Origin of the sequence: Streptomyces syringium (assembly GCF_017876625.1) — a bacterium.
Classification (GTDB): Bacteria; Actinomycetota; Actinomycetes; order Streptomycetales; family Streptomycetaceae; genus Streptomyces; species Streptomyces syringius.
This window is the reverse complement of the sequence record NZ_JAGIOH010000001.1, coordinates 3,675,172-3,788,415: the sequence shown is the minus strand read 5'-3', so window position 1 is coordinate 3,788,415 and position 113,244 is coordinate 3,675,172. Positions and strand designations below refer to the sequence as shown.

Annotated in this window: 101 protein-coding genes, 5 tRNA genes and 1 pseudogene (1 of these 107 only partly in view); 63 read left to right on the top strand and 44 right to left on the bottom strand. The window is 71.6% G+C overall.

The genetic code is table 11. The annotated features are described in order from the left end of the window. Nucleotides 1–1,544 carry the 3' portion of an NHL domain-containing thioredoxin family protein gene (locus JO379_RS16710; RefSeq protein ID WP_209515560.1) on the top strand. The gene continues 256 nt to the left of window position 1, outside the view, so 1,544 of the gene's 1,800 nt are visible here — the last part of the coding sequence; its start codon lies beyond the left edge, outside the window; it ends in the stop codon at nt 1,542–1,544. A 39-nt stretch (nt 1,545–1,583) separates the two neighbouring features. On the opposite strand, the gene JO379_RS16705 is transcribed toward JO379_RS16710, so the two are convergent. The 4 genes from JO379_RS16705 to JO379_RS16690 form a co-directional block, all read right to left on the bottom strand. Continuing rightward, nucleotides 1,584–1,808 (bottom strand): DUF6458 family protein, encoded by a 225-nt coding sequence (locus JO379_RS16705; protein ID WP_130878667.1) that lies wholly within the window; start codon nt 1,806–1,808, stop codon nt 1,584–1,586. Nucleotides 1,809–1,895: 87 nt separating this feature from the next. After that, complete coding sequence (locus tag JO379_RS16700; protein ID WP_130878668.1) at nt 1,896–2,564, bottom strand: DUF4232 domain-containing protein; 669 nt, start codon at nt 2,562–2,564, stop codon at nt 1,896–1,898. Nucleotides 2,565–2,726: 162 nt separating this feature from the next. Then, entirely contained in the window at nt 2,727–4,019 is a 1,293-nt protein-coding gene (locus JO379_RS16695; protein WP_130878669.1) for a M18 family aminopeptidase, read from the bottom strand. A gap of 129 nt (nt 4,020–4,148) precedes the next feature. Then, the gene (locus JO379_RS16690) at nt 4,149–5,990 is read right to left on the bottom strand and encodes an acyl-CoA dehydrogenase (RefSeq protein WP_209515558.1); all 1,842 of its coding nucleotides are present in this window, start codon (nt 5,988–5,990) and stop codon (nt 4,149–4,151) included. 128 nt (nt 5,991–6,118) lie between these two features. On the opposite strand from JO379_RS16690, the gene JO379_RS16685 reads away from it, so the two are divergent. Next, a complete protein-coding gene (locus JO379_RS16685; protein WP_130878671.1) occupies nt 6,119–6,571 on the top strand; it encodes an SseB family protein in 453 nt (150 codons plus the stop codon). Between the two features lie 97 nt (nt 6,572–6,668). Here JO379_RS16685 and JO379_RS16680 read toward each other — a convergent pair whose 3' ends face one another. Next, nucleotides 6,669–7,613, bottom strand: coding sequence for a trypsin-like serine peptidase (locus JO379_RS16680; RefSeq protein ID WP_209515556.1), 945 nt, complete (start codon nt 7,611–7,613; stop codon nt 6,669–6,671). 157 nt (nt 7,614–7,770) lie between these two features. Here JO379_RS16680 and JO379_RS16675 point away from each other — a divergent pair, with 157 nt between their 5' ends. Both JO379_RS16675 and JO379_RS16670 read left to right on the top strand, forming a co-directional pair. Beyond that, the gene (locus JO379_RS16675; RefSeq protein ID WP_130878673.1) at nt 7,771–8,724 is read left to right on the top strand and encodes a pirin family protein; all 954 of its coding nucleotides are present in this window, start codon (nt 7,771–7,773) and stop codon (nt 8,722–8,724) included. 110 nt (nt 8,725–8,834) lie between these two features. Beyond that, the gene (locus tag JO379_RS16670) at nt 8,835–9,923 is read left to right on the top strand and encodes an AI-2E family transporter (RefSeq protein WP_130878674.1); all 1,089 of its coding nucleotides are present in this window, start codon (nt 8,835–8,837) and stop codon (nt 9,921–9,923) included. 14 nt (nt 9,924–9,937) lie between these two features. On the opposite strand, the gene JO379_RS16665 is transcribed toward JO379_RS16670, so the two are convergent. Continuing rightward, entirely contained in the window at nt 9,938–12,103 is a 2,166-nt protein-coding gene (locus JO379_RS16665) for an ATP-binding SpoIIE family protein phosphatase (protein ID WP_130878675.1), read from the bottom strand. A gap of 159 nt (nt 12,104–12,262) precedes the next feature. On the opposite strand from JO379_RS16665, the gene aspS reads away from it, so the two are divergent. Next, nucleotides 12,263–14,035 carry an aspartate--tRNA ligase gene (aspS, locus tag JO379_RS16660; RefSeq protein WP_130878676.1) on the top strand — a complete coding sequence of 591 codons (1,773 nt, stop codon included), beginning with the start codon at nt 12,263–12,265 and terminating at the stop codon, nt 14,033–14,035. A 126-nt stretch (nt 14,036–14,161) separates the two neighbouring features. Here the strand turns inward: aspS and JO379_RS16655 are convergent, their stop codons facing one another. From JO379_RS16655 to JO379_RS16635, 5 genes are all read right to left on the bottom strand, one after another. Next, complete coding sequence (locus JO379_RS16655; protein WP_130878677.1) at nt 14,162–14,722, bottom strand: DinB family protein; 561 nt, start codon at nt 14,720–14,722, stop codon at nt 14,162–14,164. Nucleotides 14,723–14,733: 11 nt separating this feature from the next. Further along, nucleotides 14,734–15,105, bottom strand: a complete 372-nt coding sequence (locus JO379_RS16650; RefSeq protein ID WP_242626123.1) for a DNA-binding response regulator — start codon at nt 15,103–15,105, stop codon at nt 14,734–14,736. A 153-nt stretch (nt 15,106–15,258) separates the two neighbouring features. After that, nucleotides 15,259–16,980, bottom strand: a complete 1,722-nt coding sequence (gene metG, locus JO379_RS16645) for a methionine--tRNA ligase (RefSeq protein WP_130878678.1) — start codon at nt 16,978–16,980, stop codon at nt 15,259–15,261. Nucleotides 16,981–17,114: 134 nt separating this feature from the next. After that, entirely contained in the window at nt 17,115–17,372 is a 258-nt protein-coding gene (locus JO379_RS16640; protein ID WP_130878679.1) for a DUF7848 domain-containing protein, read from the bottom strand. Continuing rightward, a complete protein-coding gene (locus tag JO379_RS16635) occupies nt 17,360–17,611 on the bottom strand; it encodes a hypothetical protein (protein ID WP_209519042.1) in 252 nt (83 codons plus the stop codon). Before JO379_RS16635 ends, JO379_RS16640 begins: the two co-directional genes overlap by 13 nt. A gap of 229 nt (nt 17,612–17,840) precedes the next feature. Between JO379_RS16635 and JO379_RS16630 the strand changes: the two genes are divergently transcribed. Then, nucleotides 17,841–18,956 carry an amidinotransferase gene (locus JO379_RS16630; RefSeq protein WP_209515554.1) on the top strand — a complete coding sequence of 372 codons (1,116 nt, stop codon included), beginning with the start codon at nt 17,841–17,843 and terminating at the stop codon, nt 18,954–18,956. A gap of 56 nt (nt 18,957–19,012) precedes the next feature. Here the strand turns inward: JO379_RS16630 and JO379_RS16625 are convergent, their stop codons facing one another. From JO379_RS16625 to JO379_RS16615, 3 genes are all read right to left on the bottom strand, one after another. Continuing rightward, the gene (locus JO379_RS16625; protein WP_209515552.1) at nt 19,013–20,530 is read right to left on the bottom strand and encodes a vWA domain-containing protein; all 1,518 of its coding nucleotides are present in this window, start codon (nt 20,528–20,530) and stop codon (nt 19,013–19,015) included. Nucleotides 20,531–20,774: 244 nt separating this feature from the next. Next, on the bottom strand, nt 20,775–22,217 hold the full coding sequence (locus tag JO379_RS16620) for a carotenoid oxygenase family protein (RefSeq protein ID WP_209515549.1): 1,443 nt from the start codon (nt 22,215–22,217) through the stop codon (nt 20,775–20,777). A gap of 139 nt (nt 22,218–22,356) precedes the next feature. After that, a complete protein-coding gene (locus tag JO379_RS16615; RefSeq protein ID WP_130878684.1) occupies nt 22,357–22,899 on the bottom strand; it encodes a GNAT family N-acetyltransferase in 543 nt (180 codons plus the stop codon). Nucleotides 22,900–23,145: 246 nt separating this feature from the next. Between JO379_RS16615 and JO379_RS16610 the strand changes: the two genes are divergently transcribed. Then, complete coding sequence (locus JO379_RS16610; RefSeq protein ID WP_130878685.1) at nt 23,146–24,450, top strand: alpha/beta hydrolase; 1,305 nt, start codon at nt 23,146–23,148, stop codon at nt 24,448–24,450. 68 nt (nt 24,451–24,518) lie between these two features. Here JO379_RS16610 and JO379_RS16605 read toward each other — a convergent pair whose 3' ends face one another. Further along, nucleotides 24,519–25,583 carry a ScbA/BarX family gamma-butyrolactone biosynthesis protein gene (locus JO379_RS16605; protein WP_130878686.1) on the bottom strand — a complete coding sequence of 355 codons (1,065 nt, stop codon included), beginning with the start codon at nt 25,581–25,583 and terminating at the stop codon, nt 24,519–24,521. 232 nt (nt 25,584–25,815) lie between these two features. On the opposite strand from JO379_RS16605, the gene JO379_RS16600 reads away from it, so the two are divergent. The 3 genes from JO379_RS16600 (at nt 25,816) to JO379_RS16590 (ending at nt 28,252) form a co-directional block, all read left to right on the top strand. Then, nucleotides 25,816–26,568, top strand: a complete 753-nt coding sequence (locus tag JO379_RS16600; protein WP_130878687.1) for an HAD family hydrolase — start codon at nt 25,816–25,818, stop codon at nt 26,566–26,568. Continuing rightward, nucleotides 26,558–27,358 carry an SDR family NAD(P)-dependent oxidoreductase gene (locus tag JO379_RS16595; RefSeq protein ID WP_130878688.1) on the top strand — a complete coding sequence of 267 codons (801 nt, stop codon included), beginning with the start codon at nt 26,558–26,560 and terminating at the stop codon, nt 27,356–27,358. The genes JO379_RS16600 and JO379_RS16595 overlap by 11 nt, the downstream gene beginning before the upstream one ends. 171 nt (nt 27,359–27,529) lie before the next feature. Next, a complete protein-coding gene (locus JO379_RS16590; RefSeq protein ID WP_130878689.1) occupies nt 27,530–28,252 on the top strand; it encodes a ScbR family autoregulator-binding transcription factor in 723 nt (240 codons plus the stop codon). A gap of 35 nt (nt 28,253–28,287) precedes the next feature. On the opposite strand, the gene JO379_RS16585 is transcribed toward JO379_RS16590, so the two are convergent. Continuing rightward, a complete protein-coding gene (locus JO379_RS16585) occupies nt 28,288–28,986 on the bottom strand; it encodes a ScbR family autoregulator-binding transcription factor (RefSeq protein ID WP_130878690.1) in 699 nt (232 codons plus the stop codon). 311 nt (nt 28,987–29,297) lie between these two features. Here JO379_RS16585 and JO379_RS16580 point away from each other — a divergent pair, with 311 nt between their 5' ends. Further along, nucleotides 29,298–30,716 (top strand): NDP-hexose 2,3-dehydratase family protein, encoded by a 1,419-nt coding sequence (locus JO379_RS16580; protein ID WP_209515547.1) that lies wholly within the window; start codon nt 29,298–29,300, stop codon nt 30,714–30,716. Further along, the gene (locus JO379_RS16575) at nt 30,716–31,684 is read left to right on the top strand and encodes a Gfo/Idh/MocA family protein (RefSeq protein ID WP_209515544.1); all 969 of its coding nucleotides are present in this window, start codon (nt 30,716–30,718) and stop codon (nt 31,682–31,684) included. The genes JO379_RS16580 and JO379_RS16575 overlap by 1 nt, the downstream gene beginning before the upstream one ends. Here the strand turns inward: JO379_RS16575 and JO379_RS16570 are convergent. Together JO379_RS16570 and JO379_RS16565 are read right to left on the bottom strand one after the other, a co-directional pair. Beyond that, entirely contained in the window at nt 31,664–32,239 is a 576-nt protein-coding gene (locus JO379_RS16570; RefSeq protein WP_130878693.1) for a TetR/AcrR family transcriptional regulator, read from the bottom strand. The two genes, JO379_RS16575 and JO379_RS16570, sit on opposite strands and share 21 nt — an antisense overlap. A 151-nt stretch (nt 32,240–32,390) precedes the next feature. Beyond that, a complete protein-coding gene (locus JO379_RS16565; RefSeq protein ID WP_130878694.1) occupies nt 32,391–33,056 on the bottom strand; it encodes a TetR/AcrR family transcriptional regulator in 666 nt (221 codons plus the stop codon). A gap of 231 nt (nt 33,057–33,287) precedes the next feature. Between JO379_RS16565 and JO379_RS16560 the strand changes: the two genes are divergently transcribed. The 6 genes from JO379_RS16560 to JO379_RS16535 all read left to right on the top strand — a co-directional run bounded on the left by JO379_RS16560 (nt 33,288) and on the right by JO379_RS16535 (nt 37,304). Beyond that, nucleotides 33,288–33,887 (top strand): NADPH-dependent FMN reductase, encoded by a 600-nt coding sequence (locus JO379_RS16560; RefSeq protein WP_130878695.1) that lies wholly within the window; start codon nt 33,288–33,290, stop codon nt 33,885–33,887. A gap of 145 nt (nt 33,888–34,032) precedes the next feature. Then, nucleotides 34,033–34,278 carry a hypothetical protein gene (locus JO379_RS16555; protein ID WP_130878696.1) on the top strand — a complete coding sequence of 82 codons (246 nt, stop codon included), beginning with the start codon at nt 34,033–34,035 and terminating at the stop codon, nt 34,276–34,278. A 201-nt stretch (nt 34,279–34,479) separates the two neighbouring features. After that, nucleotides 34,480–34,878 carry a rodlin gene (locus tag JO379_RS16550; protein ID WP_130878697.1) on the top strand — a complete coding sequence of 133 codons (399 nt, stop codon included), beginning with the start codon at nt 34,480–34,482 and terminating at the stop codon, nt 34,876–34,878. A gap of 179 nt (nt 34,879–35,057) precedes the next feature. Beyond that, nucleotides 35,058–35,528, top strand: a complete 471-nt coding sequence (locus JO379_RS16545) for a rodlin (protein WP_372449089.1) — start codon at nt 35,058–35,060, stop codon at nt 35,526–35,528. Nucleotides 35,529–35,794: 266 nt separating this feature from the next. Further along, the gene (locus JO379_RS16540) at nt 35,795–36,307 is read left to right on the top strand and encodes a cupin domain-containing protein (RefSeq protein WP_130878698.1); all 513 of its coding nucleotides are present in this window, start codon (nt 35,795–35,797) and stop codon (nt 36,305–36,307) included. Nucleotides 36,308–36,596: 289 nt separating this feature from the next. Next, nucleotides 36,597–37,304: a nucleotidyl transferase AbiEii/AbiGii toxin family protein gene (locus JO379_RS16535; RefSeq protein WP_130878699.1), complete on the top strand. Its 708-nt coding sequence runs from the start codon at nt 36,597–36,599 to the stop codon at nt 37,302–37,304. Nucleotides 37,305–37,313: 9 nt separating this feature from the next. Here the strand turns inward: JO379_RS16535 and pdxR are convergent, their stop codons facing one another. Then, nucleotides 37,314–38,729, bottom strand: coding sequence for a MocR-like pyridoxine biosynthesis transcription factor PdxR (pdxR, locus tag JO379_RS16530; RefSeq protein WP_209515541.1), 1,416 nt, complete (start codon nt 38,727–38,729; stop codon nt 37,314–37,316). A gap of 47 nt (nt 38,730–38,776) precedes the next feature. Between pdxR and JO379_RS16525 the strand changes: the two genes are divergently transcribed. From JO379_RS16525 to JO379_RS16515, 3 genes are all read left to right on the top strand, one after another. Then, complete coding sequence (locus tag JO379_RS16525; RefSeq protein ID WP_130878701.1) at nt 38,777–39,262, top strand: carboxymuconolactone decarboxylase family protein; 486 nt, start codon at nt 38,777–38,779, stop codon at nt 39,260–39,262. A gap of 256 nt (nt 39,263–39,518) precedes the next feature. Beyond that, a complete protein-coding gene (locus JO379_RS16520; protein WP_130878702.1) occupies nt 39,519–40,751 on the top strand; it encodes a cytochrome P450 in 1,233 nt (410 codons plus the stop codon). A gap of 4 nt (nt 40,752–40,755) precedes the next feature. Further along, complete coding sequence (locus tag JO379_RS16515) at nt 40,756–41,025, top strand: ferredoxin (protein ID WP_130878703.1); 270 nt, start codon at nt 40,756–40,758, stop codon at nt 41,023–41,025. On the opposite strand, the gene JO379_RS16510 is transcribed toward JO379_RS16515, so the two are convergent. Together JO379_RS16510 and JO379_RS16505 are read right to left on the bottom strand one after the other, a co-directional pair. Continuing rightward, nucleotides 40,986–41,513: a DUF4232 domain-containing protein gene (locus JO379_RS16510; protein WP_209515538.1), complete on the bottom strand. Its 528-nt coding sequence runs from the start codon at nt 41,511–41,513 to the stop codon at nt 40,986–40,988. The genes JO379_RS16515 and JO379_RS16510 overlap by 40 nt on opposite strands. Nucleotides 41,514–41,715: 202 nt before the next feature. Beyond that, entirely contained in the window at nt 41,716–43,029 is a 1,314-nt protein-coding gene (locus tag JO379_RS16505; RefSeq protein WP_307842028.1) for a transcriptional regulator, read from the bottom strand. Nucleotides 43,030–43,235: 206 nt separating this feature from the next. On the opposite strand from JO379_RS16505, the gene JO379_RS16500 reads away from it, so the two are divergent. Together JO379_RS16500 and JO379_RS16495 are read left to right on the top strand one after the other, a co-directional pair. Beyond that, nucleotides 43,236–43,916, top strand: coding sequence for a DUF4232 domain-containing protein (locus tag JO379_RS16500; RefSeq protein WP_209515531.1), 681 nt, complete (start codon nt 43,236–43,238; stop codon nt 43,914–43,916). A 99-nt stretch (nt 43,917–44,015) separates the two neighbouring features. Continuing rightward, entirely contained in the window at nt 44,016–45,632 is a 1,617-nt protein-coding gene (locus JO379_RS16495) for an MFS transporter (RefSeq protein WP_209515528.1), read from the top strand. A 265-nt stretch (nt 45,633–45,897) separates the two neighbouring features. Here the strand turns inward: JO379_RS16495 and JO379_RS16490 are convergent. Further along, nucleotides 45,898–45,971 (bottom strand) — tRNA-Gly (locus tag JO379_RS16490). Nucleotides 45,972–46,504: 533 nt separating this feature from the next. Here JO379_RS16490 and dcd point away from each other — a divergent pair. Together dcd and JO379_RS16480 are read left to right on the top strand one after the other, a co-directional pair. After that, nucleotides 46,505–47,080, top strand: coding sequence for a dCTP deaminase (gene dcd, locus JO379_RS16485; protein WP_030366976.1), 576 nt, complete (start codon nt 46,505–46,507; stop codon nt 47,078–47,080). A gap of 25 nt (nt 47,081–47,105) precedes the next feature. Continuing rightward, a complete protein-coding gene (locus JO379_RS16480; RefSeq protein WP_130878710.1) occupies nt 47,106–47,603 on the top strand; it encodes a phosphoribosyltransferase in 498 nt (165 codons plus the stop codon). Nucleotides 47,604–47,684: 81 nt separating this feature from the next. Here the strand turns inward: JO379_RS16480 and JO379_RS16475 are convergent, their stop codons facing one another. Next, entirely contained in the window at nt 47,685–48,758 is a 1,074-nt protein-coding gene (locus tag JO379_RS16475) for a Yip1 family protein (RefSeq protein WP_209515525.1), read from the bottom strand. Between the two features lie 210 nt (nt 48,759–48,968). Further along, a complete protein-coding gene (locus tag JO379_RS16470) occupies nt 48,969–51,236 on the bottom strand; it encodes a (Fe-S)-binding protein (RefSeq protein WP_130878712.1) in 2,268 nt (755 codons plus the stop codon). Nucleotides 51,237–51,522: 286 nt separating this feature from the next. Between JO379_RS16470 and dnaK the strand changes: the two genes are divergently transcribed. From dnaK to JO379_RS16450, 4 genes are read left to right on the top strand one after another with little or no spacing between them, the layout of a single operon-like run. Next, nucleotides 51,523–53,379 (top strand): molecular chaperone DnaK, encoded by a 1,857-nt coding sequence (dnaK, locus tag JO379_RS16465; RefSeq protein ID WP_130878713.1) that lies wholly within the window; start codon nt 51,523–51,525, stop codon nt 53,377–53,379. Beyond that, nucleotides 53,376–54,059: a nucleotide exchange factor GrpE gene (gene grpE, locus JO379_RS16460; protein ID WP_130878714.1), complete on the top strand. Its 684-nt coding sequence runs from the start codon at nt 53,376–53,378 to the stop codon at nt 54,057–54,059. Before dnaK ends, grpE begins: the two co-directional genes overlap by 4 nt. A 51-nt stretch (nt 54,060–54,110) precedes the next feature. Beyond that, a complete protein-coding gene (gene dnaJ, locus JO379_RS16455) occupies nt 54,111–55,292 on the top strand; it encodes a molecular chaperone DnaJ (RefSeq protein WP_130878715.1) in 1,182 nt (393 codons plus the stop codon). Between the two features lies 1 nt (nt 55,293). Beyond that, nucleotides 55,294–55,758, top strand: a complete 465-nt coding sequence (locus JO379_RS16450) for a heat shock protein transcriptional repressor HspR (RefSeq protein WP_130878716.1) — start codon at nt 55,294–55,296, stop codon at nt 55,756–55,758. A gap of 96 nt (nt 55,759–55,854) precedes the next feature. Here the strand turns inward: JO379_RS16450 and JO379_RS16445 are convergent, their stop codons facing one another. The 3 genes from JO379_RS16445 to JO379_RS33705 form a co-directional block, all read right to left on the bottom strand. Beyond that, on the bottom strand, nt 55,855–56,259 hold the full coding sequence (locus JO379_RS16445; protein WP_209515520.1) for a pyridoxamine 5'-phosphate oxidase family protein: 405 nt from the start codon (nt 56,257–56,259) through the stop codon (nt 55,855–55,857). Between the two features lie 23 nt (nt 56,260–56,282). After that, nucleotides 56,283–56,873: a Uma2 family endonuclease gene (locus JO379_RS16440; protein ID WP_209515517.1), complete on the bottom strand. Its 591-nt coding sequence runs from the start codon at nt 56,871–56,873 to the stop codon at nt 56,283–56,285. Nucleotides 56,874–56,944: 71 nt separating this feature from the next. Then, nucleotides 56,945–57,322: a hypothetical protein gene (locus tag JO379_RS33705; protein WP_209515513.1), complete on the bottom strand. Its 378-nt coding sequence runs from the start codon at nt 57,320–57,322 to the stop codon at nt 56,945–56,947. 520 nt (nt 57,323–57,842) lie between these two features. Here JO379_RS33705 and clpB point away from each other — a divergent pair. After that, entirely contained in the window at nt 57,843–60,509 is a 2,667-nt protein-coding gene (gene clpB / locus JO379_RS16430) for an ATP-dependent chaperone ClpB (protein ID WP_130878720.1), read from the top strand. A gap of 65 nt (nt 60,510–60,574) precedes the next feature. Beyond that, on the top strand, nt 60,575–61,108 hold the full coding sequence (locus JO379_RS16425; RefSeq protein WP_130878721.1) for a type III secretion system chaperone family protein: 534 nt from the start codon (nt 60,575–60,577) through the stop codon (nt 61,106–61,108). A gap of 52 nt (nt 61,109–61,160) precedes the next feature. Here JO379_RS16425 and JO379_RS16420 read toward each other — a convergent pair whose 3' ends face one another. Further along, entirely contained in the window at nt 61,161–62,369 is a 1,209-nt protein-coding gene (locus JO379_RS16420; protein WP_207303932.1) for a putative hexosyltransferase, read from the bottom strand. A 327-nt stretch (nt 62,370–62,696) separates the two neighbouring features. Between JO379_RS16420 and JO379_RS16415 the strand changes: the two genes are divergently transcribed. The 3 genes from JO379_RS16415 (at nt 62,697) to JO379_RS16405 (ending at nt 66,550) form a co-directional block, all read left to right on the top strand. Beyond that, the gene (locus JO379_RS16415; RefSeq protein WP_209515510.1) at nt 62,697–63,866 is read left to right on the top strand and encodes an aminotransferase class I/II-fold pyridoxal phosphate-dependent enzyme; all 1,170 of its coding nucleotides are present in this window, start codon (nt 62,697–62,699) and stop codon (nt 63,864–63,866) included. 350 nt (nt 63,867–64,216) lie between these two features. Then, nucleotides 64,217–64,735 carry a DUF2617 family protein gene (locus tag JO379_RS16410; RefSeq protein WP_130878831.1) on the top strand — a complete coding sequence of 173 codons (519 nt, stop codon included), beginning with the start codon at nt 64,217–64,219 and terminating at the stop codon, nt 64,733–64,735. 198 nt (nt 64,736–64,933) lie between these two features. Beyond that, complete coding sequence (locus JO379_RS16405; protein ID WP_130878723.1) at nt 64,934–66,550, top strand: polyamine aminopropyltransferase; 1,617 nt, start codon at nt 64,934–64,936, stop codon at nt 66,548–66,550. On the opposite strand, the gene JO379_RS16400 is transcribed toward JO379_RS16405, so the two are convergent. Further along, nucleotides 66,538–67,476 (bottom strand): helix-turn-helix domain-containing protein, encoded by a 939-nt coding sequence (locus JO379_RS16400; protein ID WP_307842026.1) that lies wholly within the window; start codon nt 67,474–67,476, stop codon nt 66,538–66,540. The two genes, JO379_RS16405 and JO379_RS16400, sit on opposite strands and share 13 nt — an antisense overlap. A gap of 165 nt (nt 67,477–67,641) precedes the next feature. Between JO379_RS16400 and JO379_RS16395 the strand changes: the two are divergent. From JO379_RS16395 to JO379_RS16335, 13 genes and pseudogenes are all read left to right on the top strand, one after another. After that, nucleotides 67,642–68,226, top strand: a pseudogene (locus JO379_RS16395) (DsbA family protein); the annotation flags it as partial. A 69-nt stretch (nt 68,227–68,295) separates the two neighbouring features. Then, nucleotides 68,296–68,946 carry an NAD(P)-dependent oxidoreductase gene (locus tag JO379_RS16390; RefSeq protein WP_130878725.1) on the top strand — a complete coding sequence of 217 codons (651 nt, stop codon included), beginning with the start codon at nt 68,296–68,298 and terminating at the stop codon, nt 68,944–68,946. A gap of 96 nt (nt 68,947–69,042) precedes the next feature. Then, entirely contained in the window at nt 69,043–69,849 is an 807-nt protein-coding gene (locus JO379_RS16385; protein ID WP_130878726.1) for an SRPBCC domain-containing protein, read from the top strand. Nucleotides 69,850–69,960: 111 nt separating this feature from the next. After that, a complete protein-coding gene (locus tag JO379_RS16380) occupies nt 69,961–70,764 on the top strand; it encodes an aldose epimerase family protein (RefSeq protein ID WP_130878727.1) in 804 nt (267 codons plus the stop codon). A gap of 21 nt (nt 70,765–70,785) precedes the next feature. Further along, nucleotides 70,786–71,325, top strand: coding sequence for an orotate phosphoribosyltransferase (pyrE, locus tag JO379_RS16375; RefSeq protein WP_130878728.1), 540 nt, complete (start codon nt 70,786–70,788; stop codon nt 71,323–71,325). 187 nt (nt 71,326–71,512) lie between these two features. Beyond that, nucleotides 71,513–72,535 carry a class II fructose-bisphosphate aldolase gene (fbaA, locus tag JO379_RS16370; RefSeq protein ID WP_130878729.1) on the top strand — a complete coding sequence of 341 codons (1,023 nt, stop codon included), beginning with the start codon at nt 71,513–71,515 and terminating at the stop codon, nt 72,533–72,535. Between the two features lie 138 nt (nt 72,536–72,673). Then, nucleotides 72,674–74,227, top strand: a complete 1,554-nt coding sequence (locus tag JO379_RS16365; RefSeq protein WP_209515508.1) for an MFS transporter — start codon at nt 72,674–72,676, stop codon at nt 74,225–74,227. 139 nt (nt 74,228–74,366) lie between these two features. Beyond that, entirely contained in the window at nt 74,367–74,780 is a 414-nt protein-coding gene (locus tag JO379_RS16360; protein ID WP_209515505.1) for a DUF3151 domain-containing protein, read from the top strand. 272 nt (nt 74,781–75,052) lie between these two features. Beyond that, entirely contained in the window at nt 75,053–75,922 is an 870-nt protein-coding gene (locus JO379_RS16355; RefSeq protein WP_209515503.1) for a tryptophan 2,3-dioxygenase family protein, read from the top strand. After that, nucleotides 75,915–77,147 (top strand): kynureninase, encoded by a 1,233-nt coding sequence (gene kynU, locus JO379_RS16350; protein ID WP_130878733.1) that lies wholly within the window; start codon nt 75,915–75,917, stop codon nt 77,145–77,147. Before JO379_RS16355 ends, kynU begins: the two co-directional genes overlap by 8 nt. Next, nucleotides 77,144–77,977 carry an alpha/beta hydrolase fold domain-containing protein gene (locus tag JO379_RS16345; protein WP_307842025.1) on the top strand — a complete coding sequence of 278 codons (834 nt, stop codon included), beginning with the start codon at nt 77,144–77,146 and terminating at the stop codon, nt 77,975–77,977. Before kynU ends, JO379_RS16345 begins: the two co-directional genes overlap by 4 nt. A 124-nt stretch (nt 77,978–78,101) precedes the next feature. Continuing rightward, nucleotides 78,102–79,388, top strand: a complete 1,287-nt coding sequence (locus JO379_RS16340; protein WP_130878834.1) for a sensor histidine kinase — start codon at nt 78,102–78,104, stop codon at nt 79,386–79,388. Beyond that, on the top strand, nt 79,385–80,044 hold the full coding sequence (locus JO379_RS16335) for a response regulator (protein WP_130878734.1): 660 nt from the start codon (nt 79,385–79,387) through the stop codon (nt 80,042–80,044). Before JO379_RS16340 ends, JO379_RS16335 begins: the two co-directional genes overlap by 4 nt. A gap of 17 nt (nt 80,045–80,061) precedes the next feature. Here JO379_RS16335 and JO379_RS16330 read toward each other — a convergent pair whose 3' ends face one another. Next, nucleotides 80,062–81,015, bottom strand: a complete 954-nt coding sequence (locus JO379_RS16330) for a diacylglycerol kinase family protein (protein ID WP_209515500.1) — start codon at nt 81,013–81,015, stop codon at nt 80,062–80,064. A gap of 175 nt (nt 81,016–81,190) precedes the next feature. Between JO379_RS16330 and JO379_RS16325 the strand changes: the two genes are divergently transcribed. Beyond that, nucleotides 81,191–82,477 carry an adenylosuccinate synthase gene (locus tag JO379_RS16325; RefSeq protein ID WP_130878736.1) on the top strand — a complete coding sequence of 429 codons (1,287 nt, stop codon included), beginning with the start codon at nt 81,191–81,193 and terminating at the stop codon, nt 82,475–82,477. A 64-nt stretch (nt 82,478–82,541) separates the two neighbouring features. Here JO379_RS16325 and JO379_RS16320 read toward each other — a convergent pair whose 3' ends face one another. Together JO379_RS16320 and JO379_RS16315 are read right to left on the bottom strand one after the other, a co-directional pair. Then, nucleotides 82,542–84,287: a serine/threonine-protein kinase gene (locus JO379_RS16320; RefSeq protein WP_209515497.1), complete on the bottom strand. Its 1,746-nt coding sequence runs from the start codon at nt 84,285–84,287 to the stop codon at nt 82,542–82,544. Nucleotides 84,288–84,459: 172 nt separating this feature from the next. After that, nucleotides 84,460–84,663, bottom strand: coding sequence for a cold-shock protein (locus JO379_RS16315; protein WP_130878738.1), 204 nt, complete (start codon nt 84,661–84,663; stop codon nt 84,460–84,462). Between the two features lie 380 nt (nt 84,664–85,043). Here JO379_RS16315 and JO379_RS16310 point away from each other — a divergent pair, with 380 nt between their 5' ends. From JO379_RS16310 to JO379_RS16295, 4 genes are all read left to right on the top strand, one after another. Further along, on the top strand, nt 85,044–86,399 hold the full coding sequence (locus JO379_RS16310) for an aspartate aminotransferase family protein (protein ID WP_130878739.1): 1,356 nt from the start codon (nt 85,044–85,046) through the stop codon (nt 86,397–86,399). Nucleotides 86,400–86,546: 147 nt separating this feature from the next. Then, nucleotides 86,547–87,218 (top strand): GntR family transcriptional regulator, encoded by a 672-nt coding sequence (locus tag JO379_RS16305; protein ID WP_130878740.1) that lies wholly within the window; start codon nt 86,547–86,549, stop codon nt 87,216–87,218. A 103-nt stretch (nt 87,219–87,321) separates the two neighbouring features. Further along, nucleotides 87,322–89,904: a glycosyltransferase gene (locus JO379_RS16300; protein WP_209515494.1), complete on the top strand. Its 2,583-nt coding sequence runs from the start codon at nt 87,322–87,324 to the stop codon at nt 89,902–89,904. Between the two features lie 151 nt (nt 89,905–90,055). Beyond that, the gene (locus tag JO379_RS16295) at nt 90,056–90,706 is read left to right on the top strand and encodes a putative DNA-mimic protein (RefSeq protein WP_130878742.1); all 651 of its coding nucleotides are present in this window, start codon (nt 90,056–90,058) and stop codon (nt 90,704–90,706) included. A gap of 100 nt (nt 90,707–90,806) precedes the next feature. On the opposite strand, the gene JO379_RS16290 is transcribed toward JO379_RS16295, so the two are convergent. Continuing rightward, nucleotides 90,807–91,523, bottom strand: a complete 717-nt coding sequence (locus JO379_RS16290) for an SLATT domain-containing protein (RefSeq protein ID WP_130878835.1) — start codon at nt 91,521–91,523, stop codon at nt 90,807–90,809. Nucleotides 91,524–91,890: 367 nt separating this feature from the next. On the opposite strand from JO379_RS16290, the gene purD reads away from it, so the two are divergent. From purD to JO379_RS16270, 4 genes are all read left to right on the top strand, one after another. Further along, entirely contained in the window at nt 91,891–93,150 is a 1,260-nt protein-coding gene (gene purD, locus JO379_RS16285; protein WP_209518720.1) for a phosphoribosylamine--glycine ligase, read from the top strand. Between the two features lie 335 nt (nt 93,151–93,485). Next, the gene (locus tag JO379_RS16280) at nt 93,486–95,126 is read left to right on the top strand and encodes a hypothetical protein (protein WP_372449088.1); all 1,641 of its coding nucleotides are present in this window, start codon (nt 93,486–93,488) and stop codon (nt 95,124–95,126) included. Between the two features lie 268 nt (nt 95,127–95,394). Continuing rightward, nucleotides 95,395–96,873, top strand: coding sequence for a N,N-dimethylformamidase beta subunit family domain-containing protein (locus JO379_RS16275; RefSeq protein ID WP_130878744.1), 1,479 nt, complete (start codon nt 95,395–95,397; stop codon nt 96,871–96,873). A 68-nt stretch (nt 96,874–96,941) separates the two neighbouring features. Continuing rightward, the gene (locus tag JO379_RS16270) at nt 96,942–97,841 is read left to right on the top strand and encodes a phosphoribosylaminoimidazolesuccinocarboxamide synthase (protein WP_130878745.1); all 900 of its coding nucleotides are present in this window, start codon (nt 96,942–96,944) and stop codon (nt 97,839–97,841) included. A gap of 64 nt (nt 97,842–97,905) precedes the next feature. Here JO379_RS16270 and JO379_RS16265 read toward each other — a convergent pair whose 3' ends face one another. Next, a complete protein-coding gene (locus JO379_RS16265) occupies nt 97,906–98,904 on the bottom strand; it encodes an SDR family NAD(P)-dependent oxidoreductase (protein WP_209515489.1) in 999 nt (332 codons plus the stop codon). Between the two features lie 56 nt (nt 98,905–98,960). After that, nucleotides 98,961–100,100: a UDP-N-acetylglucosamine--N-acetylmuramyl-(pentapeptide) pyrophosphoryl-undecaprenol N-acetylglucosamine transferase gene (locus JO379_RS16260; protein WP_130878747.1), complete on the bottom strand. Its 1,140-nt coding sequence runs from the start codon at nt 100,098–100,100 to the stop codon at nt 98,961–98,963. A gap of 88 nt (nt 100,101–100,188) precedes the next feature. Between JO379_RS16260 and JO379_RS16255 the strand changes: the two genes are divergently transcribed. The 3 genes from JO379_RS16255 (at nt 100,189) to JO379_RS16245 (ending at nt 103,791) form a co-directional block, all read left to right on the top strand. Beyond that, complete coding sequence (locus JO379_RS16255) at nt 100,189–101,367, top strand: IS4 family transposase (protein WP_209514724.1); 1,179 nt, start codon at nt 100,189–100,191, stop codon at nt 101,365–101,367. Nucleotides 101,368–101,695: 328 nt separating this feature from the next. Beyond that, complete coding sequence (locus tag JO379_RS16250) at nt 101,696–102,394, top strand: response regulator transcription factor (protein ID WP_130878748.1); 699 nt, start codon at nt 101,696–101,698, stop codon at nt 102,392–102,394. Further along, on the top strand, nt 102,391–103,791 hold the full coding sequence (locus tag JO379_RS16245; protein ID WP_209515486.1) for a sensor histidine kinase: 1,401 nt from the start codon (nt 102,391–102,393) through the stop codon (nt 103,789–103,791). Before JO379_RS16250 ends, JO379_RS16245 begins: the two co-directional genes overlap by 4 nt. An 87-nt stretch (nt 103,792–103,878) precedes the next feature. Here JO379_RS16245 and JO379_RS16240 read toward each other — a convergent pair. The 9 genes from JO379_RS16240 to JO379_RS16200 all read right to left on the bottom strand — a co-directional run bounded on the left by JO379_RS16240 (nt 103,879) and on the right by JO379_RS16200 (nt 108,831). Next, nucleotides 103,879–103,951 (bottom strand) — tRNA-Gly (locus JO379_RS16240). A gap of 32 nt (nt 103,952–103,983) precedes the next feature. Beyond that, the gene (locus JO379_RS16235; protein ID WP_130878749.1) at nt 103,984–104,616 is read right to left on the bottom strand and encodes a response regulator transcription factor; all 633 of its coding nucleotides are present in this window, start codon (nt 104,614–104,616) and stop codon (nt 103,984–103,986) included. Further along, nucleotides 104,613–106,106 (bottom strand): sensor histidine kinase, encoded by a 1,494-nt coding sequence (locus tag JO379_RS16230; RefSeq protein WP_245382187.1) that lies wholly within the window; start codon nt 106,104–106,106, stop codon nt 104,613–104,615. Before JO379_RS16230 ends, JO379_RS16235 begins: the two co-directional genes overlap by 4 nt. A 41-nt stretch (nt 106,107–106,147) precedes the next feature. Beyond that, a complete protein-coding gene (locus JO379_RS16225; protein WP_209515481.1) occupies nt 106,148–106,906 on the bottom strand; it encodes an ABC transporter permease in 759 nt (252 codons plus the stop codon). Next, a complete protein-coding gene (locus tag JO379_RS16220) occupies nt 106,903–107,898 on the bottom strand; it encodes an ABC transporter ATP-binding protein (protein WP_209515478.1) in 996 nt (331 codons plus the stop codon). Before JO379_RS16220 ends, JO379_RS16225 begins: the two co-directional genes overlap by 4 nt. A 147-nt stretch (nt 107,899–108,045) precedes the next feature. Further along, nucleotides 108,046–108,118, bottom strand: a tRNA-Gly gene (locus tag JO379_RS16215). A 76-nt stretch (nt 108,119–108,194) separates the two neighbouring features. Beyond that, a tRNA-Gly gene (locus JO379_RS16210) sits at nt 108,195–108,266 on the bottom strand. A gap of 85 nt (nt 108,267–108,351) precedes the next feature. Continuing rightward, nucleotides 108,352–108,423 (bottom strand) — tRNA-Gly (locus JO379_RS16205). 90 nt (nt 108,424–108,513) lie between these two features. Continuing rightward, nucleotides 108,514–108,831: a histone-like nucleoid-structuring protein Lsr2 gene (locus JO379_RS16200; protein ID WP_130878753.1), complete on the bottom strand. Its 318-nt coding sequence runs from the start codon at nt 108,829–108,831 to the stop codon at nt 108,514–108,516. 305 nt (nt 108,832–109,136) lie between these two features. Here JO379_RS16200 and purS point away from each other — a divergent pair, with 305 nt between their 5' ends. The 4 genes from purS (at nt 109,137) to JO379_RS16180 (ending at nt 113,218) form a co-directional block, all read left to right on the top strand. Then, nucleotides 109,137–109,391, top strand: coding sequence for a phosphoribosylformylglycinamidine synthase subunit PurS (purS, locus tag JO379_RS16195; protein WP_130878754.1), 255 nt, complete (start codon nt 109,137–109,139; stop codon nt 109,389–109,391). Further along, nucleotides 109,388–110,068: a phosphoribosylformylglycinamidine synthase subunit PurQ gene (gene purQ, locus JO379_RS16190; RefSeq protein ID WP_209515475.1), complete on the top strand. Its 681-nt coding sequence runs from the start codon at nt 109,388–109,390 to the stop codon at nt 110,066–110,068. Before purS ends, purQ begins: the two co-directional genes overlap by 4 nt. After that, a complete protein-coding gene (purL, locus tag JO379_RS16185) occupies nt 110,065–112,314 on the top strand; it encodes a phosphoribosylformylglycinamidine synthase subunit PurL (protein ID WP_130878756.1) in 2,250 nt (749 codons plus the stop codon). Before purQ ends, purL begins: the two co-directional genes overlap by 4 nt. Before the next feature lie 106 nt (nt 112,315–112,420). After that, a complete protein-coding gene (locus tag JO379_RS16180; protein ID WP_130878757.1) occupies nt 112,421–113,218 on the top strand; it encodes a maleylpyruvate isomerase family mycothiol-dependent enzyme in 798 nt (265 codons plus the stop codon). The last annotated feature ends 26 nt before the right edge of the window (nt 113,219–113,244 follow it).

Sequence of the window (113,244 nt, the reverse complement as noted above, 5' to 3'; positions counted from 1 at the left end):
TCGACGCCGTCGAGCGCTACGAGGTGCACCACCCCGTCCTGGACGACCCCGAGCTCGCCACCTGGAAGCAGTACGCCGTGCGGGCCTGGCCCACGCTCGTCGTCATCGACCCCGAGGGCTACGTCGTCGCCCAGCACGCGGGCGAGGGCCACGCCCACGCCCTGGAGCAGCTCGTCGGCGAGCTGGAGGCCCAGCACGCGGCCAAGGGCACCCTGCGGCGCGGCGACGGCCCGTACGTCGCCCCCGAGCCGGTCGCGACCGATCTGCGCTTCCCCGGCAAGGCCGTGCTGCTGCCCGGCGGCACCTTCCTCGTCTCGGACTCCACCCGCCACCAGCTCGTCGAGCTGGCCGCGGACGGCGAGAGCGTCGTCGCGCGCGTCGGCTCCGGCGAGCGCGGCTTCGGCCCCGACGGCTTCAGTGAGCCGCAGGGCCTGGCGCTGCTCCCCGACGGCACGGTCGCCGTCGCCGACACCGTCAACCACGCCCTGCGCGCGTACGACCCCGCCACTGGCGCCGTCACCACCCTCGCGGGCACCGGCCGCCAGTGGATGCAGGGCCGCCCCACCTCCGGCCCCGCCACCGAGGTGGACCTCTCCTCCCCCTGGGACGTGGCCTGGTTCGCGGACCGGCTGTGGATCGCCATGGCCGGCGTGCACCAGCTGTGGACGTACGACCCGGCCACCGGCGCCGTCGAGGTCGCGGCCGGTACGACGAACGAGGGGCTGGTCGACGGACCGGCGCCCGAGGCGTGGTTCGCGCAGCCGTCCGGGCTGGCCGCGACCGAGGACCGGCTGTGGGTCGCGGACTCGGAGACCAGCGCCCTGCGGTACGTCGAGCGGGACGGCGAGGGGTTCGCGGTCCGCACCGCCGTCGGCACGGGGCTCTTCGACTTCGGCCACCGGGACGGCGAGGCCGCTCAGGCCCTCTTCCAGCACCCGCTCGGGGTGACGGCCCTGCCCGACGGCTCGGTGGCCGTCTCCGACACCTACAACCACGCCCTGCGCCGCTACGACCCGGCGACCGGCGAGGTCACCACCCTCGCGACGGACCTGCGGGAACCGTCGGACGCGGTCCTCGCCGGCGACGACATCGTGGTCGTGGAGTCCGCCCGGCACCGGCTCACGCGGCTGCGGCTGCCGGAGGAGGCGGTCCGGGTCGAGTCCGTCGCGCACCGCACCCAGCGGGCGGCGACCGACGTCGCGCCCGGGCGGCTGCGGCTGGACGTCGTCTTCCAGGCCCCGACGGGCCAGAAGCTGGACACCCGCTACGGGCCCTCGACCCGTCTCCTCGTGAGCTCGACCCCGCCGGAACTCCTGGCGGAGGGCTCGGGCACCGGCACGGACCTGGGCCGTGACCTGGTGCTGGCGGACGGGGTGACCGAGGGCGTCCTGCACGTCTCCGCGATGGCCGCCTCCTGCGACTACGACCCGGAGAACGAGTACCCCGCCTGCCACATGCACCAGCAGGACTGGGGGGTGCCGGTGCGCGTCGTGCCCGGCGGCGCCGAACGGCTGCCGCTGGTGCTGGCGGGCCTGGACGCGTAAGCGGCCGGGAAGCGGTCAGCGGCTCAAGAGCGCCGGGGATCAGCGCGTGTAGCGGTGCTCCTCCTCGACGACGGGCGCGGCCGGGGGCGGCGGCTGCGTCCTGCGTCGCTGGAAGATGCTGACGTAGGCGCAGACGCCGAGGATGCCCACGGCCATCAGGATCAGGCCGAGCAGGGTGACGTTCACGCCGTCCATGTGCCAGTCCACGGCGAAGGTGAGGATGGCCCCCACCGCGATCAGTCCGATGCAGCCGCCCATACCCATGGCGATCGCCTCCGATGTCGATTTGGCCGTTCCGGTTCGCTGGGGTGCGGGTACCCCGGACCGGACCGGCCAATCAACGCCGGGCCGCTACCACTTGAGCGCGGCGGCCTGACTGCTCTGCCAGTACGTCCCCTGGGCCTGGTCGTCGACGTGCACGGAACCGCCGGGCAGCGGGGCGTCCACCTTGTCGCCGACGCTGCTGCCGTCACCCGGCCCCTGGAAGGACACGGCGAGCTTCTTGGCCTTGCGGCCGGTGCCGCCCGAGCCGTCGGCGGCGGAGGTGACGATGCCCGCGTAGGCGGACTTGCCCGGGGCGAGGGTGACGGGCGCCTGCGGGCGGCTCTTGTCGATCACGGGGGTCGTGGCCTGGTCCTGGTCGAACCGCAGGAACGGATACCCGTGCGCGGTGCAGGCCGACTTCGAGGTGTTCGTGGCCACCACCAGGAGGTGGTTGACGGGCGTGCTGACGGCCTTGACCTCGACCTTCACGGTGCCGGAGGCACAGACGCCGGGCGCGGCGCTCTTGCCCTTGTCGCTGCTGCCGGCCGCGGAGCCGCTCTCGCCGCCCTTGGCCTCCGCCGCCGCTTCCTCGTCCTTGGCGGGCGACGCGGTGCCGGCCGGGCCGGACTTGTCGGCCTTGTCGGAGGCGGAGCCCGCGTCGTCTCCGCCACCACCACAGGCGGTGAGGGTCAGGGCGACCGTGGCGCCGATCGCGGCGACGGCTACGCGGGTACGCGTGCGGGTGGTGACGGACATGCTGTTTCCCCCGATGGGACGGTTGACGGGTCGGTACGGCCCGATCTTCCCACCACGGGTGTGCACCACCGCTGCGCGGCGGTGTCCTCAAGCGCCGGACGGGCTTGTTCAAGCCCGTCCGGCGCTTGAGGACGCGCCCGCAGGGCGCCCGCCGTGAAGGCCTCAGCCCTCCAGGAAGGCGGTCAGCGCGCTCGCCAGCAGATGCGGGTCGTCCGCCCCGCACAGCTCGCGCGCCGAGTGCATGGAGAGGATCGCGACGCCGATGTCGACCGTGGTGATGCCGTGCCGGGCGGCCGTGATGGGCCCGATGGTGGTGCCGCAGGGCATCGCGTTGTTGGAGACGAAGTGCTGCCAGGGCACGCCCGCCCGCTCGGCCGCGGCAGCGAAGACGGCCCGGCCGCTGCCGTCGGTCGCGTACCGCTGGTTGACGTTGACCTTCAGGATCGGGCCGCCGTTGGGCATCGGGTGGTGGCCCGGGTCGTGGCGCTCGGAGTAGTTGGGGTGCACGGCGTGGCCGGTGTCGGAGGACAGACAGACCGTGCCGGCGAAGGCGCGCGACTTGTCCTCGAACGAACCGCCGCGGGCGAAGACGGACCGCTCCAGGACATTGCCCAGCAGGGGACCTTCGGCGCCGGTGTCGGACTGGCTGCCGTTCTCCTCGTGGTCGAACGCGGCGAGCACCGGGATGTACGGCAGGCTCGCGGACGCGCACGCCGTGGTGAGCGCGGCGATGCCGGCGTGCACGGACAGCAGGTTGTCCATCCGGGGGCCGGCGAGCAGCTCCTGGTCGCGCCCCAGGTAGGCGGGGGCCTCGACGCTGTGGACCATCAGGTCCCAGCCGGTGACGTCCCCGGCCGCGACGCCCGCCTCCTCGGCGACGAAGCGGATGAGGTCGCCCTCATCCGGGTCGCCCAGGCCCCAGATCGGGGTCATGTGGCGCTGCTTGTCGAGCTTGAGGCCCTCGGAGTTCACCGACCGGTCGAGGTGCACGGCGAGCTGCGGCACACGCAGCAGCGGCCGGTCCACGTTGACGAGGTGGTGGCTGCCGTCCCGCAGGGTGATCCGGCCGGAGAGGCCGAGGTCGCGGTCGAGCCAGGTGTTGAGCAGCGTCCCGCCGTAGAGCTCCACGGCGATCTGCCGCCAGCCGTGCGAACCGGTGTCCGGCAGCGGCTTGACGCGCAGGTTCGGCGAGTCGGTGTGCGCGCCGATGATCCGGAACGGGGTGGCCGTGGTCGCCCCGTCCGGCACGTACCAGGCGATGATGGCCCCGCCGCGCGTCACGTACTTGCCGCCGGTCGACGCGTCCCACGCGTCCGTCTCCGCGACCTGACGGAAGCCCGCCTTCTCCAGCCGCTCGGCGGTGTTGGCCACCGCGTGGTACGGCGAGGGGCTCGCCGCGAGGAAGGTCATCAGGTCGTCGGTGTGGCCGCGGTCGAAGCGGTGCGCAGAGCTCATGGCCTCAGGATAAGGATCAGGGCAAGTGATCGGGGGGTCTTGCGCGGTTGATGCGCGACGAGGCGAAAGGCCCGCCTCCCAAGGGGAAGCGGGCCTCTCACATGACGGGATCAATCCCTGGACCGGACCTCAGAACGCGGCCTCGTCCAGCTCCATCAGGGAGTTGTCGACGGACTCGGCGAGCGAGCGCTCGACGGAGACGCCGGGCAGGACGTTGTGGGCGAAGAACTTCGCCGCCGCGATCTTGCCCTCGTAGAAGGCCTTGTCCTTCGAGGAGGCGGAGCCGAGCTTCTCGGCGGCCACCGCGGCGCCCTTGAGCAGCAGGTAACCGATGACGACGTCACCGGAGGCCATCAGCAGACGGGTGGAGTTGAGGCCGACCTTGTAGATGGACTTGACGTTCTTCTCGGTCGCGGCGAGGTCGGTCAGCATCGCGCCGACGATCCCCTCCAGGTCGACCGCGGCCTTGGCGAGCTGGTCGCGGGCGGCGGCCAGGTCCTCGCCGCCGGCGGCCTCGGCGAGGAACTTCTTGATCTCCTCGGAGAGGGTGGTCAGCGCCTGGCCCTGGTCGCGGACGATCTTCCGGAAGAAGAAGTCCTGGCCCTGGATGGCCGTGGTGCCCTCGTACAGCGTGTCGATCTTGGCGTCACGGATGTACTGCTCGATCGGGTACTCCTGGAGGTACCCGGAGCCGCCGAACGTCTGGAGCGACTGCGCCAGCTGCTCGTAGGACTTCTCCGAGCCGTAGCCCTTGACGATGGGCAGCAGCAGGTCGTTGAGACCGTGCAGCGCCTTGGCCTCCTTCAGGGAGGCCTCGTCGCCCGCGTGCTCCTTGACCAGGATCTCGTCCTGGACGGCGGCGGTGTAGAGGACGAGGGCGCGCATGCCCTCGACGTACGCCTTCTGCGTCATCAGCGAGCGGCGGACGTCGGGGTGGTGCGTGATGGTGACCTTGGGGGCGGCCTTGTCCATGAAGTTGGCCAGGTCCGGACCCTGCACGCGCTCCTTGGCGTACTCCAGCGCGTTGAGGTAGCCGGTGGAGAGGGTGGCGATGGCCTTCGTGCCGACCATCATCCGGGCGAACTCGATGATCATGAACATCTGGCGGATGCCGTCGTGCTTCTCGCCGACGAGCCAGCCCTTGGCGGGGTGCTTGTCGCCGAAGGTCATCTCGCAGGTGTTGGACGCCTTGAGGCCCATCTTGTGCTCGACGTTGGTGGCGTAGACGCCGTTGCGCGCGCCCAGCTCACCGGTCTCGAAGTCGAACTCGAACTTCGGCACGAGGAAGAGCGACAGACCCTTGGTGCCCGGGCCGTGGCCCTCGGGGCGGGCCAGCACGTAGTGGAAGATGTTCTCCGCCATGTCGTGCTCACCGGAGGTGATGAAGCGCTTCACGCCCTCGATGTGCCAGGAGCCGTCCTCCTGCTTGACGGCCTTGGTGCGGCCGGCACCGACGTCCGAACCGGCGTCCGGCTCGGTCAGCACCATGGTGGAGCCCCACTGCTTGTCCACCGCGAGCTTGGCGATGCGCTTCTGCTCCTCGGTGCCCTCCTCGTAGAGCACGCCCGCGAAGGCGGGGCCGGAGGAGTACATCCAGATCGCCGGGTTGGCACCCAGGATGGTCTCGGCGAAGCCCCAGAGCAGGGAGCGCGGCGCGATGGTGCCGCCGATGCCCTCCGGGATGCCGAGACGCCACCACTCGGCGTCCATGTAGGCCTGGTAGCTCTTCTTGAAACTGGCCGGAACCGGAGCGGTGTTGGTCTCCGGGTCGAAGACCGGCGGGTTGCGGTCGGCGTCCACGAAGGAATCGGCCAGCTCGTTCTCCGAGAGGCGCGCGATCTCCGACAGGACGCTCTTGGCGGTCTCGACGTCCATCTCCGCGAACGGGCCGGTGCCGTACAGCTTGTCGCGGCCGAGAACCTCGAAGAGGTTGAACTCGATGTCGCGGAGATTCGACTTGTAGTGGCCCATGACAACGGCTCCGTAAGGGTGGGAGGTGGATCCTCAACAACTACCGGGCAGTAATTTCCATGATGCTACCGGTCGGTAATAAGACGCAACCCCTGATCGCCCAACTGTGACTGAGTACGCTTTGGGCCATGTACGGCTACGACCAGAACGTGGGCACACAGGGCTACGCCCCGCCGCAGCAGTCCGGCGGCTACGGCGAGCAGCCGCTTTACCCCGAGCCGTCCCCGCCGTCGCTGGCCGACGCGGTGCGGGCCTTCACCACGGGCTCGATGTCCGCCGAGGACTTCCAGATCATCTTCTCGACCTCGAAGGTCTACTGCCCGCGCGGTGACACGCCGGGCTTCCTCGCCCTGCACAACACCCAGCAGCCGGTGATCCCGATGTTCACCTCGCTCAAGGAGCTGCGGCGGTACGCGGGCAAGGAGTCCAAGTACTTCGTGATCACAGGTGCCGAGGTCATCGATCTGCTGCCCACCGGCTACGGCTTCGTGCTGGACATGGAGGGCGACCACCGGATGGTCTTCGACGCGAAGGCCGTCGAGCAGATGGTCGACTTCGCGATGCGCCGCATGTACGGGTGACCTGGCCGGGCCGTGGCGTGTGCACCTCCGCTGCGCGGCGGTGTCCTCAACCGCCGGGCGGGCTGAAATCAGCCCGCCGGGGGCACCGGTGCGGTGGCTATCCCGTCGCCCGACGGTAGAGCTTTTCGATGGCGTCGCCGAAGTACGAGCTGTACGACGTCTCGTCGTCGCCGCCGCCCTGGAAGCCGCCCAGGACGCCGTTGACCGTGCCCAGGCCCGTGGCCGGGTCGATGTCGGTGAGGATGGGGCCGCCGCTGGTGCCGTTGGGCAGGCCGTGGCACTCGAAGCGCAGCTGGGTGGGGCCGCGGGTGCCGGTGGTGTTCTGGCAGGCGAGGGGGCGCTCCTCGCCGATGGGGTAGCCGATCACCCGGGCCGGGCGGTCCGGCTCGGGGCGGAAGCGGATGCGCTCGGCGCCGGTGACCCGCTCGATGGGGGTGTCGTCGCCCACCCGGCGGACCCGCAGGAACGCCACGTCGTGGTCCTGGTCGCCGCGTTCCGCCCACTCGGGGGAGATGTCGATGGACGTGGGGACCCAGACGCCGTAGGGCGCCCGGCCGTCCTGGTAGCCGGGGACGAAGGCGATGTCGGTGCGGAATTCGCGCTGGTAGACGCAGTGGGCGGCGGTGGCGATCAGATCGCCCCTCGGGCTGTGGACGACGCTGGCGCTGCAGCTGTGGTCCGGTTCGCCCTCGCCCGTGTAGAACAGCGGGCCCACGGCCGGCGAGGGGTCGCTCTCGCGGGCCTCCAGCGGCTTCGAGGCGGGCAGCGGGTCGCTGCCGGAGCCGACGGCCGCGGGTGCGGGCACGGGGGGCTTCGCCGGGGTGCGGACCACCGACCGCATCGCCTCGGCGCTCTCGTCGCCCAGGGCCCTCGGCTCCTCGAAGTGCCCGTCGGCGTCGCCCGAGGCCAGGGGTGCGTCCGAGGCCTGGCCACGGCTCGCCATCAGCAGGCCGATCACGATCAGGGCCAGGACGGCGGCGATCAGAACGGCTATCCCGGCGGGACCCGAGGCGTAGCCGCGGTCGGTGGCTTTCAGGCGCATTCACCCAGTGTCCACGTTCGAATGATGTTCGCGCCGGAGGCGCGCGCCCGGCGTGTGGCCGGGAGTGCGGCCTTCGGCTGCTTCCGGGAATGCGGGCGCCCTTGCAGGTTGTTCATCCTTCAACTAACTTGAAGGCGTCGCAACCGAGGAGGCTGTCATGCCCGCAGTAACCGTAGAGAACCCGCTGACCCTGCCCCGCGTGGCCGCCCCGGCCGACGGCCGGCAGCGGCCGGTGCTGCACGTCGCGACCGCGCCGAGCGGTTTCGAGGGCGAGGGCTTCCCCGTCCGCAGGGCCTTCGCGGGCATCAATTACCAGTACCTCGACCCGTTCATCATGATGGACCAGATGGGTGAGGTGGACTACGGACCGGGTGAGCCGAAGGGCACGCCCTGGCACCCCCACCGCGGCTTCGAGACGGTCACCTATCTGATCGACGGCACCTTCGTGCACCAGGACTCGCACGGTGGCGGCGGCACGATCAACGACGGTGACACCCAGTGGATGACCGCCGGGTCCGGCCTGCTGCACATCGAGGCCCCGCCGGAGTCCCTCGTCGTCAGCGGCGGGCTCTTCCACGGCCTCCAGCTGTGGGTGAACCTGCCGAAGGCCGACAAGATGATGGCCCCCCGCTACCAGGACATCGGCGGCGGCAAGGTCAAGCTGCTCACCTCGGCCGACGGCGGCGCGCTGCTGCGGCTGATCGCGGGCAGCATCGACGGCCACGAGGGCCCGGGCATCACCCACACGCCGATCACGATGACGCACATCTCCCTCAACCCGGGCGCGGAGCTCACCCTGCCCTGGCGGCCGGACTTCAACGCCCTCGCGTACGCGCTCTCCGGGAGCGGTTCGGCGGGCGCCGAGCGGCGGCCGTTCCGGATGGGGCAGTCCGTGGTCTTCGGCAACGGCGACTCGATCACGGTCCGGGCGGACGACAAGCAGGACACCCGCGGCCCGAACTTCGAGTTCGTCCTGCTCGGCGGGCAGCCGATCCGGGAGCCGATGATGCACTACGGCCCGTTCGTCATGAACACCCACGCGGAGCTGGCGCAGGCCTTCGAGGACTACCAGGCCGGCCGTCTCGGCACGGTGCCGGCTGACGCCGTTTAGTCAGCTGACCCGCCGTTTCGTCCTCAATCGCCGGACGGGCGCGAAAAACCCCTCACCCACCCGGACCCGGTCACCGAGCTCTCAGCGCATCACCGTGATGCGCTGAGCCCGTGCCGACCGAATCGGAGCTCAAGCCGCTGCTGCCCCGTGCCGTGCGCAAGCTGGCGGCCTGGTGCGTGGTCCTGCTGCTGGTCGCCGGGGTCGCCGCTGTCGGCGTGTGGCTGTGCGTCCAGCTGAAGGCGGTGGTCACGCCCGTACTGCTCGCGCTGCTCGGCACGGCGCTGCTCGGGCCCGTGCACCGGCGGCTGCTCGCGACGGGCGTGCGGCGCTCGTTCGCGGCGGCGCTGACGTGCCTGCTGCTGCTCGCGGTCGTCGGCGGCACCGGCTATGTCGTGGGCAGTGCGCTGATCGACACCGGCGACCAGATCATCGCCTCGGTCCGGGAAGCCGCCCGGCAGCTCGCGGACCACTTCGGCGCCGCCGGCACCTCGCTCGACCAGCTGGCGCGCAACGGCAAGGAACTGGTGGGCAAGTTCGGCAGCACGGCCGCCTCCGGCGTGCTGTCCGGGCTCAGCGTCGTCGGGGAGATGATCGCCCTCGCCGTGCTGGCCCTCTTCCTGACCTTCTTCTTCCTGCGCGACTCCGACAAGGCCGCCATCACGGTGCACGCCCTCGCCCCGGGGGACTCCGGTCCCCGTCTGGAGGCGATGGGACGGCGCGGGTACCGGGCGATCGAGGGGTTCATGCGCGGCACCACGCTCATCGCGCTGATCGACGCGGCGTGCATCATGGCCGGGCTGCTGATCCTGCGGGTGCCGGGTGCGGCGGGCCTCGGCGCGCTGGTCTTCGTCACCGCGTACATCCCCTACCTGGGCGCGTTCCTGTCCGGCGCGGTCGCGGTCCTGGTGGCGCTGGCCGACCGGGGCCCGGGCATCGCCCTGTGGGTACTGGGGGTCGTGCTGGCCGTACAGGTGCTGGAGGGGCATGTGCTCCAGCCGATGATCCAGAGCCGTACGGTGCAGATGCATCCGGCGACGGTCATGCTGACGATCACGGCGGGTGCGAGCGTCGCGGGGATCCTCGGCATGCTGCTGGCCGTGCCGCTGACGGCGGCGGCCTTCGGCGTCGTCTCGGAGCTGCGCGCGCACTATGCCTCGAACGGCGGTGCGGTGGGCGGCACGGAGGTCCGGGACGTGTAGCCACGCCCCCACCCTCACGTCACTTCCGCGAGCCCCTCCGGGGTCAGCAGCGTTCCGTGCGTCCCCGAGGCCCCGGACGCCTCGAACAGCTCGAACCAGATGTTCTTGCCCTCGCCCCGGGGGTCGACGCCCCATGCGCTGGCGAGCAGTTCCATCAGCACCAGGCCGCGTCCGGAGGACGCCATCTCGCCCGGGTGGCGGCGGTGCGGCAGCTCGTCGCTGCCGTCCTCGACCTCGACGCGCAGACAGCGTTCGCCCTGCTCGCCCGTTATCTCCGCGACCAGCAGAGCGTCCCCGTCCGTGTGGACCAGGACGTTGGTGACCATCTCGGAGACCATCAGCACCGCCGAGTCGATCTGGTCCGCGTCGCGCCAGTCGTGCATGAGCTCGCCGAGCTGGTGCCGGCACTCGGCGATGCGCTCCGGTTCGGCCTGGGCGATGGTCAGGACCATGCGGCGGGCCGGGTGCGGGAGCGTGACGAGGCCGGTCCCGACGGGGGCGGGGGCCTCCCGGGAGAGCAGGAGCACGGCGATGTCGTCCTCGCGCCGGTCGACCAGGGGGCCGGTGGTGTAGTGGGAGGGCGGGCCGTGGACGGCCTGGACGAGGGCGTCGGCGAGCTGTTCGAGATCGCCGGCACCCTCGTTCCGGCCGTCCAGCGGGTAGCCCTCGATGACCTCGCGCAGCCTGCTCCAGCCGGTCTCCAGATCATGGCCGCCGGTCTCGATGAGCCCGTCCGTGCAGACCATCATCGTCTCGCCGGGTTCGAGGACGAGCCGGGTGGTGGGGTAGTCCGTGTCGGCGACGATGCCGAGCGGCAGACCGCCCGCCGTGGGCCGGACGAGCACCGTGCCGTCGCTGAGGCGGATCGCGGGCTCGGGGTGCCCGGCGCGGGCGATGTCGAGGAGCCCGGTGGCGGGGTCCACCTCGATGTAGAGGCAGGTGGCGAAGCGGGGGTCGGTGTCCTCGGACTCGGTGTCGTTGATGCCCGAGAGGAAGCGCGAGGCCCGGGAGAGGACCGCGTCCGGGTGGTGGCCCTCGGAGGCGTACGCGCGCAGCGCGATCCGCAGTTGCCCCATCAGCCCCGCGGCCCGCACGTCGTGGCCCTGGACGTCCCCGATGACCAGGGCGATCCGCCCCGAGGGCAGCGGGATCATGTCGTACCAGTCGCCGCCCACCTCCAGCCCGCCGCCCGTCGGTACGTACCGGGCGGCCACCTTCATGCCCGGGATGTCCGGCTGGACGGTCGGCATCATCGAGCGCTGGAGGCCGACGGTCAGCTCGCGCTCCGACTCGTGGAGGCTGGCCCGGCCGAGGGCCTGGGCGAGCATCCGGGCGACGGTGGTGAGCACGGACCGCTCGTCGGGGGTGAAGCTGACCGGGATGGAGAACCCGGCCATCCAGGCGCCGATCGAGTGACCCGCGTTGATCAGCGGCAGGAAGGCCCAGGACTGGCGGCCGAAATGCGCGACCTGCTTCCAGGCCTCGGGAAAGCGGCGCTCGTAGTCCTCGGGGCTGGGCAGATAGATCGCGCGGCCGGTGCGGATGACCTCGGCGGCCGGGTAGGCCGCGTCCATCGGCAGGTCCAGGAAGGGTTCCGCCTCGCCCGGGCCGTAGCCCTGGTGGCCGATGACCTTGACCCGGTTGCCCTCGGCGCTGAAGACCGCCAGTCCCGACGGTACGAAGCCGGGCATCGACAGGCCCGCCGCGACCCGCAGCACCTCGGCCGTCGACCGGGCCTCGGCCAGCGCCCGGCCCGCGTCCAGCAGGAAGGCCTCGCGGTTGCGCCGCCAGTCGCCGGTGACCTGGGCCCGGACGGCGGAGGTGCCGGGCTGGGCCTCGGGGACCTCCTGAACGGTCCCGACCAGCATGTAGTCCTTCTCGCCCGCCACCGGCCGGGAGCGGCTGCGCACCGTCCGCAGCACCCGGCCCACGTCGTCGACCACGCGCAGCCGGGCCTCGGCGAGGGTGCCCTCGGCCACGGCCAGATTGATGATGCCCATGATCTCGACCCAGTCCACGGCGTGGAACCGGGCGCGGGCGGCCGACTCGGTCAGCTCGACGCGCTCCGCCGGCAGGCCCAGGAGACGGGCGGCCTCGGCGTCGAAGGTGGCGATGCGCGAGGCGTTGTCCCAGTGCCACAGGCCGGTCGCCACGGCTGCCAGTACGTCCTCGGTGCGCATTGCCCCACTTTAAGCGGGTCCGCCAGCTTTATGCAGGTCTGAGAATGGGCGACGACCGAGGGCAGGTGGGGCAGTACCCTTGCACACGTGCTGTGTGCACGCTAACCCAGTGCAACGCCAGCTTCGATCAACCCCCTCGACCAACGACTTGGATGAACGATGCATCGGTACCGGTCCCACACCTGCGGCGAGCTCCGTGCGGCTGACGTCGACACCGACGTGCGACTGAGCGGCTGGCTGCACAATCGGCGCGACCTGGGCGGCATCCTCTTCATCGATCTGCGCGACCACCACGGTCTGGTGCAGCTCGTCGCCCGTCCGGGCACCGCGGCGAACGAGGCCCTGAGCCACCTCACCAAGGAGACCGTCGTCCGCATCGACGGCAAGGTCGTCGGCCGGGGCGCGGACAACGTCAACCCCGAGCTGCCCACCGGCGAGATCGAGGTCGAGGTCGCCGCGGTCGAGGTGCTGGGCACCGCCGAGCCGCTGCCCTTCACGATCAACACCGACGACGGGGTGAACGAGGAGCGGCGCCTGGAGTACCGCTTCCTGGACCTCCGCCGCGAGCGCATGCACCGCAACATCATGCTGCGCTCCGCCGTCATCGCCTCGATGCGCCAGAAGATGACTTCCCTCGGCTTCAACGAGATGGCGACCCCGATCCTGTCCGCCACCTCCCCCGAGGGCGCGCGCGACTTCCTGGTCCCCTCCCGGCTGCACGCCGGCAAGTTCTACGCCCTGCCGCAGGCGCCCCAGCAGTTCAAGCAGCTGCTGATGATCGCGGGCTTCGACCGCTACTTCCAGATCGCGCCCTGCTTCCGCGACGAGGACGCCCGCGCGGACCGCTCGCCGGGCGAGTTCTACCAGCTCGACGTCGAGATGTCCTTCGTCGAGCAGGAGGACGTCTTCCAGGTCATCGAGAAGGTCATGACCGACCTCTTCGAGGAGTTCGGCAACGGCCGCCACGTCACCTCTCCCTTCCCGCGGATCCCCTTCCGCGAGGCGATGCTGAAGTACGGCTCCGACAAGCCGGACCTGCGCGCCCAGCTGGAGCTGGTCGACGTCTCCGGCGTCTTCGCCGAGAGCGGCTTCAAGGCCTTCGCCGGCAAGCACGTCCGCGCGCTGGCCGTGCCGGACACCGCGGGCCAGTCCCGCAAGTTCTTCGACGGCCTCGGCGAGTACGCCGTGGAGCAGGGTGCCAAGGGTCTGGCCTGGGTCCGGGTGGGCGAGGACAACGCTCTGTCGGGTCCGATCGCCAAGTTCCTCACCGAGGACGACACCAAGGCCCTCACCGAGGCCCTGGACCTGGCCCCCGGCCACGCCGTCTTCTTCGGCGCGGGCGAGTTCGACGAGGTCTCCAAGATCATGGGCGCGGTCCGCGTCGAGGCCGCCAAGCGCGCCGGCCACTTCGAGGAGAACGTCTTCCGCTTCTGCTGGATCGTCGACTTCCCGATGTTCGAGAAGAACGAGGACACCGGCGCGATCGAGTTCTCGCACAACCCCTTCTCCATGCCGCAGGGCGGCCTGGAGGCGCTGAACACGATGGACCCGCTGGACATCCTGGCCTGGCAGTACGACATCGTCTGCAACGGCACCGAGCTGTCCTCCGGCGCCATCCGCAACCACGAGCCCGAGGTCATGTACAAGGCCTTCGAGATCGCCGGTTACTCCAACGAGGACGTCGAGCGCGAGTTCGGCGGCATGCTGCGCGCGTTCAAGTTCGGCGCCCCGCCGCACGGCGGCATCGCCCCGGGCGTCGACCGCATCGTGATGCTGCTGGCCGACGAGCCCAACATCCGCGAGACCATCGCCTTCCCGCTCAACGGCAACGCCCAGGACCTGCTCATGGGTGCCCCGAGCGAGGTGGACGAGTCCCGCATGAAGGAGCTCCACCTGTCGCTGCGCAAGCCGCAGGTGAAGGACGCGAAGTAGCCGCCTTGCCCGGACAGGGCCCAGGTGGGCACAGACGAGGGGCCCGGAACCGCCGATGTGGTTCCGGGCCCCTCGTCCGTGCCCGGAGGGCCGGGTGGAGGCCGGTCCTCCGGACGCTCTGCGTTCTTACCAGCCGGTCGTACCGTCGACGCGCTCGCGCAGCAGATCGGCGTGGCCGTTGTGGCGCGCGTACTCCTCGATCATGTGCAGGTAGATCCAGCGCAGCGACACGGGGGCGCCGGACAGCTCGCCCGCGGCGGGGGCCCAGGGGAAGGTGCCGGTGGCGTCCAGGGAGAGCGGCGCGCAGTTGGCTCTGGCCAGCTCGATCTCGGCCTGCCAATCGGCGAGCGCCCCGGCGAGCGTGGCGTCCTCGGCGACCTTCAGGCCGACGTCACGTCCTTCGGCGAGGTCATCGGGGCCCAGGGGGGTGTCGTCGGTGCCGTAGACCGTCGCCACCCGCTCCCCGGTGAGTATGCGGCGGAACCACGTCCGCTCCACCTCGGCCATGTGCTGGACGAGGCCGGTCAGGGTCAGGTCGGAAGGCCGGACGGAGGCCTCGCGGGCCTGCTCGTCGGTCAGTCCGGCGCACTTGTGGGCGAGGGTGGCTCGGTGGAAGTCGAGCCAGCCCTCCAGCGTGGAGCGTTCGTCGGCGTTCAGCGGCGGGATGGGCCTGGTGGAAATCGACATGCCGATCAGACTCACACGAGAGCCGTGAGCACCGGGAGACGCGGGCAGCATCCTGCCGCGTTGTGCACGGCCCGGGAGAGCCGCCCCGACGTCAGCCGCTCGCCCCACAGCACGGACGCCACCCCGTACTCGGCGATCGCCATCAGCTCCGTCTCGCCCAGCTCCTCGGCGACGACCACGACCGGCGTCCGCCCGTCCCGGGTCAGCCGGTACAGCTCGTCCCCCGCGCTCGGGTCGTCGCGGCCCAGGAACAGGACGTCGACCTCGCCGCCCTCGCGGACCACGTCGACCCCGGGCAGCGGACGGAGCCGCCGGGCGAGGCGGGCCCGGGTCAGCTCGTCGCCGGCATGGACATTCACGGTGATGCGTTTCTCGTACAACACTGTTCTTCCTCGTCTCCCCCGCGAATCCAACTCCTTCAGCTTCCCGGGGCGCGCTGAACGAACGATTGCCGATCGATCAACGCGGTCCCGTCCGCGGATATACGAGGGGCCCGGGACGTGCTTCCGCACCGTCCCGGGCCCCTCGGACTCTTCTCAGGCGGCGCTGTCGTCCCCGCCGCCGAAGCGCTCACGGTAGGACTCCAGGTCCTCCTCCGTGATCTTCGCGAACAGCACCGGCGGCACGGTGAACGGCGTGCCCACCGGAACGGACGACAAGGACGCCGCCTCGTCGCGCGAGACCCACGTGGCCGTGTCGTCGGTCAGCGCGAACGCGCTCCGCATGGCGGCGGCCGAGGCCGGGATGAACGGCTCGGAGACGATCGAGTACAGGTGGATCAGGTTCATCGCCGTACGCAGCGTCAGGGCCGCGGCGTCCGGGTCGGTCTTGATCTCCAGCCAGGGGGCCTTGGTCTCCAGGTAGGAGTTGCCCGCGCTCCACAGGGCGCGCAGCGCCTGCGCGGCCTTGCGGAACTGCATGGCCTCCATGTGCTCCTCGTACTCCTGGAGCAGCTGGGCGATCTCCCGGCCCAGGGTGGCCTCGGCCTCGCCCGCCTCGGCGCCGGCCGGGACCTCCTCGCCGAAGCGCTTCTTCGAGAAGGACAGGACGCGGTTGACGAAGTTGCCCAGGACGTCGGCGAGGTCCTTGTTCACGGTGGCCGAGAACAGCTCCCAGGTGAACGACGTGTCGTCCGACTCGGGGGCGTTGGCCATCATGAAGTAGCGCCAGTAGTCGGCGGGCAGCAGCTCCAGGGCGTCATGCGTGAAGACGCCGCGCTTCTGGGACGTGGAGAACTTGCCGCCGTAGTAGTTCAGCCAGTTGAAGGCCTTGACGTAGTCGACCTTCTTCCACGGCTCGCGGGTGCCGAGCTGGGTGGCCGGGAACATCACCGTGTGGAACGGGACGTTGTCCTTGCCCATGAACTGGGTGTAGCGGACGTCCGTCGCCTCGTACCACCAGGACTTCCAGTCGCGGCTCTCCGGGTCCTGGTCCGCCCACTCCTTCGTCGCGCCGATGTACTCGATCGGGGCGTCGAACCAGACGTAGAAGACCTTGCCCTCGGCCGCCAGCTCCGGCCAGGTGTCGGCCGGGACCGGGACGCCCCAGTCCAGGTCACGGGTGATCGCGCGGTCGTTCAGGCCCTCGGTCAGCCACTTGCGGGCGATCGAGGAGGCCAGGATCGGCCAGTCCTTGCCGTGCTCGTCGATCCACGCCTCGACCTCGCCCTGGAGCTTCGACTGCAGGAGGAAGAGGTGCTTGGTCTCCCGGACCTCCAGCTCGCTGCTGCCGCTGATCGCCGAGCGGGCGTCGATCAGGTCCGTGGGGTCCAGGACGCGGGTGCAGTTCTCGCACTGGTCGCCACGGGCCTTGTCGTAGCCGCAGTGCGGGCAGGTGCCGACGATGTAGCGGTCGGGCAGGAAGCGGCCGTCGGCCAGGGAGTAGACCTGGCGGATCGAGCGCTCCTCGATGAACCCGTTCTTCTGCAGCTGACGCGCGAAGTGCTGGGTGATCTCCCGGTTCTCCGGGGAGGAGCTGCGGCCGAAGTAGTCGAAGGAGAGCCCGAAACCTTCGTAGATCGCCTTCTGCGCGTCGTGCTGCTGGGCGCAGAACTCGGCCACGGGCAGGCCGAGCTCCTTGGCACCCAGCTCGGCCGGGGTGCCGTGCTCGTCGGTGGCGCAGATGTACAGCGTCTCGCGGCCGGTCTGGCGGAGGAACCGGGCGTACACATCGGCCGGGAGCATGGACCCCACCATGTTGCCCAGGTGCTTGATCCCGTTGATATACGGAAGGGCGCTGGTGATGAGGTGTCGAGCCATTGCCGGCTGCTCCCTGGTCGATGCGGCTGATGCTGTTTTTACGGGCACCTTTAGCGTATCCGAGTGCCAGGGGGCAGCCGCGCGGCATTTATGTCGGCTCTGTGTCGCGCGTTCTTCCTGCGTACGCCGGGTGCTCAGGCCCCGGGGGGCCGTGCCATCCAGGCCCGCCAGGGCCTGACGATCATCTCCCGGTACGTGTGGTGCGACGGGTTCCGGCCCGCGTGCCGGAACGTCCAGCCCTGGGCCTCGCCGACGTCCTCCCCGGGCTCCGAGCTCTCCTCGCACACCGCGCACTGCATGGCGTAGGTGACGGGCTCCGCGTCCGGCTCCAGGTCCGGCTGCAGGGTCCAGTCCCCGAATGTGAAGACGCTGCGCGTGCTCAAAGCCCCCACCTGCTTTCCGTCTTGCGGTCCGGTGTCCGGGTCGCGGTACGAGTCCGCCGCACCTCCACCTCGGAGGCGGGCCGGGCGCATTCGGGCGGGCAGTCCCACTCGAGCCCGCCTTGGGGAGGACGTAGCTGTAGGTGGCCGGCGTGCCGGTCCATGACCTGGCCGAGACGGTCGGTACGGGTGTCCACGACGTAGGTGACGGGAGCGGGAGCGGTGACGGGCGGGGGGTTCTCATTGCTCACGCCCTTATAGATGCCCACTGAGGCGGGGCCTGATCAGTGACGAAGGGGGTACGTGGCGTCGGTGCCGGGGCCGGGGTCGGCCGGTAACCCGCTGCTCGGCGCGGTGAGTTACCGCCGCCCGGGCGGGAATACGGCTCCGCACGGGGCGCGGGCCCCGCCCTTGCGCGTCACTCGGCGTCGCGCGGGGGATACAGTGAGTCACTGTTTTCGGTCAGGGAAGGCGGTGGAGATGGCGACAACGCGGAAGCCCGGCCTTCCGGAAGCTCTCGTTTCGCCGGTCAACTCGCACAACGAGTGGGACCCGCTGGAGGAGATCATCGTCGGGCGTCTGGAAGGCGCGACGATCCCCTCCGACCATCCGGTCGTCGCCTGCAACCTCCCGCCCTGGGCGGCACGATTGCAGGGGCTCGCCGCCGGCTTCACGTATCCGCGCGTGCTGGTCGAGCGGGCGCAGCGGGAGCTGGATCAGTTCGTCGCTCTCCTGGAGTCCCTCGACATCACGGTCAGACGCCCGGACGCGGTCGACCACGGACGGCGCTTCGGCACCCCCGAGTGGTCCTCGCGCGGGTTTTGCAACGCCTGCCCACGGGACAGCATGCTCGTGATCGGCGACGAGATCATCGAGACCCCGATGGCGTGGCCGTGCCGGTACTTCGAGACCCACTCCTACCGCACGATCCTCAAGGACTACTTCCGGCGCGGCGCCCGCTGGACGGCGGCGCCGAAGCCGCAGCTCACCGACGCGCTGTTCGAGGCGGACTTCCGGATCCCCGGGTCCGGTGAGCCCATGCGCTACATCCTCACCGAGTTCGAGCCGGTGTTCGACGCGGCGGATTTCGTGCGCGCGGGACGCGATCTGTTCGTGACGAGGAGCAACGTCACCAATCACATGGGCATCGAGTGGCTGCGCCGCCATCTCGGGCCGGGCTATCGCATCCACGAGATCGAGAGCCGCTGCCGCACGCCCATGCACATCGACACGACGTTCCTCCTGCTCGCGCCCGGCAAGGTGCTGGTCAACCCCGAGTACATCGACGTCGACCGCCTGCCCGACGTCCTGCGCTCCTGGGACGTCCTGATCGCCCCCGAGCCCGACCCGCTCGACGGGAACCTGCTGAAGGTCACGTCGATGTGCGGCAAGTGGCTCAACATGAACCTGCTGATGATCGACGAACGACGGGTGATCGCGGAGCGGCACCACACCGGCATGCTGCGCGCGCTGGAGGGCTGGGGGTTCGAGCCGATCCCGTGCGACCTGCTGCATTACGCGCCGTTCGGCGGCTCGTTCCACTGCGCGACGCTCGATGTCCGGCGTCGCGGCACGCTCGAGTCGTATGCCGACTGACCGGTGACGCGGCCTCGCCGCCCGATGCGGCCAGGCCGCCACCGTCCAGCGGGCCCCTAGTCGACGATGCCCGCGGCCCGGGCCTCGATCAGCCACTCCGGGAACTCGACCATGAGCTCCTTGTAGAGGCCCGCGTCCGTCAGGGCGCGGGGGTCGCGGCCGGCGTGGAAGAAGCCCGCGTTGTCGATGACGCGCTTCTCCGGGACCGCCAGGTCGTCCAGCTTGCGCAGGAAGTCGAAGCCGCGGGCCTCGGGGTCGCCGAAGCCGACGAACTGCCAGAAGATCGGGAGCTTCGCCGCTGCGCACAGGGCGCGTTCGGCTGCGGCCTTGCTGGTGGGGGCGCCGTCGGTCTGGAAGATGACGAAGGCGGGGTCCTTGGCGCCGGACTTCTCGTAGTGCGCGACCACGGCCTCGATGGCCCAGTGGTAGTTCGTACGGCCCATGTGGCCGAGGCCCTCGTGCAACTCCTGCACCCGACCCGCGTAGTTGCCGAGGTCGAGGTCGGCCGTGCCGTCGACGTCGGTGGAGAAGAAGACGACGGGGACCGTGCCGTCGTCGTCGAGGTTCGCGGAGAGGCCGAGGGCCTGCTCGGCGAGGTGCTGGACCGTGCCGTCCTTGTAGTAGTTCCGCATGGAACCGGAGCGGTCGAGGACCAGGTAGACGGCGGCCCGCTGGCCGGTGAGGCCCTGCTTCTCCAGGGAGACCGACGCCGCCTTGTAGAGGCTGACCAGCCCGGGCGCGGACTGCTGGATCTTCTCCAGGGAGATGGCCGGGGCGGCGGCCGGGGCCGTGGCGTCGTCCGCCGGAGCGGATGCCGGCTCCGACGGGGGAGCCGGCACGGGAGCCGTCACGGGAGCTGTCACGGGGGCCGTCGTCAGAGCCGTCGTCAGCGCCGGTGCGGGCTCGGGCGTGGGGCCGGGGGCCGGTTCCGGGGTGGGCTTCGGCTCCGGGCCCGGGACGGGCTCGGGCACCGGGTGGGGATCCGGGGTGGGGGCCGGCTCCGGCTGGGGGATCGGCTTCGGGGACGGCATCGGAGTCGGTTCGGGCTCCGGCTGTGGGCGCGGGTCGGGGTTGGGGACCGGCCCGGGGATCGGGTCGAGCGGCCCCGGGTCGGGCACGCGCTCGTCCGTGACGGGGGCGGCGACCGGATCGGTGGCGGTCGGCTCCACGACGGCCGGCTCAGCCGCAACCGTCTCCGCGACGACCGGCTCAGCCGCAACCGTCTCCGCCACGACCGGCTCCCTCGTCACCGGCTTCGCCGGAACCGGCTCCGCCGGAAGCGGCTGCGTGGGCAGCACCGGGGGCGTGACCGCCGGGCGGAAGCCCTCGGTCTGACCGATCTCTTCCGTGGAGACCCGCGGCTTCGCGATCGCGTCCGCCACCGGCGCGGGCGCAGGCGCCGGCACCGGGTTCACCTCGGCCGCCGGTGCGGGCACGGTGGCGGATACGGACTCGGCGGCCCCGGCACTGTCGACGGTGTCCGGCCCCGCGTTCTGCTGGGGCAGGCTCGGTTCGTCGCGATCGGCTTTCCTGGACCGGCCGAACGCGTTCCTCAGCAGACTCCGAATGCCCATGTGGAGAAGTCCTTCACGTGTCTCGGGTGCGATGAAATGTCCGTAGTGGGGTGATAAGTCCCAGGGCGGGACGGCTACGTAAGGCTAGCCGTCAAGCCCTGCCCGGCGTGTTCGACCCTCGCGAGCCGTTTCGTGCGCCACCCTCAGGGAGCGCATCTGCTACGTCCCAGTGGCCTCAAAGGTCGTTACCCGTCGCTTTCGCACTCATACCGTCGGACGGTCCGGCCACCACACCATCAGGCCATCACACCGCGTCCGGGATCCAGTTGCCGTGCAGCCCGAGCGGCACCCGCACCGGTAGATGGATCCGGGCCACCGGTCCCGCCGCGATGTCCTGGGCGGCCAGCACGACCAGGTCCGTGGCGCCGCGCTCCGCGTCGAAGGCGTAGGACATCAGCCAGCCGTCGTCCTCCGCCGCCCCCGGCCGCGACGGTACGAACACGGCCTCGCCGATGTCGCCGCCCGCGGCGACGCGGTACTCCTGGCTCGTGCCGCGCTCCAGGTCGTACTTGACCAGCCCGGCCGGCACGCCGTAGCCCGCCGCCTCCGCCACGGCGTAGCCGAAGCGATGGCGGGCGGTGAGGCACCGCGGGTCGACGCGCGGGAACTCCACCGCGCGGTCGTCGAGCCGTCGGCGCCGGACCCGGCCGGCCACGGGGTCGACGGTCCAGCGCTCCAGATACGCGGGCCGCTCGCCCGGGCCCGGCCGGGGGCCGTCGAAGAGGCGGTCGTAGCGGATGAGGTGGAGGGTGATGAGGCCGTCGCGCTCGTAGGCGTTCATGGGGTGCAGGACGAAGCACGGGTCGATCTCCAGCCAGCGCACGTCCGCCGGCCCGCCGTCGCGGGGGAGGACGCCCAGCCGGGCGGCGCGGCCGGGGTCCCACGCGTAGGGGAAGCCGGTGGCCGGCCGGCCCGTGCGGTGGGTGAAGACGACCGGCAGGTCGTACAGCACGACGTGTCGTTCGGTGAGGGAGAAGTCGTGCATCATCGGGCGGCCCGGCACCGGTATGTCGACCCGGCGGCGGACGCAGCCGTCGACCCCGGCCACGAGGTACTGCACGTACGGCCAGGCCCAGCAGTACGCGACCGCGTGCAGCTCGCCGGTGGCCGGTTCGACGACGGCGTGCGCGGCGAGGCCGCCGGGCAGGGTGCCGTGGAAGTCGAAGGGGCCGATCGTGAACAGCTCGTCGTCCAGCTCGTACGGCAGCGCGCCGCCCTCGACGAGCGCGAGGTAGTGCCCGGCGAAGTTCAGGATGTGGGTGTTGGGCGCGAAGTCCATGTCCAGATGGCGCGGCCCGTGCAGCAGTTTTTCGCCGAGCTGCCCGGCGACGGCGTCGGAGCGCACCCAGCGGTTGCGGTACCACTCGGCGCGGCCGTCGCGCAGCCGCACGCCGTGCACCATGCCCTCGCCGCTGAACCAGTAGTGGCCGGCGGGCCGGTCGACGCTCAGCGGATTGGGGCCGTTGCGGAGATAGCGGCCGCGCAGGCACTCCGGGATGCGGCCGGTCACCGGGAGGTCGACGGCGATGATCTCGTCGTGGACGGGTGCGAAGTGGCCGCTGAGATAGGGATTGCCGAGGGCGTCCCCGGCGACCCTCCGTAAGGGACTCCCCGTCGTGCTCCCGGCGTCGCCCTCGCCCTTGCGTGCTGTGCTCTTACGGCCCTTGGCCCCGCGCTCGTCGGTCATGCCGCCCTCCAACGGCCCGCCCCCGCGCGGCCGTTCTTCCACCATCCAGCGGAAGGGCCGGTTCGGCCAGTCTCCTCACCCTGATCCCGTCATCTGACGCTATCGGCCGTCATGCATTGTCATCTGGCGCCATACGGTGTCACCGGCGCAGGGGGCGCGTGACCACCAGGAGCTCGGGCTCCGGCGCGGGCGGGCGGATCCGCCCGACGGCCTGCCAGCCCCAGGCGCGGCAGGCGGACCGCGCCGCCTCCGCGCCCGGTGGGAGGAACCCGGCGGCCAGCGTCGCGCCCGTCCCCGACAGCAACCGGTCGTGCAGCCGCTTGCCGATGCCGCGGCGGCGGCGCCGGGGCAGGACCATCAGCTCGGCGACGGCGAAGACCCGGCCGGCGGCCGTCAGCTCCTCCAGCTCCTCGGGGACCGGTCCCACGAATCCCCGCCAGTGGCCTCCGTCCCGCGTCACCGGGAATCCGTACGCGCAGCCGACCGGCCCGCCGTCGTCGGCGACGACGAGATCGAAACCCGGCAGCGCGGCGTGCTCCGCCAGCCGCTCCATGAACCGGGAGCGGCCGTCGAAGGCCTCGCCCGGGGGTTCCTCGTATGCCGAGCCGTGCAGATCCGCGAGCTGCTCGCGGTACTGATCGGCCTGCCAGCGGCTCAACCTGCGCAAGAAGACGTCGCCCATGCGACCTTCCTGCCCAATGCGGCCCACGGCCACCCGCGCGGAGGCCGGGGTAACCGGGTGTGGCGGGCCGTCGTTTTCCGTGGCGGTACCGGGAACGGCATGGGTCGGGCAGACCACGGGCAGGACAAGAGCTGGGTAAGAAATGGGTGCAGGGCAACCTTTTCCACCCGTTCCCGCCTCTTCCTCGGTGAACATGGCTCGACCGAACATGAGTACCCACCACGGGGGCAGGGAGTTGAGGGGCACATGGGCCTGACCAGTCGGTCGCTCTTGTACGCGGTGGCGTTCGCGGCCGTGTTGTGTGTGGCGCTGATGGTCTGGCTGTGGCCACGGCTCGCCGGGCGCGGACCGCTGCCGGTGCTGGGGCGGCTCGGCGCCATCGTGCTGACGCAGCTGTCGCTCACGGCCGTGCTGGCCCTCGCGGTGAACATCAGCATGGGGCCCTTCTACTCCTCGTGGAACCAGCTGCTCGGGCGGGTCGACAAGTCGCCCGTGAACGTCACCGGCTTCAGCAAGAACGGCGGGTACGGCACGGTCGGAGCCACCAAGGGCGGGCTGGTGCAGCCCACCGGCCCGAACGGGCTGGACAAGGTGCACGGGCTCCCGAAGGGCCCCGAGGACCAGGTCGGCAAGGTGCAGTCCGTGCGCATCGTCGGCCGCCGGTCGAACGTGATCAACCCGGCCTTCGTCTATCTGCCGCCGCAGTACTTCCAGAAGCAGTACGAGCGCCAGCGCTTCCCCGTGATCGTGACCATCAGCGGTTACCCCGGTGGCACCGTGAGCCTTGCCCAGCACCTGCAAGTGCCGCAGACGGCAGCCAAGTTGCAGGCGGAGAAGCAGCTCCAGCCGACCGTGATCGTGATGGTCTCGCCGACGATCGCGCCGCCGCGCGACACCGAGTGCGTGGACGTGCCGGACGGTCCGCAGGCCGAGACGTTCTTCACCAAGGACCTGCCCGAGGCGCTGCGCAGCAGCTACCGGGTCGGCCGTGACGCCAGTGCCTGGGGCGCGCTCGGCTACTCCTCGGGCGGCACCTGCGCCCTGGAGCTGGCGATGCGCGCGCCGGACGTCTATCCGACGGCGGCGGCGCTCTCCCCGGACTACAGGATCAAGAACGACCCCACCACCGGCAATCTCTTCGGCAGCGGTGAGAAGGGCAAGCAGCGTCAGCGCGAGCACGATCTGATCTGGCGGCTGGAGAACATGCCGATGCCGCGTGCGTCGGTGCTGGTGGCCAGCAGCGAGAAGGGCGAGAAGAACTTCGGGGACACCAAGAAGTTCCTCGAAGCGATCAAGCCGCCGATGACCAAGGCGAGCATCATCCTGCCGGAGGGCAGTCATCACTTCACGACCTGGCGGCGGGAGATCAAGCCGGCGATGCAGTGGATGGGCCAGCAGCTGACCTTCCCGCAGGACGTCGTCGACACCCGCAAGCCGGCGGACCGGCGCGACCCCGCGAAGAAGGACTCCGACAAGAGGGACTCCGGCAAGAAGGACCCGGTGCCGGTCACGCAGGACGACGCCAAGAGGAACGAGGGCGAGCAGGAGTAAGAGACCAGGGGCAGGGGAGGGGCAGCGCCCGGCTCGCCTCAGCTCAGCTCAGCTCAGCTCAGGTCAGGTCAGCTCAGTGACACGGTCTGCGGTATCGGTTCCTCGGATCTCGCGCCCTCCCGCGGTATGACCGCCTGCGCCGCTGCCGCCGTCGTGATGGCGCAGGTGAAGAGCAGCTCGTCGTCCTGGTGGCCGCTGACGTGGGTGACGGTGGAGCCCGCGGAGTCAGGCTCGCCGCGCTCGGCCGCGATCCAGCAGGGGCTGCTCAGCTCGGCGTAGCGGTGGAAGGCGCTGGTGAGGGCCGTGGGACTGACGGTGGAGCCGGGGTCGAGGGCCATGGCCGCCTGGCGGGCCGCTTCCAGCAGGACCATGCCCGGGATGTGGTCGACGGGGTGGTCGAAGAGGATCGGGTGCCGTATGTCGGCGCGCAACTGCCAGCGGCCGGAGCGGCGGGCTCCCGCGCGCTGGGGCGGGACGGGCCGTCCGCAGCCTCGGCAGCCGCCCGCGTCGGCTGGCGAGAGGACGACGTCGAAGGCCGACGCCCGGCCGACGTGCTGGGGGAAGACGGGTGAGCCCAGGGTGGTGGGGGGTCCGGGCAGCCGGGGCCCCCGCAGTCTGCGGTAGACCTCGGGCGAGGTGCAGGTGAAACCGGCGCCGCCGGTCGCGGCGAGCAGACCGTCCCGGCGTAAGACCACGTCGTAGCGCATCCCGGCGAACGCCTCGCCCCGGCGCCGCACTTGTGAGCACGTCACGTCCAACTCCAGCTCGGCAGGGGCGAACCCGACCCCGAGCTGTTCGGGCCGGGCCGTGTAGTCCAGGCTCCACATGAGGAACTGGTGGCCGAGGGGGACGTCGAACTCCGCGTGCGCGAGCAGCGAGCCGATCTGCCGGACGGTCTCCGCGATGAGCATCGGGTCGTGCCGCGTACCGTACCGGGCGTCGTGGACGGGGGTGAAGAAGCTGTGTCCGCGCGGCCATTGGGCCGAGACCTGGAACCGCAGCTCGTCCAGCCTGCGCCACCCCGTGAGCAGGACCTCCGCGACGGCCGCCCGGTGGACGAACTCCCGTGGCACCGTGGTGGTCAACCGGGGCTCGCTCGGCGTGATCGGTGCGGGTACGGAGGTCTGGGACATGGCTCCCCCTGGATCAGGTGCTGCGCGGCCGAGTGGCCTCGGAACGGGAACGGAAGGAATGGGAAGATACGTACTGGCCGGTTTTATTTCCACCTGCTCGCTTCTCTACCATACGAGGTAGTTGAGGATCCCTCAGCTCTCGTGTGACCTAGCTCTCCCTTGTTTACGTTCGTACTGGACGGTTTTATTCGGGCCCTCACGGCCCCCTCGCCGTCCACTTCCGGAGGACCCCATGCCCCGTACAGCCGATCCGCTGCGCCACTTACGGCTGGCTGCCGTCAACATCGACGGCGTCCTGCTCAACGACACCTTCAGCCCGGTGATCCACCAATTCGTCACCAGCCGGGGCGGGCGCTACACCGCCGATGTCGAGAGTGCCGTGTTCTCCCAGCCCCGTCTCGTCGCCGCGCGGGCGTTGGGTGCGATGGCCGGTGTGTCATGGACCCCGGAGAAGGTCCTGGAGGTCTATTTCGAGGAGCGGGCCGCCTACCTCGAACAGCATCCGCTCCACCTCCTCGACGGCGCCGTGGAGTTGCTGCGGCGGCTGCGCGCCCTCGGGCTGCGCACCGTCTGCTACGGCGGCCTCGACGACACCCATTTCCAGCGCCACCTCGGGGAGTTCGCCGACCTGTTCGACGGTCCCGGCTATGTCTGTACGAACGACTTCCGACCCGGTGTCCACGAGATCGTCACCGACGTCTTCGGGCTCGACCACGACCAGGCGCTGTTCATCGACGACGTGGCCCGCGTCGCCGAGGCGGCACGCTCGCTCGGCACGGCCTTCATCGGTCACCCGCCGCACTTCGCCCACGGGTTCCAGGGCGAGTTGATGCGCGCGGCGGGGGTCCGGCACATCGTCGGCTCCCTCCCGGCCATCGACGAGCCGCTGCTGCGCGCCCTCGACGCCGAGGCCGCCGCCGGGACGCTCTGGGCGTCACCGGCCACCACCACACACGAAACGGAGGGTCCCCGCGATGACCGGTGACCACACGAGGAACGGGGCCGGCGGAGCACACGGGCTCCTGCACGGCAAGATCGCACTGATCACCGGGGCCAGCAGTGGCATCGGTGCCGCGGCCGCCCGGGTGTTCGCCCGGGAGGGCGCCACGGTCGTGCTGACCGCCCGCCGCGAGGACCGGCTCCGCGACCTCGCGGCCGAGCTGCGCGAGCAGGGCGCCGAGGCCGCCCACGTGGCGGCGGACGTGACGGCCCGCGCGGAGACCTCGCGGGCCGTCGCGTTCGCCGTCGAGCGCTACGGACGGCTGGACGTGGCCTTCAACAACGCCGGTTACGGCGAGGGGCGCACACCCCTGCACCTCATGGACGACGACGTCTACGACCGCATCATGGACATCAATGTGCGCGGCGTCTGGAACTTCCTGCGCGACGAGATCGCCGTCATGCTCGACGCCGGCACCGGCGGCGCCATCGTCAACACCAGCAGCGTCGGCGGCCTGCTGGCCACCCCGGTGGCAGCCCCGTACGTGGCCTCCAAGCACGCCGTGATCGGTCTGACCAAGGCCGCCGCCGCGGAGTACGCGGCCTCCGGCATCCGGGTGAACGCGGTGGCGCCGGGCACCACGCGCAGCGAGGTGGTCGAGGACTGGTTCGCGAAGAACCCCGGGATGGAGGAGGCCCTGCACGCGGCGACGCCACAGCCCCGGACCGCCGCGCCCGAGGAGATCGCGGAGGCGGCCGCCTGGCTCCTCAGCGACCGGGCCTCTTTCGTGACCGGTGCGACCATGCCAGTGGACGGGGGCTTCACAATGGTGTGACTCTGGTGCGTCCCCGCTTGCTCGCTCGACCCGGTCGTGGCCCCGGAGTTGATAGCATTACGTACTTGCCGGTTTGGTTTTCAGGGGGGCGATGAGCGGCATGCGGGACACGCGTCTCGCCCCACACCGCCGGGACGCGGTGCGGGCGACTTACTGATTCGGAGGCACACCGTGGCAAAGCAGGACCGTGCGATCAGGACTCGGCAGAACATCCTGGAAGCCGCCGCGGTGGTGTTCGACCAGAAGGGCTACGACGCAGCCACGATCACGGAGATCCTGGCGCGGGCCGAGGTCACCAAGGGCGCGCTGTACTTCCACTTCACCTCGAAGGAAGAGCTCGCTCTCGCCGTCATCGACGCGCAGGTGACCCAGGCCCCGCCCATGCCCGACCTGCCGGGCAAGTCCAAGATGCAGGAAATGGTGGACATGGGCATGCTCTTCGCCCACCGGCTGGCGGACGACGCGCTGCTGCGCGGCAGCGTCCGGCTCACCCTGGAGCACGGTTCGACGAGCCTGAACCGCAGCGGACCGTTCAACGGCTGGACCCATCTGCACACCCAGGTGCTGGTCGAGGGCCTGGAGCGCGGCGAGGTGCTGCCGCACGTGGTGCCCTCGGACACCGCCGAGTTGATCGTCGGGGCGTACGCCGGCATAAACACGATGTCGCAGGCGATCAACAACCGCGCCGATCTCGAGCGCCGGGCCAGCGTGCTCTACGAGCACGTGATGCCCAGCGTGGTGGTGCCCTCGGTGCTGGCCCGGCTCGACATGGCCCCGGGGCGCGGTGCCCGCGCCCTGGCCGAGGCCGAGCGGGCGCGCGAGACCAAGGTGCGCGAGGCGGCCGCGGAGGCCGCCGAGGCCGAGCGGGCGGGCACCCCGGTCGGCGTCGCCTGAGCGACACCGCGGCCGGGGCGCCCGCCGGACAGGCCCTAGAGTCCGTCCGCCCGGGGGAGGTCGTAGGGCGACGCCGGGACCCGGCAGGGGCCCAGCGTGCCCGTGGGGCGGAGCGGGCCGGGGGCGGCCACCCCGGGGAGCACGAGCTGCCAGAACTGCGCGAGCCAGTCGCGGCCGGTGTCACGGGGGCCGTCCGCCGAGCAGGGCGCGTCCGGGCCGGGCGGGGTGCGGACCAGGAGTTCCGTGCCGGTGGCCATGGTCAGGGCCAGGGCGGTGAGGGTGCGCGGGTCGTGGCCCGGCGCCAGGGCCTGATCGTCCTCGGCCCGGCGCAGCACGTCCTCCAGCAACTCCCGCCACAGCACGGTGCAGTCGTAGGAGGCGTCCGGCGCGTAGTCGAGCTCGCGGGAGAGCCGGATCCCGGCCCGGACGACCACATGGTGTTCGAGCAGATGCGCCAGGACGTGCGTCATGTCGATCACGGTCTGGAGCGTCGGCGGGTGCGCGTGGTCGAGGGCGGTCAGTGCCGCGCGGGAGGAGGAACAGGCTGTCGACTGCACCGCGCGGGCCAGCTCCGCCTTGGTGGCGAAGTGGAAGGACAGCGCTCCCTTGGTCACCCCCGCCGCCTCGCTGATCGCGTTGAGCGAGGCACGCTCGTATCCGACGTGATCGAACACGTCCGCCGCCGCGGTCAGTAACGCCCCGCGGGTTCGTTCGGCCCTCTCCTGCTTTGCCACGTGCTACCTCTGCCGGGTCGTCAGGGACGGCCGGACGACGAAGGCGGTCCGGCCGCGAACAGTGAACTCCAAAACCAACCTGTCGGTATTGTAAGGCGCCCTCGATCACCGGCGAAGCGCCTTTGCCCCCGGGGCACGGCCGGACGCAAGCCGACACCCCTGCCCGGCGGGCAGGTTGAGGGGTTTCCCTCGCCTTTGCCGATGGGTCCCCCAAGCCCCCCGCCGAGCATGTGGCGGTTTGTTAGCGTCCGCCATGGGGCGCCCCGGTGCCGGGGTGCACAGGCCCGTACGAGGTATCAGGGAGTCACCGCATGTCGTCGCACCCCGCCGAGCCGCCCACCGACCGCTTCCGGCTGCGGCCGCGGCGGGATTCCGCGCTGCCGGACCGGCTCGCCCGCTCGGCCGCGACGACCGAGGGCGCGCACCTGCGCACCGAGGACTTCACCGGCTGGCTCGCCGAGCGCGGCCGGGCACACGCCTTCCAGGTCGACCGGATCCCCTTCGCGGCCCTGGACGGCTGGTCGTTCGAGGACGGCACCGGAAACCTCACCCACCGCAGCGGCCGGTTCTTCACCGTCGAGGGGCTGAAGGTCACCGGCGGCCCGGGCCCGTACGGGAGCTGGCAGCAGCCGGTCATCCGACAGCCCGAGGTGGGCATCCTGGGCATCCTCGCCAAGGAGTTCGACGGGGTCCTGCACTTCCTGATGCAGGCCAAGATGGAGCCCGGCAACCGCGAGCTGCTCCAGCTCTCGCCGACCGTGCAGGCCACCCGCAGCAACTACACCAAGGTTCACCGGGGCGCGGACGTGAAGTACATCGACTACTTCGTCCGGCCCGGCCGGGGCCGGGTGCTGGCCGACGCCCTCCAGTCCGAGCACGGCGCGTGGTTCTTCCGGAAGTCCAACCGCAACATGATCGTCGAGGCGGTCGGCGAGGTGGAGCTGCTGGACGACTTCTGCTGGCTCACCCTCGGCCAGATCGCCGAGCTGCTCCACCGGGACAACGTCGTCAACATGGATTCCCGCACGGTCCTCGCCTGCCTGCCGTTCGCCGACCGCCGGCCCGGGGCCCTGCACTCCGACACCGAGCTGCTGTCCTGGTTCACCACCGAGCGCTCCCGGCACGACGTGGTCGCCGAGACGGTGCCGCTGAACACCGTCCCCGGCTGGCGGCGCGGGGAGAGCGCCATCGAGCACGACGAGGGGCGTTTTTTCCGCGTCGTCGCCGTGTCCGTCCAGGCGGGCAGCCGCGAGGTGAGCCGCTGGACGCAACCACTGTTCGAGCCGGTCGGGCTCGGGGTGACGGCGTTCGTGACCCGCGCCTTCGGCGGAGTGCCGCACGTGCTCGCCCACGCGCGCGTGGAGGGCGGTTTCCTCGACACGGTCGAACTCGCCCCCACCGTGCAGTACACCCCCGGCAACTACGCGCACCTGGCCCAGAAGGACCGGCCGCCGTTCCTCGACCTCGTCCTGAACGCATCCCCAGCCCGGATCCGCTACGAGGCAGTCCACTCCGAGGAGGGCGGCCGCTTCCTCAACGCCGAGAGCCGCTACCTCCTCGTCGAGGCCGACGAGCACGAGGCGCCCCGGCAGGCCCCGCCCGGCTACGTCTGGGTCACCCCCGGCCAGCTCACCTCGCTCGTCCGGCACGGGCACTACGTGAACGTCCAGGCCCGTACCCTGCTCGCCTGCCTCAACGCGGGAGCCCTGCCGACGGCGGTGCACGCCTGATGGCCCCGCTGCGCTTCGGCACCCTCGGCTGCGCGGAGTTCGCCCGCCGCAGGATGCTGCCCGCCATGGCCGCCGGCCCGGACACCGAGGTGGCCGCCGTCGCCAGCCGTGACGCGGCCAAGGCAGCAGAGACGGCCGCCCGCTTCGGCGGCACCGCCGTCCACGGCTACGCCGAGCTCCTCGAACGGGACGACGTCGACGCCGTGTACGTACCGCTGCCGCCCGCCCTGCACGCCGAGTGGACGGAGAAGGCGCTGCTCGCGGGCAAGCACGTGCTCGCGGAGAAGCCGCTGACCACGGACGCCGCCCGGACGGGGGAGCTGTTCGACCTCGCCCGTGACCGTGGGCTGGTCCTGATGGAGAACGTCATGTTCGTCCACCACTCCCAGCACACGGTCGTGGCACGGCTGGTGCGTGACGGCGCGATCGGGGAACTACGGGCCCTGCACGCCACGTTCACCGTCCCCCGGCTGCCGGAGGACGACATCCGCTACCGCCGCGACCTCGGCGGCGGGGCCCTGTGGGACATCGGCATCTACCCGGTGCGCGCGGCCCTGCACCTCCTGGGCGACCGTCTGGAGCTCATCGGCGCCCAGCTCACCACGGGCGCCGGTCGCGAGGTGGACACCGCCGGAACCGCGCTGCTGGTCACCCCGGAGGGGGTCGCCGCGCAGCTGACGTTCGGCATGGACCACTCCTACCGCAACACCTACGAGCTGGCGGGCAGCGAGGGCCGGATCATCGTCGACCGGGCCTTCACCCCGCCCGCGGACCACAGCCCCTTGCTGCGCATCGAGCGGGCCGCCGGGGCCGAGGAGCGACGACTGGCGGCGGACGACCAAGTGGCGGGCACCCTGGCGGCGTTCGTCGCGGCGGTACGGACGGGGAACTTGGGACCGGACCGCGCGTGCCGCGCGCAGGCCGCGCTGCTGGACGCGATCCGCGCGTCAGCCGTCGTCGCGGGTTGAGTCCAGGATCTCCAGGCCGACGTCGAGCAGGGCCTTGCGCTTGGTCTCGGCGTCGCCCTCCAGCCTGGCCGTGGTGAACGCCCCGAAGTGGACCGTCAACAGCGCGCTGGAAAGGCGCACCTGATGAGCGAGGGGGGCGTCACCCGCGTGCATCAACTGGGAGATCGTGATCACCCGTTCGGTGAGCTTGCGGCCCACGCCCAGTTCGCGCAGCGCCGCCTGGTTCTCCTGCAGGATGCTGTAGAGCGGGGCGGCCTCGCGCAGGGCCGAGCTGTAGCGGGCGAGCAGCTCCCGCTTGGTCTCCAGGGTGGCGGGCTGTGCCCTGCCCCAGGCGATGAGCTCGTCGACCGGGCGGCCGAGCTCGTCGGAGATCGCGGTGAGGATGTCCTCCTTCGTCTTGAAGTGGTAGTACAGCGCGGCCTTGGTGACGCCGAGCGCCTCGGCGATCTCGCGTAGCGAGGTCTTCTCGTACCCCTGCGAAACGAAGAGTTCCAGGGCCGTGCTCTGGATGCGCTCGCGGGTGTCGCTCCTGCGCGCCTGGGGGGTGCTGCCCATGGGCTCTCTCTCCTGCGTTCGTCGGACCTATCTAGCCCGTCGGCCAGCAAGTAACCGGGCCGGGCGCTTGGCATGCGTGCTGTGGAGAGATCATGGCGCAGGAAGCGGCCCCCGCGGAGGCGTGGAGCTCACCACCACCGTCCCGGGGTACCTATGAAGCGGTCGGTTCCCGGTTCGGCACGGCGGCTGACGCGGCGTCGTGTGTTGACGCCCGGGCACCCGAGGGGCACCCGGATTCCGCAGCGGCCGTGGGATAGGCGGCGGCGAGCAGTTCGGTGGCGCCGGCGAGCAGGGCCAGCCGCTTCTCCTCGGGGTCGCCCTCGATGTGCTGGATGGCGAACGTGCCGTAGTGCAGAGTGAGCAGCGCGGTGACGCAGCGGACCTTGGCGGCGACGGTGCTGTCCGGCTCCTGGAGCAGCTCGGAGAGCGCGGTCACCCGGTCCTTGAAGTCCTGTCCCACGCTCAGGTCGCTGAGCACGGCCTGGTTCGCGTTGAGGACGTTGAACAGCGGTGCGGCACCGCTGAAGATCACGCTGCTGCGGTCCAGCAACTCCCGCTTGACGGCCAGCGTGCGCGGCTGCTGACGGCCCCAGAGGATCAGTTCGTCGAGCGCGATGCCGACATCGGAAAACAGACTGACAAGTATGTCCTCCTTGGTGCGGAAGTGGTAGTACAGCGCTGCCTTGGTGACGCCCAGCTCGTCCGCGATCTCCCGCAGGGAGGTCTTCTCGTACCCGCGCTCCATGAAGAAGTCGCGGGCCACCTCCTGGATGTGCTGGCGGGTGTTGCTACGGCGAGGTCGTGGTGTGCTCCCCATCGGCTGTTCCCTTCGCTCGGGCGGGTCCGGGGACCGCGATCTTGCTGGTTGGCAAGGCGAGCAGAATAACGTACTTGACGCCCGGTTAGTGGCTGTCTAATCTTCCGAATATGCGCACCAACCCGGCGGCAAGTAAGTCAACGGCCGGTGCGCAGGGGGGCGTCGGCGGATCGGCCGACGCGGCTGGCTCGCTCACTCATCACCCATGCGTACTCATGCGAGGAGACGCCCGTGTCCGGTAGCCCGACCGATGGCCCATTGCGGTTAGCCGTCATCATCGGCAGCGTGCGCGAGGGCCGGCTCGGTCCGACCATTGCCGACTGGTTCGCGGACCGGGCCCGCCGGCGGCCCGAGTTCGAGGTCGACCTGATCGACCTCGCGGACGTGGCACTGGGCTCCGTGGCCCCGTCCCCGAGCCCGCCGCCGGAGATCATCCAGGCGCTCGGCACACTGACGCCGCGCCTGGACGCGGCCGATGCCTTCGTCATCGTGACGCCCGAGTACAACCACAGTTATCCCGCGGCCCTGAAGAACGCGATCGACTGGCACAACCCCCAGTTCCACGCGAAACCGGTCGCCTTCGTCTCCTACGGCGGCCTGGCGGGGGGCCTGCGCGCGGTGGAGCACCTGCGGCTGGTCTTCGCCGAGCTGCACGCGGTCACCACCCGCGACACCGTCAGCTTCCACAACGCGTGGGACCTCTTCGACGACAACGGCCGCCTCAAGGAGCCCGACGGCCCGGGCGCCGCGGCCACGATCCTGCTCGACCAACTGACCTGGTGGGCCCACGCCTTGCGGCACGCCAAGTCCACGCGCCCGTACGACATCTGAGTCGCCGCGGCGGCCGGTTCCGTATCCACCGGAGCCCGAGCCCGCGCCGCAGTACGCGAACCCGTACACGCATGAGCCCGTACACATCCGAGTCGTACGGCATCTGAGAACAACACTTCTGACCGAGGGGACGGTGCGAGTCCGCATGGCACGACACCTTGCCGCCGCACAGTACGACTACAGCCGGTACGACTACACCCCGGACGAGCCCGTCCCCCATGTCTTCGACGGTTTGAGCGTCCCGGTGCGGACGGCCGCATCCATGCTCGGCCTCTCCCCGTGGACGGTGTCGCACCTGGTCGACCGGGGGGAGCTGCGCAGCGAGCGCGGCGGGCAGTACCGCTATGTGACGCTGCCCAGCATATTTGCCTATCGTCGGCGCACCCGATGATCCAGCGGGCCCGATCATCCGGTTGAAAAGATGATCCAGGGCCCTATTTTTCCGCCGTCGGGCCGATAGTGATCGGCCGGCGGTGCGATCTGTAGTGATCTGAATGGCGCGAATGAGTGAAAGCCCGGAACCTCCGGCAAAGAGCGCAGTTATTCAGAACGCTTTCCCAGTGGGGGCGCTACACGATCGAAAGGCATAGACGTGCTCAAGAAGGTTCTCGCCACGGCCGCGGTGACGGCTTCCGCCGTCGGCGCCATGACCAGCCCCGCGATGGCGATCGGCGACGATCGTGGTGACGTCGCCAACGGCAACGCTGCGAAGACCGGTTACGGCAACACCAAGACCGGGGGCAAGGAAAGCCCGCAGATGAGCCTGATCCAGGGCACGCTCAACAAGCCGTGCCTCGGCATCGGCAAGATCGGTGTCCAGTCGATCCTCGCGCTGATCAACATCGGCGTCCAGGACATCCCGATCCTCACCTCGCAGCAGCAGCAGCAGTGCACCGACAACTCGACGATCAGCGACGGCGACGACCAGCTCTCGCACCTCATCAGCGAGATCCCGGTGCTCTCGGGCAACGGCTCGGCGAACGGTCACTGACCGAAGCACCGAGTGTGGTGAAATCCCCCTGCGGCGGGTGTGCGGGCCCCGCCGCAGGGGGCTTTTCCTGTGCCGGAAAACGGCTGGGCCGAACGAGTGAAGTGGAATAACCTTCCCGCCTTTTCGCGAGTTGCACAGGTAGCTGTCGTAATTCGTGGATCCAGAGCGAAGGAATAAACGTGATCAAGAAGGTAGTGGCCACGGCCGCGATGTCGGTTTCAGCGGTCGGTACCCTGGCCGGCCCCGCGATGGCGATCGGCAACGACGGCCAGGATGTCGCCAACGCCAACGGCGCCGCGCAGATGTACGGCAACACCTACACGGGCGGCTACATGAGCCCCCAGATGGGCCTGATCAACGGCTCCCTCAACAAGCCCTGCATCGGTATCGGGAAGCTCGGCGCCCAGTCGCTCATCGGCCTCATCAACATCGGCCTCCAGGACATCCCGATCCTGTCCTCGCAGCAGCAGCAGATGTGCACCGAGAACTCCACGATCAACGACGGCGACGACCCGCTGTCGCACATCCTGGACGAGCTCCCGATCCTCTCGGGCAATGGTTCCGGCAACCGCGCCGACCACCACGAGCACCACGAGGGACGCGGCAAGCACCGTGGCGACCGCCACCCCGACGAGCACGGCCACCACTGACGTCCCAGACGCCACCGGCACCTCGCGGAGCCGCCCCCGGATCCACCCGGGGGCGGCTCCGCCGTGTGTACGGGCGTGTGTACGGGCCTCCCTCGCTGTGCGGTGGGTGTGTCGGGGCGGGTGGCGGCCGGGGAATTGACCCATGATTCCGGCCGGGAAATGAACCATGGGACCGGTCGCCTCGGGGCCTAGATTCGTAGTCGTGAAGCCGCGGACAGCAAGCGAGCGGCGCACCCCACGCACGAATCCCCACCGAGGAGCACCCCATGAGCGGCACCGAGTTCCCCCGCCCCGACGACGTCGTCCTCGTCCGTGAGGCCGACGCGGAGATCACCGCCGACGCCCCCGGCAGCCTGATCACCCTCATCGCCGACTCCGACCGCACGGGCGGCGCGGTGACCACCAACCGCACCATCCTCGACGAGGGCGTCGCCGGCGCGCCCCCGCACTTCCACACCCGGGCCACCGAGATGTTCTTCGTCCTCGACGGCGCGCTCCAGGTCCTCATCGACGACCGGGTGGTCGTCCTGGAGAAGAACGACTTCCTCGCCGTCCCCCCGGGCACGCCCCACGCCTTCGCCCCCGCGCCCGGCTCCTTCGCCGACGCCCTGCTCGTCTTCACCCCGGGCATGGACCGCTTCGAGTACTACCGGCTGCTCGACCGGGTCAACAAGGGCGAGGCGAGCGTCGAGGAGATCAAGGCGTCCTCGGAGCGCTTCGACAACCACTACGTCGACAGCCCCCTCTGGCGCGAGACCCGCGCCGCGGGCATCCGCTAGAGCCCCTCGGGGGCGTCGCCGAGGTGCCTGCACGCCCGTCCCGCCCGCCCCGCCGCGTGGAGATCGACCGCGACGAGGCCGAGCGGGTGCTGTACCGCGTGTGCGGAGTGCTGGGGGCACCGAGCTGTGAGCGACCGGTCGGTGAGCACGCCGCTTCCCGCTCCCGGGCGCGGTCGTGCGGAATAATCCCGCCCATGCCGTCTGACCTCCCGTTCTCCGATGTTCGCTCCTGCGGGAGCCCGTGTGCTGCCCGCCCGGCGCCCGCCCGCTCGCGCACCGGGCCCGCCGGGTGAGGCTCTCCGGGCCGCACCGGCTGCTGCTGCCCGACGTGCTGGCGGTGGGCGCCCCGTACGCGCTCGTCCTCGGCGGTGGCTACGCCCTCCAGGCGCACGGACTGGTGGACCGCCCGAGCCGCACGCTGGACCTGGTCACCGAGACGCCGACACCGATGGCCGAGGTGGCGTCGGCCCTGCGGGCCGGCCTGGAGGCGAGGGGCTGGCGGGTGGCGGACATGACGGCCGAGCCGCTGTCGGCCCGCCTCGCGGTGCGGGGCCCGGGGCCCGATGCCATGGCAGGGCCGGGTGACGACGGTCCGAGTGAGGTGAGCGCGGTGGATGTCGTCAAGGAGACGCTGTGGCGGCCTCCGGTGCCGGGCGAGTACGGGCCCGTACTCGCCGTCGAGGACGCGGTCGGCCTGAAGGTGCGGGCGCTGGCGGACCTCGGGCTCGCCCGGGACCTCGTCGATGTGTGGTCCGGTTCCGACCGCTGGTCCTACGCCGGGCTGGAGGAATGGGGCCGGCGCCACGGGCGGGACGCGTTCGACCCGGCCGATCTTCAGGCACGTCTCGAACGGTCGGAGTGGATCGACGACCGGGAGTTCGCCGCGTACGGGCTCGACGAGGCCGCCACCGCCGCACTGCGCCGCTGGGCCCAGCTGTGGGCCGACGACATCGCCGAGCGGCTCATGGAGGAGGCCCCGGTGGAGGACGAGCTGTAACGGTCCCCGTCAGCCCGGGGGGAGTGCCCGGCACAGCGCGTCCAGCGCGGCGCCGTAGGCGTGGTCGGGCGGGGTGCCGAAACCGACCACCAGACCGTCGGCCCGGGGTGTCGTGGCCTGCGGGTGCCGGAATTCCGCCAGGCCGTCCACGGCGAGCCCCTGCCAGGTGGCGGCCTTGAGGGTGGACTGCTCGGTGCCGGGCGGCAGTTCCAGCACGGCGTGCAGACCGGCCGCGACACCGGTGGCCCGGATGTGCGGGGCGCGCTCGGCGAGGGCGGTGACGAGCCGGTCGCGGCGGTCGCGGTAGCGCTGCCGCATCCGGCGGAGATGACGGTCGTACGCGCCGGAGTCGATGAAGTCCGCGAGGGTGAGCTGGTCCAGGACCCCGGCCCACGCCTCCCGTTCGCCCTTGACGGCCAGCACGGGATCGACGAGGTGGTCCGGGAGCACCATCCAGCCGAGCCGGATTGCGGGGGACAGGCTCTTGCTGACCGATCCGATGTAGACGACCCGCTCGGGGTCCAGGCCCTGCACGGCGCCGACGGGCTGCCGGTCGTAACGGAACTCCCCGTCGTAGTCGTCCTCCAGCACCAGCCCGCCCCGGGCACGCGCCCAGTCGACGACCTCCGCGCGCCGCTCGGGGTGCAGCGGCCCGCCGGTCGGGAACTGATGGGCGGGCGTGAGCAGCACCGTCCGCACCTGCTTGTGCGCGGCCAACTCCTCGGTGCGCGCCCCGTGTTCGTCGACAGCGACCGGCACGGTACGCACCGAGGCGGCGGCCAGCAGCCGGCGGTGGAAGTCGAGCCCGTAGGACTCCACGGCCAGCGGACCGCGCAGCACGCCCCCGAACAGCAGCCGCAGGGCGGGCGCGAAGCCCGAGCAGATCACGATCCGCTCGGGGTCCGTCCGCACGCCCCGGGACCGCGCCAGATAGTCGGCCAGCGCCCGCCGCAGTTCGTGCCGGCCGCGTGGATCGCCGGGCCCGAAGGCGTCGTTGGGGGCAGCGTTCAGCGCGCGGCGGCCGGCGGTGAGCCAGGCGCCACGGGGGAAGGAGGCGGCGTCGGGCTGCCCCTGCCGCAGATTGTGCGTGGGCCGTGGCGGGCCCGCCGGGCTCTTCTTCGGTACCCGTACGGGCCTCGGCGGCGCGGCCCGCCGGGCCACCCGGGTGCCGGAACCCTGACGGGCGGTGAGCCAGCCCTCGGCGACCAGTTCGGCGTAGGCGTCGGCGACGGTGTTGCGGGCGAGCCCGAGGTCGGCGGCGAGCGAACGGTAGGGCGGCAGCCGGGTGTCCGGCGCCAGTTGGCCCGAGCGGACGGCATCGCGCAGCGCCCGGATGAGCACCGCACGGCGGCTGCCCGGCCCGGACAGCTCCAGATGCAGGTCGCGGCCGATCCGCTCCGCCCAATTGACCCAGTTCTCCGCCATGGAAATGCACCTTACCGCCGGTCGATCAAGCCCGTACATTCAAGATCATGACGACGGATGCCCGCACCCCCGCCCCTTCCCGGCCCGCCCGGATCGACTTCGCGCGCTCGGCCCCGAAGGCGTTCACGTCCCTGATCGGCTTCGACGCCGCCGCCCGCGAGGGCATGGACCCGGCCCTGGTCGAGCTGGTCCAGATCCGCGCCTCGCAGCTCAACGGCTGCGCGTACTGCCTGCACATGCACACCTCGGACGCCCGCAAGGCGGGTGAGAGCGAGGAGCGCCTCCACATGGTGGCCGTCTGGCGTGACGCGGCGCGCTTCTTCACCGCCCGCGAACGGGCGGCCCTCGCCCTGACCGAGTCCGTCACCCTGCTCCCGGCCGGCGGTGTCCCGGACGACGTCTATGCCGAGGCGGCGGCCCACTTCGGCGCCGAGGAGCTGGCCCGGCTGCTGGCCCTGATCTTCGCCATCAACACCTGGAACCGCATCGCGATCGCCACGGCGAAGATCCCGGGCACGGACGACCGCGCCTGACGGTGTGACGCGGGGCAGCCCCAGGCCGTCGGCCTGGGGCTTTCGTGGTTTCCGGGGGCTTGTCCGGGTGCGTTTCGGGGCGCCGGGTGGTGCCATGGTGGCGCCATGGGCGTCACTAAGACGCCACCTCCCCTTGTGATGGCACCATGGCGGTGCCATGATGGCGCCATGGTGCTGGGCCTGGCCGACGCCAAGAGCTGAGCGGCGCCCGCACCACCCCTCCGATCCGCACCTTCGATCCGTACCGGAGACCACCATGCAGCACGAACCGTCGACGAACTCCCCGGAGCAGGCGGCCCAAGAGGCCGTGGTGTTACCGATCCAGCGCCCCGAGGGCTGCCCCTTCGACCCGCCCGCCGAGCTGGCGGAACTGCGCGAGCGGCAGCCGCTCACCCGGTTGCGCTACCCCGACGGCCACCTGGGCTGGCTGGCCACCGGCCACTCCACGGTCCGGGCGATAGCCGCCGACACCCGCTTCAGCTCACGCTACGAGCTCATGCACTACCCCTTCCCGGGCACGGAAGACCTGGAGATTCCCCCGGCCACGGTCGGTGACCTCACCGGGATGGACCAGCCCGAGCACACCCGCTACCGGCGGCTGCTCGCCGGCAAGTTCACGGTCCGCCGGATGCGCGCACTCACCGCACGCGTCGAGCAGATCACCGCCGAGCACCTCGACGCCATGGAGCGCCAAGGACCGACGGTGGACCTGGTCCGAGCCTTCGCCCACCCCGTGCCGGCACTGATGATCTGCGAACTCCTCGGTGTGCCCGAGGTCCGGCGCGCGGACTTCATGGAACGCGCCGCGGCGATCAGCGCCCCGGAGTCGACCCTGGACGAGCAGATCGCCGCCCTGGCCGGCCTCGGGGACTTCTTCCGGGACCTGATCTCGGACAAGCGCGCCCACCCCACCGACGATGTGCTCAGCGACCTGACCACCAGCGAGCTCACCGACGAGGAACTCGCCGGGATCGCCGGCTTCCTGCTCGCCGCCGGCCTCGACACCACGGCCAACATGATCGGCCTCGGCACCTTCGCCCTGCTGTCCCACCCCGAACAGGCCGCGGCCCTGCGGGCCGACCCCGGCCTCGCCGACCAGGCGGTGGAGGAACTCCTCCGGTATCTGACCATCACCCCCACCGGCGTCAGGGCCGCGCTCGAGGACGTCGAGGTCGACGGACAGCTGATCAGGATCGGCGAGTCCGTCACCATCTCCATCCAGGCCGCCAACCGCGACCCGGCCCGCTTCGATGATCCCGACACCCTCGACATCCACCGCAAGGCCACCGGTCATCTGGCCTTCGGCCACGGCATCCACCAGTGCCTGGGCCAGCAGTTGGCCCGCGTCGAGATGCGGGTCGCCCTCCCGGCCCTGTTCACCCGCTTCCCGACGCTGCGCCTGGCGGTCCCGCCCGAGGAGGTGCCGCTGCGGACCGACATGAACATCTACGGGGTGCACCGGCTCCCCGTCACCTGGGGCGAGGAGTAGGCCGATGGAGATCCGTATCGACCGCGAGCGCTGCCTGGGCGCCGGGATGTGCGCACTGACCGCCCCCGAGGTGTTCGACCAGGACACCGAGGGCGGCCGGGTACTCCTCCTGGACACCGACCCGCCCCCCGCCCGGTCGCTCGCGATCCGCAGGGCCGCCTACGCCTGCCCCTCCGGAGCCATCACCGTCACGGAGCCCCGGCCCGCGTCCGGTGAGCCCGCCGAGCTCCGCGGTCACCACATCAGGGCGTCGGAGACGTTCGACTGCCAGTAGGTGACGGCCGCGCTGTCGTCGACCCACGTGCCCTTCGGGAAGGCGATCGAGTCGGGCCCGCCCTCGGAACCGTCACCGCTGTCGAGGAAGACGTGCAGAATGCGGACGTCCCGCCCGTTCTCCCCCGAGCCGTCGGCGGACGACAGCCGGATGCCCGCGTAGGCGGACTGGCCCGGCTTGAGCGTCACGACCGACTGCGGTGCGGACTCCTCCATCGCCTGGGCGCCGACGTACTGGTCGTCGTCGAAGCCCAGAAGCGGGGCCTTGAGGAGAGTGCAGGTCTCGGATCCGGTGTTGGTGACGGTCAGCAGCTGGTGGTTGATCGGGCGGCTCACGTTCCGCACGGTGAAGTCGGCGGACGTGGTGGAGCAGAGCGCCCCGACCGGGCCGCGGTCCGCCTGCGGGGCGGCCTGGGCGGGGACGGCCGCGGTGGCCAGGACAGCGGCACCGGAGAGGACGGCGGGGGCGATGAGACGTGCGAAGCGCATGGTGGCTCCTCCTGATGAGGCGTCAGTGGGGGTTGATCACCTCGGTGTTCCCCGAGGCCTGATCAGCGTGCGGCGCCGCCCGCCGCCCCATCAAGGCCTGCCGGGTCTTCCGGGAAGCGGGAACGCTTGCGTGCGACCTGACCTGCGGAAAGGTCAGCGCCGTGGAACGCTCCGGTGGGACGCTCCCGTGGAATGCGAAGGGTCAGTCCACCGGGGCGGGCGACCACCGCGTATCCCCCAGCGGCTGCTGGTACGAGGGCCTGCCCGCGGATCCGCTGGTGCGGAAGGGCCTGCCCTGGTCGTCGATCCGGAGGGTCCCGTGCCGGCCGCCGCTGGACCACTGGAGCTCCAGGTGCCACCGCACATCGTGCTGTCTGGCGTCGGCCTTGACGTAGAAGACCTCGGCATCGGTGCGGCTCACCTTGTACGGGAAGTCGCGCTGACCGCCCACCGGGGTGAGGGCGGGTGACCCGGCCTCGAGGTCGACGCCGAAGGACCGCGTCGCCACGTCGCCGCCGCAGCCGACCCCGGTGGCGTACGCGTTCCACGCGAGCGGCGCCTTCGCCCCGTCCACCCGGACGTGCAGCCCTTCGAGCACGACCGCGTCCTTGCCGGTGCCCTGCAAGGTGATTTTGACGAACTGTTGGTCGGCGGAGACGGCGCCGAGCTCGGACACCCAGGCGGGCGCGTCCTGCTCGAAGGGGGGCTTCGGCATCTCACCGGGTTTCCGGTTGACCAGGAAGCGCTGGGAGCAGGGGCTCTCGTAGGCGTAGGGCCGGGTGTGGGCGGTCAGGGGCGCGTCGGCGTTGTCGCTGTCGTCCTGCTGACCGGGTGACGAGGGGGACGCGGTGCCGTCCGCGCCGGCGGATGCGGCGGGCTCGCCGTGCTTCTCCTCTCCCTCCTTCTCCTCGTTCGGAGAGGAGGACGGGGTGCCGGACGGGCGCGTCCCGGATGTGTCGGACTTCCCCGGCTTCCCGGGCGCGATCGCCCCGGCCCTGCTCGAAGAGGAGGCCGCGGCGGACCGCGCCTTCCCGTCGTCATCGCTGTCGTTGCCGACCAGGCTGACGGCGAGCGCGGCGGAGCCCATCACGCAGGTGACGGCCAGGGCGGCCAGTACGGCTCTCCGGGTCCGCCGTTGCCGCGGTGGGCGGACGTCCGACGAGGCGGCTGGGGGAGCGGACCGGGGAGGGTCGGGCGCCACGTCGTCTGCCGGAGCCGTCGTCGCCTCGTCTGCCGGAGCCGGTCCTTCCGGCTGAGTGGCTGTACTCGGCTTACGGCCGCGCGCCGCGTCCGCGAGGATCCACTGCCGGTGGACCTGGATCAATTCTTCCGGAGTGGCCTTGCACAGGCGGGCCAGCCGCTCGACCGGAGCGAACTCCGTCGGCACGGTGGACCCGTTGCAGTACCGGTGCAGTGTCGACGTACTGACGTGCAGCCGCTTGGCCAGCACCCCGTAACTCAGGCCGGACCGCTCCTTCAGCGATCGCAGCAACTCCGCGAGATCGCTTGCCCCCACGCCACTCCTCCGTCCCATGTCCTCGTTCCAGAGAACACCCATTCCCCCAGGTCAGCGCCGGTGCCACCGTTCCAGCGTCCCTCATCGGCCAGCGGTGCTGGCGCCCGGGACGCGGCGTCGCACAAGCTTTCGTCATCCAAGCACGCCGCTCCCGGATCCGGTCGAGCGGCGCTCCGCTGCCTCCCCCACGAAGAAAGAGATCCGCCATGCGCGCCTCCGTCCGCCGGCCCCGTCTGCTCGCCGCCGCCTCCCTCGCGCTCACCGCGCTCGCCCTGACGGCGTGTGACAACGGACAGGGAGAGGGAGTCCGCGAGGAGGGCGCCGCCACGCAGGCCTCGGACTCGGTGCCCCAGGACAAGCCGACCCCGAAGCCCGAAGGGACGGCCGCCCCCAAGGCGCCCAGTGCTGCCGGTGCTACCGGCAAGGGAGGGGCCCGCACGTCGGCACCGGCCAAGGACACCGACCCGAACGCCCCGGCGAACCGCGTGCCCTGCACCGCCGACAACACCCGTATCACCGCCGCACCGCTCTCCCGCCCGCTCAACCACATGCTGCTCACGATCACCAACACGGGCTCCAAGATGTGCGACTTGAAGGGCTACCCGATCGTCAAGTTCGAGGGTGCCCAGTCGGTCCCCCCGGTCATGGAGGCGACCAAGCCGCAGGCGGTCACCTCACTCGCCCCGGGCAAGCAGGGCTACGCGGCCGTGATCCTCTCCGCGGGCGACGGCAGTGGCGGCGAGGGCCGCACGGCCCAGAGCCTGGAGATCGGCTTCCAGGGCAGCGACAAAATGGCCGAAGCCGCCCTCCAGGCCAAGGGCGTGCACATCGACGACTCGCTGCGCGTCACGTACTGGGTGACCACGGTCGAGGACGCCCTCTCCTGACCCCGAACGGGGTGCGTGGCGTAGCGCAGGCCGCCAATCGGTTGATCCGTGTGGCGGGTCGTGGTTCCGCCCCTCGGGCCTGCTGGGACGATCCCGCCCATGGCGCCAAGGGCAGGCAGGGCCGAGAGTTCGGCAACAGCGCGAGTCGTCCTGCTGACACTCTCGGCCGGTCAGTTCCTGATGGCGCTCGACAGCTCGGTCATGAACGTCTCGATCGCGACGGTGGCCGAGGACGTGGGCACGACCGTGACGGGGATCCAAGGCGCGATCACGGCCTACACCCTCGTGATGGCGATGTTCATGATTCCGGGCGGCAAGATCGGGGCGCTGATCGGACGCAAACGCGCGTTCATGATCGGCTGCTGCATCTACGGCTGCGGCTCCCTGACGACGGCGCTCGCACCGAACCTGCCGGTACTCCTGCTCGGCTGGGCGCTCCTTGAAGGCATCGGGGCGGCACTCATCCTGCCCGCGATCGTGGCCCTTGTGGCGGGCAACTTCGTCGCCGAACGCCGTCCCGCCGCCTACGGACTCGTCGCGGCGGCAGGGGCAGTGGCGATCGCGCTCGGGCCGCTCATCGGGGGTGTCGCGACGACGTACTTCTCCTGGCGGTGGGTGTTCGCCGGTGAGGTGCTGGTGGTGCTCGGCATCCTGGTGTCGGCCCGCCGTATCGCCGACGCTCCGACGGGCGGACGCCGCCGCATCGATCTCGTGGGCGCCGTGCTGTCCGCGCTGGGGCTCGGCATCTTCGTCTACGGAGTACTCCGCTCGGACGAATGGGGCTGGTTCCGGCCGAAGCCCGACGCCCCTTCATGGCTCGGGGTCTCGCTGGTTGTGTGGCTGATGCTGGCAGGCCTGCTGCTGGTCTGGCTCTTCCTCCGCTGGGAGGCCCGCCTCGTGGAGCAGCGCAGCGAGCCGCTCGTCGACCCGGCCATGCTGCGGAACAAGCAGCTCACCGGCGGGCTGACCATGTTCTTCTTCCAGTACCTCGTGCAGATGGGCGTGTTCTTCGTCGTACCGCTCTATCTGTCGGTCGCCCTGGGCCTGTCGGCGCTCACGACCGGTGCCCGCCTTCTGCCGCTGTCGGTGACACTGCTGGCAGCCGCGGTCCTGATCCCCCGCTTCCTCCCGGACGTCTCGCCACGGCGGGTGGTACGACTCGGGATTCTCTCCCTGCTCGCGGGCGCGGTCGTCCTGATGGCCGCCCTCGACGCAGACGCCGGTGCGGAAATCGTCACCGTCCCCCTCCTCCTGATCGGGCTCGGCATGGGCGCGCTGGCGTCCCAGCTCGGTGCGGTCACCGTGTCCGCGGTGCCGGAACAACAGAGCGCGGAAGTCGGCGGCGTCCAGAACGCGGTCACCAACCTGGGTGCCTCGCTCGGTACGGCACTCGCCGGGTCGATCATGATCGCCGCCCTCACCTCCTCGTTCCTGACCAGCGTGGAGCAGAATCCGGAGGTCCCGGCCGGAGTCAAGAGCCAGGCGACCGTCCGGCTCCAAAGCGGTGCGCCCTTCCTGTCGGACGCCCAACTCAGGACGGCCCTCGACGAATCAGGCACAAGCAGCGAGGTGAAGAAGGACGCGCTGGACGCGAACGCCGCCGCCAGGCTCGACGGCCTGCGCGCCGCCCTCGCCATCCTCGCCCTCGCCGCCCTTCTGGCGATGTTCTTCACCTCACGGATCCCGACGACCCAGCCCCGCTCGGCAGAGCCGTAGCCGCGGACGGCCTCGGTCGCGGGTCGCCCACGGCGGAACGAGCCATCGCCCGGCGATCCGCCCGTGTGCCTGTACGGCGTAGCCGCCCGTGAGTACAAGCGGGTAGATGTCGCCGACGGTGAGAACGTCCGTCAGTGGGCGGCAATGCAGGACCGTGAGGTTCACGCGGCGGCCTGGGCGAGCCTTCCGGCACGGATCTGGCACGAGACGCCTAGCGTGGTCCGGACAACAAAGAAGCCCCGGGCCGAGGCCTGGGGCTTTCTGGTGGAGCGGGTGACGAGAATCGAACTCGCGCTCTGAGCTTGGGAAGCTCATGTTCTACCATTAAACTACACCCGCGAGGGCGCCCGTTTTCAAGGCGTCGCATCGTCGCACACTCTACCCCATCGAGACCCCCCGGTGCATAGACCGTGGGGTCTTCTCGTTGTGGGCGGGCTCCGGGCGGCCTCGGGTGGCGAGGGTGGGGATGCGGGCGCGGGGGGCGGGAGTTGGGGCGTACCGTGGGGGCGCCGGAAGTCGTGGCGCGGGTACGGGAGTGCCGCGTGCCAGCCCGCCCCTTAGATCCCCTAATGTGGCTTTTGTCTTTCGTGTTGTGCGGAGGCACGCAGTGAGTGCCGCCATGGGGAAAGGGAGCTCGATGGAGCGCACCGTCGTTCGTTGTGCCGAAGGGCACGTGTTCAGCACCGCTTCGTTCCCGATGCAGAACCTCGGTCCCGGCCGGCTCGGCCCCGCGCGGCTGCTGCGCTGCCCGCGCTGTGCCCGGCTCCGGCATTCCGTACCGGTGGGAGTCCAGAAGGGGTGAGGCGGCGCGCGGGCCCGGTCCGGATCGGACCGGGCCCGCGTTGCCCGGCTTCTCCGCGTATCCTCGACCCGTGCTTCTCTCAGACAAGGACATCCGGACCGAGATCGACGCAGGCCGGGTGCGGATCGACCCATTCGACGAATCGATGGTGCAGCCGTCGAGCATCGACGTGCGTCTGGACCGCTACTTCCGGGTGTTCGAGAACCACCGGTACCCGCACATCGACCCCGCGGTCGAGCAGGCGGACCTCACGCGCGAGGTGGTGCCGGAGGGCGACGAGGCGTTCATCCTGCACCCGGGTGAGTTCGTGCTCGCCTCGACGTACGAGGTCATCACGCTCCCCGACGACGTGGCCTCGCGGCTGGAGGGCAAGTCCAGCCTCGGCCGGCTCGGCCTGCTGACGCACTCCACGGCCGGCTTCATCGACCCCGGTTTCTCCGGGCACGTGACGCTCGAGCTGTCGAACATGGCCACGCTGCCGATCAAGCTGTGGCCGGGGATGAAGATCGGGCAGCTGTGCATGTTCCGGCTGACCTCACCCGTGGAGCACCCGTACGGATCCGCCAAGCACGGCTCCCGCTACCAGGGCCAGCGCGGGCCGACGCCCTCGCGGTCCTTCCAGAACTTCCACCGCACCCAGGTCTGACGCAGAACAAGGCGAAGAGCAAACAGTGAGTGACATCCGCGAGAACCTGACCTACCCGATCTTCGGGGAGGCCATCCGTGAGCTGGCGCAGACCATCGCGGACGACGGCTACGAGCCGGACATAATCCTCTCCATCGCGCGCGGCGGCGTCTTCGTCGCGGGTGGGCTGGCGTACGCGCTGGACTGCAAGAACATCCACCTGGTGAACGTCGAGTTCTACACCGGTGTGGGTGCCACGCTCGAAATGCCGGTCATGCTCGCCCCGGTGCCCAACGCGATCGACTTCTCCAACAAGAAGGTGCTGATCGCGGACGACGTCGCCGACACCGGCAAGACGCTGAAGCTGGTGCACGACTTCTGCCTCGACCACGTCGCCGAGGTCCGCAGCGCCGTGATCTACGAGAAGGCGCACTCGCTGGTGAAGTGCGAGTACGTGTGGAAGCGCACCGACGAGTGGATCAACTTCCCGTGGAGCGTCGAGCCCCCGGTGGTCCGCCGTGAGGGCCAGGTCCTCGACGCGTAAGCGGCACGCCTCACGACAAAGGGCCCCGGCCCGCGCTCGCAGCGCGGGCCGGGGCCCTTTGTCGTGAGTACGCGGCCGCCGCTACAGCGTGCCCAGCTTGATGATCGACAGCAGTGCGATCAGCTGGATCGCCGACGCGCCCAGCGCCTTCGGCCACGGCAGGTCGTGCGACTTGCTCACCATCGAGGTGAACAGCGCGCCCGCCACCAGCCAGGTCGCCCAGCCCACCACCTGGACGAACGGGCTGTCGCCGCCCAGGAACATCGCGAAGAGCAGCCGCGGGGCGTCCGTGACCGACATGAGGAGCATCGACAGACCGATGGTCGGCTGCCACTCGCCGTCGCCGCCGAGCTGGCGGGCGAGGGTGTGGGTGACCGCGCCGAGGATCATGCCGGAGACCACCACGACGACGCCGGTGATCAGGACCCACGGGATGCTGTTGGAGAGTGTGGCGTTCAACACGTCCGCGCGGGCCTTGTCGAAGCCGAAGACCGCGAGCAGGCCGTAGACGAACGTGACGATCAGGGCCGGGGCCCACATGGCGTGGTCGCGCATCTGCCAGAAGGTGGCGGACGGGCGCAGGACTATGCCCGTCAGCAGCTCCTTCCAGTGCAGCCGCGGGCCGACGGGCGGGGCGGGCGCCTGGCCGGCGCGGTAGGTCGCGCCGTCGTCGTAGGAACCGTTGTCGTACGAGCCGTTGCCGTAGCCGTCGTCACCGTACGGGCTGTACGGGGCCTGGTGGCCGTACGCGTCCGCCTCGCCGACGCTGAACTGCTGGGTGTGGCCCGGATTGTCGGCCGTCGGGCCCGGCTGGGGGGCCTGCTGCCCGTAGTACGGGTCCTGGGGGGCCTGCCGGCCGTACGGGTCGCCCTGCTGGCCGCCACCGCCCCCGAAGTACTCCGGCTCACCGTGCCCGCCGTGCTGCTGCCACTGCTGCCCGCCGGGCGCGCCCGTACCGCCCCCGGGCATGCCGCCGGGGGCGCCGTACGGGGCCTGCTGCCCGGGGCGCTGTCCTTGCTGCGCGGGGCGGGTGCCGTGCGCGTCCCGTCCGCGTCCCATCCTGAATCCAGCCACACTTCGAACGTACCCGCTCCGGAGAGCCCGTGGAGCCGGGCCCGGGTGAACGGGGCGGTCTTTGCGGCCGAGCTGTGACATCCCTTAGGGGAAAGCTTAGGGACCGCTGGGACGGCGGGAGGGTTTCGGCACCCGGTGCGGTACCTGTGGCCTACGTCGCAAGGACTGCGCGCACCGCGCCCGCCGCCGACGGGGCGTCAGGCGCTGTACGCGGCAACGGCCGGTCCCCGCGCATCGCGGGGACCGGCCGTTCACACAAGGGCCGCACAAGGGCCGTACAAGGACCGGCGGCTACTTCGCCGGTTCCGGCTCCGGCTCGGAGACCGGCTCGCCGTCCTCGGCCGGCTCCTCCGGGGTCTTCACCGACTCCAGCAGCAGCTGGGCGACGTCGACGACCTGGATCGACTCCTTCGCCTTGCCGTCGTTCTTCTTGCCGTTGACCGAGTCGGTCAGCATGACGAGGCAGAAGGGGCAGGCGGTGGAGACGATGTCCGGGTTGAGGGACAGCGCCTCGTCGACCCGCTCGTTGTTGATGCGCTTGCCGATGCGCTCTTCCATCCACATGCGCGCACCACCGGCGCCACAGCAGAAGCCGCGCTCCTTGTGGCGGTGCATCTCCTCGTTGCGCAGGCCCGGCACCTTCGCGATGATCTCGCGCGGCGGTGTGTAGACCTTGTTGTGCCGGCCCAGGTAGCAGGGGTCGTGGTAGGTGATCAGACCCTCGACCGGGGTGACCGGCACGAGCTTGCCCTCGTCGATGAGGTGCTGGAGCAGCTGCGTGTGGTGGATGACCTCGAACTCGCCGCCCAGCTGGGGGTACTCGTTCGCGATCGTGTTGAAGCAGTGCGGGCAGGTCGCGACGATCCGCTTCTTGGACTTCGGCTTCTTCGTCGACTCGTCGTCGCTGTCCTCGCCGAACGCCATGTTCAGCATCTCGACGTTCTGCTGGCCGAGCTGCTGGAAGAGGAACTCGTTGCCCAGGCGGCGGGCCGAGTCACCGGTGCAGGCCTCGTCGCCGCCCATGATCGCGAACTTCACGCCCGCGATGTGCAGCAGCTCCGCGAAGGCCTTGGTGGTCTTCTTGGCGCGGTCCTCCAGGGCGCCGGCGCAGCCGACCCAGTAGAGGTAGTCGACCTCGGTGAGGTCCTCGATGTCCTTGCCGACGACCGGGATCTCGAAGTCGACCTCCTTCGTCCAGGCCAGACGCTGCTTCTTGGCCAGGCCCCAGGGGTTGCCCTTCTTCTCCAGGTTCTTGAGCATCGTGCCCGCCTCGGACGGGAAGGAGCTCTCGATCATCACCTGGTAGCGGCGCATGTCGACGATGTGGTCGACGTGCTCGATGTCGACCGGGCACTGCTCGACACAGGCGCCGCAGGTGGTGCAGGACCACAGGACGTCCGGGTCGATGACGCCGTTCTCCTCCAGGGTGCCGATCAGCGGGCGCTCGGCCTCCGCCAGCGCGGCGGCCGGAACGTCCTTCAGCTGCTCCTCGGTGGCCTTCTCCTCGCCCTCGGCGGTCTTGCCGCCGCCCGCGAGCAGGTAGGGCGCCTTGGCGTGCGAGTGGTCGCGCAGCGCCATGATCAGCAGCTTCGGCGACAGCGGCTTGCCGGTGTTCCAGGCGGGGCACTGCGACTGGCAGCGGCCGCACTCGGTGCAGGTGGAGAAGTCGAGGAGGCCCTTCCAGGAGAAGTGCTCGACCTGGGAGACGCCGAACTGGTCGTCCTCGCCCGGGTCCTCGAAGTCGATCGGCTTGCCGTCGCTGACCATCGGCAGCAGTGCGCCGAGGGCGACGTCGCCGCTCGCCTCGCGCTTGAACCAGATGTTGGGGAAGGCGAGGAAGCGGTGCCAGGCCACGCCCATGTCGATGTTCAGCGAGACCGTGATCATCCAGATGAACGACGTCGCGATCTTGACCATCGCGAAGAAGTACGTGAGGTTCTGCAGGGTTTCCAGGCTCAGGTCCTGGAAGGCCATGACCAGCGGGTACGAGGCGAAGTACCCGGCGTCGTAGCTGTCCACGCCGTGCTGGACGCCCTCCAGGGCGTGCAGCGTCATGATGCAGATGCCGACGATGAGGATGACGGCCTCGACGAAGTACGCCTGGCGGAAGTTGGAGCCCGCGAAGCGGGACTTGCGGCCCGCCTTGCCCGGCTTGCTCAGCTGCCGGATGACGATCAGGGCGAGGATGCCCAGCGTCGTCATCAGGCCGAGGAACTCGACGAAGATCTCCCACGGCAGCCAGTCGCCGATGACGGGGATCAGCCAGTCGGCCTGGAAGAGCTGGCCGATGGCGTTGACGATCGTCAGCAGCAGCGAGAAGAAGCCGACCGCCACGAACCAGTGCGCGACGCCGACGACGCCCCACTTGTTCATACGGGTGTGGCCGAGGAACTCCTTGGCCACCGTGACCGTGCGGGTGACCGGCTCGTCGGTGCGGGTGCCGGCGGGGACCGGCGCGCCGAGCCGGAAGTATCGGACGAACTGCGCGACGGCGCGGCCGAGCAGCGCAACACCGACCGCGATTAGGACCAGCGACACAATGATCGCGGCGAGTTGCATGGGTGGCTCCTCGAACCTGCCAGAGCTTGTGGAGAGCGAATTACTAAGCAGTAACTTATCCAGTCCCAGCCGAGATTACCCAGGATTCGGCCGTGCATGAACCTGACGTGCCGGTGATCTGTGTCGCCCAGGCAACCCTTCCCCGTTCCGTCGCGTCCCTTCCGCGCCCGCGAGTGACGGTAAGCCTGACATAAAAATTGAGTGGGCCCGACTCAGGTCCGTTGACAGGTTTCCCGTCGTGTTGCACTCTTGAGTCTGTTCCACTCAAGTCAGCTGGAGGAATGACATGGCACGTGCGGTCGGCATCGACCTGGGTACGACGAACTCCGTCGTCAGTGTTCTCGAAGGCGGTGAGCCCACCGTCATCACCAACGCCGAGGGCGCCAGGACCACGCCGTCCGTCGTCGCCTTCGCGAAGAACGGTGAGGTGCTGGTCGGCGAGGTCGCCAAGCGCCAGGCCGTCACCAACGTCGACAGGACCATCCGGTCGGTCAAGCGCCACATGGGCACCGACTGGAAGATCAACATCGACGGCAAGGACTTCAACCCGCAGCAGATGAGCGCCTTCATCCTGCAGAAGCTGAAGCGTGACGCCGAGGCTTACCTGGGTGAGAAGGTCGTCGACGCGGTCATCACCGTCCCGGCGTACTTCAACGACTCCGAGCGTCAGGCGACCAAGGAGGCCGGTGAGATCGCGGGCCTCAACGTCCTGCGTATTGTCAACGAGCCGACCGCCGCCGCCCTGGCCTACGGCCTCGACAAGGACGACCAGACCATTCTGGTCTTCGACCTCGGTGGTGGCACCTTCGACGTCTCGCTGCTCGAGATCGGTGACGGCGTCGTCGAGGTGAAGGCCACCAACGGTGACAACCACCTCGGTGGTGACGACTGGGACCAGCGCGTCGTCGACTACCTGGTCAAGCAGTTCGCCAACGGCCACGGCGTCGACCTGTCCAAGGACAAGATGGCCCTCCAGCGCCTCCGCGAGGCCGCTGAGAAGGCGAAGATCGAGCTGTCCTCGTCCACCGAGACCTCGATCAACCTGCCCTACATCACGGCGTCCGCCGAGGGCCCGCTGCACCTGGACGAGAAGCTCACCCGCGCCCAGTTCCAGCAGCTGACCGCGGACCTGCTCGACCGCTGCAAGACCCCCTTCCACAACGTCATCAAGGACGCCGGCATCGCGCTGTCCGAGATCGACCACGTGGTCCTCGTCGGCGGCTCGACCCGTATGCCGGCCGTCGCCGAGCTCGTCAAGGAGCTGACCGGCGGTCAGGACGCCAACAAGGGCGTCAACCCGGACGAGGTCGTCGCCATCGGCGCGGCCCTCCAGGCCGGTGTCCTCAAGGGCGAGGTCAAGGACGTCCTGCTGCTCGACGTCACCCCGCTGTCGCTTGGTATCGAGACCAAGGGCGGCATCATGACGAAGCTCATCGAGCGCAACACCACGATCCCGACCAAGCGCTCCGAGATCTTCACGACGGCCGAGGACAACCAGCCGTCCGTGCAGATCCAGGTCTACCAGGGCGAGCGCGAGATCGCGGCGTACAACAAGAAGCTCGGCATGTTCGAGCTCACCGGCCTGCCGCCGGCCCCGCGTGGCGTCCCGCAGATCGAGGTCACCTTCGACATCGACGCCAACGGCATCATGCACGTGACCGCGAAGGACCTCGGCACGGGCAAGGAGCAGAAGATGACCGTCACCGGCGGCTCCTCGCTCGCCAAGGACGAGGTCGACCGGATGCGCCAGGAGGCCGAGCAGTACGCGGAGGAGGACCACCGCCGCCGCGAGGCCGCCGAGACCCGCAACCAGGCCGAGCAGCTCGTCTACCAGACCGAGAAGTTCCTCAAGGACAACGAGGAGAAGGTCCCGGGCGAGGTCAAGACCGAGGTCGAGACCGCCGTCGGCGAGCTGAAGGAGAAGCTCAAGGGCGAGGACACGGCCGAGATCCGCACCGCGACCGAGAAGGTCGCCGCGGTCAGCCAGAAGCTCGGCCAGGCCATGTACGCCGACGCCCAGGCCGCGGGCGGCGCCGAGGGTGCCGCCGGTGCCGAGGGCGCCGGCCAGGCCAAGCCCGAGGACGACGTCGTCGACGCCGAGATCGTGGACGACGAGAAGCCCAAGAAGGACGGTGCCGCGTGACGGAGGAGACCCCGGGCTTCGAGGAGAAGCCCGACGTCCCCTCCGACGCCGCAGCCCCCGATGATGCGGCGCAGGCCGCCGGGTCCGCCGACAAGGCGGGCCCGGAGGCCCCGGCTGGGGACGCACCGACCGAAGGACAGGACGCGCAGGCCGCCCAGGAGGGCGCCGACGTGGCCCTGACCGCGCAGCTGGACCAGGCCCGTTCCGCGCTCGCCGAGCGCACCGCGGACCTCCAGCGGCTCCAGGCCGAGTACCAGAACTACCGTCGCCGGGTGGAGCGGGACCGGGTCACGGTCAAGGAGATCGCGGTCGCGAACCTCCTGTCCGAGCTCCTTCCCACGCTCGACGACATCGGCCGCGCCCGTGATCACGGCGAGCTGGTCGGCGGCTTCAAGTCCGTCGCCGAATCGCTGGAGACGGTCGTCGCCAAGATGGGCCTGCAGCAGTTCGGCAAGGAGGGCGAGCCCTTCGACCCGCTGGTGCACGAGGCCTTGATGCACAGCTACGCGCCGGACGTCACCGAGACCACGTGCGTGCAGATCCTGCAGCCGGGGTATCGGATCGGCGAGCGGACGATCCGCCCCGCGCGGGTCGCCGTGGCCGAGCCGCAGCCCGGCGCCCAGAAGGGCGAGGGCGACGAGGACACGGCCGAGGAGAGCGGTGGCCCTGAGAAGGGCTGACGTGCCTGACGTGACGACGGACAGCGGGGACCGGAAGGAGGGACGCCGGGGATGAGCACGAAGGACTTCGTCGAGAAGGACTACTACAAGGTCCTCGGCGTGCCCAAGGACGCCACCGAGGCCGAGATCAAGAAGGCGTACCGGAAGCTCGCCCGCGAGTACCACCCGGACGCCAACAAGGGCGACGCCAAGGCGGAGGACCGCTTCAAGGAGATCTCCGAGGCGAACGACGTCCTCGCGGACCCCAAGCGCCGCAAGGAGTACGACGAGGCCCGCGCCCTGTTCGGCAACGGCGGCTACCGCCCGGGCCCGGGCGGCGCGGGCGGCGGCTCCTTCAACTTCGACCTGGGCGACCTCTTCGGGGGCGCCCAGGGCGGAGCGGGCGCCGGCGGCTTCGGCGGCGGCGGTGGTCTCGGTGATGTCTTCGGCGGCCTCTTCAACCGCGGTGGTTCGGGCACCCGGACCCAGCCGCGGCGCGGTCAGGACATCGAGTCCGAGGTGACGCTCAGCTTCACCGAGGCGGTGGACGGGGCCACGGTCCCGCTGCGGATGTCCTCCTCGGCCGCCTGCAAGGCGTGCTCCGGCACGGGCGACAAGAACGGCACGCCGCGGGTCTGCCCGACCTGCGTCGGCACCGGACAGGTCTCCCACGGCACGGGTGGCGGCTTCTCGCTGACCGACCCCTGCCCCGACTGCAAGGGACGCGGGCTGATCCCCGAGAACCCCTGCGACGTGTGCAAGGGCAGCGGGCGGGCCAAGTCCTCCCGCACCATGCAGGTCCGCATCCCCTCGGGAGTCTCCGACGGGCAGCGGATCCGGCTGCGCGGCAAGGGCGCCCCGGGCGAGCGCGGCGGGCCCAACGGAGACCTGTACGTCGTGGTGCACGTCGGCACGCACCCGGTCTTCGGGCGCAAGGACGACAACCTCACCGTCACCGTGCCGGTCTCCTACGTGGAGGCGACGCTCGGCGGCGAGGTGAAGGTTCCCACCCTCGGGGGCCCTCCGGTCACCCTCAAGCTGCCGGCCGGCACACCCAACGGCCGGACGATGCGCGCCCGTGGCAAGGGCGCGGTGCGCAAGGACGGCACCCGCGGCGACCTGCTGGTCACCGTCGAGGTCGCCGTGCCCAAGGACCTCGACGACAAGGCGCGGGAGGCCCTGGAGGCCTACCGCGACGCGACGGCCGACGAGGACCCGCGGGCGGAGCTGTTCCAGGCCGCGAAGGGAGCATGAGATGGACGGCCGCCGACGACGTTTCGAACCAGCACAGCCGTATCAGCTGACCGACGAGTCGCCGGTCTACGTCATCTCCGTCGCGGCTCAGCTCTCGGGCCTCCACCCGCAGACGCTGCGCCAGTACGACCGTCTCGGCCTGGTCTCCCCGGACCGCACGGCCGGGCGCGGCCGACGCTATTCGGCGCGCGACATCGAGCTGCTGCGCCAGGTGCAGCAGCTCAGCCAGGACGAGGGCATCAACCTGGCGGGCATCAAGCGCATCATCGAGCTGGAGAACCAGGTGGCGGCGCTCAAGGCGCGCGCCGCCGAGCTCCAGGCGATGGTCGAGGGCGCGGCCACGGCCATGCAGCAGCGCGAGGCCGCGGTGCACGCCTCCTACCGCCGTGACCTGGTCCCGTACCAGGACGTGCAGCAGACCAGCGCGCTGGTCGTCTGGCGGCCGCGGCGGCCGGGCTCGGACTAGCGACACCTGCCCGGGACACCGGGCGGACGCGTACGAGGGCCGACGGAACGATCTGTTCCGTCGGCCCTCGCGCGTATCCGGGTGTGTCCGAGGGGGTCAGGCCCGGCCCATGGCCCGGGTGACCGTGATCTCGATGACGACGCGGTCGGGGTTCGGGCTCGGCGTGCGGCCGTAGCGCTCGGCGTAGCGGGCGACGGCGTCGGCGACGACCTCGGGCTCGGTCCGCACCACCGCGCGTCCCTCCAGCGTCGCCCAGCGCCCCCGGTCCAGCTGGCACACGGCGACGTACGCCCCGTCGGGACCGCAGGCCTGGACGTTGCCGACCTTGGTGCTGCTCTTGCGGGTGATGACCCGGGCCACGCCGGCCTCGGGGTCGTACGTGACGCCCACCGGAACGACGTGCGGGGTGCCGTCCGAGCGGTGGGTGGTGAGCGTGCAGAGGTGGTACTCGCGCCAGAAGTCGAGGTACGCGGGGGAGAGGTTCCGGAGGTCGTGGGCCATGCGGGAAGCGTAGTTCGTGGGCCTCAGGCGAAGTCGGCCGTCTCCAGGACGAAGGCGAACGGACCGGGGAGGGCGAGCGGCTTGCCGTAGGCGGTGGAGTGCGCCTGCGCGTAGTCCGCGCCGCCTGTCGCCGACGGGTCACTGTGCAGGGTGACGGTCTCCTGGTCGCGGTCGACGAGGAGATACAGCGGGATCCCGGCGCGGGCGTAGCAGTGGCGCTCGGCGATCCGGTCGCCGTCCGGCTTGGTGCTGGTCACCTCCACCACCATGGCCACCCCGTCGCAGGGCATCCAGGACGGGGCTCCCCGGAACAGACGCAGCGCGCGGGGAGCGAAGGTGGCGTCGGGGATGGCGTGGTTCTTGGGGCACCTGCCCCCGCTGGGCATCAGCAGCCCCTTGTTGCCCGAGCAGTCCATGTCGACGCGCGACTCCCGCAGCACCTGTCGGATGACGGTGCTCAGACAATCCTCGTGTTCGCCATCCGGAGCCGGTGACACGATGATCTCCCCCTCGATGAGCTCGGCTTTGAAGCCTTCAGGGGTCTCCAGGGCCAGAAAGCTCTCCAGGAGGAGCTCTTCCTGCGTGGGCGTCGGCTCGTGTGCCGTGGCCGTCATGCTGCACCCCCTTGCGGTCCGAGGCCAGGGTGGCCCGCCACCGCGTGGGCGGGTGGCGGGCCACCGAGGGTTCACTCGGAAGAGTGTGCGGCGGGCATCAGTTCGCCGGGGGTCGGCTCGCTGTCGGTCCGCTCGGGGTCGGTCCGGGGGTGGGCGGCCGGGTCGGGGCCGGCGTGGGCTTCGCCGTCGGCCCGGGCGTCGGGACGGTGCTCGGGGCCGGGGTGCTGCCCGTCGGTCGACACGTCGGTACGGCCGTCGGTACCGCCGTGGGAACGGCCGTAGGCACTGCGGTCGGTATCGGCGTCGGGCGGGTCGTGGGTGCCACGGTCGGGCCCGTCGTGGGTACGGGCGTCGGGCCCGCCGTCGGGCGGGCCGTGGGTGCCACCGTCGGGCCGGGGGTGGGTATCACCGTCGGGGCGGCCGTCGGGCCCACCGTCGGGTCCGGCCATGTCGTCGCCGACACAGGCATGAACGTCGGGTGCGGAGTCGCCGGTGCCGTCGGGACGGTCGTCGGAGTCGGTCGCGGTGCCGTCGTCGGACCCGCCGTCGGACCCGCCGTCGGCACGGACGTCGGCACCGGCGTCGGCCGGGCCGTCGTCGGGGCGCAGGGGGTCGGGCCGGTGCCCGGGGATGCCGATGCCGTCGGTAGCGACAGGCCCAGGCCCACCGTTGTGGCGAGTGTCAGTAACACCGCGCCGGTGGTCGCGCGGGTGAAGGGGCGGGCCGCCCCCAGGGGTCGGAGCATGGGAAGAGTCCTTGCTGTCCGGTGGTGGCGCAGGGGGTGGGGGGAACGCCTGAGCAAGATCCTGCATCACCGGTGCCGGACGCGGAAGCCCCGGACCGGGCCGACCGGGCGGGCCTTTTCGGACGGGCTGCCTGGCACAATCAAGGTTGAGTGGAATAGGCTCAACTTATTGCACGTTTCCTCAGGCAGGATCGACAGCATCGCACCAAGGAGGAGCCCGAGTCGTGGATGCCGAGCTGACCAACAGGAGCCAGGAGGCGCTCAGCCGCGCCCATGAGCGGGCCGTGACCGCCGGCCACGCGGACATGACGTCCGCGCACCTGCTGCTCGCGCTGCTCGCGGGCGAGGCCAACGAGAACATCATGGACCTGCTCGTCGCCGTCGAGGCCGACGCCGCGGCGTTGCGGTCCGGGGCGGAGCGGCTGCTCGGCGCCCTGCCGAGCGTGCAGGGGGCCACCGTGTCGCCGCCGCAGCCCGACCGTGAGCTGCTGGCCGTCATCGCGGACGCATCGCAGCGCGCCCGCGAGCTGGGCGACGCGTACATCTCCACCGAACACCTGCTCATCGGGCTCGCCGCCAAGGGCGGCCGGACCGGTGAGCTGCTGGCACAGCAGGGCGCCACGGCCAAGAGGCTGCTGGACGCGTTCGAGACCACGAGGGGCGGACAGCGAGTGACGACTCCCGATCCGGAGGGCACGTACAAGGCACTGGAGAAGTTCGGTACGGACTTCACGGCGGCCGCGCGCGAGGGCAAGCTCGACCCGGTCATCGGCCGGGACCAGGAGATCCGCCGCGTGGTCCAGGTGCTCTCGCGCCGGACGAAGAACAACCCGGTGCTCATCGGCGAGCCCGGCGTCGGCAAGACCGCCGTCGTGGAGGGCCTCGCGCAGCGGATAGTGAAGGGCGACGTGCCCGAGTCGCTGAAGAACAAGCGGCTCGTCTCGCTCGACCTCGGTGCCATGGTCGCGGGCGCGAAGTACCGCGGCGAGTTCGAGGAGCGGCTGAAGACCGTCCTCGCCGAGATCAAGTCCAGCGACGGCCAGATCATCACCTTCATCGACGAGCTGCACACCGTCGTCGGCGCGGGCGCGGGCGGCGACTCCGCCATGGACGCGGGCAACATGCTCAAGCCCATGCTGGCCCGCGGCGAGCTGCGGATGGTCGGCGCGACGACGCTCGACGAGTACCGCGAGCGCATCGAGAAGGACGCGGCGCTGGAGCGCCGCTTCCAGCAGGTGCTGGTCGCCGAGCCGTCCGTCGAGGACTCCATCGCGATCCTGCGCGGCCTCAAGGGCCGGTACGAGGCGCACCACAAGGTGCAGATCGCGGACTCCGCCCTGGTCGCCGCGGCCACCCTCTCCGACCGCTACATCACCTCCCGCTTCCTGCCCGACAAGGCCATCGACCTGGTCGACGAGGCCGCGTCCCGGCTGCGCATGGAGATCGACTCCTCGCCCCTCGAGATCGACGAGCTCCAGCGCGCGGTCGACCGGCTGAAGATGGAGGAGCTGGCACTCAACAACGAGACCGACCCCGGCTCCCTGCAGCGGCTGGAGAAGCTCCGCCGCGACCTCGCCGACAAGGAGGAGGAGCTGCGCGGCCTCACCGCGCGCTGGGAGAAGGAGAAGCAGTCCCTCAACCGCGTCGGTGAGCTGAAGGAGCGCCTGGACGACCTGCGCGGCCAGGCCGAGCGCGCCCAGCGCGACGGCGACTTCGACGCCGCCTCCAAGCTGCTGTACGGCGAGATCCCCGCCGTCGAGCGCGAGCTGGAGGCGGCCGCCGAGGCCGAAGCGGAGGCGGAACAGGAAGCGGCCGCCAAGGACCTCATGGTCAAGGAGGAGGTCGGCCCGGACGACATCGCCGACGTCGTCGCCTCCTGGACCGGCATTCCGGCGGGCCGCCTGCTGGAGGGCGAGACGCAGAAGCTGCTGCGCATGGAGGAGGAGCTCGGCCGCCGGCTGATCGGCCAGAGCGAGGCCGTGCGGGCCGTCTCCGACGCCGTGCGCCGCGCGCGGGCAGGGATCGCCGACCCCGACCGGCCGACCGGCTCGTTCCTCTTCCTCGGCCCGACCGGTGTCGGCAAGACCGAGCTGGCCAAGGCGCTCGCGGACTTCCTCTTCGACGACGAGCGGGCCATGACCCGCATCGACATGAGCGAGTACGGCGAGAAGCACTCCGTCGCCCGGCTGGTCGGCGCGCCGCCCGGCTACGTGGGCTACGAGGAGGGCGGCCAGCTCACCGAGGCGGTGCGCCGGCGCCCGTACACGGTCGTGCTCCTGGACGAGGTGGAGAAGGCCCACCACGAGGTATTCGACGTCCTGCTCCAGGTCCTCGACGACGGGCGGCTCACCGACGGACAGGGCCGGACGGTCGACTTCCGGAACACCATCCTGATCCTGACCTCCAACCTCGGGTCCTCCTATCTGGTGGATCCGCTGCTCAAGGACGACCAGAAGAAGACGAAGGTCCTGGAGACGGTCCGGTCCTCCTTCCGGCCGGAGTTCCTCAACCGCCTCGACGACCTGGTGGTCTTCCACACCCTGGGGACGGACGAGCTGGAGCGGATCGCCCGCCTCCAGATCGGTCTCCTCCAGCGTCGTCTCACCGACCGGCGACTTACCCTGGACGTGACCGACGCCGCGCTGCGCTGGCTCGCCGCCCTCGGGCACGACCCGGCCGCGCCGGACGCCGCCGCGCCCGATCCGAGCTACGGCGCCCGCCCGCTGCGGCGCCTGATCCAGACCGCCATCGGTGACCGGCTCGCCCGGGCGATCCTCGCCGGGGACGTCCGCGACGGGGACACCGTCCGGGTCGACCTCGCTCCGGACGGCTCCTCGCTGACCGTCACCTCGGCCGCCGCCCCGGCCGCCACGACAGGATCGGGGGGCTGACGGGGTTGCGGTGACGGGGCGGGTGTGGGGGAGGATGGCAAGAACCGTACGAAGGGAAATTCACGGTGAGCATCGACCCGTCCTCGATTCCGAATTTCGGGGGCCAGCCCGAACCGCAGGAGGCGGGCCCGACTGGCCCCGTCATCCCCGACCAGGACCTGGTCAAGCAGCTCCTCGAGCAGATGGAGCTGAAGTACGTCGTCGACGACGAGGGCGACCTCGCCGCGCCGTGGGAGCAGTTCCGCACGTACTTCATGTTCCGCGGCGAGGAGGAGCAGCAGGTCTTCTCGGTCCGGACCTTCTACGACCGGCCGCACGGCATCGAGGAGAAGGCCCAGCTCCTCGAGGTCATCGACGACTGGAACCGCCGCACCCTGTGGCCGAAGGTGTACACGCACACCAACGACGACGGCGGCGTCCGCCTCATCGGCGAGGCGCAGATGCTGATCGGCGTCGGTGTGTCGCTGGAGCACTTCGTCTCCAGCACGGTCAGCTGGGTGCGGGCCTCGATCGAGTTCGACAAGTGGCTCATCGAGGCGCTCGGCCTGGAGGCCGACGTCGAGTCCGGTGACGAGAAGCCGGGCGACGACGAGGCCTGATCCGGCCGGTGACCCCGGCGCGTGCCGCGCTCCTTCGAGGCGGCGGCGCGCGTCACATGGGAATGCGGGCGACCGTCAGCAGATACGTCCCGTAGAAGAACGAGAGCCCGGCCAGCGCGCCGATCGTCACGACGACGGTGCGCGGCCGGGCTCTGGCCGTCGCCACCGCCGCCGGGAGCAGCAGCGGGAACGCGGGCAGCAGGAAGCGCGGCTTGGAGGCGAAGTAGCTGGAGCCGCCGACCGCGATGACGACGAGCACCAGCGCGTAGACGAGCACCGCCGTCGGCGGCCGGTCCAGGGCGAGCAGGACCAGCGCGATCAGGGCCACCGCGAGGACCGCCACGGTCACGTAGTACGCCATGTAGTCCCGGGCGACGAACAGGTGCCGGATGAACCGCCACGCGTCGGCCCCGAAGTCGAAGCGCGACCCCCACAGCCGCTGCACCTCGAAATAGCCGAACGGCCCGCCCCCGAAGCGCCACCCCGCCCAGGAGACGTAGCCGCACCAGCCCAGCGGGGCGAGCGCCGCGCCCGCCCACACCCGCCAGTCCGCGCGGGCCCGCGGATCCCGGCACACCGCGAGCACCGAGGTCAGGGCGACGGCGGCGGCCACCGCGATGGCGTTGGGCCGCGACAGCCCGGCCAGCAGGGCGAGCGCCCCGGCCCACAGCGGCCGGCCGGTGATCGCGGCGAACAGCGCCCACGCGGCGAACGCGGTCATCAGCGTCTCGGTGTACGCCATCGACTGCACGATCGCGTGCGGCAGCAGCCCCCACAGCAGGACGAGCAGCGTGCCCACCCGCTGCCCGTGCAGCCGCTCCCCGACCGCGTAGATGCCCCAGGCCGCGACCCCGGCCGCGGACCAGGCGACGATCAGCCCGGCGCTGACGACCCCGACCGGCAGCAGGGCCGCCACCAGCCGGACGAGACCGGGGAAGAGCGGGAAGAACGCCAGGTCGTTGAAGACCACCCCGGGGCTGTGGGAGGAGGGGACGGACAGGCCGTAGCCGTTGCGGGCGATGGCGGCGTACCAGATGCCGTCCCAGGAGTGGCCGAGCAGCCCGCGCGGATGGCGCCCGGTCCACCACGCCCAGCCGGCCATCACCGACATCCCGGTCAGCCGGGCGGCGGCGTAGAGCGCGAGCGCGGGTGCCGCCCGGCGCAGCGCGGCCCGCACCCGTTCGAGCAGGCGGGTACGGCTGTCGCGGGCGGCGGGGCGCGGCTGCTGGCCTCGTACGGGCACGGCGGTGTCGGCGGACACGGGGGCACCTCCGGTGCGGGCGCGGCGGGGGTGAGCATGCCGGACGGCAGGCGTCCCGGCATACCGACCATGCGGCTCGCGTCCCGCGCGCGCGAGACGGAACGCCCGTACGCGGTGTGCCTTCCACCCGCTCGGCCGCACGGCTGCGTGTCGGCGCCTCCCGGGGACCGGACCTGTGCTGGGCGCCGGTGCGCCCCGCGCATATCGTGAGCCCCGCGCCACCCACGGCCCGGGCCCCGGGGCCCCAACTGGGCGGTGGCACAACGGAACAGACGGCACGACGGACTTCTCGAACACTCATCGACGGACTCGGGAAAGCGGGAACGCATGCATACGGACTGGAACCCGGCGGCGCGGGTGCGGGACATGGGCACGTCGGTCTTCACGGAGATGACCGAGCTGGCGCGGGCCACGGGCGCGGTCAACCTCGGCCAGGGCGTGCCCGAGCTGGACAGCCCGGCCCTCCTGCTGAAGGACGTCGCGGCGGCGGTCCTCGCGGGCAGCAACCAGTACCCGCCCGCGGCCGGCTTCCCGGCGCTGCGCGAGGCGGTCGCCGAGCACCAGCGCGCGCGGTACGGGCTGGAGTACCGGCCCGCGGGCGAGGTGCTGGTCACCACCGGTGCCACGGAGGCCCTCGCGGCGGCGCTGCTCGCGCTGTGCGACCCGGGTGACGAGATCCTGGCCTTCGACCCCTGCTACGACGCCTACCCGGCCGGTGCGAGGCTGGCGGGCGCCCGGCTGGTGCCCGTACCGCTGGAGCTGTCCGGCGACACCTTCGTCCTGGACCCGGCCGCGCTGCGCGCCGCCGTCACCCCGCGCTCGCGGGTGCTGCTGCTCAACACCCCGCACAACCCGACGGGCAAGGTCTTCACCGCCGAGGAACTGGCCGTCATCGCCGACGTCTGCCGGGAGCACGGGCTGACGGTGGTGACCGACGAGGTCTACGAACACCTCGTCTACGGCGACGCCCGGCACCGCACCCTCGCCGCGCTGCCCGGCATGCGCGAGCGGACCCTGACGATCTCCTCCGCGGGCAAGACCTTCAACGTCACGGGCTGGAAGATCGGCTGGGTCTGCGGACCGGCCCACCTGGTGGCGGCGGTCGGTGCCGCGAAGCAGTTCCTCACCTATGCCTCCGGGACGCCCTACCAGGAGGCGCTCGCGCGGATGCTGGGCGATGTGGAGGAGTGGGCGGCCGGGCTGCGCGGGACGCTGAGCCGCAACCGCGATCTGCTCACCGAGGGGCTGGCCCGCGCGGGTCTGCGCCCCTATCGGGCGGACGCCGGATATTTCGTACAGGCCGACGTTCGGGAGTGGGGGTACACGGACGGCGTGCGTTTCTGCCGTGAACTCCCGTCGCGCGCCGGGGTGGTGGCAATTCCGACGTCCGCCTTCTATGTGCGCCCCAATGCGCCGTCCTATCTGGTGCGTTTCTCCTTCTGCAAGCGAGAGGAATCGGTACGCACCGCGATGGAGAAGCTACTTAGTGCTGCGTAACTGCCATTTAATCGGCCACATATCCAAGTGGCCAGCGCTTGACCGCATATGCGCCCGGCGGATCTCCTCGGTCCGCCGGGTGCAATAGTGGTGAACAGGTGAACTGCCCGGCCCTCTCATGGATGGAAATCATGATGAGATGGGTAAAAAGGCTGTGGGCGCAGCTCATTTCATGATTCCCTCTCTTTCGGAGACACGTCCCGAGACGACTCCTCGGAATCATCGGAATCACTGTCCTCGGACCCCATGAACCTCCAATGTGGGCATGAGCCGGCGCGCCACGACCCTGGACTCCCCTCGCTCTGGGCGGGCCGGCCCACCCTCCACTGCGTGCTATGCGGAGCCGACCCATGCTCACCACCCTCAAGACCACCTACACCGATACCCGTGCCGCCGATCTCGCCTGGTGCCTGGGGAAGGGCCCCCTTCCCGCGCTGGCCGTGCTCGATCTGCAGCTCGCCGACTCCGCCGTCCAATTGCGCCTGCTCGGCGCCTCCCACCAGGTCCTGCTCGAAGAGGAAGCCGGTTCGTGCTCGGAGACCGTCGCCTGCATGCCGGGCAGCAGCACTCCGCTGCCGCTGGGCGTCGCCAAGCGGGTCGGGGCGTGGGAGTACGAATTCGCCGCGCGGGTCGAGACGCTTTCGCAAGGGTCCTTCGCGGGCCGCGCGCAGGAGTTGCTGGCGCTCGTCGCCGAGCATCCGCACGGCCTCGCCGGAACGTTTCCGGGCAGCCCCCACGCCTTCACCGCGCTGCTCGCCCAGCGGCAGAACGGCCAGATCAGCTGGCGTACTTGGCACGCCTATCCGCAGGAGGGCCGGCTGGTGGCCACCCGGACCCGGGTGGGCCTGCGCGTGGGCGCGCCGCTCTGAGCGCCCGCCGACGGGCCCGCGCCCGGCCGGAACGCCGGTCAGGCGCAGGAGTGGAATGCCGGTCCGGCCCAGTGGCGGAATGCCGGTCCGGGCCCCGGGCGGAATGCCGCCGTCCGCAGGCCGGTCTGTCGGCAGGTCACGCGAATACACTCGTGTGGGTGACGAAGGGTTGTGAGATCGTGACGTAGCGTTCGCGTCATGATCTACCGCCCGGTGCCCGCGCGACTGCCCGTACCGGCCGGGCTCGGCCGTTTCTCCGTCCTGACCACCGTCTTCGTCTGCGCAGCCTGCGGCTTGGTGTACGAGCTGGAACTGGTCGCCCTGGCCTCGTATTTGATCGGGGACTCCGTCACCCAGGCGTCCGTCGTGCTCTCGGTGATGGTCTTCGCGATGGGCATCGGCTCGCTGCTGGCCAAACGGCTGCGGCCGCGCGCCGCGCTGGGCTTCGCGGCCGTCGAGGCGGGGCTCGCGCTGACCGGCGGACTGTCGGCCATGGCGCTGTACGCGTGCTTCGCCTGGTACGGCCAGACGCGGGTGCCGCTGGTGGCCTTCTCGCTCGTCATCGGAATCCTGATCGGTGCCGAGGTGCCCCTGCTGATGACCCTCATCCAGCGCATCCGGCGGCAGGACGCGGGCGGCGCGGTCGCCGACCTCTTCGCCGCCGACTACGTGGGGGCCCTCGTCGGCGGGCTGGCCTTCCCGTTCCTGCTGCTGCCCATGCTGGGGCAGCTGACGGGCGCGCTGCTGACCGGCGGGGTCAACGCGGTCGCGGGCGGTGCGCTGGTGCTGTGGCTCTTCCGCGGCGACCTGAGCAGCCGCTCCCGCTGGGCGCTCGTCGCCCTCAACGGCCTCGTGCTGGTGCTGCTGGCGGCCTGCTCGATGCTCACCGGCCCGTTCGAGCGGGCCGCCCGGCACGCCGTGTACGGCGCGGACATACGGGTCGCCGTGCGGACACCGGTCCAGGAGGTCGTGCTCACGGGCGGCGGCCGGAGCGGCCGGCCGATCTCGCTCTTCATGGACGGGCGGCTGCGGGTCAGCGGCGGCGACGAACTCCGCTACCACGAAGGGCTCGTGCACCCCGCGATGGACGGACCGCACCGACGGGTCCTCATCCTCGGCGGCGGCGACGGCCTCGCCCTGCGCGAGGTCCTGCGCTACCCCGGCGTCACCTCGGTGACCGTCGTCGAGCTCGACGGCGCCATGGTCCGGCTGGCCCGCACCGACCGGGACCTCGCCGCCCTCAACCGGTCCGCCTTCCGCGACCCCAGAGTGCGGGTCGTCGTCGCCGACGCCTTCGGCTGGCTGCGCGGCGGGCACGGCGACCCGGGCCCGTTCGACGTGCTGATCTCCGATCTGCCCGACCCCGCCTTCACGCCCAGCACCAAGCTGTACTCCCAGGAGTTCTACGGCCTCGCGGCCCGCCGGCTGGCGCCCGGCGGCCGGCTCGCGATCCACGCCGGCCCGATCGGGGCACGCCCCCGCGTCTTCTGGACGGTCGACGCCACGGTCCGCTCCCTGGGCCTGGACACCGCGGCCTACCGGGTCCACGGCAAGGGCGGCGGCCCCTCCGGCGTCCTGGAGCGCACCACCGCCCACGGGTCGGCCGGGCGGGGCGGGGCGGCGGACGGACAGCCGAAGGCCTGGGGCTTCCTCCTCGCCTCCCGGGAGCCCGCGCGGCTGCGACTGCCGGCCGACCGCCCGGACCTCCGGACACTGACCCCGGCGACGCTGGCCGCCGCGGGCCGCGCGGCCGGGCACGGCCCCGAGCCGGGGCTCCTGCCGTCGACGCTGATGCACCCGCGCTACACGGACTGACCACGCCCCGGCGGCGGGCGCAGCGCCGCGCGGAAGGCGCCGGGCGAGAGACCGGCCCGGTGCTGGAAGAACTTGGAGAAGTTCGCGGCGTCGTCGAAGCCGAGCCGCCCGGCGATCCGGGCCGCCGGCAGCTCGCTGTGCGCCAGCAGCCGCTTGGCCTCCAGCATCACCCGCCGGTCGATGAACTCCTTGGCCCCCACCCCCGCGGCGGCCAGCGTCGCGCGCGACAGGGTGCGGGTGGAGTAGCCGAGCCTGCGGGCGTAGTCGGCGACCCGGTGGCGGTCGGCGAAGTCCCGCTCGACGGCGGCGCGGAAGCGCAGGAAGGCATCGCCCGGGGCGGGCACCCCGCTGCCCACCGGGGCCGTCAGGTGTGCCAGCCGCAGCACGAGGACCGACAGCAGATGCCGCAGCACATCGGTGTGGACGTCGGCGGGCAGCGCCCCGCCGGTGCGGAAGTCGGCCGCGAGATGCCCCACCGCCCGGAAGACGGCCTCGTGGTCCTCGCCGACCGGCCGCCACAGCACCGGGCGGAAGGGATCGTCGGCCACCGCCGCGACGGCGGTGCCGGGGGAGAGGAAGCCGGGCTGGACGAGGACGACATCACCTTCGATGCCGGTCACCTCGCCGAACTGCTGCACCTGCCCGGGGCGCACCCACAGCACCGAGCCCGCCTCCAGCCAGTAGCCGGTGAAGTCGACGGTGTGCCCGGCGGAGCCCGAGCGCACGACGACGATCTGGTGGAAGTCCAGCCGCTGCGGCATGGCCAGCAGCCCCTCGGGGGCGCGGGCGCGCAGCTCGGCGAGGGTCATCACCTCCACCCCCGCGGGGGTGCCGGGCGGGGCCCGGTAGGTCAGCTCGACCACGGCCGGGCGGCCGCCGTCGCCGTCGCCCTCGTAGGGCTGGGAGCAGTCGTGTCGCTTTTTCACTCGTGTCGCTTTTTCACCATGAGGAGTCCCGAGCGTACCTGGTCGGCCGGGTTTGCCGCCTTTAGCGTGGTTCCTACGTACAACAACGGACGGTACGTATACCAACGGACGGTTTGAGGAAAAGACATGCGACGGCAGCTGGTCACCTAAGCCTTCGACGCCTACTGCGGCTGGTGTTACGGCTTCGGCCCGACCGTGCGCGCGTTCGCCGAGACGAACGCCGACCGGATCGAGGTACGGGTGCTCAGCGGCGGGCTCTTCACCGGGCCCCGCGCCAAGCCGGTCGGCGAGTACCCCTACATCCCGCAGGCGGACGCCCGGATCGGGGAGCTGACCGGAGCGGTCTTCGGCGAGGGCTACGCCAAGGCGTTCGCCGAGGGCACCGCCGTGCTCGACTCGGCCGACGCCGCGACGGCCCTCGCCGCGCTGACGGGGCAGGCACCCGAGCGGGCCCTGGAGTTCGCGGGCGCGCTCCAGCGCGCCTGGTACGTCGACGGACGGAGCCTGTCCGACCCGGCCACGCTGCACGCGGTCGCGACCGGACAGGGCGGCATCGACCCCGACGCGGTCCTCGCCGCGTACGCCGACCCGGGCACCCGCCGGGCGGCGCGCGAAGGGTTCCGTGAAGTCCGCAGGCTGGGCGTGGAGAGTTTCCCCAGCCTCCTGCTGCACACCCCCGACGGGGTGCGGCGGCTCGGCGGCCCGATGACCTCGGCACAGGAACTCACCCAGGCCATCGACGCCCGCTGAGCCCCTGCCTCTCCTTTTGCCCCCCTTTGACCCCACCCACTGATCACCATCACTTCTGAGGAGCCCCCCATGGCCAAGATCGCTCTCTTCGGCGCCAACGGAACCATCGGCAGCCGCGTCCTGCGCGAAGCGCTGGACCGCGGTCACCAGGTCACGGCAGTCGTCCGTGACCCCGCGAAGCTCACCGAGCGGCACCCCGCCCTGACGGTCGCCACCGGTGACGTCCTCGACCCGGCCTCCGTCACGGCGGTCGCCGCCGGCCAGGACGTCGTCGTCAGCGCCGTCGGCGGCGGCGACGGCCCCGGCCACATCGCGACCATCGAGCCCGCCGCGAAGTCCCTGGTCGAAGGGGTGCGCGCGGTCGGCGACGCGGCCCCCCGGCTGATCACGGTCGGCGGCGCCGGTTCGCTGCGGACCGCCGACGGCAAGCAGGTCTGGGACGCGGAGGGCCTCCCGGAGTTCCTGCTCCAGATCATGCACGCGCACGGCGACGCGCTGGAGTACTACCGCACGGTCACCGACGTGCGCTGGACCAACATCAGCCCCGCCGCGAAGATCGAGCCCGGCGAGCGCAGCGGCACGTACCGCACCGCCCTGGAGGACCTCGTCACGGACGCCGACGGCAACAGCCGGATCTCCGCCGAGGACTACGCGGTCGCGCTCGTCGACGAGATCGAGCAGCCGCGGCACGTGGGTGAACGCTTCACGGTCGCCGACTGACGGATACCGACCGGTGTCGGCCACCAGCGGTGCCACCGGCGGAATCTTCGGCCGGGGAGGGCCTGGTGAGGGGCCTGATGGGTAGGCTCGCTTGTTATGGAGCATGAGGTGTTCGTTCCGTTCCCCGTCGGCGATGTCCGGCGGGTCCTCTCCGACCCCGCGCGCGTCGCCCGCTGTGTCCCCGGCCTCCAGCAGGACGCCGCGGACGCCTCCGACGCCACCGTCGCCGGCCGGCTCCGGCTGCGCATCGGCGGCTCCACCATCACCTACCGGGGCTCGCTGCGGCTGACCGAGCGGGACGGCTCCTTCGAGCTGTCGGGTGAGGGCGCGGAGGTGCGCGGCAACGGCACGGTGACGCTCGCGCTGACCGCGCTGGCGGAGGCCGTGCCGGGCGGCACGCGGCTGACCTGCGCGGCGCGGGTCGACTGCGGGGGACGGCTGGCGGAGTTCGACGCGAAGACCACCCAGACCACGGCCCGCAGGCTGCTGGAGCGGGTCGCGGTGGCCCTGGCGGAGGAGCTGCGGAGGGACGCGGACGGCTCCCCGGACGCCGACACCGCCGAAGCGGGCCCGCAGGTGCCCCTGCGGGAAGAGCCCGGTGACGGCCCGGACCTCGATGCCATCGAGGCGATCGACGCCATGGACGACCTCGACGACGAGGACGAAGAGGACGACGACGAGGACGACGCACCGCCCGCCGAGGCCGCGCACGCCCGCCGCACGATGATCGGCCGCAGCGCCGAGGAGGTCGACCACGCCCCGCCGCGCGGTCGCTACGCCCCCGTCCCCGCCCCCGAGGCGGCATCCGCCACGGCGGCGGCCCTCCGCTGGGCAGCGCCCGCCGCGGCCGTGGCCCTCGCCTCGGCGGTGGTGGTGGGCCGGGCGCTGCGCCGCCGCCGCTGAGCGGGTGCCGCGGCGTGCGGTCCGTTCGGCACGGGCACACGCGGCCCGGCCTTGGCGGGGAGTTGCCCCCGTCCCCGCCGACGGTCCGCGAAAGCCTCTAATGTCGGGGTTGTGAGCAACCATCAGACGAGCAAGACGCTGTTGAAGGCCGGGGACGCCGAGCTGACCGTGGACCCGCGGAACGGATGCCGGCTCACCAGCCTGCGACTCCGCGGCACCGAACTCCTGCGGCAGGGCGAGAAGTACGGCGCCTTCCCCATGGTGCCGTGGTGCGGCCGCATGGAGCTGGGTCAGTTCCGCAACGGCGGCGAGCGCCATCAGATGCCCCTCAACGCCGGGCCGCACGCGATCCACGGCACCGGCCGGGACACCGCCTGGCGCACGGTCCGCACGGAGGAGCACTCCGCCGCCTTCACCTACGACCTCGCCGAGCCCTGGCCGTACACCGGCCGGGTCACCCAGCTCGTGGAGCTGGCACCGGATTCGCTGACGCTGACGATGGGCGTCGAGACCTACGACAACTCCTTCCCCGCACAGGCGGGCTGGCACCCGTGGTTCCTGCGGAACCTCGGCACGGGCAAGGACGTCGAGATCGACTTCCACCCCTCCTGGCAGGAGGAGCGCGGCGAGGACCATCTGCCGACGGGCCGCCGCACGGATCCCCTGCCCGGCCCCTGGGACGACTGCTTCGGCATGCCCGACGGCGTGGACGTCACCCTCACCTGGCCCGGCCTGCTGGAGATGAAGATCGCCAGCCGCGCCGAATGGGTCGTCGTCTATGACGAGCAGGACGAGGCCGTCTGCGTCGAGCCGCAGTCCGGACCCCCGAACGGGCTCAACACCCTGCCCCGTCTCGTCACCCCGATCGACCCCCTGGAGATCTCCACGACGTGGAGCTGGCGCTCACTCGCCTAGGGCTGTCCTAAGCTCGTGCGCATGAGCGATGCGCGTGACGCCCTGCTGCAGCAGATCAAGGACAAGGCCGTGGTCCACGGCAAGGTGACCCTCTCCTCCGGCAAGGAGGCCGACTACTACATCGACCTGCGCCGGATCACCCTGGACGCCGAGGCGGCGCCGCTGGTCGGCCAGGTGATGCTGGACGCCACGGCGGACCTCGACTACGACGCCGTCGGCGGGCTCACCCTCGGCGCGGACCCGGTCGCCACCTCGATGCTGCACGCCGCCGCCGCGCGCGGCCGCAAGCTCGACGCGTTCGTCGTGCGCAAGGCGCAGAAGGCGCACGGCATGCAGCGCCGCATCGAGGGCCCGGACATCAAGGGCCGCCGGGTGCTGGTCGTCGAGGACACCTCCACCACCGGTGGCTCGCCGCTGACCGCGGTCGAGGCCGCGCGCGAGGCGGGCGCGGAGGTCGTCGCGGTGGCGACGATCGTCGACCGCGGCGCCGCCTCCGCGATCGAAGGCGCCGGTCTGCGCTATGTCACCGGGTATGCCCTCGGCGACCTCGACCTGGGCTGACCTGCGGTTTCCTCTGATTGTGCGCGAAGGGCGCGAGGTTTCACGTGAAACCTCGCGCCCTTCGCGCATCAATGGCCTGTCCACCGTGTGGAGCGAATCGGGGAGTCTGGGAAGATGGGGGCGACGATGAACGTCGCCCCCTAAGGCCAGGCCACCCACGCCACCGCACATCACAAGGAGTGGACAGATGCCCATCGCAACCCCCGAGGTCTACAACGAGATGCTCGACCGGGCGAAGGCAGGCAAGTTCGCCTACCCGGCCATCAATGTGACCTCGACGCAGACGCTGCACGCCGCGCTGCGCGGTTTCGCCGAGGCGGAGAGCGACGGCATCATCCAGATCTCCACCGGTGGTGCGGAGTTCCTGGGCGGCCAGTACAGCAAGGACATGGTCTCCGGCGCGGTCGCGCTCGCCGAGTTCGCGCACGTCGTCGCCAAGAAGTACCCGGTGAACATCGCGCTGCACACCGACCACTGCCCGAAGGACAAGCTCGACGGCTACGTCCGTCCGCTGCTCGCCATCTCGCAGGAGCGCGTCGCCGCCGGCCAGAACCCGCTCTTCCAGTCCCACATGTGGGACGGCTCCGCCGAGAAGCTGGACGAGAACCTCGCCATCGCGCAGGAGCTGCTCGCCGAGGCCGTCAAGGCGAAGATCATCCTCGAGGTCGAGATCACCCCGACCGGTGGCGAGGAGGACGGCGTCTCGCACGAGATCAACGACGAGCTCTACACCACCGTCGCCGACGTCGAGCGCACCGCCGAGGCCCTCGGCCTGGGCGAGAAGGGCCGCTACCTGCTGGCCGCCTCCTTCGGCAACGTCCACGGTGTCTACAAGCCGGGCAACGTCGTGCTCCGCCCCGAGCTGCTCCGTGACCTCCAGGACGGCATCGCCGCCAAGTCCGGCAAGAACGACCCGTTCGACTTCGTCTTCCACGGCGGCTCCGGCTCCACGGAGGAGGAGATCCGCACCGCGCTGGAGAACGGCGTCGTGAAGATGAACCTCGACACGGACACGCAGTACGCCTTCACCCGCCCGGTCGCGGACCACATGTTCCGCAACTACGACGCGGTGCTCAAGGTCGACGGCGAGGTCGGTACCAAGTCGAAGTACGACCCGCGCACCTGGGGCAAGCTCGCCGAGGCCGCCATGGCCGAGCGTGTCACCAAGGCCTGTGCCGACCTGCGCGCCACGGGTACGAAGCTGAAGTAAGGCTCCGAGGCCGGCTCACCGGGCCGGCTCCGAGGTCACGGACAGGGTCCGGTCCCCCGCTCGCGCGGTGGGGCCGGGCCCTGTCCCGTTCCCACCGCCGCGCTGGCCGGGTGCCCGTTGTGCGGGGATGATGCCGGTATGAGCGACCCTTCGTGGGAGCCGGTGACCGATCCGGACACCGTCCCGCAGGAGCCCGCCGCCGACGCCGTACGTCTGGGTACCCCCGTCGGCCGCTGGGTGCTGCTGACCGCCGTCCTCGGCTCGGGGATGGCGCTGCTGGACAGCACCGTCGTCAATGTGGCCCTGCCCCGCATCGGCGCCGATCTCGACGCGGACCTGCCCGTCCTCCAGTGGACCGTCAACGGCTACATGCTCACCCTCGCCTCGCTGATCCTGCTGGGCGGCGCCCTGGGCGACCGGTTCGGGCGGCGGCGGGTGTTCGTGATCGGCGTGGTGTGGTTCGCCCTCGCCTCCCTGCTGTGCGGGCTGGCGCCGGACGCCGGGGTGCTGATCGCGGCGCGGGCGCTCCAGGGCATCGGCGGGGCGCTGCTCACCCCCGGCTCACTGGCGCTGATCCAGGCGGTCTTCCACCCCGACGACCGGGCCGGGGCGGTCGGCGCGTGGTCCGGGCTGGGCGGGGTGGCCGCGGCGGTCGGCCCCTTCGTCGGCGGCTATCTGGTGGACGGACCGGGCTGGCGCTGGGTGTTCCTGATCAATCTGCCGCTCGCCGCCGTGTGTGTTCCGGTCGCCCTGAAACACGTCCCCGAAACGCGCGACCCCGGCGCGCACGGCCGCTTCGACGTACTCGGCGCGACCCTCGGCGCGCTGGCCCTCGGTGCGGTGACCTACGCGCTGATCGCCGCCCCCGACAAGGGCGCCTCGCCGTGGGTGATCGGCCCGGCGGTCGCCGGGGTGCTGCTGGGCGCGGCGTTCGTCCACGTCGAGGCGCACCGTCCCGACCCGATGCTGCCGCCGGGGATCTTCGCCAGCCGGATGTTCTCGGCCGTCAACGGGGTCACGGTGTGCGTGTACGCGGCCTTCGGCGGCTTCTTCTTCCTCTCGGTCCTCCAGCTCCAGGTCGTGGTCGGCTGGTCCGCGCTCGCCGCCGGGACCGCGCTGCTGCCCACGACGGTGCTGATGCTGCTGCTGTCGGCCCGCTCCGGCCGGATCGCGACCCGCATCGGGCCCCGCCTCCCCCTGACCGTCGGGCCGCTGCTGTGCGCGGCGGGCATGCTGCTCATGACCCGTGCCGGGCCGGACGCGGTGTACTGGCGGGACGTGCTGCCCGCCCTCGTCGTCCTCGGCCTGGGCATGGTGATCCTGGTCGCGCCGCTCACCGCGACGGTCCTCGCCTCCGTCGAGGTCGCCCGCGCGGGCCTGGCCAGCGGCATCAACAACGCCGCCGCCCGCGCGGCGGGCCTCATCGCCGTCGCCGCGCTGCCGCTGCTCGCGGGCATGGGCCCGGACGTCTACCGCGATCCCGCGGGCTTCGAGGACACGTTCCGCCGGGCGATGTTCTGGTGCGCGGGCACGCTGGTGGCGGGGGCGGGGCTGGCGTGGTGGACGGTGGGCACCCGTCCGCGCGCGGCGCGCGGCCGGAAGTGCTGCCGCCCGGAGACGACGTACCACTGCGGGGTGTCTTCACCTCCGCTGGACCCGGGGGACGCCGCCACCGCGTCCGGCGGTTCGTGACAGTGCGGTGCCGCTGCGCGGGGCGGTGCCCCTCCCGTGAGCGGGTGGGAGGGGATTGGTGGGGGCTCGGGCCGTGGGTCCGTGCGGGCCGGCATTCGACCGGGTCCGGCTGGGCTGGTGACAAGGCAGACTGGGGGTCATGTCGATTCACGAGAACCTGCTCGGGGGACCGCCCCCGACCCACCTGCCCGACGACCCGGAGCCGCGTGAGCTGCTCGCCTCCGGGGCGGCCCCCGCCGAGGTCGCCGCGAAGTACCCGGCGTCCTCGCTCGCGTGGGCGCAGCTCGCCGACGAGGCGTTCGAGGGCGGCCGGGTCGTCGAGTCGTACGCGTACGCCCGCACCGGCTACCACCGCGGCCTGGACGCGCTGCGGCGCAGCGGCTGGAAGGGCCACGGCCCGGTGCCCTTCGAGCACGAGCCGAACCGCGGCTTCCTGCGTGCCCTGCACGCCCTCGCCCGCGCGGCGGGCGCCATCGGCGAGCACGAGGAGCACGAGCGCTGCTCGACGTTCCTGCGGGACAGCTCGCCGACGGCCGCCAACACCCTGGGCTGACGCGGCAGCCCCACAGCGCATCGGCCGGAACGCCTCGCCTTCGGGTGAGGCGTTCCGGCTGTCTGCACCGCCCGCACACGCCCACGGTCCCGGGCCCTACGAACCCGGCCCGCACCGGGACAACGCCCCGCGCAGCGGAAACGCCCTGCACAGCGACACCCCTTGCAGGAATCCGCCTTCGGGACGCATGATGCGCGCAGGGGACCGGGGCTCCGATGCCGACAGGAAGGGGCGGACCGCTACCCGGAGTACGTTTTGCCGAGGAGACAGCGATGTCGCAGCCGCAACCGTCCCGCCCCCACGCCCCGCAGGGCACCGTCGAGCCGGAGCCCCCCGCGGCCCCGAACCTCGACTTCGAGGGGTCCACCCCGTACGAGGACTACGTCCGGGCCTCCGTCCTCACCCACCTCCAGAAGACGCTCTCCGACGACCCCGGCGAGATGGTCTTCCTCGTCACCACGCAGGTCATGGAGCTGTGGTTCACGGTCATCGTGCACGAGTGGGAGACCGCCGCGAAGGCGCTGCGCGAGGACGACCTGCCGACCGCGATGGCCGCGCTCAAGCGGTCCACGTACGAGCTCGAATCGCTCAACGCCTCCTGGGAGCCGCTCGCGCACCTGACGCCGGTGCAGTTCAACGGCTTCCGTGCCGCGCTCGGTGACGGCTCGGGCTTCCAGTCCGCGATGTACCGCCGGCTGGAGTTCCTGCTCGGCGACAAGTCCGCGTCCATGCTGGTCCCGCACCAGGGCACGCCGCGGGTCCACGCGGAGCTGGAGAAGGCGCTGCACGAGCCGAGCCTGTACGACGAGGTGCTGCGCTACCTCGGGCGGCTCGGACACGCGGTACCCGACAGCGTCCACGACCGTGACGTCTCCGAGCGGTACGTCCCCGACCCGGCGGTCGAGGAGGTCTGGCAGCGCGTCTACGCGGGCGACCAGAACAGCGAGGCGTGCCGGCTGGGCGAGGCCCTGACCGAGGTGGCGGAGCTGGTCTGGCGCTGGCGCAACGACCACCTCGTCGCCACCCGGCGGGCCATGGGCTCGAAGGTGGGAACGGGCGGTTCGGCGGGGGTGGCCTGGCTGGAGCGGCGTGCGACGAAGAACGTCTTCCCCGAGCTGTGGACGGCGCGCAGCCATGTCTGACCTCGACCCGACGACGAGCGAAGCGGCCACGCTCGACGCCGCCGACGAACTGCGCGCCAAGCGCGCCGCGTTCGCCCTCGACGACCTCGCCGAGGGCGCCTACCTCGACGGGAACTCCCTCGGCGCCCTGCCCCGCGCCGTAGCCGGCCGGCTCGCCGACGTCGTCGAGCGCGAATGGGGGCGGCTGCGCATCCGCTCCTGGGACGAGTCCGGGTGGTGGACGGCGCCCGAGCGGGTCGGGGACCGGATCGGCCGGCTCGTCGGGGCCGCGCCCGGCCAGGTCGTCGTGGGCGACTCGACGAGCGTCAACGTCTTCAAGGCCGTCGTCGCCGCCGTCCGCATGGCCGGCGAGGAGCGCGACGAGATCCTCGTGGACGAGGCGACGTTCCCCACCGACGGCTACATCGCCGAGTCCGCGGCCCGGCTGACGGGCCGTACGCTGCGGCCCGTCGCGGCGGGCGACCTGCCCGCCGCCCTCGGCCCGCGCACCGCCGTCGCGCTCGTCAACCACGTCGACTACCGCACCGGCCGCCTGCACGACCTGCCCGGCACGACGGCCGCCGCGCACGCCGCCGGGGCGCTCGTCGTCTGGGACCTGTGCCACAGCGCGGGCGCCCTGCCCGTCGGGCTCGACGCGCACGGGGTGGACCTCGCCGTCGGCTGCACGTACAAGTACCTCAACGGCGGCCCCGGTTCGCCCGCGTACCTCTATGTGCGGCGCGAGCTGCAGGACCGCTTCGACTCGCCGCTGCCCGGCTGGAACTCCCACGCCGACCCCTTCGCCATGGCCCCCGCCTACGCCCCCGCCGAGGGCGCCGCCCGGGGCCGGGTCGGCACCCCCGACATCCTGTCGCTCCTCGCCCTCGACGCGGCCCTGGACGTGTGGGACGGCGTGAGCGTCGAGGCCGTACGGGCCAAGAGCCTCGCCCTCACGGACTTCTTCGTGCGCCGCGTCGAGGAGTACGTGCCGAAGGGCCGTCTGGAGTGCCTCACCCCCACCCCGCACAGTGAACGCGGCAGCCAGGTGTCGCTGCGCTGCCCCGACGCGGGCGGGGTCATGGCCGAACTCGTCCGCCGGGGCGTCGTCGGCGACTTCCGCCGCCCGGACGTCCTGCGCTTCGGCTTCACCCCGCTCTACACCTCCTTCGCCGACGCGGAGCGGGCCGCGCGGGTACTCGCCGAGGTCCTGGCCGAGGTGCCGGGTCCGGGACCGAGGACGCCGTGACCGAAGGCGCCGTGACCGAAGGCGCCGTGACCGAGGAGGATCTCGACGACGTCGAGTACGCCGCGATGTGCGGCCTTCCCCACGTCCCCCCGGACGAGACCGTCGCGTACGGCGACCACCCCAGCCAGGTGGTCGGCCGCTACGCGGCGGCCCGGCCGACGGGCACCCGGGTGACGCTCCTGCACGGCGGCTTCTGGCGCGAGACCTACGACCGGTGGCACCTCTCGCCGCTGGCCGCCGAGCTGGCCCGGCACGGCGTGGACGTGGCGCTCGTGGAGTACCGCCGGCTCGGCGGTGGCGGCGGCACGCCGCAGACCTTCGACGACGTCCTGGGTGCCCTGCGGACCCTGGAGGACCTGGAAGCGCGGTCCCGCCGGCCCGCCGCCCGGCATCTGCTCGCCGGCCACTCGGCGGGCGGCCACCTCGCCCTCTGGGCGGCGTCCGCGACCGGGCGGGCGCCCGCCGCCCCGGCCGTGGACGGGGTCGTCGCCGTGGCGGCCGTCACGGACCTGGAGCGGGCACGGGAGCTGCGGCTCGGCGACGGCATCGTCGAGGAACTGCTCGGCGGGGGCGACGGCCGGGACGTCGACCCCGTCCGGTGCCTGCCCGCCCGCGCGCCCGTGACGCTCCTGCACGGCGCCGCGGACCTCGTCGTGCCCGTCGAGTTCTCCCACCGCTACGCGGCCGCCGCCCGCGCGGCGGCCGGTGTGGCCGAGGTCCGGGCCCTCGGTGGTGTCGGTCACTTCGCGCCTGTGACTCCCGGCACACCCGCGTGCGCGGTGCTGGTGGCCGCCCTCACCGGACAACCGCACGTCACAGCCGTGCCGTAGCCGCGTAGTACTTGAGACGGACCCCCGTACATCCGCATCCAAGCGGACGCTTTCCGCGAACCCCTTGCCTACGGTTGTTGACGTGACCGACACCTATGAGACCACCCCGCGCAATGAGCTGCGGATGGCGAAAGGCGCGCTGAGCGGGCTCCGCGAGGACCTGTTCACCGACGCCTTCGCCTTCCGCCCGCTGCCGCCGCTCGCCGCGGACCACGTCCTGGTCCGCAGGCTGCCGCGGCGTGCCGCGCGCTGCACACGGTGGTTCCCGCACGCGACGCTCGTCGGCTTCACCCTCGTCGTCATGATGGGGACCGCCGAACGCGAGGGCAGCACCTTCGGGCTCTTCGCGGCGCTGATGGTCGGCGTGCCGATGGTCATGACCCTCTTCCGGCCGGTCGGCGCGTGGTGGCTGTCGATCGGCTCGATGGTCTTCACCGGGGTGTTCCTGGGCACGTACGGCTTCGGGCCGTGGTCCCCGGGAGGTTTCTTCTCCCACCTCGCCGTGATGCTGGTCGTGGCACTGCGGACGCGCCCGCGCACCGCCGCCGAGATGTGGCTGCTCACCGGTGCCATAGGGCTCTTCTTCGCCGTGTTCCTGCGGACGGCCCAGCCCTACGGTGACGGCTACGTCCTCTCCGACATGTTCCAGATGATGGTCTTCTCCGGCTTCGTGCTCTTCGTCGTCCTCGCCGTGCGCGGGCTGCGCGAGACCAAGCAGCAGGTCGTCGCCCAGGTGGCCGTCACCGAGGTCGAGCGGTCCCGGCGGACCGTGCTGGAGGAGCGCACGACCATCGCCCGCGAGCTGCACGACGTGGTCGCGCACCACATGTCCGTCGTCGCCATCCAGGCCGAGGCCGCCCCCTACCGGGTCCAGGACACCCCGCCCGAGCTGGCCGCCGCCTTCCAGACGATCCGGGAGAACGCCGTCGCCGCGCTGACCGAGCTGCGCCGCGTGCTCGGCGTCGTACGGTCGGAGAACCCCGACGCCTTCGCCGACCCCGAGGCCCCGCAGCCCACCCTCGCGGCCCTCGACGGGCTGCTCGACAACGTCCGCTCGGCCGGGCTGGACGTCGAGCGGGTCACGACGGGCTCGGTGCGGCCCCTGCCGCAGGGTGTGGAGCTGTCCGCCTACCGCATCGTCCAGGAGGCGCTCAGCAACGTGCTGCGCCACGCGCCCGGCGCGCACGCGCGGGTGGAGATCTCCTACGTCCTCGGCGGCCTCGGCCTGCGGGTCGTCAACGGCCCGCCGAACCGGCTCGCCAAGCCCTCCCCGGGCGCCGGGCACGGGGTGCTCGGCATGCGCGAACGCGTCACCATGCTCGGCGGCGAGATGACGGCGGAGGCCACCGACGAGGGCGGCTACGAGATCGCCGCCTTCCTGCCCGTCGCGGTCGGCGAGGCAGCGGCATGACCATCCGTGTGCTGATCGTGGACGACCAGATGATGGTCCGTGAGGGCTTCTCCGTCCTGCTGAACGCCCAGCCCGACATCGAGGTCGTCGGCGAGGCCGTGGACGGCCGGCAGGCCGTCGAGCAGGTCGCGGCGCTGCGCCCCGACGTCGTCCTGATGGACATCCGCATGCCCGTGCTCAACGGACTGGAGGCGACCCGCGAGATCGTCGCCGCCGACGAGGGGGCGAAGGTGCTGGTGCTCACCACCTTCGACCTCGACGAGTACGTCTACCAGGCGCTCCGGGCCGGGGCCAGCGGCTTCCTGCTCAAGGACGCCTCGGCCCGCCAGCTCGCCGACGGCGTGCGCGTCGTCGCCGACGGCGAGGCGCTCCTCGCGCCCACGGTCACCAAGCGGCTCATCCAGGAGTTCTCCCGCCTCGGCACGCCCAAGCCGCCCAGCCAGGAGCGGATCGCCGATCTCACCGAGCGCGAGACCGAGGTCCTGGTGCTGGTCGCCCAGGGCCGCTCCAACTCCGAGATCGCCACCCGTCTCGTCGTGGCCGAGTCCACCGTCAAGACGCACGTCAGCCGCATCCTGGTGAAGCTGGGACTGCGCGACCGCACCCAGGCGGCGGTCTTCGCCTACGAGGCGGGCCTGGTGACACCGGGCGGGTGAGCCCCCTCGGCGTGGCCTCAGCGCGGCAGCGTCAGCCGCCACGCCTCCGGCCGGACCGTCCAGGTGCGGCTGCGGACCGGGCCCGCGCCCACCTCGTCGGCGCGGTAGCGGAAGTCCGGCCCGGAGACCGTGACCGCGCGGGCCCGCGCCCGCACCGGGCGGTCCGCGGAGCGGTGGTGGACCACGACCTCCGCGAGGCCGTTCACGACCGACACCGTCACCCGCTCCACGGGCTGGTCCAGATCCGCCAGCAGCACCCCGTCCGCCTCCACCCGCAGCCGGGTGCAGGACGGCAGCGCATGGCGCGCCGCGGGGCCCGTGAGCAGCGCCAGGGCCGTCCGGGCGGTCCGGGCGGCCGGGGACCACCAGCTCTGGTGCCCGCCCGCCGTCAGGGCCTGCCGCCGGGGCACGGCCGGCTCGCCGGGCTCCACGGGCCCGACGGGGTCGCCCGGGACCTCCGGACCGCCGTCCGGGTGCCGGCCGCCGTCCGCCCCGTCCCCGGCCGCGTAGGGGGACGCTCCCGGGACGTACCCGTCCGGCACGCACACCTCACCCAGCACCACCGCGTCGCTGTCGTCGACCAGCAGGTCCAGTGGATGCGGCGCGCCGTCCAGCACCGCCCGGGCGGCCGCCACGGGCCCGCGCGGCACGCCGAGCGCGTGCGCCAGCGCGACCGTGTGCGGCGCGCCGACCGGGACCACCGACAGAGCGGATTCGGCCAATTCCCGGCGCCGGTGCAACAGGCCCACGACCCGCAGCAGCGCACGGTCGTCGCCGATCACGACCGGGCGCCGGTTACGCCGCGACAGGGCTCTGGAAACGTCCTCCGGGCCGTCCGTGAGACAGATTTTCGCCGCCGCCCCGGCGCACAGAACATCCCTCGCGATCCGTACGGACTCGCCGTCCGCACGCCGTGCGACCGGGTCGATGATCACGAGCAGAGGCTGCCCGGTCGGGTCTGGAGCCGACACCTCGGTCCTTCCTCAGGTAATCTCTCGGTGCAAGAGCCCCTGTCGCTGTTGCGCCAGGGGCTTCGTCTATCCGGGGCACCGGTTCGACGGCTCTAGCGATGGTGCACCCCCGCACAAGGCGGGATTACGCCACCACGCACGTTGGACATGCCCCGCCCGGAAGGGGTGTACGCCTGTGCCCGCACTTGTGCTGCTCGGTGCTCAGTGGGGTGACGAGGGCAAGGGAAAGGCCACCGACCTCCTCGGTGGATCCGTGGACTATGTGGTGCGCTACCAAGGTGGCAACAACGCCGGCCACACGGTCGTCGTAGGCGACCAGAAATACGCGCTGCATCTCCTCCCCTCCGGAATCCTCTCGCCGGGGTGTACCCCGGTGATCGGCAACGGTGTCGTCGTCGACCCGGCGGTCCTGCTCTCCGAGCTGAGCGGACTCAACGAGCGCGGCGTGGACACGTCCAAGCTGCTGCTCAGCGGTAACGCGCATCTGATCACGCCGTACCACACGACCGTGGACAAGGTGACGGAACGCTTCCTCGGCTCGCGGAAGATCGGCACCACGGGCCGCGGTATCGGCCCGACCTACGCGGACAAGATCAACCGCGTCGGCATCCGGGTCCAGGACCTCTACGACGAGTCGATCCTGACCCAGAAGGTCGAGGCTGCCCTCGACTTCAAGAACCAGATCCTCGCGAAGCTCTACAACCGCCGGGCCATCGAGGCCGGCGCGATCGTCGAGGAGCTGCTCACCTACGCCGAGCAGATCAAGCCGTACGTGGCCGACACGACGCTGATCCTGAACAACGCCATCGACGAGGGCAAGGTCGTCCTCTTCGAGGGCGGCCAGGGCACGCTGCTCGACGTCGACCACGGCACGTACCCCTTCGTGACCTCGTCGAACCCGACCGCGGGCGGCGCCTGCACGGGTGCCGGCGTCGGTCCCACGAAGATCAGCCGGGTGATCGGCATCCTCAAGGCGTACACCACGCGCGTCGGCGCCGGCCCGTTCCCGACCGAGCTGTTCGACAAGGACGGCGAGGCGCTGCGGACCATCGGTGGCGAGCGCGGTGTGACCACCGGCCGTGACCGCCGCTGTGGCTGGTTCGACGCGGTCATCGCCCGCTACGCGACCCGCGTCAACGGCCTGACGGACTTCTTCCTCACCAAGCTCGACGTGCTGACGGGCTGGGAGCAGATCCCGGTCTGCGTCGCGTACGAGATCGACGGCAAGCGCGTCGAGGAGCTGCCCTACAGCCAGAGCGACTTCCACCACGCGAAGCCGATCTACGAAATGCTGCCGGGCTGGTCCGAGGACATCACCAAGGCCAAGACCTTCGCCGACCTGCCGAAGAACGCGCAGGCCTACGTGAAGGCGCTGGAGGAGATGTCCGGCGCGCCGATCTCCGCGATCGGCGTCGGCCCGGGCCGCACCGAGACGATCGAGATCAACTCGTTCCTCTCGTAAGGCACGGCGTTCGCTGTGACAGCGCCCCGGTGGTCCGCCACCGGGGCGCTGTCGCGTTTTCGCGTCAGCTCCGCTTCGTGTAGGTCAGCGGTTCCTTGTCGGTGCCGATGAACCTCCGGCTCAGCCTGCCGTCCGGCAGCAGGGTCAGCTCGGTGGCCTCGCCCGGCTGGCAGGAGGTGGCGGGCTCGGCCACGGTGACCCGGGACGGGCCGAGCCGCAGCGGGCCGCCGGCTGCCGCGGCCGCGCTCAGGTCGGCGACCCAGGCGCAGCGGTAGACGGTGCCGTATTCGTTCGTGCCGTGGCCGCTGATGTCCGCCACGGTCGTGCCGACGGGCCCCTGCCGCAGGACGATCCGGCGGGTGTTGGCGCCGCCGGCCGTCTGGAAGTCGGACTCCCAGGTGCCGATGAACGCCTGGGGGACCGGGCCGGAGGCGGGGGTGACCTTGGCCTGCCCGGGCGCCCCGGCCCCGGCGGAGGCGGAGGGCCCGGACGACGAGGGTCCCGACGTCCCGCCCGAGGCGCCGGGCGTCGTGGTCGGCGAGGTGACCGGGCCGGGGCCGCCGCGTCCCTCGTCGTTCGTCTCCCGGTTCAGCAGATACACCGTCCCGCCGCCCGCGAGCAGCCCGGCGGTCACCACGGCCGCCAGCACGAAGGGCGCCACGGACCGGCGCCGCTCGGGCGGGGGCGGCGTGGCGTACACCCCCGAGTCGTACGGGCCGGGGCCGTACGGGCCCGGGTGCGGGTGGCCCTGGTGGGAGGGGGCGGGGGCGAAGGCCGGGGCGGGGTTGGCCGGGGGCAGCGGCTGGGCGGCCGGTCCGGCGGTCACGGTCGGCAGGTCCACCGGACGCCCCTCGGGGCGCGGGTCCACCTGGGTCAGCGGGTTCGCGGCGGCCGGGTCCTCGACGTCGAGCAGCCGTACCGCGTGCCGCCCCAGCTGGGCGACGATGCCGCCGGGCAGCCAGGGCTCCGCCGAGCGCAGGTCCGTCAGCAGGTCCCGCACGCCCGTGCGCTCCAGGGCCTGCTCGGGCGTGGGGCGGTCGGCGGGGTCCTTGGCGAGGAAGTCGGCTATCAGCGGCCGCAGCGGCTCCGGCACTCCGGTGAGATCCGGCTCCTCCTGGGCGATGCGGTAGAGCAGGGCGTGGACGCCGCTGTCCGCGGTGCCGAAGGGCATCCGGCCGGTCGCGGCGTACGCCAGCACCGCGCCGAGGCAGAAGACGTCGCTGGCGGCGGTGACCTTGGCGCCGCGCACCTGCTCGGGCGACATGAAGCCGGGCGAGCCGACGGCCGCGCCGGTGCGGGTGAGGTTGTTGTCGGTCACCGTCTCCAGGGCGCGGGCGATGCCGAAGTCGATGACGCGCGGGCCGTCCAGGGTGATCAGGACGTTCGACGGCTTGAGGTCGCGGTGGACGATGCCGGCGGCGTGGACGGCCTGGAGGGCGCGCGCGAGCCCGGCGCCGAGGATGCGGACGGTCCGCTCGGGCAGCGGCCCGTAGTCGCGGTCGACGACCTGCCGCAAGGACGGTCCGGCGATGTAGCCGGTGGCGACCCACGGGATGTCCGCCTCGGTGTCCGCGTCGAGGACCGGTGCGGTCCACTCGCCGCCGACCTGCCGGGCCGACTGCACCTCCTGCCGGAAGCGCCTGCGGAACTCCTCCTGGCCGGCCAGCTCCCGCTGGACGAGCTTGACCGCGACCGTGCGGCCCCGGTCCGAGCGGGCCAGATAGACCCGGCCCATGCCGCCCGTGCCCAGCCGGCCGAGCAGCCGGTACGCGCCGAGACTGTGTGGATCTCCTGGCTGCAGACTGTCCATGATGTCGCCTTCCCCCGGTTCCCCCGATGGCCCCCGGTGTCGTCCGGGGCGCCCTGCCGAGGTCCTTGCTTCGAGACTGCCGCACGCAGCCCTCGCGGGAGAATAGCCGGACACCAAAGAGCCGGGGCCCGCACCGTGAAAGTGCGGGCCCCGGCCCCGGTCGCGTCTGCGATCAGGCGGGAACGATGTTCTCCGCCTGCGGGCCCTTCTGGCCCTGCGTGACGTCGAAGGAGACCTTCTGGCCCTCCTGCAGCTCACGGAAGCCCTGGGTGGCGATGTTCGAGTAGTGGGCGAACACGTCCGGGCCGCCGCCGTCCTGCTCGATGAAGCCGAAGCCCTTTTCCGAGTTGAACCACTTCACGGTGCCGTTAGCCACGACGATCTCCTTATAGATCCCGGTGCCGGAATTCCGCACGGTGCGCAATTCCGTGTCGCGTTGATGTCCCCGTCCGGGCCTATGGCCGTAAACAACAGAGCGCCTGAGGTCACAGACCGTCAGGCGCACACGTTATATGGGTACCAAAACTGCAACTGCAAAGGACCGTAGCACGCCCCCGGCCGCCGCAGGGGATTTCCGTAAGAGTAATTCTCGGGCGTCGCGGCGCGCCGGTGAACCCGCCGCGAACGGCCGGTGTCCGCAACCCGGCAGTATGTCCACGGGCGGCCCGAGAGCCCTACACAGTGCCGGTGTCCGCCGCCGTGCCGCGCTTTCTACGCTGGCGGCCCCCGCGTCCCCACCTCTGTGAGGCAATCAGCGTGAGCACTCTCCCCGACCCCTCTGCCGGCGCCGCGGTCAAGGCCGCCGACCGCGCGCACGTCTTCCACTCCTGGTCCGCCCAGGGCCTCATCGACCCGCCGGCCGTGGCCGGTGCCGAGGGCGCGTACTTCTGGGACTACGACGGAAACCGCTACCTCGACTTCTCCTCCCAGCTCGTCAACACCAACATCGGCCACCAGCACCCCAAGGTCGTCGCCGCCGTCCAGGAGCAGGCGGGCCGGCTGTGCACGATCGCGCCGGGCTTCGCCGTGGACGTACGGTCCGAGGCCGCGCGACTGGTCGCGGGGCGCACCCCCGGCGACCTCGACAAGATCTTCTTCACCAACGGGGGCGCCGAGGCGGTGGAGAACGCCGTCCGGATGGCCCGGCTGCACACCGGCCGCCCCAAGCTGCTGAGCGCCTACCGCTCGTACCACGGGGCGACGGCCGCGGCGATCAATCTGACCGGCGACCCGCGCCGCTGGCCGTCCGACACGGCCTCGGCGGGCGTCGTGCACTTCTGGGGCCCGTACCTCTACCGCTCGCCGTTCCACGCGACGAGCGAGGAGGAGGAGTGCGCGCGGGCCCTCGCGCACCTCGAGGACACCATCGTCTTCGAGGGCCCCCGGACCATCGCGGCGATCATCCTGGAGAGCGTCGTCGGCACCGCGGGCATCCTCGTGCCGCCCGCGGGCTATCTCGCGGGCGTGCGGGAGCTCTGCGACCGCCACGGCATCGTCTTCATCCTGGACGAGGTCATGTCCGGGTTCGGGCGCACGGGCCGCTGGTTCGCCGCCGACCACTTCGGCGTCACGCCCGACCTGCTGACCTTCGCCAAGGGCGTGAACTCCGGCTACGTCCCGCTCGGCGGCGTCGCGATCTCCGCGGAGATCGCCGCCACCTTCGACCGCCGCCCCTACCCCGGCGGGCTCACCTACTCCGGCCACCCGCTCGCCTGCGCCTCCGCCGTCGCCACGATCAACGCGATGGCCGAGGAGGGCATCGTGGAGAACGCGGCCCGCCTCGGGGAGGACGTCCTCGGCCCCGGGCTGCGCGCGCTCGCCGAGCGCCACCGGAGCGTCGGCGAGGTGCGCGGCATGGGCGTCTTCTGGGCGCTGGAGCTGGTCAAGGACCGCGCCACCCGGGAACCGCTGGTGCCCTACAACGCGGCGGGCGAGGCGGCGGCCCCCATGAACGCCTTCGCCGCGGCCTGCAAGAAGTCGGGCCTGTGGCCGTTCGTGAACATGAACCGCACCCATGTCGTCCCGCCGTGCACCCTCACCGAGGCCGAGGCACGGGAAGGACTCGCGATTCTGGACGAGGCACTCACGGTGGCCGATACCCACACAGTCTGAGGACGCCGTCTGATCCCGATGGTCACCGGTGTGTACCGTTCGTCCTTCCCGCGCGCACATTCGTACGTTCCGCGACGGCCCTCGCCTATCTTGTTGCGAGGGCCGTTCGCACGCGGGCGCGCGGTCAGGGAAGGGGAAACGGACACGATGCCCGGCAGCGATGCTGTCAAACGGACGACGCTGCGCTCACAGATCGCCGACGCCCTGCGCGACGAGGTGATCGCGGGCCGGCTCCCGGCCGGCCGGCAGTTCACCGTCAAGGAGATAGCCGAGCAGTACGGCGTCTCGGCGACCCCTGTGCGCGAGGCGCTGCTCGACCTCTGCTCCCAGGGGCTGCTCGACGTGGAGCTGCACCGGAGCTACCGCGTGCGCGAGTTCACGTACGCCGACTTCCGCGACATGATCGAGGCGCGCACGCTGATCATCGAGGGCATCTTCCGGCGCTCCGCCCAGCAGGCGGTGGACTCCGCGACGCCCGAGGCGCTGGCCTCGGTGCGGCGCCGGGCCGAGGAGGCCGGGCGGGCGGCCGCGGCCGGGGACCTCGACATCCTCATCGGCTACGACCTGAGGTTCTGGCGGGAGCTGTGCTGCCTCGTCGGCAACCCGTACATCTCGGATTTCCTGGACCGGGTCCGGGTGCAGGGCTGGATCTTCACGGTGCCGCTGCTGCGCCGGCTGCCGGAGCTGCGCGGCCGGCTGTGGCAGGGCCACGGCGAGCTGGTGGCGGCCGTCACCAGCCGGGACGTGGCGGAGGCCCAGCGGCTCATAGCGGCGTACAACGCTCATTCCCTGAACTTGATCGAGCAGCTGACCGAATAAGGTCGAAGGCGCTCGATCGGGACCAGCCACAAGCGGAACAGGATCCGGAATGAAGATAACGCCGAACTTGCACCCTGCAACCGTCTGAGGGCCAGGTCTCGCGATGTCAAAGACTCAGCCGTCGGACGCGTCCGGCCCCACGGAATCCGGCCCGCACGCGCCCCCGGACGGGTCCGCGGGTCCGTCGTCCGTCACACAGCCCGGCACGCAGTCCGGCTCCGGCACCATCCCGGCGCAGCCGACCGGCGCCCCGCCCGTCGACCTCTCGGTGATCGTCCCGGCGTACAACGAGGAGAACCGGCTCGCCCCCAGCCTGGAGGCGATCCGCACCCACCTCGACACCCTCACCACCGGACCCGGCCGCCGCGTCCGCTGGGAGCTGATCGTCGTCGACGACGGCTCGACGGACGCCACCGCCGAGGTCATCGACAAGGCCGCGGCCACCGAGGCGCGCATCCGCCTCCTGCGCACCCCCGCCAACCGCGGCAAGGGCCACGCCGTACGCACCGGCGTGCTCGCCTCGCGCGGCCGCCGCGTCCTGGTCACCGACGCCGACCTGGCCACCCCCATCGAGGACCTGGACCTCCTCCAGCACCGCCTCGACGAGGGCGCCACCGCCGCCGTGGGCTCCCGCGCGCTGCCCGGGTCCCGGATCGCCGTGCGCCAGCACGCGCTGCGCGAGCTCCTCGGCGGGGCGGGCGCCCGGCTGATACGGGCCGCCGCGGTGCCCGGCATACGGGACACCCAGTGCGGCTTCAAGCTCTTCGACGGCGACAAGGTCCGGGCCGCCTTCACCCGCTCCCGCCTGGACGGGTGGAGCTACGACGTCGAGATCCTGCGCCACTTCCACGAGCGGGGCTGGCCGGTCGCCGAGGTCCCCGTCCGCTGGGCGCACCAGCCGGGCTCCAAGGTCCGCCCGCTCGCCTACCCGACGGTCCTCGCCGACCTCGTACGGCTGCGCTGGCGCGCGGTCCGCCCGGTGCAGATCATCGTCCCCGCGCTCTACCTCTTCTTCGCCTTCGTGCTCTACGGCGGGCTGTGGGGCAACCTCGGCAGCGGCTATCTGGCGGACTCCGGCTCGGACCAGACGCAGTGGGAATGGTTCTTCGCGGTCACCGCCGACAACGTGGCGAACCTCCACAACCCCTTCTTCACCGACCTGCAGAACTTCCCCCTCGGTGTGAACCTCATGGCGAACACCACCATGCTCGGCCTCTCCGCCCCCCTCGCGCCCGTCACCCTGGCCTTCGGCGCGCATGTGACCTGGGCGATCGTGCTGACCGGCGGGCTCGCCGCGACCGCCATCGCCTGGTACTGGCTGATCGCCAAGCGCTTTGTGCGCTCCCGCTGGGCGGCCGCGCTCGGCGGAGCCTTCTGCGCCTTCGCGCCGCCGATGATCTCGCACGGCAACGCGCACCCGAACTTCATCGTCTTCTTCATGTTCCCGCTGATCATCGACCGGCTGCTGCGACTGTGCGAAGGCAAACGCACCACGCGGGACGGGGTGATCCTCGGGCTGTTCCTCACCTACCAGATCTTCCTCGGCGAGGAAGCGCTGCTGCTGGCCGTCTGCGGCCTCGTGCTCTTCGCCGTCGGCTACGCCATCGCCTCCCCGGACGTGGCGAAGGCCGTCGCCAGGCCCCTGCTGCGCGGTCTCGGGATCGCCGCCCTCGTCTGCCTTCCCCTGCTGATCTACCCGCTGAGCTGGCAGTTCTTCGGCGCGCAGAGCTACCACAGCGTGCTGCACGGCCAGGTCGGCAACCACCCGATGGCGCTCCTGGAATTCGCCACCCGCTCCATGGCCGGTGACGAGAAGGTGGCCGCGTCGCTGTCGCTGAACCGGACCGAGGAGAACGCCTTCTTCGGCTGGCCCCTCGTGGCCCTCACCGTCGCCCTCGTCGTTCACCTGCGCAACCAGCCGCGCGTGCTCGCCCTGGGCGGGACCGCGCTGGGCGCCGTCGTCCTCTCGCTCGGCCAGAACATCCCGCTGCTCGGCACCGACCGGACGCTGCCCGGCCCCTGGCGGGTGCTGGCGCAGATGCCGCTCTTCGAGTCGGTCATCGAGTCCCGGGTGGCCATGGTCGCGGTGCCCGCCATCGGCATCCTGCTCGCCCTCGGCTGCGACCGGCTGGCCGTGACCCGGCTGCGCAGCGAGCGCGAGACCTCGCACCGGCTGCTCGGCTGGGCGGCCCTCGCGGTGGCGCTGCTGCCACTGGTGCCCACCCCGTACCGGACCGTCGAGCGCGCCCCGACCCCCGCGTTCCTCGCCGACGGCACCTGGCGCACGTACGTACGCCCCGGCCACTCGCTGGTGCCCGTCCCCGTGCCGAGCCCCTCCGACACCGCCGCCCTGCACTGGCAGGTGGACGCCGACCTCGGCTTCGCCTTCCCCGGCGGCTACTTCAACGGCCCCTGGGGCCCGGACCGCATCGGCATCTACGGACCGGAGCCGCGCGCCACCAGTGAGCTGCTCCGCAAGATCCGCGAGACCGGCAGGATCCCCGCCCTCGGCGCCCGGGAGCGCCGCGACTTCCGCGTCGACCTCGGCTTCTGGCGCGCGGACGCCCTGGTCCTCGCCCCGCAGGACAACGTGCTGCCGCTGCGCACGGCCGTCACGCGGCTGACCGGCGAGGAGCCGAAGCGGATCGGCGACACCTGGGTGTGGGACGTGCGCGACGACAGGTGAGCCGCGGGGCCGCGAGGCCATGACACGCGGCGGACGGCCGGATGAAGTCCGGGAGACGGCGGATTCGTTGTCTCCCGGACTGTGTAACAGACGGCTGAGCGGCACTACTCTGGCCCGACCATCGCATCAACGCGAACGAGAGTGAGTTCACGTGGCCTGTGACCTCTGGCTTGTCCCCCTCGTCGATGTGCTGTGCCACAGCCCCGACAACCCCTTCGCCGAGGAGATCGCCGCGTACGACAAGGCGCTCGGCGAGGCCGGGCTGCCGCCGGTGCCCGTCTTCGGCTATATGCCGGGCCTGTCCGGGGACGTGGCCCCGGTCGCGGGCTTCGACTACGACGCGCTGCACTTCCTGCGCCGCGCCCATCTGCTGAACCTGTGCGGCCTCGCCGTCACCCCCGTCGACGAACTCGGCGGCGACTACGAGCAGTTGCTGGAGATGTTCGAGACCACGGCCCAGCAGTCGCACCTGGTCTGGCACTACGACCACGCGGGGGCTTACGTGCCCGTGGACTTCACCCACCCGCTGTCCAACGACGAACTCCTCGAAGGCGGCGGGCCCTTGGGCTCCAGCCACGGCCTGCTCCGCGAACTGCACGCCGTGGCACCGGTCCTGGGCATAGACCCCGCCAACCCGCCCGCCGCGCCCGCCGCACCGGACCACCCGACGGGGCTGGAGGAGCCCGCCGCGCCGGGTCCGCACGACGACAGCCCCTTCGCACGCGAGCGGCACGTCTGGCTCGGGCTGCACGCCGCGGCGACGCGGAGCCTGGGCCAGGGATCGATGATCGTATTCAGCTGAACGGGCCACGACACCGGGCCTGTTCACCCGACGCCCGTTCACCCGGCGCACCGTGCGTTTCCGGCCGTATTCACCGGGTCGGGCCGGAAACGCGCGGCCGCTACCGGGGCGACTCCGGCGGGCGCTGGCGGGGCATGTTCGGGCGGCTGCCCGGGGGCATCGGGAACCGGGTGACCGTGGCGCCGCCCTCCGACCGCGGACCCCAGGACACCAGCGACTGCGTCAGCAGCGGCGCCGGCCCGGCCCGGAACTCCACCATCCAGTCCGCGGTCTCCGCCCGCACCAGCTCCGAGACGTCCTCGGAGAAGCGCCGCAGCACGCTCAGACACCGCTCGGCGGCCTCACTGGCCGTGCCCTCGGTCGGGCCGAGCACCTCGCGCACGCACTCCGACGCCCAGTCGAACTGCAGCGCCTCCAGCCTGCGCTGCACCGCCTGGGCCGTGGCCACCGCCCGCATCCAGCCCGTCGTCAGCCCGAAATAGCGGTCGCAGGCGACACAGGCCGCGGCGCCGAGCAGCGCCAGGAAACCCCAGGCGGAACCGGTGCGCACCACCTTCGTCAGCTCCAGCAGCGGCAGCGCGGCACCCACCACCGCGCACAGCGCGGCGCTGACCCGCAGACCCCGGGCCCAGCGGCGCTTCCAGGCGCGGTCGGCCAGATACCAGTCGGCCAGATACAGCGCGCCGTCCTCCACCCAGCGGTAGAGCTCATCGAGCCGCTCCGCGGGTTCCCCCCAGTTGCCGAGCGGGAAGGTCCGGCCTCTGAGATCGCCCCGGTCCCTCCCGCCGAGCTCTCGAGGGGGCCCCTCGGGCTGCATCTCCGGCTGGCTCACCCGTGCACTCCCTCTCGCCGCTGCGTGGTCGCAACCCCCTTCCTACCGCCGAACGGTTGGCCTTGGGGGCAAGATCCAGGCTTTTCCGGCCGAAGGTGCAGCGGAATCCGGTATAGGGCACTCGCGGCACTCACCCGAAAGAGTGCATGCCGTGAGTAGTCGTGACGGCGACCTAGCGCCAAGTCGACTTAGGACGGGCTGCTGGTTGTGGCCGAGCTCAGCCACGACAAGCCTGTCCGGCGTTTGAGGACGCGCCCGCGGGGCGCCCGCCGCCGCAGGCGGCAAGACGGCCGCAGCGCGCAAGCGCACCGCGCTGCCAGTGATCGTCGGCCAAGGCAATAGGGTGACCGGTGTGAAGGTCCTCGTCATCGGCGGCGGCGCCCGCGAACACGCCCTGTGCCGCTCACTCTCCCTCGATCCCGACGTCACCGCGCTGCACTGCGCCCCCGGCAACGCCGGGATCGCCGAGGTCGCCGAGTTGCACGCGGTGGACGCCCTCGACGGCGCGGCCGTCGCGGAGCTCGCCGCCTCGCTGCACGCGGACCTCGTCGTCGTCGGCCCGGAGGCCCCGCTCGTCGCGGGTGTCGCCGACGCCGTCCGCGAGCGCGGTATCCCCGCCTTCGGCCCGTCCGCGCAGGCCGCGCAGCTGGAGGGGTCCAAGGCGTTCGCCAAGGACGTCATGGCCGCCGCGGGCGTCCCCACGGCCCGCGCCTACGTCTGCACCACACCCGCCGAGATCGACGAGGCCCTCGACGCGTTCGGTGCCCCGTACGTCGTCAAGGACGACGGCCTCGCCGCCGGCAAGGGCGTCGTCGTCACCAGTGACCTCGCCGTCGCCCGCGAGCACGCCCTGGCGTGCGAAAGGGTGGTCATCGAGGAGTTCCTCGACGGCCCCGAGGTCTCCCTCTTCGCCATCACCGACGGCGAGACGGTGCTGCCGCTGTCGCCCGCCCAGGACTTCAAGCGGGCGCTCGACGGCGACGAGGGCCCGAACACCGGCGGCATGGGCGCCTACTCCCCGCTTCCGTGGGCCGACCCGAAGCTGGTCGACGAGGTCATGGAGACCGTGCTGCGGCCCACCGTCGACGAGCTGCGCCGCCGGGGCACGCCCTTCTCCGGGCTGCTCTACGCCGGGCTCGCGATCACCTCGCGCGGTGTGCGGGTCATCGAGTTCAACGCCCGCTTCGGCGACCCCGAGACGCAGGTCGTCCTCGCCCGCCTGAAGACGCCGCTGGCGAGTGTCCTGCTCAACGCCTCCACCGGCAACCTGGCCGCCGAACCGCCGCTGCGCTGGAGCGACGGCGCCGCCGTCACCGTCGTCATCGCCTCCCACAACTACCCGGGCACCCCGCGCACGGGCGACGTCATCGAGGGCCTGCCCGAAGCGGCGGAATCCGGGAAGGACGCGCAGAAGGCGTACGTGCTGCACGCGGGCACCGCGCTCGACGCCGACGGCCGTGTGGTCAGCGCCGGCGGCCGGGTGCTGTCCGTCACCGCGACCGGCGCCGACCTGGCCACCGCCCGCGGGCGCGCGTACGAGCTGGTCTCCCGGATCCGGCTGGACGGCTCCCACCACCGCACCGACATCGCGGCGAAGGCCGCTTCCAACTGAGCCCCTACCGGCCGATTCGTCATGACATCGGGGGTCTCCCGCTTCGGCGGGGGACCCCCGATGACGTTACCCGTCCGTACGCATGTGCGTTTCGGGGGCGGCTTTACCCAAAGCCATTCCATCGAGTGACCACTTGCCCAACCGGCTGACGGGCGCGGCGCCCCCAACTAGGGTGCGGCGCAAGCGAGCTGCCGCACGTCCGGCAACTGGCCCACCGGCATTGCGATGTCAGCACCCGGTGCCACAGTGGGGGTAGGCAACGCGGAAGGGCGTTGGGCCCGCTGTCGCACTCCTCGGCAGCACACACCAAGGGAAGCAAGGGGGTGAACGGTCTCGTGGCAGGTCCCGAAGCAGGCGCGCAAGCCGCGCGCGCCCGAGCCCTCGCCGTGCTGCGCATCCGCAGCACCGCGCTGGCCGTCGCCCTGCTGCCCGCCGCGGCCGCCGTCGTGCTGCTGGCGGGCACCGCCATGGGCCGCATCCCGGGCGGGGGCGGCTGGGACACGGCCCGCTGGGCGCTGACCGGCGCCGCGGCCCTGGTGCTGCTGCTGGCCGCGGTCGTCACCCTCGTGGTCGTCCGGGCCCGCCCCGCCCTCAGCCCCACCGTCCCCATCCCGGAGGAGACGGCTCCCGACCTCTACCGCCTGGTCCGTGACCTCGCCGAGCGGCTCGACGTGCCCGCCCCCTCCGCGATAGCCCTGACGCCGGACTGCGACAGCTGGCTCGAGGACCGCACGCACCCCGCGCACGACCCGCCGCGCGAGCGCCCGCTCGCCCGGCGGCGCTCCGGCGCGACGCCCGTCCTGGTCATCGGCTCGCCGTTCCTGTGGTGGATGCGCGTCGCCGAGCTGCGGGCCCTGCTCGCGCCCGTCGTCGCGGGCACGGGCCCGTCCGCCAACCCCGACATAGCCGCGGCCCGCCGCTTCGTGCGGGGCCTGGACGCGGCCGTGGCGGTCGCCGCGGCCCGCCCCGCCCTCGCCTTCGTCGGCTGGGCCGCCCGGACGCTGCTGCGCTCCTGCCGGGACCACGCCGCCGAGATGGAGCGCGGTGTGGCCGCCGCCGCCTCCGAGCGCTCCCAGACCGTCGACTACGGTCTGCGCATCGTCGCCCAGGAGCAGGTCGGCCTCGCCTACGCCGGCTGGGACCGGCTGCTGAACCGCGTGGCGCTGCCCGCCTGGCGCATGGGCCGCTGGCCCTCCCGGCTCGACGCGGGCGTGGTCTCCGCGCTCACCGAGCTCTCCCGCCGCGACCGCCTCGCGGAGGGCTTCACCTCCCGGCTGGGCGAGCGGCCCGCCTGCGATCTGCTGGAGGAGCCCGGCGTCATCGACGAGGCCGCCTCCCTGCTGGCCGCCCGTCTCTTCCACGGCGGCCCGCCCGAGACCGGCCCCGACTGGTCACCGGTCGCCTGGAGCCAGTACCCCGAGGAGGTCGTGGACCGCACCTGGCGGCTGGAGGCCGCCCGTCTGCACCGCGTCCTCGACGACATCCCCGCCACCGGCGCCGTGCCGGGTGTCCGGCCCGGCCCCGCCGCCGCCCCCACCGTGGCCCGTGTCCTCGACCGGCTGGCCGGCCCCGCCCGCGCCGGGACCGGCGAGCAGCTGGAGGCCCGCCTCAGCGCCGAAGTGGCCCGCGAGGCCGCCCGGGAGGAGGGCGCCGGCGACAGGGGCGCGTTCACCGCCACGGGCGACCCCTGGGTCGACGGCCTCGCGCCGCTGTTCCCCCTGCAACCACCACGCAGCGGCAGGGAGCTGCTCACCGATCATGTGACGGCCATGGTGTGCTGCGCCGCCGTGGACACCGCGGGCGCCCTCCCCGGCCTGGACTGGCTGGACGGCCCCGCCCTGCTCGTCGGCGGGGTGCGCCGCGCCGACCTGGCCCATTCCGTGCTGAGCCTGATCGAGGACGGCGACGGCGAGCCCCTGCGCGCCTGGCTGGGGGAGGTCGGGGTCCGCCCCGAGAAGCCCGTCCGTCTGGTGTGACGCGCGCTCCCCGGAGCCGCCCGCCGTGACGCTGCGTGAGTGTTCGGCCCGGCGCTTTCCGGGGAATTTCACGACGACCAGTGACGAGCCGGGCGCGTTATGTGATGTGCTGGGGTTCGCTGCCCGGGGCAACCGTCCGCGTGGAGCCCTGTCCGGCCGTACGGAGACCCCGACCGGCCGGGCCCGAGCCGTCTCCCACGTGCCGGGCGGCGACGAACCGGACAGCGACGACCGGGTACGCGTCGGGGGCTCAGGGGAGGGAGCGCACATGGGGATGGAGCAGATCCGCCGCTGGGAGTCCGGGGCACTCGCGCACGGCGTCGCGGACCCCTTCGGTCAGGGCCCGCTGCCCTGGCTGCGCGGCGGCGAGTTCTACTTCGACGGCACCGGCCGGATCGTCCCGTGGTACGTGGACCCGGTGCCGGCCCCGGCCGGCGGCCGGTCCCCCGCCCCCCGGCACGCGGGCCCGCGCAGCGCCGACGACGTCCGGCGCCAGATCAAGGGCTTCACCTCCACCGGTGCCGTCGCCCCCGGCGAGGCGCTGGACTTCCGCATCACCGTCGATCCGCCGCAGCAGTTCGGCGTGGACGTCTACCGCATCGGCCACTACGCGGGCGACGGCGCCTCGAAGATCACCACCAGCCCCCGGCTGTCGGGCATCGTCCAGCCGCCCCCGCTGACCGTCGACCGCACGGTCTCCTGCCACCACTGGTGGCTGTCCTGGCGGCTCCAGATCCCCACGTACTGGAGCCTCGGCGCGTACGTGGCGGTGCTGACCACCGCCGACGGCTACCGCAGCCACATCCCCTTCGTCGTGCGCGACAACCACCCCGCCGATCTGCTGCTCGTCCTCCCGGACATCACCTGGCAGGCCTACAACCTCTACCCCGAGGACGGGCGCACCGGCGCGAGCTTCTACCACGCCTGGGACGAGGAGGGCCGGCTGCTCGGCGAGAGTGACGCGGCGACCACCGTCTCCTTCGACCGCCCCTTCGCCGGCGCGGGCCTGCCGCTGCACGTGGGCCACGCCTACGACTTCATCCGCTGGGCCGAGCGGTACGGCTACGACCTCGCCTACGCCGACACCCGCGATCTGCACGCGGGCCGGATCGACCCCTCCCGCTACCGCGGTCTGGTCTTCCCCGGCCACGACGAGTACTGGACGACCGCCATGCGCGGTGCCGCCGAGCTGGCCCGCGACACCGGTACGTCCCTGGTGTTCCTCTCCGCCAACACCATGTACTGGCAGTCCGAGCTGGCTCCCTCGCCGGCGGGCCCCGACCGGCTGCTGACCTGCCGCAAACGCCGTGGCCCCGGCCGGGCCGCCCGGTGGCGTGACGTCGGCCCGCCCGAGCAGCAGCTGCTGGGCATCCAGTACGCGGGCCGGGTGCCCGAGCCCGCCCCGATGGTCGTCCGCAACGCCGACCACTGGCTGTGGGACGCCACGGGCGCGGGCGAGGGCGATGAACTGCCCGGCCTCGTCGCGGGCGAGGCCGACCGCTACCACCCCCGGACGGCCCTGCCCGAGCACACCCGCCGCATCCTGCTCTCGCACTCCCCGTACGTGGACGCCGAGGGCACCAAGCGGCACCAGGAGACCTCCCTCTACCGCGCCCCCAGCGGCGCCCTGGTCTTCGCGGCGGGCACCTTCGCCTGGTCCCCGGCCCTGGACCGGCCGGGCCACGTGGACAGCCGGATCCAGCGGGCCACGGCCAATCTCCTGGACCGCATCTGCAAGCGCGACTGACCCGCACCGGCCCCCGGCCGCGGCGTACGGCAGAATCGTGGTGCTTGGACAAACCACCAGGAGGACGCGTGTCCGGATTCGTAGAGAAGCCCGAACCGGTCGAGGTACCGGGTCTCGTGCACGTGCACACGGGCAAGGTCCGCGACCTCTACCGCGATGAGAACGGCGATCTGGTCATGGTCGCCACCGACCGGATGTCCGCCTACGACTGGGTGCTGCCCACCGAGATCCCCGACAAGGGCCGGATCCTCACCCAGCTCTCCCTGTGGTGGTTCGACCGGCTCACCGACCTCGTCCCGCACCACGTCCTGTCCGCCGAGCCGCCCGCCGGCGCCCCCGCCGACTGGGCGGGGCGCACCCTGGTCTGCCGCGCCCTGGACATGGTCCCGGTCGAGTGCGTGGCCCGCGGCTATCTGACCGGCTCCGGTCTCGCGGAGTACGAGCAGACCCGTACGGTCTGCGGCCTGGCCCTCCCCGAGGGACTGGTCGACGGCTCCGAGCTGCCCTCCCCGATCTTCACCCCGGCCACGAAGGCCGCGGTCGGCGAGCACGACGAGAACGTCAGCTACGAGGAAGTGGCCCGGCAGGTGAGCGCGGAGACCGCCGCCCAGCTCCGCCAGACCACCCTCGCCGTCTACGGCCGCGCCCGTGACATCGCCCGCGACCGGGGCATCATCCTGGCCGACACGAAGTTCGAGTTCGGCTTCGCGGGCGAGGAGCTGGTCCTCGCCGACGAGGTGCTGACCCCGGACTCGTCCCGCTTCTGGCCCGCCGACGAGTGGCAGCCGGGCCGCCCGCAGGCGTCCTTCGACAAGCAGTTCGTCCGCGACTGGCTGTCGTCCCCGGCCTCCGGCTGGGACCGCAACGGCGAACTGCCGCCGCCGGAGCTGCCGCAGGACATCGTGGAGCGGACACGGGCGAAGTACGTGGAGGCCTACGAACGCCTGACGGGAATGAGCTGGGGGTAGAGACCGAGCCCGTCCGGCGATTGAGGACACCTCGCCCCGGTAGAGGGCAACGCAACCCGCACCCTCAGACCTGGTACCGATCCGCGGCGAACAGCCGCAGATTCTCCCGGACCCAGTCCGACGTGCGGGCCAGCCCCTCCTCCAGCGAGACCTCCGGCCGCCACCCGGCCCACTCCCGCGCCCGGGAGTTGTCCGACAGCAGCTGCTCCACCTCGCTGCCGGCGGGCCGGAGCCGGGCGGGGTCCACGACGACCTTCGCGTCCCGCCCCGAGGCCCGGATCAGGGACTCCGCGAGATCTCCGACGGAGATCTCGCGGCCCGTGCCGAGGTTGACCGCGTGCCCCAGCGCCCGGTCGCACTCCGCGAGCGCCAGGAACCCCTCGGCGGTGTCGGTCACATATGTGAAGTCGCGGGTCGGCGTCGTCGACCCGAGCCGGATCTCCGCCGCTCCGGAGTGCAGCTGCGCGAGGATCGTGGGGATCACGGCCCGCGCGGACTGCCGGGGACCGTAGGTGTTGAAGGGCCGTACGACCGTCACCGGCAGGTCGAAGGAGTGCGCGTAGGACAGCGCCAGCATGTCCGCGCCGATCTTCGACGCGGAGTACGGCGACTGCGGCTGCAGCGGGTGGTCCTCGCTGATCGGGGCCGTCAGCGCCGTCCCGTACACCTCACTGGTCGAGGTGTGCACCATGCGCCGCACACCGTGGCGGCGGCAGGCGGCGGCCACGTTCTCCGTACCCGCCACGTTCGTCTGCACGTACGCCTCGGGGGAGGCGTAGCTGTACGGAATGCCGATCAGGGCCGCCAGATGGAAGACGGTGTCGCACCCGGCGACCGCGTCCATGACCCGGCCCGCGTCGCGGACGTCACCGGCGAGCGTCTCCACGGGGGAGTCCGGGCCGAGGTAGCGGGCGAGGTGGCCGCGCTCGGCGTACGGCTTGTAGTGCACGAGCACGCGCACCCGGGCGCCGCGCTCGACCAGCAGATCGACCAGGGTCGACCCGATGAAGCCTTCGGCACCGGTGACCAGGACGGTACGGCCGTGCCAGTTGTTCGTACGCATGGGAGTTCCTCTCGGAGAGTGTGCAGGGGGAGCGGAAGGGGGACGGTGAACGGCCGTCAGCGGCCCGCGAGTCGCAGCACCCAGGCCGCCATCAGGTCGGCGGCCACGGCGTGCGTGCCCGGGTCGGCCACCGCGCTCATCGCGGCCAGCCGGGCCGGGTCGGCCAGCAGCGGCTCGATCAGTTCGGCCAGCCGCCCGCCGGTCGTCTCGCCGTCGGGCAGCAGCAGGCCCGCGCCCGGGTCGGACAGGACCCGCGCGTTGTGCGTCTGGTGGTCGTGCGGCGCGTGCGGATACGGCACCAGCACCGCCGGCATCCGGATGCTCGCCAGCTCCGCCACGGTCGCCGAACCCGCCCGGCACACCACCAGGTCGGCGGCCGCGTAGGCGAGGTCCATCCGGTCCAGATAGCCGACCGCCGTCGCCACCCGCCCGCAGCCCTCGGCCGCCAGCCGGTCCTGGACCTCCGCCAGCGGCTTCGGCCCGGTCTTGATCAGCAGGTGGACGTCCGGCCGCGCGCGCCACCGCCGGGCCAGGCCCAGCGCCGCCTCCGTCAGCCGTGCCGCGCCCAGGCTGCCGCCGTTGAACAGCACCAGCCGGGCGTCCTCCGGCACGCCGTACGACCGCCGTGCCTCCGCCCGCAGTGCCGCTCGGTCCAGCCCGGCCACCGCGCCCACCAACGGCATGCCCACCGTCTCGGCACGCGCCCCGGACCGGGCCGACAGATGCTCGCGGCTGCGGTCGAAGGCGAGCGCCACATGCGGGGTGATGGCGCTCGCGAACCGGTTCGCCCGGCCCGGTACGGCGTTGGACTCGTGGACGAGCGCGGGCCGCCCGGCCAGCCGGGCGCCGAGCACGGCGGGCGCGCTCGGGTAGCCGCCCATACCGACGACGACCTGCGCGCCCTGCTCCTCGATCACCCGCCGCGCCTGCGCGCCGGAGCGCAGCAGATCGGCGGGGAGCAGAAAGCGGCGCGAGCCGAGCGAACGGTCGAAGGGGATCATGTCGACCGTGTGCAGCCGGTAGCCCGCCTCGGGTATCAGCCGGGTCTCCAGACCGCGCTCGGTCCCGATGAAGCTGATGACCGCGTCCGGCACGGCTCTGCGGACCGCGTCCGCGACCGCCAGCCCGGGATAGATATGGCCGCCGGTACCGCCCGCTCCGACGACCACCGAAAGGGTGTCGTGTGCTGTAGCCATGTCGGCAGCGTGGCGACGCGCTCTAAGAGCAATGCCGTTGCGATAGCTGTGGGCGTAGGCTTTGGGTGCTGTTCCGGGGGTGGTGCCGATGGCTGAGCGTGTGCCTGAGCTGGCGGGTCTGGGGTTGTTGACCTGGGTGTATCCGCCGGGCTTGGTGGATCGGGTGGTGGCGGCGTGCGGCCGGACCGAACAGCGCAGACGGCTGTTGCCGGCTCGGCTTACGGTCTATTTCGTGCTGGGTCTGGCGCTGTTCTCCCCGGCGCCGTATCTGGAGGTGCTGAGGCATCTGGCCGAGGGCCTGCGGAGTGCCGGCCTGTGGGGCGACTGGCGGATCCCCGCCAAGTCATCCCTGTTCAGGGCCCGGGAGAGGCTCGGGGCTGAACCGTTGCGGGTGCTGTTCGCCGCCACCGCGAGGCCCTTGGCCGGGACGGGAACACCCGGTGCGTCCTGGCGGCGACTTCGGCTGACGGCAGTGGACGGCACCTGCTGGGACGTCGCCGACTCACCTGCGAATGCTGCGGAGTTCGGCCGTCCGGGCAACACCCGCAAGCCGGACCGGTCGGCGTTCCCGCAGGTACGAATGGCCGCGTTGGTTGAGTGCGGGACGCATGCGGTGCTCGACGCGGAGCTGGGCGGCTGCCGGGTCGGCGAGCTGACCCTGTCGGCCCGGCTGGTGCGCTCAACCGGCCCGGACATGCTCGTGCTCGCCGACCGTGAGTTCCTCGGTGTGCCGTTGTGGCGGGCCTTCACCGCGACCGGTGCCCATCTGCTGTGGCGGGTCTCGGCGAACCGGGTGCTTCCCGTTCAGCAGCGGCTTGCGGACGGCTCCTGGCTCAGCCGCCTGCATGCCGGCACCGACGGGAAGAAGCGTGACCCGGTCCGGGTGCGGGTGATCGCCTACGGGCTCGAAGGAATCGGTCCCCGTTCGGGAGTGGAGGAGTACCGCCTGGTCACCGACCTCCTCGACGAAGAGCTCTACCCCGCAGCGGAGTTGGCCGCCGTGTACTGCGAGCGGTGGGAGGCCGAATCGGTATTCGCCGAGATCAAGACGCAGCAGCGCGGTCCGCGGGTCGTGCTCTCCAGCAAGACGCCCGAGGGTGTGCGCCAGCAGATCTGGGCGCACCTGCTGGTCCACTACGCCCTGCGGTCTCTGATGGTCCGATGCGCCACCGCCCAAAGAACCGATCCGGACCGGCTCTCCTTCACCGACACGCTGCGCGCCGTCCGGCGCAGCGTCACCACCTCGCCAGGTGTCTTTTCCCCCTGAACTGCTGATCGGACACCTGACGCGGTGGCGTGACGACAGCCTGGACGGCCTTCGGCCCCCACGCCGACTTCGCAGTCAACCACGGGTCGTGAAACGCAAGATGTCCAACTACCGGCTCAAAAGAGCCGCACACCGCCACTGGCCACAACCCACCCAAACCCCCACCCAGGCCGTCCTCATCCACCCACCGAGAACGGCCAGACCGTAACGCAACGGCATTGGCTCTAAGAGCGCTTTAAGGATTCCTCTGCCAAGGTGTGCGAAGAAAACCGGACCTTGATCGGAAACCCTGGTCCCACCCTGATGATCCGCGCGAGAGGCCCTTCGCATGCCCGATGCCGCCCCGGCCGTACTCGTCGTGGACGACGACCCCGACGTACGGGCGGCCGTCGTCGACGGCCTCAGCGTCGAGGGGTACACCGTGCGCTCCGCCGCCGACGGCCTCGAAGCCCTCTCCTCCGTCGCCGCCGCCCCGCCCGCCGCGATCGTCCTCGACCTCGCCATGCCCGTCCTCGACGGCCTCGCCGTCTGCCGCCGGCTGCGCGACCTCGGCGACCGGACGCCCGTCCTCGTCCTCACGGCCCGCGACGCCGTCTCCGACCGGGTCGCGGGCCTCGACGCGGGCGCCGACGACTACCTCGTCAAACCCTTCGCCCTCGACGAACTCCTCGCCCGGCTGCGGGCCCTGCTGCGCCGCGCCGCCCCCGTGGAGGCCGCGGCCGAGGACCCCGAGCTGACCTTCGCCGACCTCCGCGTCGACCCGGCCACCCGCACCGGCGTTCGCGGCGACGTGCCCCTGGAGTTCACCCGCACCGAATTCGCCCTGCTGGAGGTCTTCCTGCTGCACCCCGGGCAGGTGCTGCCCCGCGAGGTGATCCAGGAGCGGGTCTGGGGCACCGACTTCGGGCCCGACTCCAATTCCCTGGCCGTCTACATCGGCTATCTGCGCCGCAAACTGGAGGCGGAGGGCGCACCCCGCCTCGTCCACACCGTGCACGGCGTCGGCTACCGGCTGGCGGAGCGATGAGGTCCCTGCGCCGCCGGCTGTTCGGCCACCGGCCGCTGCGCGCCCGGCTGGCCCTCGTCACCTCCGCCGCCGTCGCCCTCGTCGCGCTCGGCGTGCTGGCCGCCGCCTACGTCGTCATCCGCTACGAACTCGGCCGCCAGCTCGACCTCCAGCTCAAGCAGCAGGCCTCCCTCATCGTCCAGCAGGGCCGCGCCCACGACACCGGCACCCTCCTCGGGGAGTGCACCTGGCTCGTCGCCCCCGCCTGCGCCCAGCTCGTCCGCGCCGACCCGGCGGAACCGGCCCCGCGCGGCGAACGGGCCTTCGTGCTGCCCGTCACCGGCGCCACCCGCCGCGTCGCCGCCGGCACCCTCGGCGCGTACTACAGCAACATCACCCACGACGGGCGCCCGATGCGGATGCTCACCACCCCGGCCAGGAACAACCGCGCCCTCCAGGTGGCGATCCGCTCCGACACCGTCGACCAGGGCGTCGAACAGGCGGGGCTGCTGCTCGGCGCGGTCGGCGGCGTGGGCGTCCTCCTCGCGGCCGGGCTCGGCTATTTCGCCTCCCGGACGTCCTTGCGCCCGGTGACCCGCCTCACGGCCACCGCCGAGCACATCGCCGCCACCCGCGACCCCGCACACCGCATCGAGCTGCCCCCGTACGAGGCACGCCGCCAGGACGAGATCACCCGCCTCGCGACCAGCTTCAACACCATGCTCGGTGAGCTGGAGGAGGCCGTCGCCGCCCAGCGCCGCCTGGTCTCCGACGCCTCCCACGAACTGCGCACCCCGCTCACCGCGCTGCGCACCAACGCCGAGCTGCTCGCGCGGGCGGACCGGCTCTCCGACGCCCAGCGCGACCGGGCCGCCACCGCCCTGGGCCGTCAGCTGCGCGAGGTGACGGGCATGGTCAACGATCTGATCGAGCTGGCCCGTGACGAGGAACCGCAGCAGCTGGTGGAAGACGTCAGGCTGGACGCGCTGGCCGAGCGCTGCGTGACCGACGCACGGGGCCACTGGCCGAACACGTTCTTCACGGCCGACCTGGACCGGGCGACCGTGGTGGGGGTGCCCGCCCGGCTGGCCCGGCTGCTGTCCAACCTGCTCGACAACGCCGCCAAGTTCAGCCCGCCCGGCGCCACCGTCGAGGTGCGCCTCTCGGTGACCGACCGGACCCTCGATCTGACCGTCCGCGACCACGGCCGCGGCATCTCCGCCGAGGACCTGCCCTACGTCTTCGACCGCTTCTACCGCTCCCGCCAGGCCCGCGCCCTCCCCGGCTCCGGCCTCGGCCTGGCCATGGCCCGCCAGATCGCCCGCGCCCACGGCGCCGAGCTGACCGCCGAACAGGCCGAGGGCGGCGGCGCCCGCTTCCGGCTGAGCTTCCCGGTCGCCGGACGGGCTCATGCATGAGCCCGTCCGGCGATTGAGGACGCGCCCGCAGGGCGCTCGTCACAACGCCGAAGGCCCCGGTCAAGATGACCGGGGCCTTCGTATCGGAGCGGACGACGAGACTCGAACTCGCGACATCCACCTTGGCAAGGTGGTGCTCTACCAACTGAGCTACGTCCGCATGCCCCGCGCTTCCGTGCGGTGCGGGAACCACTATAGCCAACCTTGAGCGCGTGCGATGCGCGCCGCCGCGTGACGGTTCTCCGCTCCCAGCTTCGCGGCGGCGGCCGAGAGGTAGTTGCGGACCGTTCCCGGCGTCAGCGCCGCCCGCTCCGCGATCTCCGCGATGGGCGCGCCGTCCTCCGCCAGCTCCAGCAATTCCGCCTCCCGCGCGGTCAGCGGCGAGTCCCCCGCACTGATCGCGTCGGCCGCCAACTCCGGGTCCACGTAGCGGCTTCCGCCGTGCACGGTACGGATGATCTCGGCGAGCCGCTGTGCCGAAACGGTCTTCGGCACAAACCCCCGCACCCCCGCTTCGAGCGCCCGCTTCAGATGCCCGGGACGGCCGTGCCCGGTCACGATCATGCTCCGGCACAGGGGCAGTTCGGCCCGCAGGGATGTGGCGACCGTCACGCCGTCGACCCCTGGCATTTGAAGATCGAGCACCGCGACGTCCGGCCGGTGCGCCCGCGCCATGGCGAGCGCCTCCGTCCCCGAGGCCGCCTCCGCGACCACCTGGAGATCGTCCTCCAGCCCGAGCAGCGCGACGAGCGCACCCCGGATGAGGTGCTCGTCGTCGGCGAGCATGACGCGTATCGGCTGGCCGCCGGGTGTTCGATCGGTCATGCCACGCCCCCACGGGTGACGGCGCGCTCGGCCCCGGCCCCGGAAGCCGTGCCGCCGACGCCGACCGGTACGTGGCCGACGGGAGACGGCCCTTCGCAGCCGACGCCGCCCGTCGCCTCCCGCCCGGCAGCAGCCGGCTCGCCGCCGGCATCCGCCGACACCGGCCCAGCGGTCGCCCCGCCCAGCGACGCGCCCCCCGAGGGCACCGCCCCCGTACCGGCTTGAGCCGACGGGGACTCCGTCGGCAGCGGGCTACCGGGGTCAGCGCCAAGCGTGCCCGCACGCACCAGCGGCACCCGTGCCGTCAGGCGGAACGCGGCGGGCGGTCGGCGTTCCGCCGCGAGCGTGCCGCCGAGGGCGGCCAGGCGCTCGCGCAGGCCCGCGAGGCCCGAGCCGCCGTCGGAGCCGGGTGGCCCGGACGGCCCGGGGGAGACGCCGTCGTTCTCCATCACGAGCACCGCCACCCCCTCCGTCACCCGCATCCGTACGGCACAGCGCCCGGCGTCCGCGTGGCGCAGCACATTGGTCGTGGCCTCGCGGACCACCCAGGCCAGCGCCGACTGCGCGGCGGCCGGCAGTTCGGCGCCCGCCTTGTCGTCGATGCGGCAGTCGATGCCCGCGGCGGCCAGCACGCTCCGGGCGCCCGCCAGTTCGGTGTGCAGGTCGGCCCCGCGGTAGCCGCGGACCACGTCGCGCACCTCCCGCTGGGACTCCTGAGCGATCCGCTGGACCTCGGTCATCTCGTCGACGGCGGCCGGGGAACCGCGCCCGGCGAGCCGCACCGCCAGTTCGCTCTTCAGCGCGATCACCGCGAGATTGCGGCCGAGCACGTCGTGCATGTCCCGCCCGAACCGCAGCCGTTCCTCCGCGACCGCCAGCCGCGCCTGCGCGCCCCGCGCCGCGTCCAGCTCCCACATCACGGCGAGCACCCAGGCCGAGGTGCGCACGACGGAGACGCTCCACAGGGCGAGGAAGGCCGTCGCCACCAGGACCGTCGGCACGCACACCCACGCGCCCGAGACCAGGGCCATCGCGCTCCCCACCGCGGCTCCGGCGCCCAGACAGACCGCCGTGTACGGGCCGAGCCGGGTCAGCAGGCTGTACGAGCCGAGGACGGACAGCGCGCTGCCCATCAGGATCCACGTGGCCATCGGGAACCGGCCGTACCCCTGCTCGGCGACCCGGGCACCGATCACGCCCACCGTCGCCAGGAACACCACGCCGCACAGGATCAGCCAGCGCCAGGGCGCGGGCCCCCGGCCCAGCCGGTGGTCGAAGGCCCGCCGGGCCAGCGGGGGGTTCAGGACGCACTGTGCGGCCCCGAGGCCGATCAGCGCCCAGCCGAGCGCCGTGTTCCCGCCGTTCCCGAGCACCACGGGGACGTCCAGGACGACCAGCACCCAGGGCGTCACGTACACCGTCCAGCGTGTGTAGCTGTCGACCCGGGCGATCCCGCTCCGGCCCCGCCAGCCCCACACCCGCTTCCGCATTCCCACGCGTCCGCCCCCCGTCGCGCCCATCGGCCCCGCTCCTACCGCCGCGGTTCCCAGCGGAACCACCGTCGTACAGCAAACACGGACAGTGCCGTCCAGGCCAAGGCGGTGGCCAGCGACCGCAGGGCCTCGGCCGTGTCCATCCCGCCGAGCCAGCCGCCGCGCATCAGCTCGACCACCGGCGTCAGCGGCAGCAGCCGGCACACATCGGCGACGGTGTCGGGGAAGATCTCCAGCGGTACGACCAGACCGGAGCCCATCAGCGAGAGCAGCATCAGGGGCGCGGTCACCAACTGCGCGCTCTCCACCGTCTTCGCGATCACCGTGGTGACGGCGGCCAGAGCGATGGACATGAGGATCCCCAGCACCAGCCCGGCCAGCAGCAGATCGGGCCGGGCGACCGCCCGCAGGTCCAGCCAGGCGATGCCCGCCACCAGCAGCACGACGCACTGCGCCAGCGCCACGGCCACCGACGGCAGCGCGGTCCCGGCGAGGATCTCCGCATCACCGGCCTCGCCGGTGCGCAAGCGCTTGAGGACGAGTTCCTCGCGGCGGGCCACCAGCGCACTCACCAGGTTCTGGTAGACGACGAAGAGGAGGATGTAACCGAAGGCCCCCGTCATCGCGATCTCATTGACGGACATCCCCGCGTCCTCGGGGTCGATCTTGCTGATGCCGTTGCGCATCGCCCACGCCATGAAGGCGGGCAGCAGCAGCGCCACATACAGCGCCATCTTGTTCCGGCTCAGCAGGAGCAGTTCCGCCCGCCCCATCGCCAGCATCCGCGTCGTCGTCATCGCCCGCCCCGCCCCGTCTTCGTACCGGCAGCCCCGTCAGCCTCAGCAGCCCCGAAAGTCCCGTTCGCGCCCGCTATCGCCAGGAACGCCTCCTCCAGTGAGGCGGTCCGCGCGTCCAGCCCGTCCAGGTCCAGGCCCTTGTCCCGCGCCCACACCAGCAGCCCGGTCAGGGTCCGCTGCAACTCGTGGGTCTGGAGCTCTATCCGCCCGTCGGTCTCCTCGTGCCGGATCACCCCGAGCTCGCCCAGCGGCGGCAGATCCCCGACGAACCAGCCCGGCGGCATCGCGAAGCGGATCCGCGCCGGGTACGCCCCGATGACCTCGGCCGGCGAGCCCGTGACGACGACCTGCCCCTCGCGCATGATCGCGAGCCGGTCGGCCAGTGCCTCGGCCTCCTCCAGGTAGTGCGTGGTCAGCAGCACCGTCGTGCCCTCGGCACGCAGCCGGCGCACCAGCTCCCAGGTGTCGTGCCGGGCCTCGGGGTCGAGTCCGGTCGTCGGCTCGTCGAGGAAGAGCACCTCGGGCCGGCCGAGCAGCGCGAGCGCGAGGTCCAGGCGCCGCCGCTCACCACCGGAGAGCTGCTTGACGCGCACGTCCCGCCGCTTCGCGAGCTTGACCAGACCGAGCGCCTCGTCGACGGGCCGCGCGCCCGTCGTGCAGCCGGCCCACATCCGTACCGTCTCGGCCGCCGTCAGATCCGAGGGGAAGCCGCCCTCCTGGAGCATCATCCCGACCCGGGGCCGCACCACGCGGCGTTCCGCGTACGGATCGTGGCCCAGCACCCGCACCTGGCCGCCGGTCGGCCGCGCGAGTCCCTCCAGCAGCTCGACCGTGGAGGTCTTCCCCGCGCCGTTCGTCCCCAGCAGCGCGAACAACTCGCCCCGCCCCACGGTGAAGGAGACGTCCCGCACCGCCTCGAATCCCTTGTCCCCGGCGGGCCCGTACCGGCGCCGCAGCCCGGTGACGTCGATCACACTGTCCCCGATGTCCATGCTTCAAGGCTCCCGGCGGATCCGCCCCGGAAGCAGTGCGGGCTGTCATGACTTCGGATGACGAATGTCATCGGGCGGCCCGGCGCCGTCCGCCGTGGGAACACGAAGAAGGCCCCGGTCGTGATGACCGGGGCCTTCTTACTGCTGAGCGGACGACGAGACTCGAACTCGCGACATCCACCTTGGCAAGGTGGTGCTCTACCAACTGAGCTACGTCCGCATGCCTCCGCTCGGCTTTCACCGGCGGCGCGTGCATCACTCTACCTGATCCACTCGCGTGGTCGGTAAGCGATGAGAGCGGGTGACAGGAATCGCACACTGCGCCTTCTCCCTGGAAGGGAGACGCTCTACTACTGAGCTACACCCGCATGCCTCCGAACACCGGCCCCGAGGGGCCGCCGATCGGCGGAGCATCACCGTACCCGACCACTTGCGTGGCCGGAAGGCGATGAGAGCGGGTGACAGGAATCGCACACTGCGCCTCCCCCCTGGAAGGGGGGCGCTCTACTACTGAGCTACACCCGCGTGACTCCGAAGTTCGGGCCCGTTTCCCGGCCTTGCCCCTCGGCGTGATCCAGACTCTAGCTGATCATCCGGGGTGTTTGGCAAGTCGGCTCAGTCGACGGCGTTGAAGGCCTCGTAGACCCTCTTGGGGATCCGGCCGCGCGGCGGCACCTCCATGCCGTTCGAGCGGGCCCAGGCGCGCACGGCCGCCGGGTCGGGCGCGACGGCGGTGCGCCGGTAGACCTTGCCGGAGCGGGACTGCTTGCGGCCCGCCTCCACGTAGGGGGCGAGCGCGACGCGCAGTTTCTTTGCATTGGCGGTGTTGAGGTCGATCTCGTACGACCTGCCGTCCAGGCCGAAGGAGACGGTTTCCGCCGCGTCCCCGCCGTCGATGTCGTCGGAGAGTGTGACCACTACGCGCTGCGCCACGAAAATCGGTCCTTTCGGTCGGCACTGTCCGCATTGACCTGCGGTGATGCCTGGGTTCCGGTGGTTTGGAATCAATGCTTATTCATTTGTACAACAAAAGGCATTGAGTGGTGAAGCCCAGTTAATTCTGTCCGCGCGCCCCGCCGCAATGCAGGCCATGCGTTTTTCCCGGGATTTTCCGTGGGCGGGCCCCTTGTCGATGCGAAAGCGAGACGGAACCCCCAGGATATCTATGCGCGTAGATTTTTCGGGACTGTACTCTGACATCACCGCTTCAGCTCACGCACCACACACCGGGAGTGCCAGTGGCACGCGTCGTAGTCGACGTCATGCTCAAGCCGGAGATCCTCGACCCGCAGGGCCAGGCGGTGCAGCGCGCACTGCCACGCCTGGGTTTTGAGGGGATCGCCGACGTCCGTCAGGGCAAGCGCTTTGAACTCGAGGTGGAGGGACCGGTCGACGAGGCCGCCCTCGCCCGCATCCACGAGATGGCGGAAACGTTTCTCGCCAACACCGTGATCGAGGACTTCACCGTGAAGGTCGACGGAGAAGCACGGTGACGGCTCGCGTAGGGGTCATCACCTTCCCCGGCACCCTGGACGACCGCGACACCCAGCGGGCCGTCCGGATCGCCGGGCTCGAACCCGTCCCGCTCTGGCACCGCGACAAGGACCTCCAGCAGGTCGACGCCGTGGTCCTGCCGGGCGGCTTCTCCTACGGCGACTACCTGCGCGCGGGCGCCATTTCGCGCTTCTCGCCGGTCATGGAGAAGGTCATCGAGGGTGCCCGCGAGGGCATGCCCGTCCTCGGTATCTGCAACGGCTTCCAGGTGCTCACCGAGACGCACCTGCTGCCCGGCGCGATGCTCCGCAACAACCACCTGCACTTCATCTGCCGCGACCAGAAGCTGCGGGTGGAGAACACGGACACCGCCTGGACGTCCGACTACGAGGCGGGACAGGAGATCTCCGTCCCGCTGAAGAACATCGACGGCCGGTACGTCGCCGACGAGCGCACCCTCGACATGCTCGAGGCCGAGGGCCGGGTCGCGTTCCGCTACGTGGACGTGAATCCCAACGGCTCGCTGCGTGACATCGCCGGCATCACCAATGAGGCGGGCAATGTCGTCGGCCTCATGCCGCACCCCGAGCACGCCGTGGAGCCGCTGGTCGGCACCGGCCGCACGGACGGGCTCGGATTCTTCACCTCGATCTTGAAGAAGCTGGTCAACGCATGACTCTCGACACCGTCAAGCACGCAGGCGAAACGCCCGACACCGACCAGCCGTGGGCCGAACTCGGCCTGAAGCCGGACGAGTACGCGCGCATCCGCGAGATCCTCGGCCGCCGCCCGACCGGTGCCGAGCTCGCCATGTACTCCGTCATGTGGTCCGAGCACTGCTCGTACAAGAGCAGCAAGGTCCATCTGCGGCAGTTCGGCGAGAAGGTCCCCGCCAACGACGCCATGCTCGTCGGCATCGGCGAGAACGCTGGCGTCGTCGACGTCGGCCAGGGCTACGCGGTCACCTTCAAGGTCGAGTCGCACAACCACCCGTCGTACATCGAGCCCTACCAGGGCGCGGCCACCGGCATCGGCGGCATCGTCCGCGACATCCTGGCCATGGGCGCCCGCCCGGTCGCCGTCATGGACCCGCTGCGCTTCGGCGCGGCCGACCACCCCGACACCAAGCGCGTCCTGCCGGGCGTCGTCGCGGGCATCGGCGGCTACGGCAACTGCCTGGGCCTGCCCAACATCGGCGGCGAGGTCGTCTTCGACGCCTGCTACCAGGGAAACCCGCTGGTCAACGCCCTGTGCGTCGGTGTGATGAAGCACGAGGACATCCACCTCGCCAAGGCCTCCGGCGCCGGCAACAAGGTCATCCTCTACGGCGCCCGCACGGGCGGCGACGGCATCGGCGGCGTGTCCGTCCTCGCCTCCGAGACCTTCGACTCCACCGGTCCGGCCAAGCGCCCGGCCGTCCAGGTCGGCGACCCGTTCCAGGAGAAGCTCCTCATCGAGTGCACCCTGGAGATCTTCCGCGAGGACCTCGTCGACGGCATCCAGGACCTCGGCGGCGCCGGTCTGTCCTGCGCCACCAGCGAGCTGGCCAGCGCCGGTTCGGGCGGTATGCGCGTCGAGCTGGACACCGTGCCGCTGCGTGACTCCTCCCTCTCGCCCGAGGAAATCCTCATGAGCGAGTCGCAGGAGCGCATGTGCGCGGTCGTGGAGCCCGGCAAGGTCGAGCGCTTCATGGAGATCTGCGAGAAGTGGGACGTCATCGCCACCGTCATCGGTGAAGTCACCGACGGCGAGCGGCTGGAGATCTTCTGGCACGGCGAGCAGATCGTGGACGTCCCGCCGCGCACGGTCGCCCACGAGGGCCCGGTCTACGAGCGCCCGTACGCCCGTCCCGACTGGCAGGACGCCCTGCAGGCCGACGACGCGAACAAGCTTCCCCGGCCGGCTTCGGGCGACGAGCTGCGCGCACAGGTCCTGAAGGTCGTCGCCTCCCCGAACCAGGCCTCGAAGTCCTGGATCACCGACCAGTACGACCGGTTCGTCCAGGGCAACACGATCCTGTCGCAGCCCGAGGACTCGGGCATGGTCCGGATCGACGAGGACACCAACCTCGGTGTCGCCGTCGCCACGGACGGCAACGGCCGCTACACCAAGCTCGACCCGTACACGGGTGCGCAGCTGGCGCTGGCCGAGTCGTACCGCAACGTCGCCGCCTCCGGTGCCCGGCCGCTGGCCATCTCCAACTGCCTGAACTTCGGTTCGCCCGAGGACCCGGCCGTCATGTGGCAGTTCGCCGAGGCCACCCGTGGTCTGGCGGACGGCTGCCTGGAGCTCGGCACCCCGGTGACCGGCGGCAACGTCTCGCTGTACAACCAGACCGGCGAGACCGCCATTCACCCCACCCCGGTGGTCGCGGTGCTCGGTGTGATCGACGACGTCGAGCGCCGTACGCCGATCGCCTTCGCCGAAGAGGGCCAGCTGCTCTATCTGCTGGGTGACACGGCAGAGGAACTGGGCGGTTCCGCCTGGTCCCAGGTGATCCACGACCACCTCGGCGGGCTGCCGCCCAAGGTCGACCTGGGCCGCGAGAAGCTGCTGGGCGAGATCCTCATCTCCGCCTCCCGCGACGGCATGGCCGACGCGGCGCACGACCTGTCCGACGGCGGGCTGATCCAGGCCCTCGTCGAGTCCTGTCTGCGCGGTGGCAAGGGTGCCCGGATCGTCGTGCCCGACGGCATGGACCCGTTCGTCTTCCTCTTCTCCGAGTCGGCCGGCCGCGCGCTGGTGTCCGTGCCGCGCAGTGAGGAACTGCGGTTCACCGACATGTGCGGCGCGCGCGGACTGCCCGCCACGCGCGTGGGTGTCGTCGACGGTGAAGTCATTGATGTCCAGGGCCAGTTCAGCATTCCGCTGGCCGAGCTGCGCGAGGCGCACGAGGCGACGATCCCGGCTCTGCTCGTCTGATCCGGTAGCGCTTCACTGCTGCACGAAGGCGGCCCGCTCCCCACGGAGCGGGCCGCCTTCGGTGTAATCCGCCACTCGTTGAACCACCACGGATTAGGGTCGGAGCATGCCTTCCGCCCCGCGCAAACCCCGTGCCCGCAGCTACGACCCCGCCAAGACCCGCGCCGCCGTCCTCGCGCAGTTCCGACACGTGCGCGAGGTCGTGGCGGGGCTGACTGCCGAGCAGCTGGCGCTGCCCACCCGGCTCGGTGACTGGACGGTCCGCGAGCTGGCCGCGCACATCGCGAGCGTCACCGACAACGTCAGCCGCAGCATCGAGGCGCCCGCACCCCAGAAGCACGAAGTCGCCCTGGTCGACTGGGCGTTCGCCACCCGCGCGTTCGCGGGGAAGGTCGACGAGGCGGCCCACGAGGCGGCCGCCGGTGCCGAGCCGCTCGAACTCCTCGACCGCACCGCCGCCCGCTTCACCGACATCACCCTCCCGGCCCCCGGCGACCGGCTCGTCGCGGCGCGGGTCGGCGCGATGCGTCTGGACGACCTGATCGTCACCCGATGTGTCGAACTGATCGTGCACACCGACGATCTGGCCGCCGCGCTGGGCACCGAAATCCCCTACGACCGGCAGGCCCTGGCCACCTGTGTCCGGCTGCTGGCGGACGGGCTCGCGACCAAGGCGCCGGGCGGTTCGGTGGAAGTCCGGATCCCGCCTTTCGCGGTGGTCCAGTGTGTGGCAGGCCCCAAGCACACCCGGGGCACCCCGCCCAACGTCGTGGAGACCGATCCCCTCACCTGGGTCCGCCTCGCGACCGGCCGTACGGACTGGGCCACGGCCCTCGACCGGGCGGCCGTTTCCGCGAGCGGGGAGCGCGCGGACATCTCCGCGCAACTGCCTCTGCTGGGCTGATCCGGCGCCCTTGCCGGGGCCGTCCG

Excerpts from the sequence above, each read along its gene's own strand:
- JO379_RS16705 (WP_130878667.1), bottom strand. The coding sequence starts at position 1,808 with ATGGGTATGGGCGGCTGCATCGGACTGATCGCGGTGGGGGCCATCCTC.
- JO379_RS16700 (WP_130878668.1), bottom strand. The coding sequence starts at position 2,564 with ATGTCCGTCACCACCCGCACGCGTACCCGCGTAGCCGTCGCCGCGATC.
- JO379_RS16695 (WP_130878669.1), bottom strand. The coding sequence starts at position 4,019 with ATGAGCTCTGCGCACCGCTTCGACCGCGGCCACACCGACGACCTGATG.
- JO379_RS16690 (WP_209515558.1), bottom strand. The coding sequence starts at position 5,990 with ATGGGCCACTACAAGTCGAATCTCCGCGACATCGAGTTCAACCTCTTC.
- JO379_RS16685 (WP_130878671.1), top strand. The coding sequence starts at position 6,119 with ATGTACGGCTACGACCAGAACGTGGGCACACAGGGCTACGCCCCGCCG.
- JO379_RS16680 (WP_209515556.1), bottom strand. The coding sequence starts at position 7,613 with ATGCGCCTGAAAGCCACCGACCGCGGCTACGCCTCGGGTCCCGCCGGG.
- JO379_RS16675 (WP_130878673.1), top strand. The coding sequence starts at position 7,771 with ATGCCCGCAGTAACCGTAGAGAACCCGCTGACCCTGCCCCGCGTGGCC.
- JO379_RS16665 (WP_130878675.1), bottom strand. The coding sequence starts at position 12,103 with ATGCGCACCGAGGACGTACTGGCAGCCGTGGCGACCGGCCTGTGGCAC.
- aspS (WP_130878676.1), top strand. The coding sequence starts at position 12,263 with ATGCATCGGTACCGGTCCCACACCTGCGGCGAGCTCCGTGCGGCTGAC.
- JO379_RS16655 (WP_130878677.1), bottom strand. The coding sequence starts at position 14,722 with ATGTCGATTTCCACCAGGCCCATCCCGCCGCTGAACGCCGACGAACGC.
- metG (WP_130878678.1), bottom strand. The coding sequence starts at position 16,980 with ATGGCTCGACACCTCATCACCAGCGCCCTTCCGTATATCAACGGGATC.
- JO379_RS16630 (WP_209515554.1), top strand. The coding sequence starts at position 17,841 with ATGGCGACAACGCGGAAGCCCGGCCTTCCGGAAGCTCTCGTTTCGCCG.
- JO379_RS16625 (WP_209515552.1), bottom strand. The coding sequence starts at position 20,530 with ATGGGCATTCGGAGTCTGCTGAGGAACGCGTTCGGCCGGTCCAGGAAA.
- JO379_RS16620 (WP_209515549.1), bottom strand. The coding sequence starts at position 22,217 with ATGACCGACGAGCGCGGGGCCAAGGGCCGTAAGAGCACAGCACGCAAG.
- JO379_RS16615 (WP_130878684.1), bottom strand. The coding sequence starts at position 22,899 with ATGGGCGACGTCTTCTTGCGCAGGTTGAGCCGCTGGCAGGCCGATCAG.
- JO379_RS16610 (WP_130878685.1), top strand. The coding sequence starts at position 23,146 with ATGGGCCTGACCAGTCGGTCGCTCTTGTACGCGGTGGCGTTCGCGGCC.
- JO379_RS16605 (WP_130878686.1), bottom strand. The coding sequence starts at position 25,583 with ATGTCCCAGACCTCCGTACCCGCACCGATCACGCCGAGCGAGCCCCGG.
- JO379_RS16600 (WP_130878687.1), top strand. The coding sequence starts at position 25,816 with ATGCCCCGTACAGCCGATCCGCTGCGCCACTTACGGCTGGCTGCCGTC.
- JO379_RS16595 (WP_130878688.1), top strand. The coding sequence starts at position 26,558 with ATGACCGGTGACCACACGAGGAACGGGGCCGGCGGAGCACACGGGCTC.
- JO379_RS16580 (WP_209515547.1), top strand. The coding sequence starts at position 29,298 with ATGTCGTCGCACCCCGCCGAGCCGCCCACCGACCGCTTCCGGCTGCGG.
- JO379_RS16575 (WP_209515544.1), top strand. The coding sequence starts at position 30,716 with ATGGCCCCGCTGCGCTTCGGCACCCTCGGCTGCGCGGAGTTCGCCCGC.
- JO379_RS16570 (WP_130878693.1), bottom strand. The coding sequence starts at position 32,239 with ATGGGCAGCACCCCCCAGGCGCGCAGGAGCGACACCCGCGAGCGCATC.
- JO379_RS16565 (WP_130878694.1), bottom strand. The coding sequence starts at position 33,056 with ATGGGGAGCACACCACGACCTCGCCGTAGCAACACCCGCCAGCACATC.
- JO379_RS16555 (WP_130878696.1), top strand. The coding sequence starts at position 34,033 with ATGGCACGACACCTTGCCGCCGCACAGTACGACTACAGCCGGTACGAC.
- JO379_RS16540 (WP_130878698.1), top strand. The coding sequence starts at position 35,795 with ATGAGCGGCACCGAGTTCCCCCGCCCCGACGACGTCGTCCTCGTCCGT.
- pdxR (WP_209515541.1), bottom strand. The coding sequence starts at position 38,729 with ATGGCGGAGAACTGGGTCAATTGGGCGGAGCGGATCGGCCGCGACCTG.
- JO379_RS16525 (WP_130878701.1), top strand. The coding sequence starts at position 38,777 with ATGACGACGGATGCCCGCACCCCCGCCCCTTCCCGGCCCGCCCGGATC.
- JO379_RS16520 (WP_130878702.1), top strand. The coding sequence starts at position 39,519 with ATGCAGCACGAACCGTCGACGAACTCCCCGGAGCAGGCGGCCCAAGAG.
- JO379_RS16515 (WP_130878703.1), top strand. The coding sequence starts at position 40,756 with ATGGAGATCCGTATCGACCGCGAGCGCTGCCTGGGCGCCGGGATGTGC.
- JO379_RS16510 (WP_209515538.1), bottom strand. The coding sequence starts at position 41,513 with ATGCGCTTCGCACGTCTCATCGCCCCCGCCGTCCTCTCCGGTGCCGCT.
- JO379_RS16500 (WP_209515531.1), top strand. The coding sequence starts at position 43,236 with ATGCGCGCCTCCGTCCGCCGGCCCCGTCTGCTCGCCGCCGCCTCCCTC.
- JO379_RS16495 (WP_209515528.1), top strand. The coding sequence starts at position 44,016 with ATGGCGCCAAGGGCAGGCAGGGCCGAGAGTTCGGCAACAGCGCGAGTC.
- JO379_RS16475 (WP_209515525.1), bottom strand. The coding sequence starts at position 48,758 with ATGTCACAGCTCGGCCGCAAAGACCGCCCCGTTCACCCGGGCCCGGCT.
- JO379_RS16470 (WP_130878712.1), bottom strand. The coding sequence starts at position 51,236 with ATGCAACTCGCCGCGATCATTGTGTCGCTGGTCCTAATCGCGGTCGGT.
- dnaK (WP_130878713.1), top strand. The coding sequence starts at position 51,523 with ATGGCACGTGCGGTCGGCATCGACCTGGGTACGACGAACTCCGTCGTC.
- dnaJ (WP_130878715.1), top strand. The coding sequence starts at position 54,111 with ATGAGCACGAAGGACTTCGTCGAGAAGGACTACTACAAGGTCCTCGGC.
- JO379_RS16450 (WP_130878716.1), top strand. The coding sequence starts at position 55,294 with ATGGACGGCCGCCGACGACGTTTCGAACCAGCACAGCCGTATCAGCTG.
- JO379_RS16445 (WP_209515520.1), bottom strand. The coding sequence starts at position 56,259 with ATGGCCCACGACCTCCGGAACCTCTCCCCCGCGTACCTCGACTTCTGG.
- JO379_RS16440 (WP_209515517.1), bottom strand. The coding sequence starts at position 56,873 with ATGACGGCCACGGCACACGAGCCGACGCCCACGCAGGAAGAGCTCCTC.
- JO379_RS33705 (WP_209515513.1), bottom strand. The coding sequence starts at position 57,322 with ATGGCCGGACCCGACGGTGGGCCCGACGGCCGCCCCGACGGTGATACC.
- JO379_RS16415 (WP_209515510.1), top strand. The coding sequence starts at position 62,697 with ATGCATACGGACTGGAACCCGGCGGCGCGGGTGCGGGACATGGGCACG.
- JO379_RS16410 (WP_130878831.1), top strand. The coding sequence starts at position 64,217 with ATGCTCACCACCCTCAAGACCACCTACACCGATACCCGTGCCGCCGAT.
- JO379_RS16405 (WP_130878723.1), top strand. The coding sequence starts at position 64,934 with ATGATCTACCGCCCGGTGCCCGCGCGACTGCCCGTACCGGCCGGGCTC.
- JO379_RS16390 (WP_130878725.1), top strand. The coding sequence starts at position 68,296 with ATGGCCAAGATCGCTCTCTTCGGCGCCAACGGAACCATCGGCAGCCGC.
- JO379_RS16385 (WP_130878726.1), top strand. The coding sequence starts at position 69,043 with ATGGAGCATGAGGTGTTCGTTCCGTTCCCCGTCGGCGATGTCCGGCGG.
- pyrE (WP_130878728.1), top strand. The coding sequence starts at position 70,786 with ATGAGCGATGCGCGTGACGCCCTGCTGCAGCAGATCAAGGACAAGGCC.
- fbaA (WP_130878729.1), top strand. The coding sequence starts at position 71,513 with ATGCCCATCGCAACCCCCGAGGTCTACAACGAGATGCTCGACCGGGCG.
- JO379_RS16365 (WP_209515508.1), top strand. The coding sequence starts at position 72,674 with ATGAGCGACCCTTCGTGGGAGCCGGTGACCGATCCGGACACCGTCCCG.
- JO379_RS16360 (WP_209515505.1), top strand. The coding sequence starts at position 74,367 with ATGTCGATTCACGAGAACCTGCTCGGGGGACCGCCCCCGACCCACCTG.
- JO379_RS16355 (WP_209515503.1), top strand. The coding sequence starts at position 75,053 with ATGTCGCAGCCGCAACCGTCCCGCCCCCACGCCCCGCAGGGCACCGTC.
- kynU (WP_130878733.1), top strand. The coding sequence starts at position 75,915 with ATGTCTGACCTCGACCCGACGACGAGCGAAGCGGCCACGCTCGACGCC.
- JO379_RS16340 (WP_130878834.1), top strand. The coding sequence starts at position 78,102 with ATGGCGAAAGGCGCGCTGAGCGGGCTCCGCGAGGACCTGTTCACCGAC.
- JO379_RS16335 (WP_130878734.1), top strand. The coding sequence starts at position 79,385 with ATGACCATCCGTGTGCTGATCGTGGACGACCAGATGATGGTCCGTGAG.
- JO379_RS16320 (WP_209515497.1), bottom strand. The coding sequence starts at position 84,287 with ATGGACAGTCTGCAGCCAGGAGATCCACACAGTCTCGGCGCGTACCGG.
- JO379_RS16305 (WP_130878740.1), top strand. The coding sequence starts at position 86,547 with ATGCCCGGCAGCGATGCTGTCAAACGGACGACGCTGCGCTCACAGATC.
- JO379_RS16300 (WP_209515494.1), top strand. The coding sequence starts at position 87,322 with ATGTCAAAGACTCAGCCGTCGGACGCGTCCGGCCCCACGGAATCCGGC.
- JO379_RS16290 (WP_130878835.1), bottom strand. The coding sequence starts at position 91,523 with ATGCAGCCCGAGGGGCCCCCTCGAGAGCTCGGCGGGAGGGACCGGGGC.
- JO379_RS16275 (WP_130878744.1), top strand. The coding sequence starts at position 95,395 with ATGGGGATGGAGCAGATCCGCCGCTGGGAGTCCGGGGCACTCGCGCAC.
- JO379_RS16265 (WP_209515489.1), bottom strand. The coding sequence starts at position 98,904 with ATGCGTACGAACAACTGGCACGGCCGTACCGTCCTGGTCACCGGTGCC.
- JO379_RS16260 (WP_130878747.1), bottom strand. The coding sequence starts at position 100,100 with ATGGCTACAGCACACGACACCCTTTCGGTGGTCGTCGGAGCGGGCGGT.
- JO379_RS16255 (WP_209514724.1), top strand. The coding sequence starts at position 100,189 with ATGGCTGAGCGTGTGCCTGAGCTGGCGGGTCTGGGGTTGTTGACCTGG.
- JO379_RS16250 (WP_130878748.1), top strand. The coding sequence starts at position 101,696 with ATGCCCGATGCCGCCCCGGCCGTACTCGTCGTGGACGACGACCCCGAC.
- JO379_RS16245 (WP_209515486.1), top strand. The coding sequence starts at position 102,391 with ATGAGGTCCCTGCGCCGCCGGCTGTTCGGCCACCGGCCGCTGCGCGCC.
- JO379_RS16235 (WP_130878749.1), bottom strand. The coding sequence starts at position 104,616 with ATGACCGATCGAACACCCGGCGGCCAGCCGATACGCGTCATGCTCGCC.
- JO379_RS16230 (WP_245382187.1), bottom strand. The coding sequence starts at position 106,106 with ATGCGGAAGCGGGTGTGGGGCTGGCGGGGCCGGAGCGGGATCGCCCGG.
- JO379_RS16225 (WP_209515481.1), bottom strand. The coding sequence starts at position 106,906 with ATGACGACGACGCGGATGCTGGCGATGGGGCGGGCGGAACTGCTCCTG.
- JO379_RS16220 (WP_209515478.1), bottom strand. The coding sequence starts at position 107,898 with ATGGACATCGGGGACAGTGTGATCGACGTCACCGGGCTGCGGCGCCGG.
- purL (WP_130878756.1), top strand. The coding sequence starts at position 110,065 with ATGACTCTCGACACCGTCAAGCACGCAGGCGAAACGCCCGACACCGAC.
- JO379_RS16180 (WP_130878757.1), top strand. The coding sequence starts at position 112,421 with ATGCCTTCCGCCCCGCGCAAACCCCGTGCCCGCAGCTACGACCCCGCC.